Source organism: Kitasatospora sp. NPDC093679, from assembly GCF_040683455.1.
Taxonomy (GTDB): domain Bacteria; phylum Actinomycetota; class Actinomycetes; order Streptomycetales; family Streptomycetaceae; genus Kitasatospora; species Kitasatospora arboriphila.
In genome coordinates this window covers 54012-157528 of sequence record NZ_JBFBDW010000012.1, presented here as the reverse complement: position 1 = coordinate 157528, position 103517 = coordinate 54012, and the positions used below count along the sequence as shown (strand labels likewise).

Sequence of the window (103517 nt, the reverse complement as noted above, 5' to 3'; positions counted from 1 at the left end):
CGGGCCTCACCGTGGTCGGCACCCCTGACCGGGCCCCGGGGGGTGATAGCCCCCCCCCGGGGCCGGTCCACAACGGCGTGCGACGACAGAGGAGTGCACCACATGGCCGTCCGTACCAGAGTCGAGCTCCCGTCGGATGCTCCCGCCACCCGGCGGGTGCACATGGCGGCGTTTCCGGGCCCCGACGAGGCCGACCTCGTCGACGCGCTGCGCCGCGACCCGGCCTGGCTGCCCGACCTCTCGGTGGTCGCCGTCGAGGACGAACTCGTCCTGGCCCACGCCCTGCTGACACGCCTTCAGGTCGGCGACGGATGGGCCGTCGCACTCGCCCCGGTCGCCGTCGCCCCCGAGTGGCAGCGCAAGGGCATCGGCGCACAGGTCGTGCGCGCCGCGCTGACCGCCGCCGAGGAGGCCGGCGAGCGCCTGGTCGTCGTCCTCGGCGACCCCGGCTACTACTCCCGCTTCGGATTCATCCCGGCCTCCCGCCACGAGGTCACCGGGCCCTACGACGTCCAGGACGACTGCTTCCTCGTCCTGCCGCTGCCCGGCTACGACGGCTCGCCGCGGGGCCTGTGCCGCTACCCCGCCCCGTTCGACGCCGTCTGATCCACCGCGCCCGTGGGCGGCCGCACCCGGCCGCCCACCGCCACCGTCTCCCGGCAGCTGCGCACGAAGGCCTCCGCGGCCGGCGTCGGCGGCCGGCCCGCCGGCCAGTAGAGACCGGCCCGGCTCGGCCCGAGCCCGCGCACCGGCCGGAACACCACGTCGGGTCGGCCCGCCAGGGCGCCGAGCGAGGCCGGGGCGAAACCGATGCCCTGCCCGCAGGCCACCGCCGCCAGCCACTCGTCCGGGCTGTGCACCACCGCGCCGACCCGCACCGGCCGTCCGCCGCGGGCGTCCGCGCCCACCCAGTGGTCCCGCCAGAAGCCCGCCACCGCCGGCACCGAGACGACGGCCTCGTCCAGCAGGTCCGCCATCGCTAGCTCGCCGCGGCCGGCCAGCCGGTGCCCGGCCGGCAGCACCACCCAGCGCTCGTCCAGGCCGAGCGGCGCACAGCCGTACCGGCCGTCCGCGGTCGCCCCGCCCTCCCCGCCCTCCTCGGGCGGGGCGTGCCACAGTGCCAGGTCGATCTCGCCGGCGTCCAGGGCCACCCCGGAGTCGAAGCCGTTGAACTGCCGCAGCCGCACCTGCCAGCCGGGCATCCGCCGGGCGAAGGCCTCCACCGTGGCCAGCCCCACCAGGTGGATGGTGCCGCTCTCGAATCCCACCCGGAGCACCGCCGGGCGGCCGGCCGCCGCCCGGGCGGCGGCCAGCGCGTCCGCCCAGCCGGCCAGCAGCGCGGGCACCCGCGCGGCCAGTTCGTGCGCCGCCGGCGTCGGTGCCATCCCGGCGCGCGACCGCTCGAACAGCCGGACCTCCAGCTGCCCCTCCAGCAGCCGGATCCGCTTGGTCAGGGTCGGCTGGGCCACGCCGAGCCGGGACGCCGCGGCGGTGAGCTGTCCCTCGTCGAACACCGCCGCGAACGCCCGCAGCAACCGGGTGTCGATGTCCATGCCCACAGGGTATGGATCACGGAATTGGACCGGGAGGGCGGGGCTGGTGCAGAGTCGGCCGCTCACGGGGGGAGCGGTACCGGCAGTGCAGGGGGCTGCCGGTGCCGTCCGCCGTGCCGCTCCCGGCACGGAGCGGTGATCCGCCGTAGCGTGGGTGCCCACCGCGCGGACGGAGGGCACACCTGTGGGGAAGACCGATCGGCTCGCGAAGAAGCCGTACGAGCGCGAGCTGCTGCGTCTCCAGCACGAACTGGTCCGCCTGCAGGAATGGGTCCGCAGCGAGGGCGTGCGGCTGGTCGTCGTCTTCGAGGGCCGGGACGCCGCCGGCAAGGGCGGTGCGATCAGGCGCGTCACCGAGTACCTCAATCCGCGCATCGCCCGGATCGCCGCGCTGCCCGCCCCGACCGAGCGCCAACGGGGTCAGTGGTACTTCCAGCGCTACGTCGAGCAGCTGCCGGCCGCCGGCGAGATGGTCCTGTTCGACCGCAGCTGGTACAACCGGGCCGGCGTCGAGCGCGTCATGGGCTTCTGCACCGAGGAGGAGTACTGGCTCTTCCTGCACCAGACCCCGCTCTTCGAGCAGATGCTGATCGAGGCCGGCATCCTGCTGCGCAAGTACTGGTTCTCGGTCAGCGACACCGAGCAGGAGAAGCGCTTCCGGTCCCGGCTCTCGGACCCGATGCGCCGCTGGAAGCTCTCCCCGATGGACATCCAGTCCATCACCCGCTGGGAGGAGTACTCCCGGGCCAAGGACGTGATGTTCGCCCACACCGACATCCCGGAGTCGCCCTGGTACGTGGTGGAGGGGGACGACAAGCGGCGGTCCAGGATCAACATGATCGCCCACCTGCTCTCCACCGTCCCGTACCTGGCGATCGAGCCGCCCGCGGTCGAGCTGCCGCCCCGCCCCGCCCCGACGGGCTACCAGCGGCCGCCGCGCGACCTGCAGACCTACGTCCCGGACCACGCGGCGAAGCTGGCGGACTGACCGGGCCGGCTCAGCTCGCCGAGCCGGCCGCCGCACCCGTCGCCAGGTCCGGACCCCACCGGTCCAGTGCGGCCTGCAGGTCGAGCGGGCCCGGCCGGGCGTCCGACTCGGCGGCCGGCCAGTCCTCGCGCGGGACCCGCCACATCACCTCGAACTCGTTGCCGTCCGGGTCCTTGGCGTAGAAGGACTTGGACACCAGGTGGTCGGTCGAGCCGACCAGCGCCTTCCGCTCGGCGAGTCTCGCCCCGATCTCCGCCAGCTCGCCGAGCGTGCCGACCTCCCAGGCCAGGTGGTAGAGGCCGACCCGGCCCTGCTCCGGACCGGGCGCGTCCGCGCCGATCGCGAACAGCCCGAGGTCGTGGTCGTTCAGCGTGTCCGGCGCCGACAGGAACGCCGCCCGGCCGGGGATCAGGTGGCCGACCGAGAACCCGAAGACCTGGGTGTAGAAGGCGACCGAACGGTCGACCTCGCGGATCCACAGCACGGCGTGGTTCAGACGGCGGACGGGCATGGCGCACTCCTTCGGCGACGGGGGGAGCCCCCAGCGTACGCCCTCAGGTTCAAATTCGAACTACCCGGCCGGGCCGTCGGTCCGCTCGCATACCCTTGCGCCCGTGGACGAACCGGACCTCTTCACCGCAGCCGCCGAGGAACGCCAGGCCAAGGAACCCGGCCGGGCCCCGCTCGCCGTACGGATGCGCCCGCGCACCCTCGACGAGGTCGCCGGCCAGAGCCGGCTGCTCAAGGACGGCTCCCCGCTGCGCCGCCTGGTCGCCGGCTCCCGCGGCCCCGCCGCCACCAGCTCGGTCATCCTCTGGGGCCCGCCCGGCACCGGCAAGACCACCCTCGCCCACGTGATCAGCCAGGCCGTCGAGGGCCGCTTCGTCGAACTCTCCGCCATCACCGCCGGCGTCAAGGAGGTCCGCGCGGTCATCGACGGCGCCCGCCGCGCCGTCGGCATGACCGGCCGCGAGACCGTCCTCTTCCTCGACGAGATCCACCGCTTCTCCAAGGCCCAGCAGGACTCCCTGCTGCCCGCCGTCGAGAACCGCTGGGTCACCCTGATCGCCGCCACCACCGAGAACCCCTACTTCTCGGTGATCTCCCCGCTGCTCTCCCGCTCGCTGCTGCTCACCCTGGAGGCGCTCACCGATGACGACGTGCGCACCCTGCTGCGCCGCGCGGTCGCCGACGAACGCGGGCTGCAGGGCGCCGTCGAACTCTCCGCGGAGGCCGAGGACCACCTCGTCCGGCTCGCCGGCGGCGACGCCCGCCGGGCGCTCACCACCCTGGAGGCCGCCGCCGGCGCCGCGCTGGAGCAGGGCGCGGCGGAGATCACCCTGGCCGCCACCGAGACCGCCGTCGACCAGGCCGCCGTTCGCTACGACAAGGACGGCGACCAGCACTACGACGTGGCCAGCGCCCTCATCAAGTCGATCCGCGGCAGCGACGTGGACGCCACCCTGCACTACCTGGCCCGGATGATCGAGGCGGGGGAGGACCCGCGGTTCATCGCCCGACGGCTGATGATCTCCGCCAGCGAGGACGTCGGCCTGGCCGACCCGACCGCGCTCGCCACCGCCGTCGCCGCGGCCCAGGCGGTCGCCATGATCGGCTTCCCGGAGGCCAGGATCATCCTCGCCGAGGCCGCCATCGCCCTGGCGCTGGCCCCCAAGTCCAACGCCGCCTACCTGGCCATCGACGCCGCCCTCGCCGACGTCCGACAGGGCCTGGCCGGGCCCGTCCCGCCGCACCTGCGGGACGCCCACTACGGCGGCGCCGGCACGCTCGGCCACGGCAAGGGCTACCAGTACCCGCACGACCTCCCCGAGGGCATCGCCCCCCAGCAGTACGCGCCGGACGCGGTGCACGGCCGGGAGTACTACCGGCCCACCCGGCGCGGCGGCGAGGCCCGCTACGCCGAGACCGTCGAATGGACCAGGTCCCGGCTCAAGGGCGAGTGACCCGGGCGAGCGGCCCGGCCCGGGTCGGGCGGTCCGGGCGGGGCGGTCCCGGGTGGTGATCGGTGACGCCGACCGGACGGTATACTCGGGCGGAGTGCCATGTCCCGGGCACGGCGGCGGGTGAGAACCGGCCGACCGTCCGCACCAGCGGGGCACCGGCCACGAGGCCCCTCCTCCGGGAGGACCTCCAGGAGCGTCGCGCACCGGTTCCGGTGTCGCGGGCAGCCCACCACCCCCGCGGTCGGTGGGCCACTCGTGTGCAAGCACGCACGTGCCCGGCTCGGAGAGCGGCTGACCACCCCGGTGGTTTTTCTCCGGGTCGCGAGAAGCGGCCTCCGTCAACACCTGGTGAAGCCGTATTCGCACACCGAAAGAGGTATTGGTTCCATGGCGAACCAGAAGCGCCCCAAGGTCAAGATCGCTCGTGCCCTGGGCGTCCCGCTGACCCCGAAGTCCGTCAAGTACTTCGAGGCCCGCCCGTACCCGCCCGGCCAGCACGGCCGCGGCCGCAAGCAGAACTCTGACTACAAGGTCCGTCTGACCGAGAAGCAGCGTCTGCGCGCGCAGTACGACCTGAGCGAGAAGCAGATGGCGCGCGCCTTCGAGTCGGCCAAGAAGGTCGAGGGCAAGACCGGTGAGGCGCTCGTCGCCCTGCTGGAGACCCGCCTCGACGCCCTGGTCCTGCGTTCGGGCATCGCCCGCACCATCTACCAGGCCCGCCAGATGGTCGTGCACGGCCACATCGAGGTCAACGGCAGCAAGGTCAACAAGCCGTCGTTCCAGATGAAGCCGGGCTACGTCGTCACGGTCAAGGACAAGTCCAAGGAGAAGGTCCCCTTCCAGGTGGCTCGCGAGGGCGGCAACGCCGGCGAGGGCCAGACCCCGAAGTACCTCGAGGTCAACCTGAAGGCCCTGGCCTTCCGCCTGGACCGCGCGCCGCAGCGCCGCGAGGTCCCGGTCGTCTGCGACGAGCAGCTGGTCGTCGAGTACTACTCGCGCTGACCCGCGAGCGGTACCACTGCAGCACCGAGCCCCCGCAGCCGTACGGCTGCGGGGGCTCACCCCTGTCCGGACCAGGGCACTGCAGAAAAGGGCCCCGCATCCCTGGCTCGCCCCGGGACTAGTGGGCCGGCACGGGGGAGGGTTCGGCCGGGCGCGGGTCCGGGGGGCGGCCGTCCGTGTCGAACGGCGGTTCCGGCAGCCCGCCGTTGCCCAGCGCCCGCCGCACCGCCGCATCCAGGTCCAGCGCCGCACCCCGCGCGAACGCCTCCTCGAAATCCTCCTCGGTCAGCCCCGACCTGGCCCGCTCCTCGCCCTCCCGGTGCGGTCCGTTGAAGCTCCGGGACCCGAAGAACGGCGTCCCCACGCCCTGCCACATCCGGTGCGCCGCGCCCTGCAGCACCCGCGCCTCGACCAGGTCCGCCTCCGGCCCCTCGGTCTCCAGCACCGCCAGCAGCTCCACCCCCAGCACGATCCCCAGCAGGTCCCGGAAGCGGTGGTTGAGCCGCACGCACTCGCGCGCGTACGCCCGGGCCCGCCGCAGCTCGCCGGTCGTCCAGCTGGCGTGCGCGTAGGCGTACAGCCCGTAGGCGTAGGCCCACTGCTCGCCGTGCTCCTCGCAGATCTCCCGGACCCGCTCGATCCATGCCGTGCCCGTCTCGGCGTCGCCCTGGAACAGCCGCGCCAGCCCCAGCTCGAACATCGCCATCAGGACGTTGCTGTTCAGCTCGCCCAGCGCGTTGTAGTGCCAGAGCGCCTCCTCGAACAGCTCGGCCGCCCGCACCGGGTCGTCCCCGATCAGCGCCGCGCAGCCCTGCCGGTGCACCGCGTACGCCAGCGCCCGGTCGTCCCCGGTCTCCAGCGCCTGCCGCCGGCACTCCTCCAGCGCCGGCGCGGCCCGCACCAGGTCGCCCTGCAGCGTCGCCATGTACCCCGTCACCCAGAGCGCCTTCGCCCGTGCCCCGGTCGGCTCCGGTGCCAGCGCCAGCGCCCGGTCCAGCCAGTGCCGGCCCTCGCCCAGGTGGCCCGAGCCGACCCAGTAGAACCAGAGCGTCCCGGCCAGCACCAGCGCCTGCTGCTCCTCGCCCGGTTCGGCCAGGCAGAACTCCAGCGCGGCCCGCAGGTTGGGGTGCGCCAGCCGGGTCCGCTCGGCCGTCTCGGCCTGCCGCGGACCGAACCACTCCACCTCGCCCCAGGTCGCGACCCCCAGGTACCAGTCCCGGTGCCGGCGCAGCAGCCGTTGCTCCCCGCCGGTCGCGGCCAGCCACTGCGCACCGTACTCGCGCAGCGTGTCGAGCATCCGGAAGCGCACCGCGTCGCCGCCGTCCAGCCGCAGCAGGACGGACTTGTCCACCAGGTCGCCGAGCAGGTCCGGCATGGCGTCCGGGTCGATGCCGTCGCCCGCGCAGACGTACTCGGCCGCCTCCAGGTCGAAGCCGCCGGCGAACACCGAGAGCCGTGCCCAGAGCAAACGTTCCTGCGCGGTGCACAGTTCGTGGCTCCAGCCGATCGTGGTGCGCAGCGTCTGGTGCCGCGGCGGAGCGGTGCGGGCGCCGCCGGTCAGCAGCCGGAACCGGTCGTCCAGCCGGATCGCGATCTGCTCCACGGAGAGCGAGCGCAGCCGACCCGCCGCCAGCTCCACGGCCAGCGGGATGCCGTCCAGCCGGCGGCAGAGCAGCGCCACCTCGTCGGCGTTCTCCGCGGTCAGCGCGAACCCGGGCACCACCGCCGCCGCCCGTTCCGCGAACAGCCGCACCGCGTCCGGCCGTCGGCCGTCCCGCGCCTCCACCGGCAGCGGCGCCAGCGGCAGCAGGTGCTCGCCGTCCACCCGCAGCGACTGCCGGCTGGTGGCCAGCACCCGCAGGCCGGGCGCGCCGCGCAGCAGCACGTCCGCCAGCTCGGCGCAGGCCTCGACCAGGTGCTCGCAGCCGTCCAGCACCAGCAGCATCCGGCGGTCGGCGAGCTGCTCGACCAGCACGTCGAGCGGCGGGCGCGCGGTGGAGTCGGTGAGCTCCAGCGCCTCCATCACCGCGTGGCCGAGCAGCAGCGGGTCCTGCACCTGCCCGATCTCGGCGAGCCGGACCCCGTCCCGCAGGTCCTGACCGGCCGGGGCCGCCGCCCGCAGGGCCAGCCGGGTCTTGCCGACCCCGCCCGGGCCGGTCACCGTGACCAGCCGTGACGTGTCCAGCAGGCGGGCCAGGGCCGCGAGTTCGGAACGGCGGCCGACGAAGCCGGTGAGGTCGGCGGGCAGTCGGCCGCGTGCCGTCCGCCGCCGCCCGTCCGCCGCGGGTTCGCTCGACACCGGAGCCCCCATGTCGTCGGTGGGATGGATGCGAGGGCCGGCCGGCCGGCCGCCCGTTCCGATCAACGAGGTGACCGCCGGGTGGGTCACGCCCGCCACCGCGGTCGCCGCCGTGCCCGCGACGCGGCCCCGCCGCCCTTATCCGGTCGGGAAACCGCCCGTGGTCACGATAGGGTTCCCTTCGGAGGAAGCTGCAAGGCGAGGGAGCGCACAAGGTGTCCGTGGGAGAACTGGCCGGCCTGTTGGTGGCCGTGTTCTGGGCGGTCCTCGTGACGTTGCTCGCCGTGGTCCTCGTCCGGCTCTCCAAGGTGCTCAAGGAGGCCACGGTGCTGGTCTCCGCCGTCACCGAGCAGGCCGTGCCGCTGCTGGTCGACGCGGGCACCGCCGTCCGCAGCGCCAACGAGCAGCTGGAGCGGGTCGACGAGATCACCGCCAACGTGCAGGACGCCGCCGCCAACGCCAACGCCCTCTCCTCGACCGTCGCCGCCACCATCGGCGGCCCGCTGGTCAAGGTCGCCGCCTTCAGCTACGGCGTCCGCAAGGCCGTCGCCCGCCAGCAGGGCGCGGCGTCCCTCCCCGAGCAGGCCGCCGACCGCGACGCGCTCGCCCGGCTGGTCCGGGCCGAGGTCCGCGCGGCCACCGCGCCGCGCAGCGGCGGGCTGATCGCCCGCGTCCGGCGAGCGGTGAGGGGCTGACACGGTGGTTCGACGCATCTTCTGGATGGCGGTCGGCGCCGGCGCCGCCGTCTGGGCCATGGGCAAGGCCAACGAGGCCGTGCACCGGCTCACCCCGGACAGCATCTCCGGCACCGCCGCCCGCGGCGCCCTCCGCCTCGGCGACGCCGCCAAGCGCTTCGCCCAGGACGTCCAGGCCGGGATGGCCGAGCGCGAGCTGGAGCTCCGCGCCGACCTCGGCCTCGACGGCACCGCCGTGGTCGAGCCGCCGCGCCGCCGCGCCCTGCGCCCCGAGCCCGGGCACCGAGCTATCTCGGCGGCCCCGGGCTCCCCGGCGGCCGCCCTTCCCCCGAAGCGCAGCACCACCCCCCGCAGCATTGCCGAACCCCGCCAGCGCCGAGCGCTGCCGGGCAGCAACCCAACCGGAAGGACCACTGATGGAGTCGGCTGAGATCCGCCGCCGCTGGCTGCGCTTCTTCGAGGAGCGCGGCCACACCGTCGTACCGTCGGCGTCGCTCGTCGCCGACGACCCCACCCTGCTGCTGGTCAACGCCGGCATGGTGCCCTTCAAGCCGTACTTCCTCGGCGAGGTCAAGCCGCAGTTCTCCCGCGCCACCTCCGTCCAGAAGTGCGTGCGCACGCTGGACATCGAGGAGGTCGGCAAGACCACCCGGCACGGCTCGTTCTTCCAGATGTGCGGCAACTTCTCCTTCGGCGACTACTTCAAGGAAGGGGCCATCAAGTTCGCGTGGGAGCTGCTCACCACTCCCGTCGCGGACGGCGGCTACGGCCTGGAGAAGGAGAAGCTCTGGATCACCGTCTACAAGGACGACGACGAGGCCGAGCAGATCTGGCGGGACGTCATCGGCGTCCCGTCCGAGCGCATCCAGCGCCTCGGCATGAAGGACAACTTCTGGTCGATGGGCGTCCCCGGCCCGTGCGGCCCGTGCTCGGAGATCAACTACGACCGCGGCCCCGCGTACGGCGAGGAGGGCGGCCCGGCCGTCAACGGCGAGCGCTACCTGGAGATCTGGAACCTGGTCTTCATGCAGTACGAGCGCGGCCACGGTGACGGCAAGGACGGCTTCGAGATCCTCGGCGACCTGCCGAGCAAGAACATCGATACCGGCCTCGGCCTGGAGCGCCTCGCCGCCATCCTGCAGGACGTCGACAACCTCTTCGAGATCGACACCAGCCGGATGATCCTCGACCGCGCCGCCGAGCTCACCGGCCACGCCTACGGCCGCGACCACAAGTCGGACGTCTCGCTGCGCGTGGTCACCGACCACTTCCGCACCGCCATCATGCTGATCGGCGACGGCGTCACCCCCGGCAACGAGGGCCGCGGCTACGTGCTGCGCCGCATCCTGCGCCGCGCGATCCGCAACATGCGCCTGCTGGGTGCCACCGAGCCGGTGGCCAAGGAGCTCACGGACATCACCATCAAGGCGATGGCCCCGCAGTACCCGGAGCTGGAGGCCGACCGCAAGCGCATCGAGACGGTCGTCACCTCCGAGGAGACGGCCTTCCTGCAGACGCTGAAGGCCGGCACCAGCCTGCTGGACGCCGCGGTCACCGAGACCAAGCAGTCCGGCGGCGCGGTGCTCTCCGGCGACCAGGCGTTCAAGCTGCACGACACCTACGGCTTCCCGATCGACCTCACCCTGGAGATGGCCGAGGAGCAGGGCCTCCAGGTGGACGAGGCCGGCTTCCGCCGCCTGATGCAGGAGCAGCGGGACCGCGCGAAGGCCGACGCCAAGGCCAAGAAGATGGGCCACGCCGACGTCGCCGCGTACCGCGAGGTCGCCGACAAGTCCGGCGCCTCCGTCTTCACCGGCTACACCGCCACCGAGGGCGAGGCCACCGTGGTCGGCCTGCTGGTGAACGGCGTTCCGGCGCCGGCCGCCACCGAGGGCGACGAGGTCGAGATCATCCTCGACCGCACCCCGTTCTACGCCGAGGGCGGCGGCCAGCTCGCCGACCACGGCCGGATCCGCCTGGACTCCGGTGCGGTCGTCGAGATCCGCGACGTCCAGCAGCCGGTGCCCGGTGTGACGGTGCACTCCGGCGGCGTGCTGTTCGGCGAGGTCGTGCTCGGCGCCTCCGCGTACGCCACGATCGACGTGGACCGCCGCCGCGCGGTCTCCCGCGCCCACTCGGCCACCCACCTCACCCACCAGGCGCTGCGCGACGCGCTCGGCCCGACGGCCGCCCAGGCCGGCTCCGAGAACGCGCCGGGCCGCTTCCGCTTCGACTTCGGTTCGCCGGCGGCCGTCCCCGGCTCGGTGCTGACCGACGTCGAGCAGAAGATCAACGAGGTGCTCGTCCGCGAACTCGACGTCACCGCCGAGGTCATGACGATGGACGAGGCCCGCAAGGCCGGCGCCATCGCGATGTTCGGCGAGAAGTACGGCGACTCGGTGCGCGTGGTGACCATCGGCGACTTCTCCAAGGAGCTGTGCGGTGGCACGCACGTCGGCAACACCGCCCAGCTGGGTCTGGTGAAGCTGCTCGGCGAGTCCTCGATCGGCTCCGGCGTGCGCCGGGTCGAGGCGCTGGTCGGCGTCGACGCGTACAAGTTCCTGGCGCGTGAGCACACCGTGGTCTCGCAGCTCACCGAGCTGGTCAAGGGCCGCCCGGAGGAGCTGCCGGAGAAGATCTCGGGCATGCTCGCCAAGCTGAAGGACGCCGAGAAGGAGATCGAGCGCTTCCGTGCGGAGAAGGTCCTCGCGGCCGCCGCCGGTCTCGCCGACTCCGCCGAGGACGTCCGCGGCGTGGCCCTGGTCTCCGCCCGGGTCGCCGACGGCGTGGGCGCGGACGAGCTGCGCAAGCTGGTGCTGGACGTCCGGGCCCGCCTGGGCTCGCGTCCGGCCGTGGTCGCCGCGTTCACCGTGGCGAACGACCGCCCGCTGACCGTGATCGCCACCAACGAGGACGCCCGCGCCCGCGGTGTGAAGGCCGGCGAGCTGGTCCGCACCGCGGCCAAGACGCTCGGCGGCGGCGGTGGCGGCAAGGACGACGTCGCCCAGGGCGGCGGCTCCAACCCGGCCGCGGTGGACGAGGCGATCGCCGCCGTCCGCGCCCTGGTCGCGGAGCGCGCCTCCTGATGACCGAGGAGCAGCCCGAGAAGGTCTTCCGGCGGGGCCGGCGGATCGCCGTCGACGTGGGTGACGCCCGGATCGGGGTCGCGTCCTGCGACCCCGACGGGCTGATCGCCACGCCGGTGGAGACCGTGCCCGCCGGGGGCCGCTCCCAGGCGCGGCTCAAGGAGATCGTCGAGGAGTACGACGCGATCGAGGTCGTGGTCGGCCTGCCCCGCTCGCTGAGCGGCAAGGAGGGGCCGGCCGCGGCCAAGGTCCGGGCGTACGCCGGGCGGCTGGCGGCGCTGCTGGCGCCGGTCGGTGTCCGGCTGGTGGACGAGCGGATGACCACCGTCACCGCCGCCCAGGGCCTGCGGGCCTCCGGCCGGTCCTCGAAGAAGGGCCGCTCGGTGATCGACCAGGCGGCGGCCGTGGTGATCCTGCAGGCGGCGCTGGAGGCCGAACGGGTGAGCGGCCGGGCGCCCGGCGAGAGCGTCGAGCCGACCGGCTGAGCAGTTCGTACTAACGTCCCACAAGGGGTCCGTGCGGAGGTGTCCGCACGGGCCCCTTCGTCGTTGTCGCCGTTGTTGGGAGCAGCCCGGTACCGCCGGCTGCCGACGGAGGGGCCGTCGTGACCGACCCGTTCACCGCACCCGGTCTGGGACCGGGCGTCACCCCCGGGCACCTGGGCGCCCCCGCCGAGGAGCCCGACGGGCGCCCGCCCGGGCAGCCGTACGCGGTCGAGCCGCCGGACCCGCGGAAGGTGCGCTCGGGGGCGGCCTGCTGTCTGAGCGTGCTGGCGCTGTTCGGGGTGGCCTGCGTGCTCGCGGTCGCGGTCTACCTGGTGTGGCCGAAGGCCGAGCCGCCGGCCGCGGACTTCGCGGGCGGCGGCAGCGGGACGGTGGAGGTCTCCGTGGCGCAGGGCGCCAGCCTCACCACGATCGGTCGGTCCCTGGTGAAGAGCGGGGTGGTGGCCAGCACCAAGGCGTTCACCGACGCGGCCGCCCGGCACCCGGCCGGCAACACGATCCAGCCCGGTACTTACACCCTGAAGCTGAAGATGTCGGTCGCCTCGGCGCTCGGGGTGCTGCTCGACCCGGCGAACGCCAACGCCCTCACCATCCCGGAGGGGCGCCGCGCCGAGCAGGTGTACTCCGCGATCGACGAGCGGCTGCACCTCGCCCCCGGCACCACCAAGGGCATCGCCCAGCAGCACGCGGGCGAACTAGGCCTGCCGGAGGCGGCCAAGGACAACCCCGAGGGCTACCTCTTCCCGTCGACGTACGCCGTGACCGGTGACACCACCGCGCTCGGACTGCTGCAGCAGATGGTCTCGGAGAACGGCAAGGCGCTGGAGTCCGGCGGCGTGGAGGACGCCGCCACCGCATTCGCACAGACCCCGTACGGGATCCTCACCGTGGCCAGCCTGGTCGAAGGCGAGGCCGACAACGCCGAGGACATGGCCAAGGTAGCCCGGGTGATCTACAACCGGCTGGCCAAGAACATGCCGTTGCAACTGGACTCGTCGATCAACTACGCCCTCGGCCGATCCACCCTGACCACCACGGACACCGACACCAAGCTGGACTCCCCCTTCAACACCTACCTGCACACGGGCCTGCCGCCGACCCCGATCTCCAACCCCGGCCGGGAGGCCCTGCGCGCCGCGGCGGACCCGGCCGAGGGCGACTGGCTGTACTTCGTCACCGTGCGTCCCGGCGACACCAGGTTCACCGACAGTTTCGAACAGCAGCAGAAGAACGTCGCCGAGTTCAACGCATATCAGGCGCAACGGAGTTCCCCACCCCCGGACGACGGTCACTGACGGTGCGCGTGCGGCGAATCGCCAATGCTGCGGTACGGTAACGTCTCCCTCCGGATGATGCCGTAGCACGCCGGTTCGACTCGGCGGTACGCATAAGGGGTTCGATGACTGACCTGGGCGGGGGCTACCGCCCCCAGGGAGAGCAGCCGTGGCACCCGGGCGATCCCGGCTACGGCATCCCGCAGCAGCCGCAGTCCGCCGACCAGACCGGCTCGTGGCAGGTGCAACCCGACGCGTTCGGGCAGCAGCAGTACGGGCAGCAGGGCTACCCGCAGCAGCAACAGCAGGGCTGGCAGCAGCAGCCCTCGTACGGGCAGCAGGGCTACCCGCAGCAGTCGCCGCAGCAGGGCCAGATGCCGCAGCAGCAGTACCAGCAGCAGGTCCCGCAGCAGCAGGGCGGCTACGGACAGCAGCAGTACCAGCAGCAGGCCGCCCAGCAGACCGGCTCCTGGCAGATTCCGCCGGGGCTCCAGCAGCAGGGGCAGATGCCGCAGCAGCAGGGCTACCCCCAGCAGGGCCCCCCGCAGCAGCAGATGCGCGGCGGGATGCAGCAGGGTCAGATGCCGCCCGGCCAGATGCCGCCCGGCCGGATGCCGCCCGGCCAGGGGCAGGGCCAGATGCCGCCGCAGGCGCGGGGCCCGCAGGGCTTCCCGCAGCAGGCCGGCCAGCAGCCGGGCCGCCCGCCGCAGCAGGGCTCGCCGGTGCCGCCGCCGCGCGGGGGCGGGGGGCGTCCGGCCGGTCCCGGTCCCGACGGCATCGACTGGGAGGCCGAGGCCGCGGCGCTCGACGGCCCCGCCGAGGCCGAGGCCGAGGAGTGGGAGGACGACCTCGACGAGTACGCCGAGGAGGACGACGCCGAGGGCGGCTCGTTCTTCGGCGCCGACGAGGACACCTCCCGCGACGCCGAGCGCAAGCGCAAGGAGAAGGGCAAGAAGGCCGGCCGCCGCAACCGCGGCGCCTGCCTGGTGGTGGCGCTGGTGCTGCTCGGCGGCATGGGCGGCGCCGGCTGGTGGGGCTACGGCTTCTACCAGGACCACTTCGGGCCGGCACCGGACTACACGGGTGCGGGCACCGGTTCGGTCACCGTCGAGGTCAAGCCCGGCGCCGGCGGCTCGGTCATCGCCGCGTCCCTGTTCAAGGTCGACGTGGTGAAGAGCGCGGACGCCTTCGTCGAGGCCTGCCAGAAGAACGCGAAGTGCGGCACCATCCAGCCGGGCTTCTACACCATGAGGCACCAGATGTCGGGTGCCGAAGCCGTGAAGTTCATGGTGGAGTCGGCGGGCGGCAACGTCCTCGACCTGCCGCAGGGCATGAAGGCCGTCGACGTCTACGCGATGGTCGACAAGAAGCTGAAGGTCCCGGCGGGCACCACCGCCAAGATCGCCAAGGACGAGGTCAACAACCTCGGCCTGCCCGCCTACGCGCAGGGCAACGTCGAGGGCTTCCTGTTCCCGACCCGCTACCCGCTCAGCGAGGGCATGAAGCCGGCCGACCTGCTCAAGCAGATGGTCGCCAACGCCAACCAGCAGTTCACGGACCTCGACCTGGAGGGCTCGGCGAAGAAGCTGGGGCTGAAGAGCGGCTACGAGGCCCTCATCGAGGCCAGCATCCTGCAGGCCGAGGGCAACAACAGCGAGGACTTCGGCAAGATGGCCCGGGCGATCAGCAACCGCCTGACCACCAACGTCACCCAGCACAAGCTCGGCCTGGACACCACGCTCCAGTACCAGCTGGGCCGCAAGGAGCTGACCAACAAGGAGATCCACGACGGCTCGCTGAAGTACAACACGTACGTCAATCCCGGCCTGCCGCCCGGGCCGATCTCCAACCCCGGCTCGGACGCGATCAGGGCCGTGCTCAACCCGCCACCGGGCGACTGGGTCTTCTGGCTGGCGATCTCCCCGCAGGAGACCAAGTTCGCAGCCACCGGCGCGGAGCACGCGAAGAACACCGAGGACTGGTGCATCTCCCGGGGCAAGACGTTCAACAAGGCGACGGTCACCTGCAACTGAGCCGTGGGCGCGGCCGGTCGGTGCGACCGGCCGCGCCGCGGTGTCAGTACTGCTGGCAGCCGCCGCCGGAGTGCCCGAGGAAGAGCATCGCGTTGCGGGTCTGCGGGCCGTAGACGCCGTCCGGGTAGACGCCCGCGGTGCTCTGCACCCGGCGCAGCGCGGACTTGGTGGCCGGGCCGAAGACGCCGTCGGCGGCGATGTTCTCGCCGTAGCAGTAGTGCATGGCGCTCTGCAGCACGTCGACGGCCTCGCCCTGGTTGCCCACCCCCAGGACGCAGTCCACCGAGCCGCCGGCGGTGCCGGGGACGAAGACCCCCATGTCGGCCACGGCGCGGGTGCAGGACGGCAGCGAGGCGGCGCCGGCCGGGGCGGTGCCCAGCCAGAGTCCGGACAGGGCCAGCGCGGTGGCGGCGGCGGTGCGTACGATGCGGGACATCCGGTGCTCCTACGGTAGGTCGAACGACTGTCCGGGCATCGTGCGCCTACGATCCGCCGGGCTTCCGCCGTTCCGGCGGAGGTGGCCGGAACACCGGGGAAACCTGTCCTGATCCACCGCCCCGAGGGGACTCACGTGACGACACAGCTGCGGGCCGCCGTACTCGGCTCGCCGATCGCCCATTCGCTGTCGCCGGTGCTGCACCGTGCCGGGTACACGGCGCTCGGGATGGCGGAGCGCCGGTACGACCGGTTCGAGGTGGACGAGGCGGGGCTGCCGGAGTTCATCGAAAGGATCGATCCCGCCGAGTGGGCCGGCCTGTCGCTCACCATGCCGCTCAAGCGGGCGGTCATCCCGCTGCTGGACGAGGTCTCGCCGGCCGCGCTGGCCGTCGACGCGGTGAACACCGTGGTCTTCGGGCCGGACGGCCGGCGCAGCGGCGACAACACCGACGTGCCGGGCCTGGTCAACGCGCTGCGCGAGCGCGGCGTCGAGCGGGTCGACTCGGCCGCCGTGCTGGGTGCCGGCGCCACCGCCTCCTCGGCGCTGGCCGCGCTGGCCGAGGTGTGCACCGGCGAGGTCGCCGTGCACGTCCGCAGCGCCGAGCGGGCGGAGCAGATGCGGCAGCTCGGCGACCGCCTCGGCCTGCGCGTTCGCACCGCCGCCTGGGAGGACGGCGCCGGGGCGCTGGCGCACCCGCTGACCATCTCCACCACCCCGGCCGGCGCCACCGACCCCTTCGCCGAGGCACTGCCGGCCGAGCCCGGGGTGCTCTTCGACGTGCTGTACCACCCGTGGCCGACCCGGCTCGCGGCGGCCTGCGCGGAGCGCGGCGGCACCGTGCTCGGCGGGCTGGACCTGCTGGTGCACCAGGCGGTGCTGCAGTTCGAGGCGTTCACCGGGGTGAAGCCGGGCCCGCTCGCGGCGATGCGCGCGGCCGGCGAGGCGGCGCTCGCGGCGGGCTGAGGACGTTACCCGGGCCCGGGCGCGGCAAACCTGCGGGTGTCCATCCGGGTGTCCGCCACGCGGACCACGCGCCTGCCCCGCCCCGCGGCATGAAAGGATCGGAGCAGTGTGCGGGCCCGGTGGCCTCCTGCCCGAGGCCGGGCCCGCCGGACGAAAGCCCCGGTCGGCCCGTGCCGCGCGGGCCGGGCCGCTGACGAAGGAGCTCCGTTGGGTAGGTTGCGCTGGCTGACGGCGGGGGAGTCGCACGGCCCCGCACTGGTCGCGACGCTGGAGGGCCTGCCGGCCGGTGTGCCGGTCACCACCGCGATGGTGGCCGACGCCCTGGCCCGCCGCCGGCTCGGCTACGGCCGCGGGGCCCGGATGAAGTTCGAGCAGGACGAGGTGACCTTCCTCGGCGGCGTCCGGCACGGCCTGACGATGGGCAGCCCGGTCGCCGTCATGGTGGGCAACACCGAGTGGCCGAAGTGGGAGCAGGTCATGTCGGCCGACCCGGTCGACCCGGAGATCCTGGCCGGCCTCGCCCGCAACGAGCCGCTGACCCGCCCGCGCCCCGGCCACGCCGACCTCGCCGGCATGCAGAAGTACTCCATCGAGGAGGCCCGCCCGATCCTGGAGCGCGCCTCCGCCCGCGAGACCGCGGCCCGGGTCGCGATCGGCACCGTCGCCCGCTCGTACCTCAAGGAGACCTGCGGCATCGAGCTGGTCTCGCACGTCGTCGAGCTCGGCGCCGCCCGGGCCCCGCTCGGCGTCTACCCGCTGCCCGCCGACGAGTCACGCCTCGACGAGGACCCGGTGCGCTGCCTGGACGCCGACGCCTCCGAGCGGATGGTCGCCGAGATCGACCAGGCCCACAAGGACGGCGACACCCTCGGCGGCGTCGTCGAGGTGCTCGCCTACGGCGTGCCCGTCGGCCTCGGCTCGCACGTGCACTGGGACCGCCGCCTGGACGCCCGCCTGGCCGCCGCGCTGATGGGCATCCAGGCCATCAAGGGCGTCGAGGTCGGCGACGGCTTCGAGCTGGCCCGGGTGCCCGGCTCCAAGGCGCACGACGAGATCGTCCCGACCGCCGCCGGCGTGCGCCGCACCTCCGGCCGCTCCGGCGGCACCGAGGGCGGCCTGACCACCGGCGAGCTGCTGCGGGTGCGCGCCGCGATGAAGCCGATCGCCACCGTGCCGCGCGCCCTGCAGACCCTGGACGTGCGCACCGGCGAGGTCGCCAAGGCCCACCACCAGCGCTCCGACGTCTGCGCGGTGCCCGCCGCCGGCATCGTCGCCGAGGCGATGGTCGCGCTGGTGCTGGCCGACGCGGTGGCCGAGAAGTTCGGCGGCGACAACGTCGCCGAGACCCGCCGCAACGTGCAGTCCTACCTCGACCACCTGATCGTCCGATGAGCGGGGACGCACCGGTCGTCGTGCTGGTCGGCCCGCCCGGGGCCGGCAAGTCCACGGTCGGCCGGCTGCTCGCCGAACGGCTCGGCGTCGGCTTCCGGGACACCGACGCCGACATCGAGGAGACGGCCGGCAAGCCGATCCCGGAGATCTTCATCGACGAGGGCGAGCCGCACTTCCGCGACCTGGAGGTGCGGGCCGTCCGCACCGCCGCCGAGACCCACCCCGGGGTGCTCGCGCTCGGCGGCGGCGCGGTGATGGCCGACGCCACCCGCGCCCTGCTGGCCGGCCTGCCGGTGGTGTACTTGGAGGTCGCGCTCGGCGACGCGGTCAAGCGGGTCGGCCTGGACGCGCCGCGCCCGCTGCTCGCGGTCAACCCGCGGGCCCGCTGGCGCGAGCTGATGGACGCCCGCCGCCCCCTCTACCTGGAGGTGGCCAAGGCCGTCGTCGACACCGAGGGGCTCACCCCGGAGCAGGTCGCGGACGCCGTAATGGAAGCACTGGAGCTGAAGCAGGCATGACCGACACCGTCACCATCCACGTCGGCGGCAGCGCCGGCCACGACCCGTACGACGTGCTGGTCGGCCACCAGCTGCTCGGCGAGCTCGCCCCGCTGATCGGCGGCAAGGCCAAGCGGGTCGCGGTGATCCACCCGGAGGCGCTCGCCGCCACCGGCGAGGCGGTCCGCGAGGACCTCGCCGCCGAGGGCTACGAGGCGATCGCCCTCCAGGTGCCCAACGCGGAGGACGCCAAGAGCGCGGAGGTCGCCGCGTACTGCTGGTCGGTGCTCGGCCAGACCGGCTTCACCCGCAGCGACGTGATCGTCGGCCTCGGCGGCGGCGCCACCACCGACCTGGCCGGCTTCGTCGCCGCCAGCTGGCTGCGCGGCGTGCGCTGGATCTCCATGCCGACCACCCTGCTCGGCATGGTCGACGCCGCCGTCGGCGGCAAGACCGGCATCAACATCGCCGAGGGCAAGAACATGGTCGGCGCCTTCCACCCGCCGGCCGGCGTGCTCGCCGACCTCGCCACCCTGGAGACGCTCTCCAAGCACGACTACGTCTCCGGCCTGGCCGAGGTGATCAAGGCCGGCTTCATCGCCGACCCGGTCATCCTCGACCTCGTCGAGGCCGACCCGGAGGCCGCCACCAGCCCGTCCGGGCCGCACACCCCGGAGCTGATCCGGCGGGCCATCCAGGTCAAGGCCGACGTGGTCTCCGGCGACCTCAAGGAGGCCGGCCGCCGCGAGATCCTCAACTACGGCCACACCCTCGGCCACGCCATCGAGCGCAACGAGCGCTACAAGTGGCGGCACGGCGCGGCCATCTCCATCGGCATGGTCTTCGCCGCCGAACTCGGCCGCCTCGCCGGCCGGCTCGACGACGAGACCGCGGACCGCCACCGCCGGGTGCTCGGCTCGGTCGGCCTGCCGCTCACCTACCGGGCGGACGCCTGGCCGCGGCTGCTCGACGCGATGAAGATCGACAAGAAGTCCCGCGGCGACCTGCTGCGCTTCGTCGTCCTGGACGGCCTGGCCAAGACCTCCATCCTGGAGGGGCCCGACCCGTCCCTGCTGGTCGCCGCCTACGCGGAGGTGTCCGGATGACCACCAGGGTCCTCGTCCTCAACGGCCCCAACCTCGGCCGGCTCGGCAGCCGCGAGCCCGACGTGTACGGCGCGACCTCCTACACCGGGCTGGTCGACCGCTGCACCGCACTCGGCGCCGAACTCGGCCTCGACGTCGAGGTCCGCGAGACCAACTCCGAGCTGCAGATGGTCGAGTGGCTGCACCAGGCCGCCGACGCCAAGACCCCGGTCGTGATCAACCCGGGCGCCTTCACGCACTACTCGTACGCGATGCGCGACGCCGCCGCCCAGCGCACCGCGCCGCTCATCGAGGTGCACATCTCCAACCCGTACGCGCGGGAGACCTTCCGGCACAACTCGGTGATCGCCTCGATCGCCTCCGGCACCATCGCCGGCTTCGGCCTCGGCTCCTACGAACTGGCGCTGCGCGCCATCGCGGAGGAGCTCACCACCCGCTGACGTGCGATCACGCGGCCCGGTGGCGGACTGTGCCCGCCACCGGGCCGACGTGTAGTGTCCCGGTCGGGAGGTGACGATGTCGCAGTACACCGGGGGAGGACCGATGCCTCCGCGACCCGTCGCGCCGCCGTACCCGGCCCGGCCGGGCGCCGCACCGGGGGTGGGCCGGCCGCCGTACCCGCAGCAGCCCGCCGCACAGCCGCAGCCCGGCGCAGCCGTGCCTCCCGCGGCGCCGCCCACGGCCGCCATGAGCGTGCCGCCCGGCGCCACCGGCCACTTCGTCCTGCCGACCGGTGCGCCCGTCCAACTGCCCGCGCACCCGCCGCAGCAGCAGCTGCCCACGGGCCCGATAGCCGTGCTGCTGATCGGCCCGGCCGGCGCCGGCAAGACCACCGTCGCCCGGCACTGGGCCGAACGGCAGCCGATGCCGACCGCGCACATCAGCCTGGACGACGTCCGCGAGTGGGTGCAGTCCGGCTTCGCCAACCCGCAGTCCGGCTGGAACAACGCCTCCGAGGCCCAGTACCGGCTGGCCCGCCGGACCTGCGGCTTCGCCTGCCGCAACTACCTCGCCAACGGCATCTCCTGCATCATCGACGACGCCGTCTTCCCGGACCGCCCGGCGATCGGCCTCGGCGGCTGGAAGCGCCACATCGGCCCCGGCATGATCCCCGTCGTCCTGCTGCCCGGCCTCGACTCGGTGCTCGCCCGCAACGCCCGCCGCAGCGGCAACCGCCGGCTCAGCGACGAGGAGGTCGCCCGCATCCACGGCCGGATGGCCGGCTGGCGCACCTCGGGCCTGCCGATCATCGACAACTCCCAGCTCGACGTCGCCTCCACCGCCGCCGCCCTCGACCGCGCCATCATGTCCCGCCTCACCGGCCGACCGTGACCGGCGGCGGTGCCCGGACGGTGCCCGACGCCGACGGCGTGGTCCGCTCCCGGCTGCGACCGGGTGGTCAGGGGCGCGGGGAACAGCGCACGGCGGACGTGGGCCACCGTGGGTGCCCTCGTGGGACGGCCTCTGCCCCGGGCGGGCGGTCGGTCGGGGATGTCACTGGTACCTGGGATGATGGAGGGACCGCGACGGACCAGACGAGGAGCTGACGCCCGTGCCCGAGGGCCACATCATCCACCGCCTCGCCCACGAGAACCACCGGGTGTTCGCCGACCGGCCGGTACGGGTCAGCAGCCCGCAGGGGCGGTTCGCCGAGGGCGCCGCGCGACTGGACGGCCGCCCGCTGGACGAGGCCGAGGCCCACGGCAAGCACCTCTTCCTCGGCTTCGGCGAGGACTGGCTGCACGTCCACCTCGGGCTGTACGGCGGCTTCACCTTCGGCAGCGGCGGCGCTCCGGCGCCGGTCGGCGAGGTGCGGCTGCGGATGGCGAACGACGAGGGCTGGGCCGACCTGCGCGGCCCCAACACCTGCGAACTCCTCGACCCCGCGGCGAAGGAGGCCGTCCACGCCCGGCTCGGGCCGGACCCGCTGCGCCCCGACGCCGATCCGGACGCCGCCTGGCGGCGGATGGCCCGCAGCTCCACCACCGTCGCCGCGCTGCTGATGGACCAGAAGGTGCTGGCCGGCGTCGGCAACGTGTACCGCGCCGAGGTGCTCTTCCGCCTCGGCATCAGCCCGCACCGCGAGGGCCGCAGGATCACCCGCGAGGAGTGGGACGCGATCTGGGCCGACCTGGTCGCCCTGATGCACGCGGGCGTCGGCGCGGGCCGGATCGACACCGTCCGCCCGGAGCACACGCCGGAGGCGATGGGCCGGCCGCCGCGGGTCGACGACCACGGCGGCGAGGTGTACGTCTACCGCCGCACCGACATGCCCTGCCTGGTCTGCGGGACACCGGTGCGCACCGAGTCGCTGGCGGCCCGCAACCTCTTCTGGTGCCCCGGCTGCCAGCGGCGCTGAGCGCGGCCCTGCCCGGCCGTCGGCCGGGCAGGGCGACGGTCCGTCAGCCGCGCGGCAGCACCATGGACTGCACCTGGGGCAGCTTGCGCCAGTCGCTGGAGACGATGCTGGCGTGGGCGGCCGCGAGCTGGGTCACCCGGGCCCGGGCCTGGTCGGCCGTGGGGTCGGTGGAGCTGATGGCGGGCGCCACGTTGTGGGCGTCGGTCATGACCAGCAGGTAGTGGCGGGCGTCGTACCAGCCGGTGTCGACGCCGCCGACGTACGCCGAGGCGTCACCGTCGAAGACCACGAACCAGGGCCGGATGCTGGCCTCGCCGTAGGCGTTGCGCGGGTCGCCGGAGACGGCGCCGTGCACCACCGGGAAGACCTGGGCCTGACCGGCCCTGCCGGCCGCCGCGAGGTCGCGCAGGTAGCGGCTGTACTCGACGTCGGTGTGCAGGGTGTCGAAGGGGTTCCCCTCCTCGACGGTGCCGGGGATGACGTCCACCAGGACCCGGCCGGCGAGGGCGTCGCGGGTGGGCCAGTTGCCGGCCTTCGCGGCCTCGTCGAGGTTCGGGTAGCTGCCGCCGCCGGGCTTGGCGAGCAGGTCGGCGGGGCGGAAGACGGCGCTGCCGAGGTGGGCGGCTATCAGGGCGTCCAGTTGGGCCGGGCCCATGCCGCGGTTGGCGGCGAACCCGCCCTTGAGCTCCAGCTTGACGACGAGCGGGCCGCTGGACGGGTGGGCGGCGAGCCAGATCCGCAGGTCGTCGAGGCAGTACTCGAGGTTCTTGTTGGTGCCGCCGCTGTACAGCGTCGCCGGGCCGGTGGCGGCGGTGCAGTTGTTGGCGTTGCCGAGCGGGTTGGAGTGGCTGACCTTCCACTCCTTGGTGACGGTGTCCGTCCACGCGTCGAGCTCGATCATGCCGGTGCCGGTGTCCAGGCTCTGCGCGAGGAAGGGGAAGGCGGCCGGGTCGTAGGTGTTGTGGATCCCGACGGCGGTGGCCGAACCGAACGGCAGGCCGCCGCCGGTGGCGGCGCCGGACTGGTGCGCGGGGAGCAGGGTGGCGGCCGCGGCCAGCAGCCCCACGGCGAACGTACGGCGAAGCTTCACGGGTGTCTCCTCGTCAGGAGCCTGGGGACGGCGGGCCGGACGGACCGCCTCCGGAAGCATGGGGCACCGGAACGGCTTCGAGGTGACATGACAAGAAAACTTGGCTGAAGCTGACCCCCCGTCCCGCTGACAAACCGTCAGGAAGCCCTCATTCCGTGCAGGGGTCCGTGCCGTGCAGGGGTCCGTGCCGTGCAGCGGTTCGTGCCGTGCGGCGGTCGTGCCGTGCGGCGGTCGTTCCGAGCGGGCGCTCAGTCGGCGCGCCCCAGCACCCCGTGCTCCAGCACCTCGGCCACCGCGGTGTCGGTCAGCCGGTAGCGCACCACCCGGCCGTCCCGCTCGCCCTCGACCACGCCCGCGGCGCGCAGCAGCCGCAGCGCCTGGGAGACCGCCGGATCGCGCATCCCGGTGGCCAGCGCCAGGTCGGTGACGGCCAGCGGCCCGGTGGTGTGCAGGGCGAGCAGCAGCGCCAGCCGCCCCGGGTCGGCGAGCAGGCCGAACAGCTCCGCCCAGGCCCGGACCCGCCCGGTGTCGCCGATCCCGGCGATCGCCTCGCAGACCCGGTGCCCGTCGATGGTGCGGTGGCCTGCGCGATCGGCGGGGAGGAGGTGCATGGCGGCATTCTCGCAGGCCGACCGGCCGTGATCTACGACACCTGCGCGGTTGTGCAGGCTTGCAGCTGTCGGTCCGTCACCCCTACGGTGGAGCAGCCGTGGTGTTCGGGAAGACCGGTGCAGGACCTCGGGGTCCGAGTCCGGAGCGGCCCTCGCCACTGTGAACGGGGAGTCAATCCGTACCCCTCGCGGGTCACTGGGCGCAGGCGCGCCCGGGAAGGCCGGGTACGGGCACCGTCAGAACCTCCCCGTGAGCCAGGAGACCGGCCACGGCACCTCACGACGTCATTCCACGAGGTGTTGGAGCGTGAACCGCAGATGACCCTGCCCGCAACCGGTACGGCCGCGCCGCCGACCGCCCCCGGCCTGCCCGCCTTCCGCTGGCGCCGGGAGGACACCCTCCGCACGGCCGGCCTGCTGGCGGTCATCCTGGCGATGCACGTGGCCGCCTTCGGCACGCTCTTCCTGCTGGTGGTGCCGGAGCGCTACGAGGTCGGCACCCAGGTCTTCGGCGCCGGACTCGGCATCACCGCCTACACCCTGGGCATGCGGCACGCCTTCGACGCCGACCACATCGCGGTGATCGACAACACCACCCGCAAGCTGATGGCCGACGGCCGGAGACCGGTCTCGGTGGGCTTCTGGTTCGCCCTCGGCCACTCGTCGATGGTGGTGCTGATGGCCGCCCTGGTCGCGGGCGGCGCCCAGCTGGCCGGGGTGCTGATGGACGACGGCTCGACCACCCACCAGGTGCTCGGCACCATCGGCACCACCGCCTCCGGCGCCTTCCTCTACCTGATCGCCGCGCTCAACCTGGCGGCCCTGCTCGGCATCCTGCGGGTCTTCCGGGCGATGCGGGCCGGCACCTTCGACGAGGCGGAGCTCGAACGGCAGCTCGACTCGCGCGGCCTGATGAACCGTGTCCTGCGCCGCGCCACCCGCTCGATCTCCCGCCCCGGCCAGATGTTCCCGGTCGGCATGGTGCTGGGCCTCGGCTTCGACACCGCCACCGAGGTGACGCTGATGGTGATGGCCGGCTCGGGCGCCGCGGCGGGCCTGCCCTGGTACGCGATCGTCTGCCTGCCGCTGCTGTTCGCCGCCGGGATGAGCCTGTTCGACACCCTCGACGGCACGTTCATGAACTTCGCCTACCAGTGGGCGTTCTCCAACCCCGTCCGCAAGGTGTTCTACAACCTCGCCATCACCGGCCTGTCGATCGCGGTGGCCTTCGTCATCGGCACGATCGAGCTCGTCGCGGTGCTGCACGACAAGCTCGGCCTGACCGACCCGGTGAGCGGCTGGATCGCCGGACTCAGCCTGGACAACGTCGGCTTCGTCATCGTCGGCCTGTTCGTGGTGGTGTGGGCGGCGGCGATCGGCTACTGGCGGATCGCCCGGGTCGAGCAGCGCTGGACGCCCGGTGGGGCGGGCTGAGATGGCCCGCGGGCGACCGCGCCGATCGGCGGACGGGGTGTCAGCCCGCCGCCAGCAGCAGCGTGCCCGCCACCGCGAGGCCCGCGCCGAGCAGTTGGACGCGCCGCAGCCGCTCCTTGAGCAGCCCCCGGGCCATCAGGGCGGTGACCACGGGGTAGAGCGAGGCCAGCACCGCGGCGACGGCCACCGACCCGCGGTGCGAGGCGGCGGCGAAGGCGGCGTTCGCGGCGACGTCGGCCACCCCGACCGCGGTCAGTGCGGGCAGGCTCCGCCGCAGCGCCCCCGGTGCACCGGGCTCCCGCCCACGGCGCCCGGCCAGCAGGACGCCGCCGCCGACCGCCACGTTGCAGAGCCGCTGCACGCACAGCACGAGCAGCAGCCCGCCGCCGTCGGAGGCCCGGGCGACCAGGGCCATCACCGTGCCCATGCCGAGGGCCGCCGTCAGCGTCAGCACCAGCACCCGCAGGCCGACCGTGCCGCCGCCGCGACGCGGACCGCCGGCCAGGGCGACGCCGAGCACGGCGACCGCGATGCCGGCGGCCTGCGCCGGGCCGGGGCGCTCCCCGAGCAGCAGCCCGAGCCCGACCGGCACCGCGACGCCGACGGTCGCCAGCGGCGAGACCACCCCCATGGGCCCGAGCGCGAGGGCGCGGTAGAAGGCGAGGAGGGCGAACGGCCCGATCACCCCCGCCGCCACCGCGTACCAGAGGCCGGCGGAGGCCGCGCCCGCGCCGCCGACGGCGAGGAGGGCCAGGACGAGCAGGACGGCCGCGGCGGCCTGCGAGGCGACCACCACGGTCAGCGCGGACAGCCGGCGGGTGAGCGAGCCGCCGCCGTAGTCGGCCATGCCCCACAGCAGGCTGGCGGCGAGGGCGAGGAGCTGGGACAGCACAGTGGACTCCGGAGTACGGTCGGGTGGACGCTCGGTGTCCCAGCAGCTTAGGTCAACAGAGTGAACCGGACGAATCAATTCATTGGACTGGTATGCCCGACCCCGATCTGATCACCCAGGCCCTGGCGCGCAACCTCAAGCGGCTGCGCGCCGACCGCGGCCACACCCTCGACGCACTCGCGGCCCGCTCCGGGGTGAGCCGCGGCATGATCGTGCAGATCGAGCAGGGGAGGACCAATCCGAGCGTGGGCACCGTCGTCCGGCTCGCCGACGCGCTCGGCGCCTCGATCGCCCGGCTGCTCGACTACGACGAGACCTCCACCGTGCGGATCGTCCCCGACGACGAGGCCGTCCAGCTCTGGTCGGGCGCCAAGGGCGGCACCGGGGTGCTGCTCAACGGCATCGAGGCGCCCGGCCCGCTGGAGCTCTGGCAGTGGCTGATCCTGCCGGGGGAGGGGCACGGCTCGGACCCGCACCCCACGGGCACCGTGGAGATCGCCCGGGTCGAGGAGGGCGAACTCACCCTCACCCTGGACGGCCGCGACCACCTGGTGCCGGCCGGCTCCACCGCCTCCTACGAGGCGGCCGCCGCGCACGGCTACCGCAACGACGGCGAGGTGCCCGTCCGGCTCACCCTCGTGGTCTCGGTGCCGCCGCCCCCGCGCTGAGCCCGCGGGTGCACGCCGAAGCGCCCCCTCCCCGGCCGGGGAGGGGGCGCGGTCGTGCGCGGGGCGGTCAGTCGCGGCCGTACCGCCTCCGGTACTGCTCGATCCGGCCGGCCTGGTCCAGGACGCGGGCGCGCCCGGTCCAGACGGGGTGGCTCGCCGACGAGGTGTCCACGTCGACCACCGGGCGCACGGTGCCGTCCTCCCAGACCACCGTGGACGCGGACGTCAGCGTCGAGCGGGTGAGGAAGGACCGGCCGGCGGCCTTGTCGCGGAAGACGACCGGACGGTAGGCGGGGTGGATGCCGTTCTTCATGGGGGCTGCTCCTTCGGGGGTCGGTGGACGTGCCGGGCGGGGCCTGTGACCGGGCTCAGCGCTCTTCGCGGAAGGCCACGTGCTCGCGGGCGACCGGGTCGTACTTGCGCAGTACCAGGCGGTCCGGGTCGTTGCGGCGGCTCTTGCGCGTCACGTAGGTGAAACCGGTGCCGGCGGTCGACCTCAGCCGGACGACCGGGCGCAGTTCGCTGCGGGCCATCTGCTCCTCCTCGGTGGCTCCGAACCTCCGCCCCGGGCCTCTTGTCCGAAACGGAAGTCGTTTTCGTATCCGCTCCAACGCGAGCCCGGGGCGTTCCATTCCCGCCCATTCCCGCCCGGTCCCGCCCCGTCCCCGACTCGTTCGCCCCCTTCCCGTCCGCCCGTCCGTCCGCCGGTCCGTTCCCCCGTTCGGCCCCGCGCCGCCGGCCGGTCCGCGACCCGCCGTGCCCGCCCCCGCGCCCGCCGCACCACCCCCTCCGGGCCCGTCCCGGGCCGGGCGGCCCGGCCCGCCGGCTCGACGGGCGCGGGCCGTCCGCAGTTCGTAGGCTCGTGGCATGTCCGATGCGTACGCGGCGCGGCGGGAGCGCCTCAGGGAGCACTGCAGTGCGTCGGGGGTCGACGCGGCCCTGGTGACCCGCGCCTCCAACGTCCGCTACCTCACCGGCTGCCCGCCGTGCGGCGCGAGCCTGCTGCTCACCCGCGAGCGGGCGCTGCTGGCGCTGCCCGACGACCTGCCGCCCGAGGAGGGCGGCGAGCACCTGCTCGGGCCGGACATCGGCCAGCTGCTGGTGCCCGCCGACACCGACACCGCGCTGGCCGCCGCCGAGGCCGCAGGCCGGCTGAAGGTCCTCGACCTCGCCGTCGAGGAGCACGACCTCACCGTCCGCCGCCACCGCGCGCTCGCCGGCGTCGCCGAGGGCGTCCGGCTCGCCGACCTCGGCACCGCGGTCGAGGGGATGCGCGTCGTCAAGGACGAGCACGAGATCGCCGACCTGCGGATCGCCGCCGAGATCGCCGACCAGGCGCTCAGCGAACTGCTGGAGTCGATCCTCGTCGGCCGCACCGAGCGGCACCTGGCGATGGAGCTGGAACGCCGGATGATCGACCACGGCGCCGACCGCGCCGCCTTCCCGGTCTCCGTCGGCACCGGCAGCCACTCCGGCCTGGAGGCCCACCAGCCCACCGACCGGCGGGTCGAGGAGGGCGACTTCCTCACCGTCGTGCTCGGCGCCTGCTACCGCGGGTACGGCGTCTCCACCGCGCGGACCTTCGTCATCGGCGCCGCGCCGGCGCCCTGGCAGGTCGAACTGCACCGGCTGGTCTTCCGCGCCCAGCGGGCCGGACGCGAGGCGCTCGGCCCGGGCGTCTCGGAGTCCGTACCCGATCTGGCCGCCCGCGAGGTGCTGCAGGCCGCGGGCCACACCGACAGCCCGGCGCACCCGGTCGGACACGGCATCGGCCTGGAGATCCGGGAGGCGCCGCGCCTGGGACCCGCCGACATGGGTAAACTGGACAATCGCGTGCCGGTCACCGTCGGCCCGGGGGTGCACCTCCCGGGGCGGGGCGGGGTCCGGATCGAGGACACGCTCGTCGTGCGCCCCCTCGAGGAGGGCGGGCCCGAGCTGCTCACCATCACCACCAAGGAGCTCCTCGCCCTGTAGCCCGCGCAGCGGGAGGCAGGAGGCGCAGCCCTTGGTTCCTTGACAGCTATATCAGGAGTTAGTGCGCTCGTGGCTTCTACGAACGATCTCAAGAACGGCATGGTCCTCAAGCTGGAGGGCGGCAAGCTCTGGTCCGTCGTCGAGTTCCAGCACGTGAAGCCCGGCAAGGGCCCGGCCTTCGTGCGCACCAAGCTCAAGGAGGTCCTGACCGGCAAGGTCGTCGAGAAGACCTTCAACGCGGGCATCAAGGTCGAGACCGCCAACGTCGACAAGCGCACGATGCAGTACTCGTACCGCGACGGCGAGCAGTTCATCTTCATGGACATGGACACCTACGACCAGGTGCCGGTCGACGCCGCGACCGTGGGCGACGCCGCCAAGTACCTGCTCGAGGGCTTCGAGGCCCTGGTCGCCCAGAACGAGGGCGTCCCGCTGTACGTCGAGCTCCCGGCCGCCGTCGAGCTCACCATCGCCGAGACCGAGCCGGGCGTCCAGGGCGACCGCTCCACCGGCGGCACCAAGCCGGCCACCCTGGAGACCGGCGCCGAGATCCAGGTCCCGCTCTTCGTCACCACCGGTGAGAAGGTCAAGGTCGACACCCGCGACGGCAGCTACCTCGGCCGGGTCAAGTAATCGTGTCCAACGCGCGTACCAAGGCCCGCACCCGGGCCTTCCAGATCCTCTTCGAGGCCGACCACCGGGGGGTCGCGCCCGAGCGCGTGCTCGCCGAGTGGGTGGGCCGGGCACGTGAGGCCAAGCCGGGTGAGACCACCCCGCAGGTCGGCGAGTACACCATGCAGCTGATCGAGGGCTACACCGGCCACGCCCGGCGGATCGACGAGCTGATCTCGACCTACGCGGTCGGCTGGACGCTCGACCGGATGCCGATCGCGGACCGCAACGTGCTGCGGATCGGCGCCTACGAGCTGATCTGGGAGGACGGCGTCCCGGACGCGGTCGTCCTGGACGAGGCCGTCGAGATCGCCAAGGAGTACTCCACCGACGAGTCCCCGGCGTTCGTCAACGGCCTGCTCGCCCGCTTCATGGATCTCAAGCCGCAGATCCGCCGCGACTGACCCGTCGCGCCCGGGCCCCGCGCCCCGCACGGACGGCCCGAGAGGCCGCCGGACCGAACCGGTCCGGCGGCCTTCGCGCGTTCCCGGGCCGCCGTCCGCTCCCGGGCCTTCGCCCGCCCCGTGCGGAGGCGTAGGCTACTGGCGAGTAATGGCCGAGGCGAAGGGCGTACCACCGATGACCACCGCGACACGCAGCGAGTTCGACCAGGGCATCGCACTCACCCCGCACGCCGCGGAGCCCGGCCGGTACGACGCCGAACTCGGCGCGGGCTGGCAGATCGGCGGCGGCGTCAACGGCGGCCTGCTGCTCGCCGTCGCCGGGCACGCCCTCTCCCTCGCCAACGGCGACCACCGCGACCCGTTCTCCATCACCGGCCACTACCTCTCCGCCTCCCGCCCCGGCCCGGCCACCGTCCGCACCGAGACCGTCCGCCGCGGCCGGAGCCTCACCACCGGCACCGCCTCGCTCCTCCAGGACGGCGAGGAGCGGCTCCGGGTGCTCGCCACCTTCGGCGACCTCGACACCCTCGACGCCGAGGTCGCCACCAGCGCCCTGCCGCCCGTGATGCCGCTGCCGGACGAATGCATCGGCGTCGAGCACGCGCCGCCGCAGCTCATCGAACAGGCCGCGCTGCTGGAGCGGTTCGACCTCCGGCTCGACCCGGCCACCGTCGGCTGGGCCCTCGGGCAGCCCTCCGGGAACGGCCGCATCCAGGGCTGGTTCCGGCTCGCCGACGGGCGGCAGCCCGACCCGCTGCTCCTGCTGCTCGTCGCCGACTCCCTGCCGCCCGTCACCTTCGACCTCGGCCGGCCCGGCTGGGCGCCGACCGTCGAACTCACCGTCCACCTCCGGGCGAAGCCGGCGCCAGGCTGGCTCCGCGTCGCGCACGCCACCCGGAACCTGGCCGGCGGCTACTTCGAGGAGGACTGCGAGATCTGGGACGAGACCGGCCGCCTGGTCGCCCAGTCCCGCCAACTCGCCCGCGCCCCCAGGTCCTGAGGCACGGGCAACCCCCAGGGGCGCATGGGGGCATCTCCCGGCCGAAGGCTGGGGGAGAACTGCGCAGTCCGAGAGCGGGCATCCGTACGGTTCGGGCCGACCTCGAATGCCCGGACCTGTCGATCTGACCGCCCTCACATTGCGCAGTTCCCCGCGCCCCTGGGGCATCGCCCGTGCCCCTTGGGGGCGGTTGCCGCCGCCTCGTCGCTTTCGGTTACAGGGCTGTGACAACCGGTGCGTGTGCGGCCCGCGGGGATGGGGAGGAACAGGGGCGACCGACCGCACCGCCCCGCAGGAGTCGACGATGTCCCGCAACCCCCGCGCCCCCCGGCCCTCCCGCTGCACCGCCAACGCCGCCGCCGCAGGCCGTCCGCACGGCGAGGAGGCCTTCGTCACGGGCATCCTCACCAGCGCGGAGGACTTCGAGCGGGCCCGCGCCTGGCGCCTCACGGACGCCGCGGACTTCGACAGCTACCTGCTGGACACCGCCGTGCTGCTGGCCGAGGCCCGCCGGACGTACGGCACCGTGCAGGCCCGGATGTTCCACGTCGACGACTTCGCCGACTTCTGCCTGCTGCACCGGCTGGACCCGGCCGAGCCGGCATCCCGGGACCGGTACCTGGTCAATCCGCCGCTGCAGACGCAGTTGCTGCCGTACCAGGGCGAGGAGCTCGTCGGCGACTTCGTGCCGCGGTTGGTCCGCGCGCGGGACAGCGGTCTGACGCTGCGCCACGTCGAGCTGCTGCTGGACCGCGTGCCCGGCGGGGACGGCGGGGGCGCCGAGGACGCGGCGGTGCTGGTGCGGCAGGCGCATCAGCGGGGCGCCGAGCTGTTCCGTCGGATGCTGGTCGGGGCCGGGTTCGGCGCGTACCGCTTCCTGTGCGCGGTGGAGGCGCCGGGCGGCCGGCTGGAGGCGGAGGCCCGGATCCTGCACTGGGAGGACGGGGTGGTGCGGATCAACGACGAGGACCTGGACCTGGTCTGCGCGGTGCTGTGCGCGGGCCTCTACCGGGAGCTGCCGGGGGCGGCGCTGCTGCACGGCTCGCAGGGGTCGGCCGGTGCCTGCGGCGAGTACCGGCAGGTCGCGTGGGCCTGGCAGAGCGAGGGCGGCGGCTACGCGCCGGCGGCGGTCGAGCTGGACGAGGTGAGGGCCGAGCCGGGCTTCAGCCTGGGCACGGTGTGCTGACGGCGGCGGCGGCGGGGTGCCGGTGCGCGGGCCGGGGGCGGAACCACGGCGGGGCGTGCGGCAACTGCCGCACGCCCCGCCGTGACGTTTCTGCAAAGGGGGGAGAAGGGGTCAGCCCGCGTCTTCCTCGCGGACGGCGCGGCGCGCGTCCGGGTTCAGCACGCCCCAGCTGATCAGCTGCTCGGTGAGGATCGACGGCGACTGGTCGTAGATCACGGCCAGGGTGCGCAGGTCGTCCTGGCGGATCGAGAGCACCTTGCCGTTGTAGTCGCCGCGCTGGCTCTGGATGGTGGCCGCGTAGCGCTGCAGCGGGCCGGCCTTCTCCGACGGGACCTGGGTCAGTCTCTCCAGGTCGAGGACCAGGCGCGGCGGCGGCTCGGCCGCACCGCCGGGGGTGCCGCCGGGCAGCAGCTCCTGCACCGGCACGCCGTAGAACTCCGCCAGCTCGGCGAGGCGCTGCACGGTGACGGCGCGGTCGCCGCGCTCGTAGGAGCCGACGACGACGGCCTTCCAGCGACCCTGGGACTTCTCCTCGACGCCGTGCAGGGAGAGCCCCTGCTGAGTGCGGATGGCCCGGAGCTTCGCCCCGAGTTGCTTCGCGTAGTCGCTGGACATTGATCTCCCCGGACAATATTGCTTCGCGTGCAGTGAAGAGCCACGAGAGCGCGGGTGGTGACCGCGGACCGTTCGTCCGAACCGGTGGGTACGGCGCCGGTCCCGTAACTCACTGTGAGGTTACGTAGAGTGAGGTAGTCGCGTCAAGCCGAATGGGGCAGTCGTGCGAATAGCGCGGCGGCAGGCCGCCGATCGGCCCCCGGGATGCGGGCTGACCTGCGGGGACGGCAAACGGAACGGCGCCCTCCCGGAGGGTGGGGGCCGCACTGATAGCATGGGCGCGGCCCCGGTGCGCCGGGCGCCAATCCCAGACATCCTTTAAGACCCGTCCCGTGAGGCGGGGAAGGAGGTCCGCTTCGGCATGACCACAGACGGAACCACTGCGCCGCGTCCGCCCCACCAGGTGCTGGACGCCACCGACATCGCCCGGGTCGTCACCCGGATCGCCCACGAGATCGTGGAGCGTGCCAAGGGTGCCGAGGACGTCGTCCTGCTCGGCATCCACACCCGCGGTGTCCACCTCGCCCGCCGGCTGCACGCCCGGCTGACGCAGATCACCGGCCGCGACATCCCGCTCGGCACCCTGGACATCACGATGTACCGGGACGACCTGCGGCTGAAGCCAGCCCGTGCCCTGGAGCACACCGAGATCCCGGCCTCCGGCATCGACGGCAAGCTGGTCGTCCTCGTCGACGACGTGCTCTTCTCCGGCCGCACCATCCGCGCCGCGCTCGACGCCCTCAGCGACATCGGCCGCCCGCGCGCCGTCCAGCTCGCCGTCCTGGTCGACCGCGGCCACCGCGAGCTGCCCATCCGCGCCGACTACGTGGGCAAGAACCTGCCCACCTCGCTGCGCGAGGCCGTCCAGGTGCAGCTCGCCGACAGCGACGGCCGGGACGCCGTCCTCGTCGGCGACCGCGACTACACGGCCCGTTCCACCCAGGCGCTCGCCGCCGAACCGCACCTTCCGGAGTGACCCGCGTGAAGCGCCACCTCGTCTCCACCGCCGACCTCGCCCGCGACGACGCCCTGCTCATCCTGGACACCGCCGAGGAGCTCGCCCAGCTCTCCGGGCGCGCCGTCAAGAAGCTGCCGACCCTGCGCGGCCGCACCGTCGTCAACCTCTTCTTCGAGGACTCGACCCGCACCAAGACCTCCTTCGAGGTCGCCGAGAAGCGGCTCTCCGCGGACGTCATCAACTTCTCCGCCAAGGGCTCCTCGGTCTCCAAGGGCGAGAGCCTCAAGGACACCGCGCTCACCCTCCAGGCCATGGGCGCCGACGCGGTCGTCATCCGGCACCACGCCTCCGGCGCGCCGGCCCGGCTCGCCCAGTCCGAGTGGCTGCACGGCAGCGTCATCAACGCCGGCGACGGCACCCACGAGCACCCCACCCAGGCCCTGCTCGACGCCTTCACCATGCGCCGCCACCTCAACCCCGGCCCCGGCCGGGACCTCGCCGGCCGCCGGGTCACCATCGTCGGCGACGTCCTGCACAGCCGGGTCGCCCGCTCCAACGTGCACCTGCTGACCACGCTCGGCGCCGAGGTCACCTTCGTCGCCCCGCCCACCCTGGTGCCGATCGGCATCGAGAACTGGCCCTGCCAGGTCAGCTACGACCTGGACGCGGTGCTGCCGAAGACCGACGCGCTGATGATGCTCCGCGTCCAGCGCGAGCGGATGAACGCCGCCTTCTTCCCCACCGAGCGCGAGTACTCCCGCCGCTACGGCATGGACGGCATCCGGATGGCGCAGCTCCCCGAGCACGCCATCGTGATGCACCCCGGCCCGATGGTCCGCGGCATGGAGATCACCGCCGAGGTCGCCGACTCGCCGCGCTGCACCGTGGTCGAGCAGGTCGCCAACGGCGTCTCCATCCGGATGGCCGTCCTCTACCTGCTGCTCGGCGGAGCCACCCTCGCCGACAGCCCCCGCACCGACTCCTCGGAGACCGCCCAGTGACCAGCTACCTGATCCGCAACGCCCAGATCCTCGGCGGTGCCCCCAAGGACATCCACATCGCCGACGGCGTCGTCCGGGAGATCGGCGAGGGCCTGACCGTCGAGGCGGACGTCGACATCGACGCCCACGGCCTGATCGCCCTGCCCGGCCTGGTCGACCTGCACACCCACCTGCGCGAGCCCGGCCGCGAGGACGCCGAGACCGTCCTCACCGGCACCCAGGCCGCCGCCAAGGGCGGCTACACCGCCGTCCACGCGATGGCCAACACCTTCCCCGTCGCCGACACCGCCGGCGTCGTCGAGCAGGTCTGGCGGCTCGGCCAGGAGTCCGGCTACTGCGACGTGCAGCCGGTCGGCGCCGTCACCGTCGGCCTGGAGGGCAAGAAGCTCGCCGAGCTCGGCGCCATGCACGACTCCGCGGCCGGGGTCCGGGTCTTCTCCGACGACGGCAAGTGCGTCGACGACGCGGTCATCATGCGCCGCGCCCTGGAGTACGTGAAGGCCTTCGACGGCGTCGTCGCCCAGCACGCCCAGGAGCCCCGCCTCACCGAGGGCGCCCAGATGAACGAGGGCCAGGTCTCCGGCGAGCTCGGGCTCGGCGGCTGGCCGGCCGTCGCCGAGGAGTCGATCATCGCCCGCGACGTGCTGCTCGCCGCGCACGTCGGCTCCCGCCTGCACGTCTGCCACGTCTCCACGGCCGGCTCGGTCGAGATCATCCGCTGGGCCAAGGCCAAGGGCTGGAACGTCACCGCCGAGGTCACCCCGCACCACCTGCTGCTCACCGACGAGCTGGTGCGCACCTACGACCCGGTCTACAAGGTCAACCCGCCGCTGCGCACCGCCGCCGACGTCGAGGCGCTGCGCGCCGCGCTCGCCGACGGCACCATCGACGCGGTCGCCACCGACCACGCCCCGCACCCCGCGGAGGACAAGGACTGCGAGTGGGCGGTCGCCGCGATGGGCATGGTCGGCCTGGAGACGGCGCTCTCGGTCGTCCAGCAGACGATGGTGGACACCGGCCTGCTGAACTGGGAGGCCGTCGCGGACCGCATGTCGTACCGCCCGGCGCGGATCGGCCGTCTCACCGGCCAGGGCCGCCCGATCTCGGTGGGTGAGCCGGCGAACCTGGTGCTCTTCGATCCCGCGTACCGTGGTGCCGTGGATCCCGAGAGCTTCGCCACCCGCAGCCGAAACACCCCCTACCGCGGCCTCGACCTGCCCGGACGCGTGCACGCGACCTTCCTGCGCGGCCGCGCGACCGTGCTGGCCGGCGAGCTGGCCGACCGGGACGGGCTGGCGTGACCGGCCTCGCCGCCGAGCAGGCCAGGGTCACCAACTGGCCCGGTTACATCGGCTGGACGGTCGGCCTGCTGATCCTGATCGCCCTGGTCTACTGGCTGATGCGGCAGGGCTGGAACTGGCGCCGGACGCTGCAGTCCGAGCTGCCGCCGCTGCCCGCGGCGCCCGCCGACCCCGGGGCGCCGCTGCTGCGGGCGAAGGGCCGCTACCACGGCTCCACCACGGCCGGGAACTGGCTGGACCGGGTCGTCGCGCACGGCCTCGGCACCCGCAGCCTGGCCGAGCTGACCCTGACCGAGCAAGGGCTCCTGGTCCGCCGCCCCGGCGACGAGGACCTGTGGATCCCCGCCGCGGCGCTGACCGGCGCCCGGCGCGACTCGGGCATCGCGGGGAAGGTCGTCCCCGCCGGGCTGCTGGTCGTCACCTGGAACCACCGGGGCACCGCCCTGGACTCGGGCTTCCGGGCCGACCACCCCGACGAGCACACCGCCTGGGTCGAGGCGGTCGAGGCTCTGACCGAACGAACGAAGACGAAGAAGACGGAAGAGGCCGCCCCATGACCGCACCTGCCCCCACCACGCCTCGCACCAGGCGGGAGCGAGTGCCCGCCGTGCTCATCCTGGAGGACGGCCGGACGTTCCGCGGCCAGGCGTACGGCGCCGTCGGCGAGACCTTCGGCGAGGCGGTCTTCAACACCGGCATGTCCGGCTACCAGGAGACCCTGACCGACCCGTCGTACCACCGCCAGGTGGTCGTGATGACCGCCCCGCAGATCGGCAACACCGGCTGGAACGACGAGGACGACGAGTCCAAGCAGATCTGGGTCGCCGGGTACGTCGTCCGCGACCCCGCCCGGGTCGCCTCCAACTGGCGCTCCCGCCGCTCGCTGGACGAGGAGCTGGCGAACCAGGGCGTCGTCGGCATCAGCGGCATCGACACCCGGGCGCTCACCCGCCACCTGCGCGAGCGCGGCGCGATGCGCGTCGGCATCTTCTCCGGCGAGGCCCTGGCCGACGAGCAGACCCTGCTCGCCCGGGTGCTGCAGGCGCCCGAGATGAAGGGCGCCGACCTGTGCGCCGAGGTCGCCACCACCGAGCCCTACGTCGTCCCGGCGATCGGCGGGAAGAGGTTCACCGTCGCCGCCCTGGACCTCGGCATCAAGGCGATGACCCCGCAGCGGATGGCCGAGCGCGGCATCGAGGTGCACGTGCTGCCGGCCAACGCCACGATCGAGGACGTCTACGCGGTCGCCCCCGACGGCGTGTTCTTCTCCAACGGCCCGGGCGACCCGGCCACCGCCGACCACCAGGTCGAGGTGGCGCGCGGCGTGCTGGAGCGGGGCACCCCGTTCTTCGGCATCTGTTTCGGCAACCAGATCCTCGGCCGCGCCCTGGGCTTCGGCACCTACAAGCTCAAGTACGGCCACCGCGGCATCAACCAGCCGGTGCAGGACCGCACCACCGGCAAGGTCGAGGTCACCGCGCACAACCACGGCTTCGCCGTGAACGCGCCGCTGGACCGGGTCAGCGACACCCCGTTCGGCCGCGTCGAGGTCTCCCACGTCTGCCTCAACGACGACGTGGTCGAGGGCCTCCAGTGCCTGGACACCCCCGCCTTCTCGGTGCAGTACCACCCGGAGGCGGCGGCCGGCCCGCACGACGCCGCGTACCTCTTCGACCGCTTCGTCAACCTGATGGCCGGCGCCCCGGCCCGTACCACCGCTGGGAGCTGACCCGTGCCGAAGCGCACCGACATCAAGTCCGTCCTGGTGATCGGCTCCGGCCCGATCGTCATCGGCCAGGCGGCGGAGTTCGACTACTCCGGCACCCAGGCCTGCCGCGTCCTCAAGTCCGAGGGCCTGCGCGTCGTCCTGGTCAACTCCAACCCGGCCACGATCATGACCGACCCGGAGATCGCCGACGCCACCTACGTCGAGCCGATCACCCCGGAGTTCGTCGAGAAGATCATCGCCAAGGAACGCCCCGACGCGCTGCTGCCGACCCTCGGCGGCCAGACCGCGCTCAACACCGCCATCTCCCTGCACCAGGCGGGCACCCTCGACAAGTACGGCGTCGAGCTGATCGGCGCCGACGTCGAGGCGATCAACAAGGGCGAGGACCGCGACCTCTTCAAGGGCGTCGTCGAGGCCGTCAACGCCAAGATCGGCCACGGCGAGTCCGCCCGCTCGGTGATCTGCCACTCGATGGACGACGTCCTCAAGGGCGTCGAGACCCTCGGCGGCTACCCCGTCGTCGTCCGCCCCTCGTTCACCATGGGCGGCGCCGGCTCCGGCTTCGCCCACGACGAGGAGGACCTGCGCCGCATCGCCGGCCAGGGCCTGGCCCTCTCGCCGACCACCGAGGTGCTCCTGGAGGAGTCCATCCTCGGCTGGAAGGAGTACGAGCTGGAGCTGATGCGCGACAAGCACGACAACGTCGTGGTCGTCTGCTCCATCGAGAACTTCGACCCGATGGGCGTCCACACCGGCGACTCCATCACCGTCGCCCCGGCGATGACCCTCACCGACCGCGAGTACCAGATCCTCCGCGACATCGGCATCGCCGTCATCCGCGAGGTCGGCGTCGACACCGGCGGCTGCAACATCCAGTTCGCCGTCAACCCCGAGGACGGCCGGGTCATCGTCATCGAGATGAACCCGCGCGTCTCCCGCTCCTCGGCGCTCGCCTCCAAGGCCACCGGCTTCCCGATCGCCAAGATCGCCGCCAAGCTGGCCGTCGGCTACACCCTCGACGAGATCCCCAACGACATCACCGAGCAGACCCCGGCCTCCTTCGAGCCGACGCTCGACTACGTCGTCGTCAAGGTCCCGCGCTTCGCCTTCGAGAAGTTCCCGTCCGCCGACGCCACCCTCACCACCACCATGAAGTCGGTCGGCGAGGCCATGGCGATGGGCCGCAACTTCCCCGAGGCGCTCAACAAGGCGCTGCGCTCGCTGGAGAAGAAGGGCAGCCAGTTCTCCTGGGCCGGCCCCCTCGGCGACAAGGCCGAGCTGCTCGCCAAGGCGGTCGTCCCCACCGACGGCCGGATCAACACCGTCATGGAGGCGATCCGGGCCGGCGCCACCCCGGAGGAGGTGTTCGAGTCCACGAAGATCGACCCGTGGTTCGTCGACCAGCTCTTCCTGCTCGACGAGATCGCCGGCGAGCTCGCCGAGGCCGAGAAGCTCACCCCCGAGCTGCTCCGCCACGCCAAGCGGCACGGCTTCTCCGACCAGCAGATCGGCGAGATCCGCGGCCTGCGCCCGGACGTCGTCCGCGAGGTCCGGCACGCCCTCGGCATCCGTCCGGTCTTCAAGACCGTCGACACCTGCGCCGCCGAGTTCGCCGCCAGGACCCCGTACTTCTACTCGTCCTACGACGAGGAGACCGAGGTCGCCCCGCGCACCAAGCCCGCGGTGATCATCCTCGGCTCCGGCCCGAACCGCATCGGCCAGGGCATCGAGTTCGACTACTCCTGCGTGCACGCCTCCTTCGCGCTCGCCGAGGCCGGGTACGAGACCGTGATGGTCAACTGCAACCCGGAGACCGTCTCCACCGACTACGACACCTCCGACCGGCTCTACTTCGAGCCGCTCACCCTGGAGGACGTCCTGGAGATCGTCCACGCCGAGCAGCAGGCCGGCCCGCTCGCCGGCGTGATCGTGCAGCTCGGCGGCCAGACCCCGCTCGGCCTCGCCCAGGCGCTCAAGGACAACGGCGTGCCGATCGTCGGCACCCAGCCCGAGGCGATCGACCTCGCCGAGGAGCGCGGCGCCTTCGGCCGCGTGCTGCGCGACGCCGGACTGCCCGCCCCCAAGCACGGCACCGCGTTCTCCTTCGACGAGGCCAAGGCCATCGCCGACGAGATCGGCTACCCCGTGCTGGCCCGCCCGAGCTACGTGCTCGGCGGCCGCGGCATGGAGATCGTCTACGACGAGGCCTCGCTCGCCTCCTACCTGGAGCGCCACGCCGGCCTGATCTCCGAGCACCCGGTGCTCATCGACCGCTTCCTCGACGACGCGGTGGAGATCGACGTCGACGCCCTCTACGACGGCACCGAGCTCTACCTCGGCGGCGTCATGGAGCACATCGAGGAGGCCGGCATCCACTCCGGCGACTCCGCCTGCGCGCTGCCCCCGATCACCCTCGGCGGCTACGACATCAAGCGCCTGCGCACCTCCACCGAGGCGATCGCCCGCGGCGTCGGCGTCCGCGGCCTGATCAACATCCAGTTCGCGCTGGCCGGCGACATCCTCTACGTGCTGGAGGCCAACCCGCGCGCCTCCCGCACCGTGCCGTTCACCTCCAAGGCGACCGCCGTGCCGCTGGCCAAGGCCGCCGCCCGGATCTCGCTCGGCGCCACCATCGCCGAGCTCCGCCAGGAGGGCCTGCTGCCGGCCGAGGGCGACGGCGGCACGCTGCCCGCCGACTGCCCGATCTCCGTCAAGGAGGCCGTGCTGCCCTGGTCGCGCTTCCGCGACGTGGCCGGCCGCGGCGTCGACACCGTGCTCGGCCCCGAGATGCGCTCCACCGGCGAGGTCATGGGCATCGACCGGGTCTTCGGCACCGCCTACGCCAAGTCCCAGGCCGGCGCGTACGGCGCCCTGCCCACCAAGGGCAAGGTGTTCGTCTCGGTCGCCAACCGCGACAAGCGCAACCTGGTCTTCCCGGCCCGCGCGCTCGTCGAGCTCGGTTTCGAACTGCTCGCCACCACCGGCACCGCCGAGGTGCTGCAGCGCGGCGGCATCCCCGCCACCGTGGTGCGCAAGCACAGCGAGGGCGAGGGCCCGAGCGGCGAGAAGACCATCGTCCAGCTGATCCACGAGGGCGCGGTCGACCTGATCATCAACACCCCGTACGGCACCGGCGGCCGCCTCGACGGCTACGAGATCCGCACCGCCGCCGTCTCGCGCGGCGTCCCCTGCCTGACCACCGTCCAGGCGATGGGTGCGGCCGTCCAGGGCATCGACGCGCTGCACCGCGGCGACGTCGGCGTCATGTCGCTCCAGGAGCACGCGGCCCTGATCAACGCCGGCCGCAAGTAGTCCGACCACCGTGGGGGGCACCGGAGACCTTGGTGCCCCCCACAGCCTTGCTCACGCTCAGGAAGGGCGCTGTGTACAAGCTCCTGTTCGACCTGGTCTTCAAGAAGATGGACCCGGAGAAGGCCCACCACCTCGCCTTCTTCTGGATCCGGCTGGCCGCCTCCGTCCCGGGCCTTCGGCAGCTCGTGAAGGCCGTCCTCGCCCCGCGCGACCCCGCGCTGCGCACCACCGCGCTCGGCCTGGACCTGCCCGGTCCGTTCGGCCTCGGCGCCGGCTTCGACAAGGACGGCATCGGCATCGACGGCCTGTCGATGCTCGGCTTCGACTTCGTCGAGATCGGCACCGTCACCGGTGAGCCGCAGCCCGGCAACCCCGCCCCGCGGCTGTTCCGGCTGATCGAGGACCGCGCCCTGATCAACCGGATGGGATTCAACAACCAGGGCTCCGCCCGGGTCGCCGCCCGCCTCACCGGCCGGATCCGCGCCACCGGCACCCCGATCGTCGGCATCAACATCGGCAAGACCAAGGTCGTCGAGGAGGCCGACGCCACCGAGGACTACCTGAAGTCCACCCGGCGTCTCGCCCCGCACGCCGACTACCTGGTCGTCAACGTCTCCTCGCCGAACACCCCCGGCCTGCGGAACCTGCAGGCCGTCCAGATCCTCGGCCCGCTGCTGTGGGACGTCCGCAAGGCCGCCGACGAGGTCACCCCGCACCACGTCCCGCTGCTGGTGAAGATCGCCCCCGACCTCGCCGACGAGGACATCGACGAGATCGCCGACATGGCCCTCACCCTCGGCCTGGACGGCATCATCGCCACCAACACCACCATCGGCCGCGAGGGGCTCGCCACCGACGCCGCCCGGGTCGAGGAGATCGGCATGGGCGGGCTCTCCGGCGCGCCGCTCAAGGCCCGCTCGCTGGAGGTGCTGCAGCGGCTGCGCGCCCGCACCGAGGGCCGCCTGGCGATCATCTCGGTCGGCGGCATCGAGACGGCCGAGGACGCCTGGCAGCGGATCGTGCACGGCGCCGACCTGGTGCAGGGCTACAGCGCCTTCGTCTACGAGGGGCCGTTCTGGATGCGCCGGGTCCACAAGGGCCTCTCCGCGCGCCTGAGGGCCTCCGGGCACCGGACGATCGCCGACGCCGTCGGCACCGCCAAGGCGTAGCGCCCGCGCCCCGGGCGCACCGCCAGGGGCGCGGGGAACGGGACGGGGCGGGAGGATCGTGGCGTGACCTGCGGGCCTCCCGGCGAGTTGCAGGTGTGGACGCGGGACTCCTGGCGCGGACGTGCGCCGCGCGCAGGGGCGTCCCCGGATCGATCGAGAGGTGTCGGACATGGCCCATCCGGTGCGGTGGCGGGCGGAGGTGTACGGGTGCACGGCGGAGGGCGCGTACCACCGCCTGGTGCTGGAGGTGCCCGAGGCCGCGTCCCGCGCCCGGCCGGGCCACTTCGCCTCGCTGGCCGGCGACCACGCGGTGGTCCGCGAGGCCGTCCCGATCGCCCGGGCCGACGCCTCCGCCGGCACCCTGGAGCTGCTGGTCGCCGACGGCCCCCGCAGCGGGCCGCTCGACCTGATCGCCCCGCTCGGCACGCCCTTCCCCGTCCCCGACGCACCCGTGAGGGCGCTGCTGGTCGGCCACGGCCAGCACGCCGCCCCGCTGCCGGCCCTCGGCGAGCAGCTCACCGCCCGCGGCGGCCAGCTCGGCTACCTGCTGGGCGCGCCGACCGCCGCCGGCCTGCACGGCGTCGACCGGGCCCGGGCGCTCACCCAGGACGTGCTGGTGGTGACCGAGGACGGCTCGGCCGGCCTCACCGGCCTGGTCAGCGACCCGGTCGCGCAGGCCGCCCGGGCGATCGAGGCCTCGGTGGTCTACGCGGCCGGCCCACCCGACGTCCTCGCACTGACCGCCGCGGCCGTCGCCGACCTCGGCATCCGCTGCTGGGCGCTGCTCGCCACCGACCTGCCCTGCGGCACCGGGCTGTGCGCGGCGTGCGTCGTCCCGGTGGTCGGCGCCGACGGCGTCAGCCGGTTCGCCCGGGTCTGCACGGAGGGCCCGGTGTTCGACGCCACGCGGGTCCGCTGGGCGGACATCGGGGCGGTGCCGGCCGATCTGGAGGGGGCCTGATGGACCCGCAGGACGTCGACCTCACCGCGCCCTTCGGCCCGCTGACCCTGCCGAACCCGCTCACCACCGCGGCCGGCTGCGCCGGTCCCGTCCGCGAGCTCGCCAAGTTCGTCCCGCTGGACGCGCTGGGCTCGGTCACCACCCGGACGATCATGCCGCGGCCGCGGGCCGGCCACCCCACGCCGCGGGCCGCCGCCACCCCGGCCGGGCTGCTCACCGCGCTCGGCCTGCCCGGACCCGGCATCGACGCCTTCGTCGAGAAGGAGCTGCCCTGGCTGGCGGAGCGCGGCGCCCGGGTGGTGGTGTCGATCGCGGGGGAGCGGATCGAGGAGTTCGCCGCCCTGGCGGCCCGGCTCGGCGGACTGCCCGGCGTGGTCGGCCTGGAACTGAACATCGGCGGCCCCAGCCACGCCGACCTCGGCCTGGTCTTCGCCGCGAACCCGGCGATCTCCTACGACCTCGTCCGGGCGGTGCGCCGGGCGGCCCCCGCCGACCTGCCGGTCTACGCGAAGCTGGCGCCCGACGTGCTGTCGATCACCGACATCGCGGCGGCCTGCGTCCGGGCCGGCGCGGACGGCCTGTCCATGATCAACACCGTGCCCGGGATGGACATCGACCCGGACACCCTGCGCCCCTCGCTCGCCGCCGGGCCCGGCGGGCTCTCCGGACCGGCCGTGCGGCCGGTGGCGCTGCGCTGCGTGCACCTGGTGCACGCGGCGATGCTGGCCGGACGCCTGCCCACCGTGCCGATCCTCGGCATGGGCGGGATCACCGACGGCCGGGACGCGCTGGCCTTCGCCGCGGCCGGCGCCGGCGGCGTCGCGGTCGGCTCCGCCCTGCTGCACGACCCCACGGCCCCGCTGCGCATCCTCGACGAACTGCGCACCGAGCTCGCCTCCCGCGGCCTCGCCGCCTTCACCGACGCCGTCGGCCTGGCCCACCGGCGCGACTGACACCCCACCCCGACCCGGCACCACCCCTGCACACCCCGTACGACCCGCACGCCCTGTACGCCCTGTACGACCCGCACGAGACCCGTACGACGACCCCGACGACCGGAGGACACCCATGACCACCCTCGCCCCGTTCGGCGCCCGCCTGCGCCACGCCCTCGACACCCGCGGCCAGCTCTGCGTCGGCATCGACCCGCACGCCTCGCTGCTCGCCGCCTGGGGCCTCGGCGACGACGTCGCGGGTCTGGAGTCCTTCTCCCGCACCGTGGTGGAGGCGCTGGCCGACCGGGTCGCCGTGCTCAAGCCGCAGGCCGCCTTCTTCGAGCGCTTCGGCTCGAAGGGCATCGCCGTCCTGGAGCGCTGCACGGCCGACGCCCGGGCCGCCGGTGCACTGGTCGTGATGGACGCCAAGCGCGGCGACATCGGCTCGACCATGGCCGCCTACGCGGAGACCTTCCTCGCGCCGGGCAGCCCGCTGTTCTCGGACGCGCTCACCGTCAGCCCGTACCTGGGCTTCGGTTCGCTGCAGCCGGCGGTGGACCTGGCCCGCGCCAACGGCTGCGGCCTGTTCGCGCTGGCGCTGACCTCCAACCCGGAGGGGGCCGAGGTGCAGCGCGCCGTCGCCGCGGACGGCGAGAGCGTGGCGCAGGGCGTGCTGCGCCGGCTCGCGGCGGAGAACGCCGGCGCCGAGCCGCTCGGCTCCTTCGGCGCGGTGGTCGGCGCGACCCTCTCCGAGGCGGGCGCGGACCTCGCGATCAACGGCCCGCTGCTCGCCCCCGGCGTGGGTGCGCAGGGCGCCACCGCGGCCGATCTGCCGAGGGTCTTCGGCGACTCCGTGCGCAACGTCGTGCCGAGCGTCAGCCGCGACGTGCTGAAGCACGGACCGTCGGTCGCGGCACTCCGAGAGGCGGCGGAACGATTCGCCCAGGATGTGAGCGGCGTCACAAAGGGCTGATCAACCGTCGCTGAGAGCGGTTGATTTGCCCGGAAAAGTCCTGTGTCTGCCCCGGCTGACCAGGACTTTTCGTGTTCTTTTCCTGACGTGGCGGCCTAAGTTGGGTAGTGTCCGGCGGTAGGTCACCGGAAGGCGACGGAATTCCGCCGCCGCGCAGGTCAGAGCCTGCTCTCCGGAGGCCGGGCACCACCAGTCATAGCTCATCCCTTCCATCCATACCTGAGGTGAACGGCGTGGCTCTTCCGCCCCTTACCCCCGAACAGCGCGCCGCTGCGCTCGCCAAGGCCGCCGAAGCTCGGCGGAAGCGCGCCGACGTGAAGAACAAGCTCAAGCACTCCGGTGCGTCGCTGCACGACGTGATCAAGGCCGGCAAGGCGGACGACGAGGTCATCGGCAAGATGAAGGTCTCCGCCCTGCTCGAGAGCCTGCCCGGCGTCGGCAAGGTGCGCGCCAAGCAGATCATGGAGCGCCTCGGCATCTCCGAGAGCCGTCGTGTGCGCGGTCTCGGTACCAACCAGATCGCCTCCCTGGAGCGGGAGTTCGGCGGCGCGGCCACCTGAGCCGAGCCCCCTGGTCCCCGGACGGTCCGCGATCCGGGATAATCGGTGCATGAGTGAGCGTCCGCGGCTGACCGTGCTCTCCGGCCCCTCCGGGGTCGGCAAGAGCACGGTCGTCGCTCATATGAGGAAGATGCACCCCGAGGTCTGGCTCTCGGTGTCGGCGACGACCCGCCACCCGAGGCCGGGCGAGAAGGACGGGGTCCAGTACCACTTCGTCGACAACGACCAGTTCGACAAGCTGATCGCCAACGGCGAGCTGCTGGAGTGGGCCGTGTTCGCCGGCAACCGCTACGGCACCCCCCGGCAGGCGGTCCAGGACCGGCTCGACCGCGGCGAGCCCGTCCTGCTGGAGATCGACCTGCAGGGCGCCCGGCAGGTGCGCGAGTCGATGCCCGAGGCCCAGCTGGTGTTCCTGGCCCCGCCGAGCTGGGACGAGCTGGTCCGCCGCCTCACCGGCCGCGGCACCGAGCCCCAGCACGTGATCGACCAGCGGCTCGACGCGGCCAAGGTCGAGCTGGCGGCCGAGACCGAGTTCGACACGACCCTTGTCAACACCTCCGTCGAGCAGGTAGCGGCCGAACTGCTAGCCTTGCTCGGTGTAGTCTGACCCGATCGGCTCGTCGAGCCGCTCGTCAGACTGTGTGAGACCGACAAATCCACTTTCGGAAGGTTTTCGCGTGTCCTCTTCGATGACCGCGCCCGAGGGCATCATCAACCCGCCGATCGACGAGCTCCTCGAGGCGACGGACTCCAAGTACAGCCTCGTGATCTACGCCGCCAAGCGCGCCCGCCAGATCAACGCGTACTACTCCCAGCTGGGCGAGGGCCTGCTGGAGTACGTCGGCCCGCTGGTCGACACCCACGTGCACGAGAAGCCGCTGTCGATCGCGCTGCGCGAGATCAACGCCGGCATGCTCACCGCCGAGGCGATCGAGGCCGCCTGAGCCTCCCCCTGCGCAAGGGCCCGCCGGACGTGTTCCGGCGGGCCCTTCGCTGTGCTCCGGGTCATGGTGCACCGGCCGTCTGATGCGCCGTAGGGTGAGGGCGAGCCCCACCCGGGCGAGGCCGGACAAGGAGATCCACCCCCATGAACGCACCGCGCGTCGTCCTCGGCGTCAGCGGCGGCATCGCCGCCTACAAGGCCTGCGAGCTGCTGCGACGGTTCACCGAGTCCGGCCACCAGGTCACCGTGGTGCCGACCGAGGCCGCCCTGCACTTCGTCGGCGAGGCCACCTGGGCCGCGCTCTCCGGCCGCCCGGCCGCCACCGAGACCTGGGAGAGCGTGCACGAGGTGCCGCACGTGCGGATCGGCCAGAACGCCGACCTCGTCGTCGTCGCCCCCGCCACCGCCGACCTGCTCGCCAAGGCCGCCCACGGCCTGGCCGACGACCTGCTCACCAACACGCTGCTCACCGCCCGCTGCCCGGTGGTGCTCGCCCCCGCGATGCACACCGAGATGTGGGAGCACCCGGCCACCCAGGAGAACGTCGCCACGCTGCGCCGCCGCGGCACCGTGGTGCTGGAGCCCGCCGTCGGCCGGCTCACCGGCAAGGACACCGGCAAGGGCCGGCTGCCCGAGCCCTCCGAGATCTTCGAGGCCTGCCGCCGGGTGCTCGCCCGCGGCGCCGCCGAACAGGACCTGGCCGGCCGGCACGTGGTGGTCTCCGCCGGCGGCACCCGCGAGCCGCTCGACCCGGTGCGCTTCCTCGGCAACCGCTCCTCCGGCAAGCAGGGCTACGCGCTGGCCGCGACCGCCGCCGCCCGCGGCGCCCGGGTCACCCTGCTCTCCGCCAACGTCGAGCTGCCCGACCCCGCGGGCGTGGACGTCGTCCGGGTGTCCACCGCGCTGCAGCTGCGCGAGGCCGCGCACAAGGCCGTCCTGGACGCCGACGCCGTGGTGATGGCCGCCGCGGTCGCCGACTTCCGCCCGGCCGAGTACGCCACCGGCAAGATCAAGAAGGTGGAGGGCGTCGACCCTGCCCCGGTCGTGCTCGTGCGCAACCCCGACATCCTCGCCGAGCTCTCCGCCGAGCGGGCCCGCCCCGGACAGCTGGTGGTCGGCTTCGCCGCCGAGACCGACGACGTGCTCGCCAACGGCCGGGCCAAGCTCGCCCGCAAGGGCTGCGACCTCCTCGTGGTCAACGAGGTCGGCGACGGCAAGGCGTTCGGCCAGGACACCAACGCGGCCACCGTCCTCGCCGCCGACGGCGGCGAGACCCAGGTGCCGCACGGCCCCAAGGAGGTCCTCGCGGACGCCGTCTGGGACGCCGTGGCCGCCCGTCTCGGCTGACCAGGCGGGGCGACGGTCACACGACTGCCGCACAAGGGGAGTGCCCGCCGAGGGTGCTCCCCCGTTACACTCCAGGAATCAAGTCTTTCCGGATGCCCCGAAGACCGGGGCATTCAGTCAGCAGCCGCTGCAACCCCAGGGAGCGCTGTGTCTCGCCGCCTGTTCACCTCGGAGTCCGTCACCGAGGGACACCCCGACAAGATCGCTGACCAGATCAGCGACACCATCCTGGACGCCCTCCTCAAGGAGGACCCGACCTCGCGCGTCGCCGTGGAGACCCTGATCACCACCGGCCTGGTGCACATCGCCGGCGAGGTCACCACCAAGGCCTACGTGCCGATCGCGCAGCTCGTCCGGGACAAGATCCTCGAGATCGGCTACGACAGCTCGAAGAAGGGCTTCGACGGCGCCTCCTGCGGCGTCTCGGTCTCGATCGGCTCGCAGTCCCCGGACATCGCCCAGGGTGTCGACACCGCGCACGAGCACCGCGTCGAGGGCGAGGACGACGAGCTCGACAAGCAGGGCGCCGGCGACCAGGGCCTGATGTTCGGCTACGCGTGCGACGACACGCCGGAGCTGATGCCGCTGCCGATCACCCTCGCGCACCGGCTCTCCCGCCGCCTGTCCGAGGTCCGCAAGAACGGGACCATCCCGTACCTGCGCCCCGACGGCAAGACCCAGGTCACCATCGAGTACGACGGCGACAGGGCCGTCCGCCTCGACACCGTCGTGGTCTCCTCGCAGCACGCGAGCGACATCGACCTGGAGTCGCTGCTCACCCCGGACATCCGCGAGTTCGTCGTGGAGCCGGAGCTGAAGGCGCTCGCCGACGAGGGCATCAAGCTCGTCACCGAGGGCTACCGCCTGCTGGTCAACCCGACCGGCCGCTTCGAGATCGGCGGCCCGATGGGCGACGCCGGCCTCACCGGTCGCAAGATCATCATCGACACCTACGGCGGCTACGCCCGCCACGGCGGCGGCGCCTTCTCGGGCAAGGACCCGTCCAAGGTCGACCGCTCCGCCGCGTACGCGATGCGCTGGGTGGCGAAGAACATCGTCGCCGCGGGCCTCGCCCGCCGCGCCGAGGTGCAGGTCGCGTACGCGATCGGCAAGGCCGAGCCGGTCGGCCTGTTCGTCGAGACCTTCGGCACCGAGACCGTCCCCGTCCTGGACATCCAGAAGGCCGTCACCGAGGTCTTCGACCTCCGCCCGGCCGCGATCATCCGCGACCTGGACCTGCTGCGCCCGATCTACGCCCAGACCGCCGCCTACGGCCACTTCGGCCGTGAGCTGCCGGACTTCACCTGGGAGCGCACCGACCGCGTCGAGGAGCTGAAGAAGGCCGTCAGCGCCTGACCCACCTGCCCCGGCAGTCCGCAGGCGGCGGCCACCCCCGTGGGGGTGGCCGCCGCCTGCGTCGGTCTGTCGGCGCGATCTGATAGCCATGAGGGCGATGAGCAGCACAGACGGCGCCGGCGAACAGCTGGCCTTCATCCGGGAGACGGTCCGCCGGTCCAGGCCGCGGGCGGCCCGCGGCACCGAGCTGGCCGCGGAGCTCCCGGTCGCCCGGGTCCTGGTCGACAAGGGCGTGCTCAGCCTCGACCAGTACTTCGACTACGCGGTGCCGGCGGCGATGGCCGAGGACGCCCGGCCCGGTGTCCGGGTCCGCGTCCGCTTCGGCGCCCGCGTCGGCGCCTCCGGCCGGCGCGAGGGCGGCGCCCTGCACGACGGCTACGTCGTCGAGCGGCTCGCCTCCTCCGACTACGCCGGCCCGCTCGCCCCGCTCGCCCGGGTGGTCTCGCCCGAACGCGTCCTCACCCCCGCCCTGCTGCGGCTCTGCCGCGCGGTCGCCGACCGGTACGCCGGCACCCTCGCCGACGTGCTGCAACTGGCCGTACCGCCGCGACACGCCCGGGCCGAGTCCGAGCCCTCGCCCGCACCGCTGCCCCCGCCGCCCGCCCCCGAGCCCGGCAGCTGGGCCCGCTACCCGCAGGGCCCGGCCTTCCTCGGCTCGCTCGCCGCCGGCCACGCGCCCCGCGCGGTGTGGACGGCGCTGCCCGGGCCCGACTGGCCGCAGGAGATCGCCCGCGCGGTCGCCGCCGCGCTCGCCGGCGGCCGGGGCGCCCTCGCCGTCCTGCCGGACGGCCGCGCCGTCGCCCGGGTCGACGCCGCACTCACCGCCCTGCTCGGCCCCGGCCGGCACACCGTGCTCGCCGCCGACGCCGGACCCGAGGAGCGCTACCGGCACTGGCTCGCCGTCAGCCGGGGCTCCGTCCGGGCCGTGATCGGCACCCGGGCCGCCGTCTTCGCCCCCGTCCGCGACCTCGGGCTGCTCGCCGTGTGGTCCGACGGCGACTCCAGCCACAGCGACCCCAACGCGCCCCACCCGCACGTCCGCGAGGTCGCCCTGCTGCGGGCCGCCGACGAAGGCGCCGGCGTGCTGCTCGGCGGCCTCTCCACCACCGTCGAGGCCGCCCAGCTGGTCGCCACCGGCTGGGCCCGGCCGCTGACCGCCGACCGGGAGACCGTCCGGGCGCTCGCCCCGCGGATCCGCACCGTCACCGACCACGACCAGGCCCGGGACGCCGCCGCCCAGGCCGCCCGGCTGCCCTCGGTCGCCTGGGAGACCGCCCGCGACGCACTGACCCGCGGGCCTGTCCTCATCCAGGTGCCCCGGCGCGGCTACCTCCCCCGGCTCGCCTGCGGCCGCTGCCGCACCCCGGCCCGCTGCCGGCGCTGCGCCGGCCCGCTGGAGGCCGGCGGCGCCGACACCCCGCCGCAGTGCGCCTGGTGCGGCACGCCCGAGACGGACTGGCACTGCGTCGAGTGCGGCTCCTTCCGGATGCGCGCCCAGGTCGTCGGCGCCCGGCGCACCGCGGAGGAACTCGGCAAGGCCTTTCCCCGGGTGCCCGTCCGCACCTCCGGACGGGACGCGGTGCTCGCCACGGTGCCCGGCACGCCCTCCCTGGTGATCGCCACACCCGGCGCCGAGCCCCTCGCCGAGGGCGGCTACGCCGCCGCCCTGCTGCTCGACGGCTGGGCCCTGCTCAACCGGCCCGACCTGCGGGCCGGCGAGGAGGCGCTGCGGCGCTGGCTGACCGCCGCGGCCCTCGTCCGGCCGGCCGGCGCGGGCGGCACCGTGGTGGTCGTCGCCGAGCCGACCGCCCGGCCCGTGCAGGCCCTCGTCCGGTGGGACCCGGCCGGGCACGCCGCGACCGAGCTCGACGAACGGGCCGAACTGCACTTCCCGCCGGTCTCCCGGATGGCCTCGGTGACCGGCGCGCCGCAGGCCGTCGCCGACCTGCTCGGACTGCTGCGGCTGCCCGAGGGCGCCGACGTCCTGGGGCCCGTGCCGGTGCCCGCCGGCCGCGGCGAGGAGCTGGAGCGCGCCCTGATCCGGGTCGCGCCCGGCCGCGGGGCGGCGCTGGCCACGGCGCTCAAGGCCGCGCAGATCGCGCGGATGGCGCTGCGGACGGGGGAGCAGGTACGGATCCGGGTCGACCCGCCGGACATCGGCTGAGGCGGGGCGGTTCCGGGCCCGGTCGGGGTGCCGGGCGGCGCGGCTGCGGCCGGTCGGCGGGGCCGCTTCGTGTCGGTGGGTGGTGGGTGGTGGGCGGGGTGTGCTGGACGTACTGGACGTGCCCCGGTGAGGCGGGGCGGGCCCGGCGCCCCGGACGCCGTGAATGGTGATCACGCCGTGACCTGCGGCGGGGCGGTGATCACTAGGGTGGGCCCGTGCCGATCAGCGACAGTGCGCCGGGCCCGGAGGGGCCGTCCGACGACCCGTTCGACGTGGTGCTGGACGAGGACTTCGTCCGCGCCGCGCCGGTGAAGGAAGGGCCGGTGCCGGGCCTGCTGCGGCCCGGCGCACCGCCGCCCCCGCCGAAGCGGGTGTGGCCGCGGAACGCCGCGCTGGCCGCGGCCGCCGCGGTGCTGACCGTGATCGCCTTCCAGCTGGTGGGCCCGAAGGACGACGGGAAGCAGTCGGCCGCCCCGGCCACCACCGTCACCGCCGGCGCGACGGCCGCCACCGTGTCCGCCGCGCCGTCCGGGTCGGCCGCCGCCCGGCTCCCCGGCCGCCCGCCGGCGCCGCTGGCCGAGCTCTTCCCCGCCACGGTGAAGGCCGCGTCCGGCGCGGTGTACACCAGGGTCGCGTCCAAGGACCTCGGGACCTGCCCCGAGCCGACCTCGGTGGGCCCGGACCTCGCGGCCATGATCGCCGAGAGCAAGGGCTGCCTCGGCCACCAGATCGCGCTGTACAAGGACGCCCGGAACAACCAGTTCAACCTGGCGGTCTTCACCATGAAGGACCAGCTCGACACCGTGAAGCTGGTCACCCGGCTGGGACTGAACTACGACTCGTACCAGGTCGGCGCGCAGGCGCCGCCGCCCGGATCCGGCCTGCCGACGCTCGCGGCGGACAGCGGTCTGGTGCAGGCCTTCTCCGGGGTCGGGCGGGCCGTGGTCGCAGGTCTCGGACAGTGGTCCGACGGCCGGGTCGCCGACTACGGCGACCTGATGAAGCTGGTGGAGCCGCTGCTCGCCGACGTCACGGACCGGGCCAGGGCCTACGAGATCCGCGGCTGACGGGCCCGCCCCGCGGCCTGCGCACGCCCGCACGGGGCGACGGGCCGCGGTTGCGGCGGGTCCGCGGTGCCCGGGCGGGCCTCAGCGGGCGGCGCGGGCGTTCGGCTGGGCGGTCAGGCTGCCCTGCCGGGCCTGCGGCACCGTCCGGGGGAGGGGGCCGGGCACGGGCACGGGCACGGGCGCCTCGGCCCGTTCGTGGAGCGGCTCGGGTGCACGCTCGTCGTGCGGCGCCGGGACGGAGGCCGCCGCGAGCAGCTCGGTGGCCGGCCGGCGCATGCCGTACCGGCGGTGCACCGCCTGCTTGGTGACGCCCAGCGCGGAGCCCACCGAGTCCCAGGAGAAGCCGAGCGCCCGGTCGAACTCGACCGCCGCCGCCACCAGCGTCTCCACGCTCTCGCGCAGCTCCTGCGCCAGCCGGACGGTCGGGGCGGGCGCCCGCCCGTACACCACGAAGCCCGCCGAGGTGCTGGGCCGCCGGGGCCGGTAGACGTTGCCCAACTGGGCGGTCAGGGTGCGCAGCGCGTCCACCTGGCGCCTCACCCGCTCGATGTCCCGCACCAGCAGGTGCAGGCTCGCCCGCGCCCGCGCATCGTGGTTGATCTGCTCGGCCATGGCCTCTGCGCCACCTCTCCGTACGGTCGGCGTGGACCGCGACGCCGTGCGTCCCGGTCAATTCCACTTGACCAACGCCCGACCCCTGGCCCGGGTAACGCGCCCGTCCGAGAAGGTCGGTGGGGCACGACCGGGACGGCCGCCGGACGGCCCCGGCGCACGCCCACCCGCGCCGACCCCGCCGAACCCCGGCCCGGCGTACGGCGCCCATTGCATAGACTCTGCAGGTACGCCTCCCTGCCGCCGACGTCCCGAGGAGCCCCCGCAGCCATGGCGATCCAGCCGATCAGGATCTTCGGCGACCCGGTGCTCCGGACGAAGGCCAAGCCGGTGACCACCTTCGACAAGGAACTGCGGCGCCTGGTCAAGGACCTCACCGACACCATGCTCGACGCCCCCGGCGCCGGCCTCGCCGCGCCCCAACTGGGCATCTCCCTGCGGGTGTTCACCTACAACGTGGACGGCGTGGTGGGCCACCTGATCAACCCCGACCTGTCGCTCACCGACGAGGAGCAGGACGGTCCCGAGGGCTGCCTGTCGCTGCCGGGCCTGCGCTTCGACACCAAGCGCGCCCACGGCGTCGTCGCCAAGGGTTTCAACATGTACGGCGACCCGGTGACGATCGAGGGCACCGAGCTGCTCTCCCGCTGCATCCAGCACGAGACCGACCACCTCGACGGCATCGTCTTCATCGACCGCCTCGACCGCGAGACCCGCAAGGCCGCGCTCAAGGCGATCCGCGAGGCCGACTGGGGCGACGGCCCGGCGCCGACCGTCCGGATATCGCCGCACTCCACCTTCGGCTCCGCCCGCTGACCACCTCCTCCACCCGCCGGGCCGCGCGCCCGCCGGGCCGGAGCACGCCCCCTCCGAGAAAGGCACCCATGCGCCTCGTCTTCGCCGGCACCCCCGAGGTCGCCGTCCCCGCCCTGGACGCCCTGCTGGCCTCCGACCGGCACGAGGTGGTCGCCGTGGTGACCCGCCCCGACGCGGTCTCCGGCCGCGGCCGCCGCACGGTCGCCAGCCCGGTCGCCCGGCGAGCCGAGGAGGCCGGCATCGAGGTGCTGCGGCCGGCGAAGCCCAGCGACCCGGACTTCCTCGCCCGGCTCACCGAACTCGCCCCGGACTGCTGCCCGGTCGTCGCCTACGGCGCCCTGCTGCGCCCCGCCGCCCTGGAGATCCCCCGCCACGGCTGGGTCAACCTGCACTTCTCGCTGCTGCCCGCCTGGCGCGGCGCCGCCCCCGTGCAGCACGCGGTGATGGCCGGCGACGAGGTCACCGGCGCCTCGACCTTCCAGATCGAGGAGGGCCTCGACTCCGGCCCGGTCTACGGCGTCGTCACCGAGGAGATCCGGCCCGCGGACACCAGCGGCGACCTGCTGACCCGGCTCTCGCACTCGGGCGCCCGGCTGCTCGCCGCCACCATGGACGGCATCGAGGACGGCGCCCTGCACGCCGTGCCCCAGCCCGCCGAGGGCGTCACCGTCGCCCCCAAGATCAACGTCGAGGACGCCCGGATCGACTGGAGCCACCCGGCGCTGCGCGTCGACCGGCTCGTCCGCGGCTGCGCCCCCGCCCCCGGCGCCTGGACGGTCTTCCGCGGCGAGCGCCTCAAGCTGGCCGGCCCGGTCACCCTGCTCCCCGGCTCCGCCGAACTCGCCCCCGGTGAGATGGCCGTGGCCAAGCACAGCGTCCGGGTCGGCACCGGCAGCCACGACATCGAGCTCGGCGAGGTCCAGCCGCAGGGCAAGAAGCAGATGCGCGCGGCAGACTGGGCCCGGGGGGTCCGCATCGAGTCCGGCGAGCGACTCGGCGACTGACCCCGTTCCGGACCGCCCCACCTCTTCGCCCGCCAGACCTTCCGTCCGCAGCACATTCGAGGCACCACGTGACCACGCCCAGCGCCAAGCGCGCCCCCCGCCCGCACCGCCGCCCCAAGAAGGACCCGGCCCGGATCGTCGCCTTCCGCGCCCTGCGCGCCGTCGACGAGCGCGACGCCTACGCCAACCTCGTCCTGCCGCCGCTGCTGCGCGAGGCCGAGCAGAAGGGCATGGAGCGCCGCGACGCCGCCCTCGCCACCGAACTGGTCTACGGCACCCTGCGCCAGCAGGGCACCTACGACGCGATCATCGCCGCCTGCATCGACCGGCCGCTGCGCGAGGTCGACCCGCCGGTGCTCGACGTGCTCGCGCTCGGCGCCCACCAGCTGCTCGCCACCCGGATCCCCAGCCACGCCGCGGTCTCCGCCACCGTCGAACTCGCCCGGGTGGTGCTCGGCGACGGCCGGGCCAAGTTCGTCAACGCGGTGCTCCGCCGGATCAGCGCGCAGGACCTCGACGCCTGGATCGAGCAGGTCGCCCCGCCGTACGACGAGGACGCCGAGGACCACCTCGCGGTCGTCCACTCGCACCCGCGCTGGGTGGTCTCCTCGCTCTGGGACGCCCTCGGCCGCTGGCAGCCGGACGCCTCCGGCCGCGCCGCCGTCGAGGACCTGCTGCGCGCCGACAACGACCGGCCCGAGGTCACCCTCGTCGCCCGCCCCGGCCGCGCCACCGTCGACGAACTCCGTGAGGCCCTGCCGGAGGGCGTGGACGGTCGCTGGTCCCCGTACGCGCTGCGGCTCGCCGAGGGCGGCGACCCGGCCGGGGTGACCGCCGTCCGCGAGGGCCGGGCCGGCGTCCAGGACGAGGGCAGCCAGCTGGTCGCCCTCGCGCTCGCCGCGGCGCCGCTCGACGGTCCGGACAGGGTCTGGCTGGACGGCTGCGCCGGACCCGGCGGCAAGGCCGCGCTGCTCGGCGCGATCGCCGCCGAGCGCGGTGCCGCCCTGGTCGCCTCCGAGAAGCAGCCGCACCGCGCCCGACTGGTGGCCCGCGCGCTCGCCGGCAACCCCGGCCCGTACACCGTGATCGCCGCCGACGGCACCCGGCCCGCCTGGGCGCCCGGCAGCTTCGACCGCGTCCTGGTCGACGTGCCCTGCTCCGGCCTCGGCGCGCTGCGCCGCCGCCCGGAGGCCCGCTGGCGCCGCCGCCCCGAGGACATCGCCGGCTTCGGCCCGCTCCAGCGGGACCTGCTGCGCGGTGCGATCCGGGCCGCCCGGGTCGGCGGCGTGGTCGGCTACGCCACCTGCTCGCCGCACCTCGCCGAGACCCGTGCCGTGGTCGACGACGTGCTGCGCGGAGAGAGCGGCGTGGAGTGGATCGACGCCCGGCCGCTGCTGCCCGGCCTGCCCGGGCTCGGCGAGGGCCCCGACGTCCAGCTCTGGCCGCACCTGCACGGCACCGACGCGATGTACCTCGCGCTGCTGCGGCGCACCGCCTGAGACCTCGTGCCCGGCGGCCGCGGGCGGGGCCGTCCGGGCGGGCGGAATTGATCCACCGCCTGAACGAAAACCTGGACAGCGGCCGCCGGTGTGGCCGAGGGTGGGAATCATGGAGTTCACCCACCTCGGCCGCACCGGCCTCACCGTCTCCCGGCTCTGCCTCGGCACCATGAACTTCGGTCCGCACACCGAGGAGGCCGACGCCCACCGGATCATGGACACCGCCCACGAGCTGGGCATCAACTTCTTCGACACCGCCAACGTCTACGGCTGGGGCGAGAACAAGGGCCGCACCGAGGAGATCATCGGCAACTGGTTCGCCCAGGGCGGCGGGCGCCGCGAGCGGACGGTGATCGCGACCAAGCTCTACGGAGACATGGGGGAGTGGCCCAACGAGGGCCGGCTCTCCGCGCTCAACATCCGCCGCGCCGTGGACGCCAGCCTCAAGCGGCTGCGGACCGACCACATCGACCTGTACCAGATGCACCACGTCGACCGGGCCACTCCGTGGGAGGAGATCTGGCAGGCGATGGAGGTGCTGACCGCCCAGGGCAAGATCATCTACGTGGGGTCGAGCAACTTCGCCGGCTGGCACATCGCCCGCGCCCAGGAGACCGCCCGGGCCCGCAACTTCCTCGGCCTGAGCAGCGAGCAGTCGCTCTACAACCTGCTGGAGCGCAGCGTCGAGCTGGAGGTCCTGCCCGCCGCCCGGCACTACGGCCTCGGCCTCATCCCGTGGTCGCCGCTGCACGGCGGCCTGCTCGGCGGAGTGCTCCGCAAGGAGCGCGAGGGGGTCCGCCGGGCCTCCGGCCGGTCCGCCGAGACCCTGGAGAAGCACCGCGGGCAGATCGCGGCGTACGAGGACCTCGCCGCCGAACTCGGCCACGAGCCCGGTGACGTGGCGCTGGCCTGGCTGCTCTCCCGCGAGGGCGTCACCGCGCCGATCGTCGGCCCGCGCACCCTGGACCAGCTGCACGCCGCCAACCGCGCGCTGGACGTGACCCTGGACGCCAAGGCGCTGGAGCGCCTCGACGAGATCTTCCCGGGCCACCGCACCGCACCGGAGGACTACGCCTGGTAGAACGGATGTCCTGCCCGGGCGGCCGAGCCCGGGCAGGACACGGGGGAGGGGGCGTCATGGAGGCGCAGCGGCGCGCGGTGCCGAGGTCGGTGTGGGTGGTGACCGGGGTGTTCGCCGCGTTCTGGGCGGTCGTCCTGGGCGGGTGCACGCTGCTCGTCCAGCGGGACGAGGCGCGCGCGGAGGACCGGTACACCTCGACCGACTGGTTCGACGAGGTGTTCCCCCGGCTCGGGCCGGCCGTCTCCGGCACCTGGCGGTCCACCGACGGGCCGCGCGATCTGCTGCCCTCGCCGGACCCGGGGCTGGCCGGCTTCTTTCGGCTGCCGCCCGGCCGGATCGCCGAACTGACGGCGGGTCGGGAGTGCGCGCCGCTGGCGGCACCGGACCTCACCGGCGACTGGCAGAAGGAGCTCGCCGGGAAGGGGCCCGAGGGCGCGTCCTGGATCGGCTGCCCCTCGCTCGACGCCGAACTGGCCCCGCAGGCCCCGGCCCACGCGTCCTTCTGGCTCGACCGGGCGTCCGACACCGTCTACGTCCTCGGCATCGACCTCTAGGCCGTCTCCTTCGGGTCTTGCCGGGCCCCCGGGGTGCCGGGGCGATTCGTGCTGCGCGAGTTATTGACGGTCAATCTAATACGGTCTACGGTCCTGGCAGACCCCACCCGAGCGACCGAGGAGCGGACCCCATGGCGACCACCGCGCGCAAGGCCACCGCAGCCGTCCTGGAGGAGCGCGACGTGCAGCGCCGGCGCACCGCCGAGCGCCTCCTCGCCTCCTCCGCCAAGCTGTCCTTCGACCCGCTGAAGGACGTCGACTGGGACAGCCGGCCCGTGCCCGGCGCCTACTACATCGCACCGCAGCGGATCTCCCTCTACGGCACCGACCTGTGGGAGCGCCTCAGCGAGGAGCAGCGGATCGAGCTCAGCAAGCACGAGGTGGCCGCCGTCGCCAGCGTCGGCATCTGGTTCGAGGAGATCCTCATGCAGATGCTGCTGCGGCACGCCTTCGACCGGGACCCGACCACCGCGCACGTCCAGTACGCGCTGACCGAGATCGCCGACGAGTGCCGGCACTCGGTGATGTTCGCCCGCATGATCGCGTGGATGGGCGCGCCCGCCTACGGCCCGGGCCGGCTCGCCCACGAGCTCGGGCGGGTGTTCAAGGCGATCTCCACGCACAGCCAGACCTTCGGCGGAACGATGTACGTCGAGGAGATCCTGGACGCCTTCCAGCGCGAGATGATGGCCGACGAGTCGCTCCAGCCGCTCTCCCGCCAGGTCGCCCGGATCCACGTCATCGAGGAGTCCCGGCACATCACCTACGCCCGCGAGGAGCTCGTCCGCCAGGACCTCGGGCCCGTCCGCCGCCGGGTCGAGCAGCTGCTGATGGGCATCGTGATCCACGTCGCCACCACCCACCTGATCAACCCGAGGGTGTACGCCGCCGTCGGCATCGACCCCAAGGAGGGCCGCCGGGCCGCGAAGCGGAACCCGAACTGGCGGGCCGCCAAGACCGAGATGGCCGCCAAGGTGGTCGGCGTGCTCGACCGCGCCGGGCTGGTCGGCCGCACCAACCGCTGGCTGCTGCGGGGCGCCGGCATCGTCTGAGCCGCGCCGGTGGGGCGCAGGCGCACGGCCCGGACCTGCCGGGCGGCGTGCGCGTCCGGGCCCCACCGGCGAGGCGAGCCGTCCCGCCGTGCGTCAGAATGATCATTGTGCAGCCGATCAGCCACCCGGTTCCCTACTACGCGCAGTGGGAATCCCCCGAGCTCGTCCCCGACATCCTGGCCGGCACCGTCCTCGCCGAGGACGACCCGCGCTGGGAGGAGTCGGGCGCGCCGGACCCGGACGAGTACGCGTACTGGTCGTGGCGCGCCTGCGGCATGGCCTGCCTGCGGATGGCGCTCGACCACTGGTGGGGCGTCGCCCCGCCGATCGTGCGGCTCGCCGAGGAGAGCCGCGAGGCCGGCGCCTACGTCCGGCACCCCGACGGACGGCTCGACGGGCTCGTCCACGCCCCCTTCGCGGCCTACGTCCGCGGGCGCTGGGGCCTGTTCGCGGACGCCCGCGCCCTGCTGCCGGCCGCGGAACTCCGCGGCCACCTCGACGCCGGCCGACTGCCGATGATCTCCGTCCACCCGTCGATCCGCACCCTGGAACCGGCCCCGTCCCGGACCGGCGGCCACCTGGTGCTCGCCGTCGGTGCGGACGACGACGCCCTGCTGATCCACAACCCCTCCGGCTTCCCCGGCGAGTCGCAGCAGCACGCCCGGGTGCCCTGGCCCGACCTGGAACGCTTCTACGCCGGCCGCGGCGTCGTCCTCGGGCCGCCCACCCCGCGCCGGGCCGAGTAGGCCGGAATCCTTCGCCGGGCCGGGTGGGCCGGAACCCGCCCGGCCGAGCAGGTCCGGCGCCCCGGTCGACGGCCGTGTCGCGAAACCGCGAGCGGCCGACCCCACCGCCTTGGTCCAATACGGGACATGACTGCACAGCACCAGAAGGCCCAGCTGTTCCGTTCGCTCCACGACTCCGCCGCGCCGCTGGCCCTGGCCAACGCCTGGGACGCCGCCAGCGCCCGCCTGGTCGAGGCGGCCGGCGCCAAGGCCGTCGCCACCACCAGCGCCGGCGTCGCCTGGGGGCTCGGCGCCGCGGACGGCAACCACCTCGACCGCGACCGGGCGATCGCCCTGATCGGCCGGGTCGTGGACGCCGTGTCCGTCCCGGTGACCGCCGACATCGAGAGCGGCTTCGGCGCCACCCCGGCCGACGTCGCCGCCACCGTCACCGAGGTCCTCGCGGCCGGCGCCGTCGGCATCAACATCGAGGACGCCCGCACGGACGGCGGCCCCGGCCTGCGGCCGGCCGAGGAACAGGCCGAACGGATCGCCGCGGCCCGCCGGGCCGCCGACGACGCCGGCATCCCCCTCTACATCAACGCCCGCGTGGACACCTACCTCCGCGCCGTCGGGACCGGGGAGACCCGGCTCAAGGAGACGACCGAGCGCGCCGCCGCCTACCTGGAGGCCGGCGCCACGGGCATCTTCGTCCCCGGCGTCACCGACCCCGCGGTCGTCGCCGCCCTGACCGCGGGCATCGACGCCCCCGTCAACATCCTCGCCGGCCCCGGCGCCCCGTCCGTGGCGGAGCTGTCCGGCCTCGGCGTCGCCCGGGTGAGCCTCGGCTCCTCGGTCGCCGAGGCCGCGTACGCGGTCGTCCGCAAGGTCGCCGCCGAACTGGCCGCCACCGGCACCTACACCGGTCTCGCCGACGCCCTGGACTACGGCGAACTCAACGCCCTGATGAAGGGCTGAGACCGCCCGGCCGCCGCCCGCGTCCCGTCCGCCCGCGTTCCGTCCGGTCGTGTCCCGTCCGGTCGCGTCCCGGTCGCGGCCCGGAGCGCGTACTCCCTTCCGGGCGGTGCGCCCGCGGGTGCGGGCGGGCGGCCCGTCCGACGGACGGCGCACGAACGCACCGGCCGCCGAAGTCTGAGATCATCCGGATGCCCGAGGCCGGCCGGAACCGATCCGTACGGCCGCGACCGCGCCCGGGAGGCCGCCGTGACCAGTGCCGAACCGCTGCCCGACGCGCCGCTGCTGCGCGCCGACGCCGTGGACGTGGTGCGCGACGGCCGCTACCTGCTGCGGGACGTCTCCCTCACCGTCGAGGCAGGCCAGCACTGGGCGCTGCTCGGCGCCAACGGCGCCGGCAAGTCCACCCTGCTCGCCCTGCTCGGTGCGGTCTCCCACCCCACCCACGGCGAGGTCCACGTCCTCGGCCGACGGCTCGGCCGGGTCGACATCCGGGCCCTGCGCACCCACCTGGGCCACGTCAACCCGCGCCACCCGCTGCGCTCCCCGCTGCCCGTCCGCACCGTCGTGCTGACCGGACTCACCAACAGCATCGAACCCGAACCCCGGTGGCGCCCCACCGCCGAACAGTCCGCGCACGCCGAACACCTGCTGGACACCATGGGCATGGCGCACCGCGCCGACGACCCCTGGACGACCCTCTCCCAGGGCGAGCGCGGCCGCGCCCTGATCGCCCGGGCCCTGATGCCGCAGCCCCGGCTGCTGCTGCTCGACGAGCCCGCCACCGGACTCGACCTCACCGCCCGCGAACTCCTCCTCGGCAGCCTCGACCTGCTGCGCGGGCGCCACCCCGGCCTCGCCACCGTGCTGGTCACCCACCACCTGGAGGAGCTGCCCGAGACCACCACCCACGCCCTGCTGCTGCGCGAGGGCCGCTGCGTGGCGGCCGGGCCTGTCGAGGAGGTCGTCACCACCGAGCTGATCAGCGCCTGCTTCGGACACCCCATCAGCATCGCCCGGCACGACGGCCGGTGGAGCGCCCGCGCCGCCCGGACGGCGCCCGCCGAGCTCTGACCCGGGGTACCCCGGGCTCCACCGGTGCCGCAGCCCCGGCTCAGCCCGCCGCCGGCAGACCGATCGGGTTGGCCTGCGGCAGCTCGGCCCGGCACACCGTGGCGATCGGGCGCAGCGCGGCCGCCAGCTCGTCCAGCTCGGCGCGGTGGAAGCCGTCCCAGACCCGGGCGGCCGCCAGGTCGGTGACCGCCTCCAGCGCGCGGTGCCGGGCACGGCCCTCCGCGCTGATGGTGCCGTCGCCGTGCAGCCAGCCCCGTTCGGCCAGACGCGCCGCCGCGGCGTCCCACTGCCCGTCCGTCCAGCCGCGGTGCGGCTGCAGCACCTCGCGGCGGGTGTCCAGCGCGCAGCGCAGCACCAGCGCCTCGCAGCCGTCCAGCCCCTCGGAGACCAGGGCGGCGACATGGCCGTCGCCGCGGTGCTCGCGCAGCACCGTCGTCGCCTGCCAGAGCCGGCCGAGCCGGTCCTCGGGGCGCGGCAGCGCCGCGTTGGCGGCGGCCAGCACCCGGCCGCCGCAGTCCAGTCCGTCGACCGCGCGCTCCAGCAGGTCCGCCGAGCGGTCGACCAGGTCCGGCTTCACCGCCTCCAGGACCCGCCCCAGGGTGGCCCGCGCCCCCGCGAGCCGCGCCTGCAGCGCCGCCTCCGGCGACGCCCGCCGCCAGATGTCCGGCAGGGCCCGCTCGACCATCGACGGCGCGAAGTTGAAGAAGGCTGCGGCCACCGGGGCCGCGTCCACCGGGCCGAGCGGGGCCGCCCGGCCGCCGAAGTAGCCGCGCCAGTAACCGCGCAGGCCGACCGCCTCGTAGGCGGCCCGGCCCTCCGGCGCGAAGTAGGTGAGGGCGTGCACCGGCTCGAAGAGCCACCACAGGGCACGGGCGGGATGGACGTGTTCGGCCACGGACTGACAGCCTCTCCGGAGCCGTGCGGCTCCTGGTGCGGGCCGGGGCGCACACGGTGCTGCCGTCGCCCCCCTGAGCGGACCTGCGGTGATCGGGTCTGTGATGCGGGTCACCCCGGAGCCCCGGCGTTCACCTCCGGCCACCGCTTCACGCGATGATGGGAGGAGGCGGCCGCAGACGAAACGCCCGCACCGAGCTGTGAAGGTACCCGGACATGGCGCAGATCAACCCCAGCATCCTCTCCGCCGACTTCGCCCGCCTGGCGGACGAGGCCGAGGCCGTCCGCGGTGCGGACTGGCTGCACGTGGACGTGATGGACAACCACTTCGTCCCCAACCTGACGCTGGGCGTGCCGATCGTCGAGTCCCTCGCCAAGGCCACCGACACCCCGCTCGACTGCCACCTGATGATCGAGCAGCCCGACCGCTGGGCCCCGCAGTACGTCGAGGCCGGCGCCGGCTCGGTCACCTTCCACGTCGAGGCCGCCGACGCGCCCGTCCGGCTCGCCCGCGAGATCCGCGCCAAGGGCGCCCGCGCCTCGATGGCCCTGCGCCCCGCCACCCCCATCGAGCCGTACGAGGACCTGCTGCCCGAGCTCGACATGATCCTCATCATGACCGTGGAGCCGGGCTTCGGCGGCCAGGCCTTCCTGGACATCATGCTGCCCAAGATCCGTCGCACCCGGGAGCTGATCTCCAAGCACGGCCTCGACCTGTGGCTGCAGGTCGACGGCGGCGTCGCCCCCTCCACCATCGAGCGCTGCGCCGAGGCCGGGGCCGACGTCTTCGTCGCCGGCTCCGCCGTCTACAACGCCGCGGACCCGGCCGAGGCCGTCCGCGCCCTGCGCGCCCAGGCCGACGCGGCGACCGCCGGCGCCCACTGGGCCTGCCGCCACTGAGGCGGGCGCGGCCGTCCGGGCCGCGCACGGGCCGGAGGGCGGCCGGGGCTTGCCGGAAGGGCGGTCGGGGAGGCCGGAACTGACGGCCCGTAGAGTGGGGGCCCAAGATCGATCGGGGGAGGGGCCTTGGGAGCGAGCGGCGAGGAACGGACGGCCGGAACGACCGCGGAGGTCGGGAGGATCCCGGAGCAGTCCCGTGGGGTGCGGCGCGCCGTGCCCGGGGACGGGGCACCGGCCGGCGGACCGGAGGGCCCGCCGGCCGCGGAGCAGCCGGAGACCGGCACCGGCCGGCGCGGATTCCTGCGGGCGCTGCTGGTCGCCGGCGTCGGCACCGCGGCGGTCGGCGGCGCCGTGATCGAGGACGTGCTGCCCGGCGGTGCCCGGCTGCGCCGCGCCATCGGCATGACCGGCCCGGACGGCACCGTCCCGGCCGTCGAGCCCGGCCCCGTCCGCACCGACCAGCTCGCCTCCAAGGCCCGCGGCCGCCGCATCGAGCTGACCGTCGTCTCCCCGCCCGGCAGCGCGCCCCGCGGCGACCTGCCGGTCTGCCTCGCCCTGCACGGCCGCGGTGGCTCCGCGGCGGCCCTCGTCGACCTCGGACTGCCGCAGTTCCTGGCCGCCGCCACCGCCAAGGGCGTGCCGCCCTTCCACCTGGTCGCCGTGGACGGCGGCGAGGCCACCTACTGGCACCGCCGCACCCCCGGGGACGACCCGATGGCCATGCTGCTGGACGAAGTCCCCGGCTGGCTCGCCGCCCGCGGCCTGGCCGCCCCCACCGGCGTGCTCGGCATCTCCATGGGCGGCTCCGGCGCCCTCCAGTACGCCCGCGCCCGCAACGGCGGACTCGCCGCCGCGGCTCTGCTCAGCCCCGCCCTGTTCACCTCCTGGGGGGACGCCCGGCCCGTCGACGCGTACCAGGACCAGGCCGACTGGGAGGCGCACGAGCCGCTGCGCCACCTCGACCGGCCGCTCACCCGCAGGCTCGCCGTCTGGTGCGGCACCGAGGACCCGTTCTGCCCGGCCGCCCGCAAGCTCGCCGACCGGGCCGCCGAGACGCACTTCCCGCGCGGCGCCCACACCGACGGCTTCTGGCGCCGGGTCCTCCCCGACGCCACCGCCTTCCTCGGCCAGGCCCTCGCCCGCAGGGCCTGAGGCGGGCCCTCCCGGTCCACCCGTGCCGCCCGCGGCTCGCCCGTCCCGCGCCTGCCGGGCCGCGGCCGGGTGCGGGGGGATACTCGCGGCATGAGCAACCTCGACGTCCGCCCCGCCGCCTCCCGCTGCGGCGGCGAGGCCTCCGACGGTCCGGTGAAGCAGCTGGTGGCCGGCCGTCAGGTGCCGCTCGGCGAGTCGACCGTGGTGCGCCGGCTGCTGCCCACCCTGGGGCGGCGGATGGTCGGTGCCTGGTGCTTCGTCGACCACTACGGCCCGGACGACATCGCCGACGAGCCCGGCATGCAGGTGCCCCCGCACCCGCACATGGGACTCCAGACGGTGAGTTGGCTGCACGAGGGCGAGGTGCTGCACCGCGACAGCCTCGGTAGCCTGCAGACCGTCCGGCCGTACGAACTCGGCCTGATGACCTCGGGCCGGGCGATCTCGCACTCCGAGGAATCGCCGCGCGAGCACGCCCGGCTGCTGCACGGCGCCCAGCTCTGGGTCGCCCTGCCCGACGCCCACCGCCACACCGAACCCGCCTTCGAACACCACGCCGATCTGCCGGAGGTCACCGCGGGCGGGCTGCGCGCGCGGCTCCTCCTCGGCACGCTGGACGGGGCCACCTCGCCGGGCACCACCTACAGCGCCCTGGTCGGCGCCGACCTCGCCCTCCGCGAGGGCGCGGCCCACCGGCTGCCGCTGGAGCCGGGCTTCGAGTACGCGGTGCTGTCGATGACGGGCAGCGTCGACGTGGACGGCGTCCCGGTCGAACCGGGCTCGATCCTCTACCTCGGCTGCGGGCGCCGCGAACTGCCGCTGCTCGCCCGCGCCGACGCGGCGCTGCTGCTGCTCGGCGGCGAACCCTTCGAGGAGCAGCTCGTCATGTGGTGGAACTTCGTCGGGCGATCCGGTGAGGAGATCGTACAGGCGAGGAGGGACTGGGAGAAGGGGGCTCGGTTCGGCGAGGTGCACGGCTACGACGGTGATCGCCTGCGGGCCCCGGAGCTGCCGCCGCTTCCCCTGAAGCCGCGAGGACGTGAGCGATGACCTGCGAAAATGCCGTCCGGCATGCAACGGGATGACAGCATCGGCCGACCCTTCGAGGCGGATCGCCTGTCGGGAGCCGTGGGGTGCTTCGTCCTGTTCTCGATCGCCGAGGAAGGACTCGCGGCAGGTTCCTCGGCAGGGTGATCGACGGGCGGGTGGTCCGGATGCCGGCGCAGATGCGGGTGATGCGGCAGGCTCATCTGCGCTTCCTCGCGGCGGCGGTGGGCACCTGGTGCGCGCGTCCCGGGCGGACACGCAGGAGCGCGTGGAACAGGCCCTCAAGGAGGCGGGTCTGTGGAACGAGGTCCGCAGCCGGCTGGACTCCCCGGCCCGGGCACCGTCCAACGGCCAGCGCCAGCGGCCGTGTCCGGCCCGCACGGTCCGGCGCAGGTGCAGCGGCTGCGCGACCGCACGGTGCGTCTGGAGCGTCCGGAAACCCCGGCGCTCTCCTCGGCAGCCGTCCGAGCCCGGGGAGCAGAGGACAGAATCAAAAGGGCCGGGCCCGGTCCGTCGTGTCGAAACCACGACGGGCCGGGCCCGGTCTCCGTTGCGGGCCGACGCCCCGTCAGAGTGCGGCCCCGCCACGTCCGTCACACCGCCGGCGCCGAACTTCTGCGCCTGGGCCCGCATGTCGTCCATCAGGTCCGGGCCGTCGATGCCGTTCGGGAAGCCGGGGAAGTTCTGACCTCGGTCGTGGTGGTGAGCGAGCCGCCGACGAAGACGGAGCCGCCGAACAGCAGCGGCTTCAGCTGGGCGCGCGCGGTGTAGAGAGCGGAGGTGTACCCGGCGGGGCCGGAGCCGATGATGACGACCTCGCGCACGTCGGCGTTCTCGCCCATGGGCGTCAGCTCTCCTGCTGCTTGGCGTCGATCTCGGCGATCAGGCCCTCGATGAGGCGCTTGATCTCGTCACGGATGGGGCGGACCGCCTCGACGCCCTGACCCGCCGGGTCGTCGAGCTTCCAGTCCAGGTACTTCTTGCCGGGGAAGTACGGGCAGGCGTCGCCGCAGCCCATGGTGATGACGTAGTCGGAGGCCTGGACGGCGTCGGTGGTCAGGACCTTGGGCTGCTGGTCGGAGATGTCGATGCCGAGCTCGGCCATCGCGGCGACCGCCGACGGGTTGACCCGGTCGCCGGGCATGGAACCGGCCGAGCGGACCTCGACGCGGTCGCCCGCGAGGTGGCGCAGGAAGCCGGCGGCCATCTGGGAGCGGCCCGCGTTGTGGATGCAGACGAACAGCACGGACGCGGAAGCGGTGGTGGGCATGGTTCTTCCTTCATCGAGACCCGCGGCCGGGGCGCGGCGCATCCCAGGCCCGGCAGGGCCGTGTGCTTGGGATTTCCCCCGACGACCGCTAACGTATCAGCCTATGGTGATGTCAGTCGACAGTGACGTGTTGAAGGCCCTGGCCGACCCGCTGAGGATGCAGATCCTCGCGCTGCTGGCCCAGGAGGCCCTGTGCACGACGCACCTCGTCGAGGAGACCGGCGCCCGGCAGACGAACCTGTCGAACCACCTCAAGATCCTCCGGGACGCGGGACTGGTCGACACCGAGCCGTGCGGCCGCTTCACCTACTACTCGCTGCGCCCCGACGCCCTCGAGGCCGTCGCGGCGGAGTTCGCCGGGCTGGCCGCCACCGCCCGCGGGGCAGCGGGCCGCAAACGCTCCTGCTGAAACCCCCACAGCCCCCACCGGCGGCCTGTCCCGCCCTGTACGAGGAGTGTCCTTGAGCGTCATGGACGAGACGAGATCCGAGACTGAGCCCGTGAACCATGCGAACGCGGAGGGCACCGAGGAGCCGCTGGCGGTCGAGCCGCCCGCGGTGCCGTTGCCGAACCGGGTGGTGGCCGAGGTGGTCGGCACCGCCGCCCTGGTCGCGGTCGTGGTCGGCTCCGGCATCCAGGCCACCGCACTCACCCAGGACGTCGGCCTGCAGCTGCTCGCCAACTCGCTGGCCACCGTCTTCGGTCTCGGCGTGCTGATCCTGTTGCTCGGCCCGGTCTCCGGCGCGCACTTCAACCCGGTCGTCACCCTCGCCGAGTGGTGGACCGGACGCCGCGACCCCAAGGGCCTCGGAGCGCGGGAGGTCGCCGCCTACATCCCGGCGCAGATCGCCGGCGCGATCGCCGGCGCGATCCTCGCCGACGCGATGTTCGGCCAGGCCCTGGTGAAGTGGTCCACCCACGACCGCTCCGCCGGGCACCTGCTGCTCGGCGAGGTCGTCGCCACGGCCGGCCTGGTCCTGCTGATCTTCGGCCTGGGCAAGAGCGACCTGCTGCGGTTCGCCCCCGTAGCGGTCGCCTCCTACATCGGCGCCGCCTACTGGTTCACCTCCTCCACCTCGTTCGCCAACCCGGCCGTCACCATCGGCCGGGCGTTCACCGACACCTTCGCCGGCATCGCACCGTCCTCGGTGCCCGGGTTCATCGGCATGCAGCTCATCGGCGGCGTCGTGGGGCTCGCGCTGGTGGTGCTGATCTTCACGCACCGCGCGGGCCGCAAGGCCGACGCCTCGTGAGCGCCGTCCGGCGCGTCCAGGTCCTGGTCGTCGGAGCGGGCCAGGCCGGCCTTGCCGCGGGCTATTACCTGCGGCGCGCCGGACCGGACTTCGCGATCCTCGACGCCGCCCCGTCGCCCGGCGGCGCGTGGCAGCACTACTGGGACAGCCTCCACCTGTTCTCCCCGGCCGCCTACTCCTCGCTGCCCGGCCGCCCGATGACGGGCCAGACCGGAAAGGACTGGCCCGATGCCGACCACGTCGTGCAGTACCTGGCCGAGTACGAGAAGCGGTACGAGCTGCCCGTCCACCGCCCCGTGCACGTCCGCGCCGTGGAGAACGCCGAGGACGGCGGCCTGATCGTCCGCACCGACGACGGCACCTGGCACGCCCGGGCCCTCATCAGCGCCACCGGCACCTGGTGGCGGCCCTTCGTCCCGGCCGTCCCCGGCCGCGAATCCTTCACCGGCCGCCAGCTCCACACCCGCGACTACCATCGGGTCGAGGACTTCACCGGCCGGCGGGTCGTCGTCGTGGGCGGCGGCAACTCCGGTGCCCAGATCGCCGCGGATCTCACCGGCCGTGCCGCCGCCGTCCGTTGGGTCACCCGGCGGCCCGCCCGCTTCCTGCCCGACCACATCGACGGCCGCGCCCTGTTCGAGATCGCCACCCGCCGCGTCCAGCACGGCGGCGAACGGATCTCCGACCTCGGCGACATCGTCGCCACCCCGCCCGTCCGCGAGGCACGGGACGCCGGCCTCCTCACCGACCACCGCATGTTCCACGCCCTCACCGCGGACGGCCCCCAGTGGGCCGACGGCACCGTCTGGCCCGCCGACGCCGTCATCTGGTGCACCGGCTTCCGCCCCGCCCTGCACCACCTCGCCCCGCTCGGCCTGCGGACCGGTGAACGCGGCCGGATCGCCACCGTCGGCACCCGCGCCGAGACGGACCCGCGCATCCACCTGCTCGGCTACGGCGACTGGACCGGCCCGGCCTCCGCCACCCTCATCGGCGTCGGCCGGACGGCCCGCACCGCAGTCCAGGAGATCAGAGACCGGCTGAGCTGAGCCCTCACGCGCGTGCCACCGTGCGGAGGCGATCCGGAATCCCCAAGGGATCAGATCGGGGCTCCGGCGAACCATTCGACGCGCGGTGGGCGGACGGCCGCACACGACGGCTGTCCCCTGGCATCGGTTACGCCCAGGCGGGCGACCAGCCACCCCGAACGTGCGGCAGCGGTGAGGACGGCCGGGCCGACGGCATCGAGCATGAGCTTGGCGCGGCGGAACACGGTGAACGTGTTGGTGCCGTCGACGGTGCCCCACGAGAGGTGGATGAACCGCTGCCCGGGCCGGCCCTGGACGTACGGGCCTTTCAGGTCGGTGCCCGAAGTGGTGCAGTCCAATGTCCAGGTCGCCGCGGAGGCATCGCCGGGAGCGTTCTAGGCTGTCAACAGCCCCGGGGAGGCCGGAACAGCGCGAGGAGCTGCGATGCATGAGGGCCGGGAGCTTGCCGAGGCCCAGCAGGAACACTGGCAGCAGACCTACGGAGCCCATCCCGGCATGTACGGCGACCGGCCTTCGGACCCTGCGGTTCACGCCGCCGAGGTGTTCCGGGCCGCAGATGCGGGCGATGTGCTGGAACTGGGTGCCGGTCATGGCCGTGACGCGCTGTTCTTCGCCCGCTCGGGGTTCACCGTGCTGGCCACCGACTTCAGCCCGGTGGGCCTGGACCAGCTCCGCGCGCGGGCCACCGCCGAGGGCCTGGCCGAGAAGGTCACCACCGCAGTGCATGACGTGCGCGAGCCGCTGCCGCTCGCCGACGCCTCGGTGGGCTCCGTCTTCGCGCACATGCTGCTGTGCATGGCGCTGTCCACCAAGGAGATCCGTGCCTTGGTCGCGGAGGTCCGCCGAGTCCTGCGGCCGGGCGGCGTCTTCGTCTACACCGTCCGCCACACCGGCGACGCCCACTACGGTGCGGGCACCGGACACGGCGACGACATCTGGGAGCACGGCGGCTTCGCCGTCCACTTCTTCCCCCGCCACCTGGTCGACGAGCTCGCCGAAGGGTGGACCCTCACCGAGGTCCACCCCTTCGAGGAAGGCGACCTGCCGCGCCGCCTGTGGCGCATCACCCAGACGCTGCCCCGGTGATCGGCCCTGCACCCCCGCGTGGGTGGTGGTCGGCGGCACCACCTGCTCTGCCCCCCGATGCGCACCGCCTCCGCCACCAATCCGGCCGTCTGCGACGAGGCGGACGTCTGCCGCATCAATCACCGGCCACTGATGCCCCGATCTCGACGCCGGACGACTGGAAGTCTGCGAGACGGGCATCCTGGCAATCCCAGGGGCGTCCAAGCGCATGCGGGTCGACGGAGAGGACCGGTTACCATGGCCGGAAGCGGGCCGCTGGATCGGCAGGTGGTCCACGGCGAGCTGGATCGGGCACGTGCCGAGTTCCACCGATTGCTGGCAGCGGCCGGTACGGACGACCTCGCCCGCCCCACTCGCGGGACGCGATGGACGAACGAGCAGCTGCTGTGGCACATGCTGTTCGGCTACCTCGTGGTGCGGGCGCTGCTCGTGCTCGTTCGCCTCTTCGGGCGCCTGCCGCGCGGTGTCAGCCGGGCGTTCGCACGTGTACTGGATGCGGCGACCGTTCCGTTCGACCTCGTCAACCGTCTGGGGCCGTGCGGGGCGGTGAAGGTCATCGGTCCCCGGCGGATGGGCGCGCAGTTCGACCGCGTCATCGCCGCCCTGCACCGAGGGCTGGACCGCGAGTCGGACGCCGATCTCGCTCGCGGCATGCACTACCCCGTCCGCTGGGACCCGTTCTTCAAGGACTACATGACCCTCGCGGACATCTACCGCTACCCCACCCGGCACTTCGACTTCCACCGCCGCCAGCTCACCCTCGACGACCGAGGCTGACGTCCCGACCCACGGCGGTCGGACCTGGCGAGGTCAGCCGACCGATGGACTACGACGCTCGATCAGGAGGACGTCCCGCCAGACTCCGTGGTGGCGGCCGATGCGTTCGCGGGTGCCGATCACCCGGAAGCCGGTCCGGGCGTGGAGGGCGAGGCTGGCGGTGTTCTCCGGGAACACGCCGGACTGGATCGTCCAGATCCCGGCCTCCTCCGTGGAGGTGATCAGCGCCCGCAGCAGCCGGCCGGCGACGCCCAGGCCTCGGGCGTCGGGGTGGACGTACACCGAGTGCTCGACCACGCCCGCGTAGGCGCAGCGGTCGGAGACCCGGCTCGCCGCGATCCAGCCCAGGACGCGGTCGGTGCGGTCGAGGGCCACGAAGCGGTGCTCGGCCAGTTTGGCCGCGTCGAACGTTTGCCAGGTGGGTGCAGCGGTCTCGAAGGTGGCGTTGCCCTCGTCGATGCCGGCCTGGTAGATCGCCAGGACCTGGGCCGCGTGGTCGGCGGTCATCGGCACGACCCGGGTGTCAGCAGCCATGGTCGCCTTCCTGGGGGCGGTCGGAGGCGTGTTCGGCGAGGATGGCCGCGACGGCGGCCGGGAAGACCGTCAGGCAGGTGCGGTTGACCGCGTACCGGGTCGACGTGCCCTGCTTCTCCGGGAGGACGAAGCGCACCTCCGCGAGGACCTTCAGATGGTGGGAGACCGTCGACTGGCCCACCGGGGAGCGTTCGACGATCTCGCCGACGCTCATCGGCCGGCCTTCGGCCGCGAGCAGGTGCAGCAGCTGGATGCGGGTGGGGTCGGCAAGCGCCTTGAACCACGTTGCGTACAGTTCGGCGGCCTCGGCGTCGACGGCGGTGCTGGTGCGGTTCGGCTGATTCATCGATAATCGACGATAGTCGATCGAGTGCTCTACGGGAACGCCCGCCGCCGGCTCAGCCCGTGGCGGCGGCGAGCATGCCGGCCATGGCGGCGAGCACGCTCGGGGCGACGCGGTAGTAGACCCAGGTGCCGCGGCGCTCGGAGGTGAGCAGGCCGGCCTCGCGGAGCTTCTTGAGGTGATGGGAGACGGTGGGCTGGGAGACGCCGACGTCCTGGATGTCGCACACGCAGGCCTCGCCGCCCTCGTGGGACGCGACGCGCGAGAACAGCCGCAGCCGGACCGGGTCGGACAGGGCCTTGAACATCGCCGCCATCCTGACCGAGTCCTCCTCCGACAGCGGAGCGGAGGTCAGTGGCGGGCAGCAAGGCGCTGCGACCTCCGGTTCGAGCAGTGGAAGGTTGACCATCTCAAGATTCGACATGCATCTATGTTGACACTTGCCGAATCACATCGGAAGGGCGGTCTACTGCCGGCCCGGCCGGGCGGCGAGGTGCCGGGCGACGTGCGCGGCATTGCGGCCCACGCCGCGCAGGGAGGCCGAGGAGAGGCTGCGCTGCCACTCCAGTCCGACGAAAGCGAGACGTGGGTGGGTGTGGGAGAGGCCGCCGCGGTGCAGTGGCGCACCCTCGCCGCCCAGAGCGCCCGGGCCGCCCAGGTACGGGACGTCGGGTCGGTGGCCGGTGGCGAGGATGACGGCGTCGGCGTGCTCACGCCGCCCGTCCGGCCGCAGCAGCGTTCCGCCGTCCGCAGCCGTGAACAGCGGCCGCCGCTCCGGAGCGCGGGCCTCCGGCGCGGCGCGGTGGAGGCCCGTGTCGAAGACGGGCGCGGTCGGCGGGCGCCGCAGCAGGCGGCCGATCGGGGCCGAGTCCAGGCCGGAGGCGGTGAGCCACGCGTGGAGGTCGCGGCCGAACGGTCGCTGGCGGGCGAAGCGCACCGGGGAGCGGGTGGCGAGCACGGTGGAGGAGCACCGGACGCCACGACCACCGCCCGCGCAGTCGGCTCGCCGCCGCCCGCCGGGCGGACGGTGAATCCGTCCGGGGCGGCCTCGACGCGGGTGACCCGCCGGCCGAGCCGGATTTCGGCGTCCAATCGGGTGGCGAAGCGAGACGGGTGCTCGACGATCTCGCCGCGGTGCGGGTGGCGGTCCCCTTCGCCACCGAACGGCAGGCCGGGCAGGGCGGAGAAACGGGCCGGGGAGAACGGGGTCAGGCTGCCGTGGTACCGCGGCCACGAGCCGGCCGCCCGGTCGGAAGCCTCCAGGATCGCCGGTCGCAGGCTCTTCCGGCGCAAGGCCTGTGCGGCGGCCGGGTCGGACTGCCCGCCCCCGGTCACCGCGACGTCCACCGTCTCCGCGCCTCCTCCTGATTCGACAAGCGCCTATGTTGACGTTCGTCAAATCAGGTGTCATGCTGGCGGCGCGACAGGATATCGACGAACTTCGAAACAAGGGACCCCCGGAGGCAGCCATGACCGAGCACACCACCGACGACCGCGCCACCAGCTGCTGCAGCAGCGGCCAGGCAGAGACGCACCGCATCCAGCAGCCCGCGGCCGCCACCCCCTGCTGCGGCACCGCCCGGGACGCCGCAGACGCCGGCACCTGCGCCCCGGACGCCAAGCGCGAGGCCACCGCCGCCGGCGCCGGTTGCTGCTGACCCGGCCCTCCCGCAGCCATTCACCCCTCCCACCGACGCGGAGACCCGAGATGACCGAGAACACCCCCGAGGACCTGCCCGTCGCCGTCATCGGCGCCGGACCGATCGGCCTGGCCGCCGCAGCCCACCTGATCGAGCGCGGCATCGAACCCGTGGTGCTGGAAGCCGGGCCCACCGCCGGATCCGCCGTGCGCGAGTGGGCCCACATCCGCCTGTTCTCGCCCTGGGCCGAGCTCGTCGACCCCGTTGCCGAGAAGCTCCTCGCCCCCACCGACTGGACCCGGCCCGACGGCAAGGCCTACCCCTCCGGCGGCGACTGGGCCGAGCAGTACCTGCAGCCCCTCGCCGACGTCCTCGGCGACCGCGTCCGCTACAACGCCCGGGTGACCGGCGTCGCCCGCGCCGGACGCGACCGGATCGTCGACTCCGGCCGCACCGAGCAGCCCTTCACCGTCCACGTCGAGTACGCCGACGGCCGTGAGGAGCGCGTCCTCGCCCGCGCCGTCGTCGACGCTTCCGGCACCTGGTCCACCCCCAACCCGCTCGGCGCCAACGGCCTGCCCGCCCTCGGCGAGCACGCCGCCGACGACCGGATCTCCTATCGCGTCCCCGACCTCGCCGACCCGGCCGTCCGCGAGCGGTTCGCGGGCAAGCGCACCGCCGTGGTCGGCACCGGCGCCTCCGCGTTCACCGCCCTCGCATACCTCGCCGACCTGGCGAAGGACGAGCCCGGCACCCACGCGGTGTGGGTGTTGCGGCGGGGCATCAACGGCAGCACGTACGGCGGCGGCGAGGCCGACCAGCTGCCCGCCCGCGGCGCCCTCGGCCTGCGTGCCAAGAAGGCCGTCGACGACGGCCACGCCTCCGCGCTCACCGGCTTCCGCACCGCCGCCGTCGAGGCCGACGGTGACCGCCTGGTCCTCGTCGCCGAGGACGGCCGCCGCAGCGACCAGGTCGACCAGGTCGTCGTGTTGACCGGCCTGCGCCCGGACCTGTCCTTCCTCTCCGAGGTCCGTCTCGGCCTCGACGAGCGCCTCCAGGCCCCCACCGCCCTCGCGCCGCTGATCGACCCCAACCAGCACTCCTGCGGCACCGTCTACCCGCACGGCGCGAACGAGCTCACCCATCCCGAGGGCGACGTCTACCTGGTCGGCATGAAGTCCTACGGGCGCGCGCCGACGTTCCTCGCCATGACCGGTTACGAGCAGGTCCGCTCCGTCGCCGCCCAGCTCGCCGGCGACCACGAGGCCGCCGCCCGCGTCGAGCTCACGCTCCCCGAGACCGGAGTCTGCGGCGGCGCCGGCCTCTTCGACGAGCCCGGCGCTGCACGGAGCGACGGCGGTGGCTGCTGCTCCGTCCCGGCCGCACCGCAGCTCATCACCCTCGGCGCCGCACCCGAGCCGGCCGGCGCCGCCGAGACCAACGGCTGCTGCCGAGCGAGTACGTGACCACCACTCGGCTCAACGGGGCCACGACTGGAACGGGGGACCGGTCGCGGCCCCGCGCCGCCCTGCCCGCCCTGTGCGTCACCCGGATCACCGGCCGGGGCATCCTCTCCTACGCCTTCCCCGTCCTCGTCCCGCGGATCACCGCCGACACCGGCTGGACCACGCCGCAGGCCACCACCGCATTCACCGCGGCCCTTCTCGTGTCGGCCCTGGCCGGCATCCCCGTCGGCCGCATCATCGACCGCCACGGCCCCCGCGCAGTGATGACCACTGGCTCCGCCCTCGGTGCCATGGCGCTCGTCGGCGTCGCGCTCGCTCCCAACATGCCCGCGTTCTTCGCCGCCTGGCTGCTCGCAGGCACCGTCATGGCTGCGACCTGACCTGCGGAGGTGACGGGCCGTGGGTCTTCCGGACGTGAAGGCATCCGCCCGGCGGCGGCGCCGCTTAGGCGTCTCGCACAGCCGGCCGGCCGGGCCGTGCGGAGCCCCGGGGCGGGGGCGTCAGGGGCGGACGGCGCCCACGTACGGCATGTAGTCGATCGGGGTGATCTCGATGTTCTTGCCGGTGCGCGGTGCGTGGATCATCTTGCCGCCGCCGATGTAGATGCCCACGTGGTGCAGGTCGGAGTAGAAGAAGACGAGGTCGCCCGGTTGGAGGTCGGCCTTCGCCACGTGCCGGCCGGCGTTCCACTGGTCCTGGGAGACGCGGGGCAGGGAGACGCCCGCGGTGCGCCAGGCGGCGCCGGTCAGCCCGGAGCAGTCGAAGCTGTTCGGGCCGGTGCCGCCCCACAGGTAGGGCTTGCCGAGCTGGGCGTAGGCGAACTGGACGGCGGCGGCCGCGCGGCCGGTGGCCGGGCCGTTGTAGGTCTCGCGTGCGGTGGTGCGCGAGGAGCGGCCGTCCTGTGCGTTGACCTCGGCCTGATCGGCGGCGGAGAGGCCGTTCAGCAGCCGGGTCGCCTCGGCGAGCCTGGTCTGCACGAGCTTCTTCTCGGCGGCGAGGGCCCGGTCGGTGGTGTCGAGTTGGCCGAGGACGGCCGTGGCCTCGGCGCGCCGCTGGTCGAGTCGGCGCTGCTGGTCGAGCAGCAGTCGCAGCAGGTCGCTCTGGGAGCTGGCGGCGATGTCCTGTGCGGAGGCGCGCTTGAGGTAGGTGTCGGGGTCGGAGGAGAACATCAGCGCGACGGCGGGGTCGACGTTGCCGGTGCGGTACTGGTCGGCGGCGACCGCGGAGAGGCGCTCGCGCAGGCCGCTCATCCTGTCCTGGGCCGAGGCGACCTGGTTCTGCAGTTCGGTGGCGTCCTTCTGCAGCCGCTGCTGGGTCTCCTTGAACTTGTTGTACTTCTCGATGGAGACCTCGGCCTGCTCGTTGAGGTCCTCGACCTGGGCCTTGACGGTGGCGAGGTCGGGCTTGGGCGCGGCGTTCGCGTTGGCGCCGGCGGCGAGTATCGCGGAGCCGGCGGCGGCCGTGGTCACGATGGCCATCCGGGCCCGGCTCGGCGGCGCGGGCTTGCGGTGGTTGCCCATGCGTGGTCACTCCCTGACTGTCGTTCCGCCTGTTCGCGGCGCGGTCGTGGAGGGGTGCGGCCGACAGCGACCCCCTCCATGTTCTAAGTAACTTAGTAGATGAAGGTGGGGTGCTGGCAAGTCCCGCGACCCGGCCTCCCGGGGCCGGGGTCAAGGGCCGCAGGCGAGCAGAACGGGAGTTGCGGGGAGGACCACGGCGGCGACCCACCAGGCGGTGCGCACCGCGCGCGGCAGCGGTGCCGGTTCCAGCAGCCGTCGCACGCGGGCGACGACGGCGTGGTCGCCGGCGCCCAGGGCCGACGGCCGGGTGCGTGCGGTGGCGAACAGGAACAGCGCCTCGGCGAGCACCCTGGGCGTGGTGGTGCGCAGCGCGCGGTCGTCGGCGGCCATCTCGACCAGTGCCGGGACTTCCTCCCCGGCGAGGCGGGCGGCGGGCAGCCAGCGCAGTCGTCGCCCGAGCGCACCGGCGGCCGAGGTGATCAGGTGGTGGCGGCCGCTGAGGTGGGCGCCCTCGTGGGCGAGGACGGCGCCCCGGTGGGCGGGGGACATGCGCAGGGCGCCCTCGGTGAGGACGATCCGGCCGCCGTCCCCGGCCACGCACCAGGCGGCGGGCTCGTCCGCGTCCATCACCAGCCAGCCGTCCTCGTGCCGGCGGGCGACCAGGTCGAGCTGCTCGCGGTGCCGGCGCCGGGCGCGGGCGCCGCGGATCCAGGCGGTGAGGACGACGGCGGACAGGGCGGCCAGGATCGCCATGCCCATCCAGAAGGCCTGGGCGTGGCCGGTGGACCCGCTGCCGCCGCGGAGGTCGGCGGGGAGCAGCCAGCCGAAGGGGCCGCGTCCGTGGTGGTCGGCGGTGATCAGCCGGTGCGCCAGCATGACGACGTTCGCGGCGCAGGCGAGGATCAGCGCGGCCCAGGTGGTGATCGCGGCCCGGGGTGCGCGGGGCGCCCAGGCGCTGCGGGCGAGCTGCCGCGGCGCGAGCCAGCCGGTGACGGCCAGGAACGCGGCCAGGAGTACCAGGACGGTCATGGCCGGCCGTTCTCGGTCCGGTCGAGGATGTCGCGCAGGGTGCGGGCCTGGGTGCTGTCCATGCCGTCGACGAACAACTGCAGGGCGGCGTGCTGGTCGCCGGTGTCCCCGAGGGCGTCGCGCATGAGCTCGGCGGTGTGGGCCGCCCGGGAGCGGGTCGGCGCGTAGATCCAGGCCCGGCCCTCCTTGTGCCGGCTGAGCCAGCCCTTCTGGTGGAGGATGTCCGCGACCGTGGTCACCGTGGTGTAGGCGACCGGCCGGGTCCGGTTGAGGTCGTCGACGATCTCGCGGACGCTCGCGGGCCGGTCCCACGCCCACAGCCGCTCCATGATCTCGGCCTCCAGATGCCCGAACCCTCGCACATCGACCTCCCTTCCGTGCACACCTTAAGCCCGCGGCCGGGTGCGCCCGGGGCGGTGCCGCAGTCAGGGGGTGCCGGACTCCTCGGAGCCGCGAGCGGGAAAGCCGCCCGCCCCGCCCCTTCCCGGTGGAGGAACCCGGCCGCCGATCAGGGGGTGGTGGACGGGCGGCGGGTGACGGTGCGGGGCGGCCTCCCGGGTGCGGGGTGGGAGCTCACTTACGCTGGCCTGGTCCTCCGCCGGGCCGGCCCGGTGCCCTTGTGCTGACGGGAGTGCAACGGTGGTCTCAGTTCCGTCGGGCCAGGGTGCGGCACCGTCCAGGCGGGCGCGGTTCCGTGCCTGGATGCTCGAGGGCATGGCGGACACCGCCAAGCAGCACCCCGGCCCGCACGCCGAACTGCCCGAGGAGCACGGCCAGCGCTGGTGGCGCGTCATGTGCCTGACCGGACTGGACTACTTCTCGACCCTCGGCTACCAGCCCGGCATCGCCGCCCTGGCCGCCGGCGTGGTCTCCCCGCTGGCCACCATCGTGCTGGTCGTGGTGACCCTGTGCGGGGCGCTGCCGGTGTACCGCCGGGTGGCGAAGGAGAGCCCGCACGGCGAGGGCTCGATCGCCATGCTGGAGCGGCTGCTGAGCTTCTGGCAGGGCAAGCTGTTCGTGCTGGCACTGCTGGGCTTCGCCGCCACCGACTTCCTGATCACCATCACGCTGTCCGCCGCCGACGCCACCGCCCACCTGGTGGAGAACCCGCACCTGACCAGCAGTCTGCAGGGCCGCGAGGTGCTGATCACCCTGCTGCTGATCGCGCTGCTCGGCGCCGTCTTCCTCAAGGGCTTCAGCGAGGCGATCGGCGTCGCGGTCGTCCTGGTCGCCGTCTACCTGGCGCTGAACGTGGTGGTGGTCGCGACCGGCCTGGTGAAGGTGCTGTCCGACCCCGACCTGATCACCGACTGGACGCACGCCCTCACCGCCGAGCACGGCAACGTGGTCGCGATGATCGGCGTCTCGCTGATCGTCTTCCCCAAGCTCGCCCTGGGCCTGTCCGGCTTCGAGACCGGCGTCGCCGTGATGCCGCACATCAAGGGCGACCCCGGCGACACCGAGGAGAAGCCGGTCGGCCGGATCAAGGGCGCCCGCAAGCTGCTCACCACCGCCGCCCTGATCATGAGCGTCTTCCTGATCACGAGTAGCTTCATCACCACCCTGCTGATCCCCGCCCCCGCGTTCGAACCGGGCGGAGCGGCCAACGGCCGCGCCCTGGCCTACCTCGCCCACGAGTACCTGGGCAGCGCGTTCGGCACCGTCTACGACGTCTCCACCATCGCCATCCTCTGGTTCGCCGGGGCCTCGGCGATGGCCGGCCTGCTCAACCTGATGCCGCGCTACCTGCCGCGCTACGGGATGGCGCCGCACTGGGCGCGGGCCGTCCGCCCGACCGTGCTGGTGCTGACCGCGGTGGCCTTCCTGGTCACCTGGATCTTCGACGCGAGCGTCGACAAGCAGGGCGGCGCGTACGCGACCGGCGTCCTGGTGCTGATCAGCTCGGCGGCCGTGGCCGTCACCATCGCGGCCCGCAAGGCCGGCGAGCGCCGCTGGGCGATCGGCTTCGCGGTGATCGCGGCGGTGTTCCTCTACACCACGGGTGCGAACATCGCCGAGCGCCCGGACGGCGTGAAGATCGGCGCCTGCTTCATCGCGGCGATCGTGCTGATCTCGCTCGCCTCCCGGCTCGCCCGCGCCTTCGAACTGCGCGTCACCGACGTCGTGTTCGACACGCTGGCGGAGCGGTTCGTCCGCGACGGCACGCACCGGGAGATCCGGCTGATCGCCAACGAGCCGCACCGCCGCGACCTCGCCGAGTACCGGGACAAGCTGCACCAGATCCGCGCGGACAACGCGATCCCCGCCGAGGACGACCTGGTCTTCGTCGAGGTCACCGTCCGGGACCCGTCCGACTTCGAGGCCGAACTGCGGGTGCGCGGCGAGGTGCTGCACGACCGCTTCCGGGTGCTCACCCTGGAGCACTCCAGCGTGCCCAACGCGCTCGCCGCGCTGCTGCTGCACGTCCGGGACACCACCGGGCAGCAGCCGCACATCTACTTCGAGTGGACGGAGGGCAATCCGTTCGCCCAGTTCCTGCGGTTCTTCCTGTTCGGCCAGGGCGAGGTCGCCCCCGTCACCCGCGAGGTGCTCCGCGAGGCCGAGTCCGATCCGGCGCGCCGCCCGCACGTCCACGTCGGCTGACCACCGGTCACGGACCGCCGGCCCGGGCCCAGGCCGCGGGAACCCGGGCCGGCACCGGGCCGAGGACCCGGTGGTCCGGCCGTACCGCGAGGACCGGGCAGCGCGCCCGGTCCCGGACGGCCCGCTCCAGCGCCGCCGGACTCTCCGTCGACCCGTCCAGATCCACCACCACCCGTACCGCTCCGGCCGTGACCGACGCGCCTCCTTCGACAGCCCCGTACCTCCAGGGACGCCCGCCCCGGCCGGCCGGACCTCCGGTTGACGCGATCCTGATGCCGCGGGCCCGTTCCCTGACGGGTCCTTGACGCCCGACCCTTGTCGCCCGGCCGAAGCGGCGGCCGGGCCGTGGACCGGAGGGACGTTCCGAGGCCACGACCGCCGGACGGCCCGTCCGCGGGCGCGAGGTCTGCAAGAATCGGTTCTCCGGTGGCGAAGGGTGAGGAGACCCGGTGGGCGAGGACGCGATGAGGCCGCGGATCCCGCAGTTGAGGCTCGACGAACTGCTGGAGGAACTGCAGGCCCGGATCGACGCCGCCCGCGGCACCCGGGACCGCGTGCACAGCCTGTTGGAGGCCGTGCTCTCGGTCGGCCGCGAGCTCGACCTCACCCATGTGCTGCGGCGGATCGTCGAGGCGGCCGCCGTCCTCGTCGACGCCAAGTACGCGGCCCTCGGCGTGATCGGCCCGGACGGCGAGACGCTCTCGCAGTTCCTCACCGTCGGGCTCGGCGAGGACGAGATCGCCGAGATCGGCCCGTACCCGACCGGCAAGGGCATCCTCGGCGAGCTGATCCGCCGGCCCGAGGCGCTCCGGCTGGAGGACCTCGCCGCGCACCCCGCCTCGCACGGCTGCCCCGCGCACCACCCCGTGATGCGGACCTTCCTCGGCGTGCCCGTCCGGGTCCGCGACGAGGTCTTCGGCAACCTCTACCTCACCGACAAGCGCAACGGCGAGGGCTTCGACGCCGACGACGAGTCCGTCATCTCCACCCTCGCGGTGGCCGCCGGGGTCGCCATCGACAACGCGCGGCTCTACGAGGAGGCGCAGCGGCAGCAACGCTGGCTGGCGGTGAGCGCCGAGATCACCCGCAGCCTGCTCTCCGGCACCTCACGCGCGCACGTCGTCGAACTGATAGCCCAGCGCGCGATGGCCATCACCGGCGCCGAGCTCGCCGACATGTCCGCCCCGACCGGCGACGGGCAGGCGCTGCGCGTCGAACTCGCCCTCGGCGGCGACACCGCGGCCCGGCTCGGCCGGCTGCTGCCGCTGGAGGGCTCGCTGCCCGGGCGGGCGGTCACCGGCGGCCATCCGGTGACCACGACCGCTCTGGCGGACGACCACCGGCCGACGGCCGGGGCCGGCGTCGGACCCGCCGGCGGCCCGGCCGTCGGGCCGACCGGGTACGGCGGCCTCGGCCCGGCCGTCGCCGTCCCGATCGGCCGGCAGGAGGGCGACATCCCGGGCGTGCTGCTGCTCGCCCGGCGGACGGGCGAACCCGCCTTCACGGACCGCGAGATCGGCCCGCTCTCCGGTTTCGCCGACCAGGCCGCACTCGCCCTGGAACTCGCCGAACGCCGCCGCGACGCCGAGCAGTTGGCGATGCTGGAGGACCGCGACCGGATCGCCCGCGACCTCCACGACCTGGCCATCCAGCGGCTGTTCGCGACCGGCATGACCCTGCAGAGCGCCGCCCGGGTGATCGAGCACACCGGCGCCTCCGACCGGGTGCTGCGCGCGGTCGCCGACCTCGACGAGACCATCAAGATCATCCGGTCGACCATCTTCGGCCTCCGTGCCCGCGAGGACTCCCGGCAGGGACTGCGCTCACGGGTGGTCGCCGCGGTGGGGGAGGCGCAGGCCGCCCTCGGCTTCGCCCCGCGGCTCAGCATGGAGGGGCTGCTCGACACCGACGTGCCGCTGCGGCTCGCGGACGAAGTGGTGGCCGTGCTCGGCGAGGCGCTCAGCAACGCGGCCCGGCACGCCAAGGCGGGCCGGGTCGAGGTGGTGCTGCAGGCCGCGGGCGGACAGGTCGTGCTCACCGTGCAGGACGACGGGGTGGGCATCCCCGAGCAGGGGCGGCGCAGCGGACTGCGGAACCTCGCCGAGCGGGCCCACGGCGTCGGAGGGCTCTTCGAACTCTCGGCCCCGCAGGACGGCGGCACCCGCCTGGTCTGGTCGGCGCCGCTCGTCCCTGCCTGACCGGGCCCCGGCGCCCGCCTACGTGGTGCGCTCGAACTCGCAGCGCAGCGCCCGGTCGGCGCCCAGCAGTCGGATCACCCGGGACGGCTGCCGAGGGATCCCCTGCAGCACCACCGAGGCGTCCGCGGCGCAGCGGCCGTTCAGCCGCAGGAAGAGGTCCACGCCGGAGCTGTCGCAGAAGGTCACCGCCGCCAGGTCGAGCACCAGCTCGCCGCCGCCGCGCTCCAGCAGCGGCAGCAGCCGCGGTTCCAGGCGGCCGGCCGAGTGCAGGTCGAGCTCGCCACGCAGGGCGACCACCGTGCGGCGGCCGGGGGACTGGCGGCGGACCGAGGCGATGGCGGCCTCGGTGTGCGGTGCGGGAGCGGGCAAGGAGGCCTCCTGGGCGGTGCGGTGCGTACGGTGCTCTGCCGCCGGCCCGGCTCCTCGCAAACCCGGCCGGCAGCAGAGCGGCTGACACTCCATCAGATCCGTGCCCGGCGGGGGAGGGCCGAAGGTCCCGGATGCTGCGACGGCAACGTCCGTGCGCGCGGGCGACTTCCCGCGGCGTGGCGGCAACCTCCTGCGGCACGGCGGCAACCGAGAGGCAGACCCACCTCCTCACCCTCGGAGAGCGACATGTCCGCTTCCCCGCACCGCCGTCCCGCCGGCCGCCAAAGGCTCGCCCTCGCCGCGGCCGGCGCGGCGGCCGTCCTCGCCCTGGGGGCCGTGCCGCTCGCCCTGAACGCCGGGGCGTCCACCGGCGGCGCGCCCGTCGCCGCGGCGGCCGCCGACCTCGGCCACGCCGTCCTGCCCGCCCGGGACGGCTGGGCGGCGGAGGGCGCCGGGACGACGGGCGGCCGCTCGGCGGACGCCGCGCACACCTTCACCGTCACCACCCGCGCCGAGTTGGCGAAGGCGCTGGCCGCCGGGCCCGCGGGCGCACCCCGGATCATCCGGGTCAAGGGCGTGATCGACGCCAACACCGACGACACCGGCCGGGCGCTCGGCTGCGCCGACTACGCGGCCGGCACCGGCCATTCGGACGCCGCGTACGCCAAGGCCTACGACCCCGCGGTCTGGGGCCGGACGAAGCTGCCCTCCGGCCGACAGGAGGACGCCCGCCGGGCCGCGCAGGCCAGGCAGGCCGCCCGGGTCGTCCTCGACGTCCCCTCGCACACCACGATCGTCGGCGTGCCGGGCACCGGCGCCGGGATCACCGGCGGCAACCTGACGGTGAAGAACGCCCAGGACGTGATCGTCCGCAACCTCGCCCTCACCGACGTCCGCGACTGCTTCCCGCAGTGGGACCCGACGGACGGCCCGACCGGCAACTGGAACTCGGCCTACGACGCCGTCTCGCTGCGCGGTGCCACGCACGTCTGGATCGACCACGACACCTTCTCCGACGCGCCGCACCTCGACGCGGCCAACCCGACCCGGTTCGGCCGCGAGTACCAGGTCCACGACGGCGCGCTGGACATCACCAACGGCTCCGACCTGGTGACCGCCTCCTACAACCGCTTCGCCGACCACGACAAGACGATGCTGATCGGCAGCAGCGACAAGGACACCGGACTGCGGGTCACCCTGCACCACAACGTCTTCCAGGGCGTCGTGCAGCGCGCCCCGCTCGCCCGGGTCGGGCAGATCCACCTCTACGACAACTACTACGACACCGCGCCGCTCGACGGCTACGCGCACAGCTACAGCGTCAACTCCCGGGCCGGCGCGCAGATCGTGGCGGAGAACAACCACTGGCGGCTGTCGGCCGACCGGAAGGTCTCCCAGCTGCTCAGCGGCGACGGCACCGGGGCGTTCGCGGGCAGCGGCAACCTGGTCGACGGCGCGGCGGCCGACCCGGCCGCCGCGTACAACGCCGCCAACACCAAGAAGATCAGGCCGACCGTCTCCTGGCGGCCGGCCCTCTCCGCCGGGCTGGAGCCCGCCGCCGCGCTGCCGGACCGGCTGCCGAAGCAGGCCGGCGCCGGCGTGCTCACCGAGAACGGCACCGCCGCCCCGGCCACCGGCCGGATCCTGACGGTCGCCGCGGACGGCTCCGCCGCGCACCGGACGGTGCAGTCCGCGGTCGACGCCGCCGGACCCGGGGACACCGTGCTGATCGCCCGCGGCACCTACCGCGAGACGGTGAACGTCCCGGCCGCCAAGAAGGGCCTGACGCTCCAGGGCGCCACCGGCAACGCCGAGGACGTCGTCCTCGCGTACGACAACGCGGCCGGCACCCCGAAGCCCGGCGGCGGCACCCACGGCACCGAGGGCAGTGCCACCCTCACCGTCTCCGCCGACGGCACCACCGTCACCGGCCTCACCGTGCAGAACACCTTCGAGCGGTCCGCCCACCCGGGCACCACCGCCACCCAGGCGGTCGCCCTGGCCGCCCGCGGCGACCGCCAGCAGTACCTGAACTCCCGCTTCATCGGCCACCAGGACACCGTCCTCAACTGGGCGCCCGCCGCCACCGGCCAGTACCGGCAGTACTTCCGCCACTGCTTCGTCGCCGGCGACGTGGACTTCCTCTTCGGCAACGCGACCGCCGTCTACGACCACGTGAACATCACCCTGCGGGACCGCGGCGCCGCCCCCGGCGGCAGCAACGGCTACCTCGCCGCGCCGAACACCGACGCCGCGAAGCCGTACGGGATCCTCGTCACCGACAGCACGATCAGCAGCACCGCCGCGCCCGGCACCTTCCACCTCGGCCGGCCCTGGCGCACCGGGCCGAGCGCGGTCGGGCAGTTCGTCGTCCGCAACACCGTGCTGCCCGCGGCGGTCGAGAAGGCGCCGTGGACGGACATGCACGGGTACTCCTGGCGGTCCGCCCGCTTCGCCGAGTACGCCAATACCGGGCCCGGGGCCGGCGCCGGCGCGGACCGCCCGCAGCTGACCGCCGCTCGGGCCGCCTCGTACACGGCGCGCGCCTACCTGGCCGGCACCGACGGCTGGAACCCGGTCGGCTGACCCGCAGGAGAAAACCCGCCGCCCGCGGCAACCTCCCCGCGGGCGGCGGCAACAGGGAGTCGGACAGCAGGACGGCGGACCGTCGGCCCCGCTGCCGGGACGGCCCGTCGACGCCGGGACACGTCCCCTCCCCGTACCGGTAGTCGCCAAGGAGTCATGAGACGTGAGCAAGCGAGCGATACGCCCCAAGCGCGGCAGGATCGCGGCCCTCGGCGGCACGGCCGCCCTGCTGGCCGCCGGCATCGCGGGCGGCCTGTGGGCGGGCGCGGACGCCGCCGCCCCCGCCCCGACCGCCGGGTCCTCCTACACCCTGGTGAGCGCCGCCGGCGGACTCTGCCTGCAGGCGCCCGCCCCGGCCGCCGGCACCCAACTGGCCCAGCAGGACTGCGGCGCGGGTGGCGAGACCTGGCGGCTGACCGCCGACGGCAGCGGCTACCGGCTGGTCGAGGCCGCCGGCGGCCGCTGCGCGGGCGTGCGGGACGCCAGGACGGGCGCCGGCGCCGCCGTCCGGACGGAGGACTGCGACCCGGCGGCGGCCTCCCAGCGCTGGACCCTGACGGCCGTCGAGGGCGGCCACCGGGTGGTCAACGCCGCCAGCGGCAAGTGCCTGGCGGTGAAGGACGGTTCGGCCGCGGCCGGCACCCCGGTGCAGCAGAACTCCTGCGACTCGGCGCCCGCCAAGCGCTGGACCTTCAAGCCCGCCGCCGCCACCCCGGCCCCCACCGCGAGCACCCCGACCACCACGGCCACGGCCTCCCCGAAGCCCACCGCCACCGCGAAGCCCACCGCGACGGCCACGCCCGCCCCGACCGCCACCGCGACGGGCGGCACCGGCACGGTGATCCCGGCCTGGCCGACCCCGCAGGGCGCCGACGTGCCGCTGACCGCCACCCGGAAGGTCGCCGCGCTCTTCGACGGCGGCGGCCGCCGCTACGTCGGCAAGGGCGCGCTGGGCAGCGGCAGCCAGTCCGAGAACCAGCCCGCCATGTTCGAACTCGCCGACGGCGCCGTGCTGCAGAACGTGATCCTCGGCGACCCGGCCGCCGACGGCGTGCACTGCAGCGGCAGCTGCACCCTGCGCAACGTCTGGTGGGAGAACGTCGGCGAGGACGCCGCCACCTTCAAGGGCACCTCCGCCTCCCAGGTGATGACCGTGGACGGCGGCGGCGCGCGCGGCGCGGCCGACAAGGTCTTCCAGCACAACGGCCCCGGCACCTTCGTCGTCAAGAACTTCCGGGTGGAGGACTTCGGCAAGCTCTACCGCTCCTGCGGCAACTGCAAGACGCAGTACCCCCGCCACGTGGTGATCGACAACGTGATCGCCACCGCGCCCGGCAAGAAGATGGTCGGCATCAACGCCAACCTGGGCGACACCGCCACGATCACCCGGCTCACCGTGGTCGGCGACAGCAGCCGGAAGATCACCGTCTGCCAGCGCTACACCGGCGTCACCTCGGGCGAGCCCAAGGAGGCGGGCAGCGGCCCGGACGGCACCAACTGCCGCTACACGCCCGGCGAGGTGACCTACAAGCCCTGACCCCGGGCCCGTCCCGGCAGCCGCACGGACGCGTTCGGCGTTCCTGTGGCGGCCGGGGCGGCCGCGCCGCTACGGTGTCCGCCATGGGGTTGGGATCTTGGTGGCGCGGCTCCGGCGCGGCCACCCGCAGGCAGTCGGGCGACACCGCCCCGCTCTCCGAGCCGGCCGTCCTCGCCGCGGTGGCCGAACGGTTGACGGAACTCGGCGGCGACACCTGGACGGTGGACGGCTCGCTGGTCACCGGCCCCGGCGGCACCGCCGTCGCGGTCGGCGCCCGGCACGGCGAGGGCCCGGCCCACCTCGACCTGACCGTCCTGCTGGACGCCGGACGGCCGCAGGAGCGCAGGGTGCAGGACTGCCTGGCCGGTGTCGAGGCCGACAGCGGGCCCGCGGTGCGCCGCGCGGTCGAGGTCTGGGCCTCCACCACCGGCCTGGCCCTGCTCGAACTCCTCGCCCACAACGGCCGGTTCGCCGGCCACCTGCACCCGGACGACGCGGACGCGCTGCCCGGCTGGCACGCCGTGCACGGCGGCATCGCCGGCTGGGGCACCGGCGACCGGCACGGCGCCGTCCAGGACTGGATGCTCGCCCGGCCGCTGCTGCCGCAGCTCGCCCCGGCGTTCCCGGACGGCTTCGACCGGGCCCGCCCGACCGGTCTGTCGCTGCTGTTCGGCAGCGGGGCCGGCCGGGAGAGCGCCGAGGTGCGGGTGAACGGCGAACCGCACGAGGGGGCCTCGAAGGCGCTGCTGGCCCTGGACTGGCCGCGGGTCGCCGAGGGCACCGCCTTCGCCCGGACCTTCGTCCTGCTGACCCGGCCCCAGGACGGCTGACCGGCGGGCGGCGTCCCCCGGAGCGGCTCAGACCAACGGGTAGACGTGCGCGCCGGCCGGCCCCGGGTAACCGGGCAGCCAGCGGGCCAGCACCAGCCCGGACGGGTGGAACATCGGCTCGGGCAGCGCGTCCACCGGGACCCGCTCCCAGCCGGCGCAGCTGTGCGGCTCGGTGACGACCGCGGGGGCGTCGCTCGGCGGTGCGAGGACGGCCGCGGTCAGCCGTGGCCGGCCGAGCTCGTGGTCGAGCAGCACGGCCAGCACCCGCATCGCGGCCGCGGGCAGCACGATGCCGGTCTCCTCCGCGAGTTCACGGGCGGCGGCCTCCTCGAAGGACTCGCCGGTGCCGTCGACCTTGCCGCCGGGCAGGCTCCAGGTCGGCGGCTCGCCCGCGGTGGTGCGCCGTCCGATCAGCACCCGGCCGTCGGTGGTGGGCACGATGACCCCCGCACCGATGATCGGCCCGCCACCGGCCTGCCCGCCACCGGCCGCCGGGCCGTCGGCCGTCACCAGGCGGCCTTGGAGTAGTCCTTGAGGAAGCAGCCGTACAGGTCCTCGCCGAGCTCGCCGCGGACGATCGGGTCGTAGACCCGGGCCGCGCCGTCGACCAGGTCGAGCGGGGCGTGGAAGCCCTCGTCGTGCAGCCGCATCTTGTCGGGGTGCGGCCGCTCGTCGGTGATCCAGCCGGTGTCGACGCTGGTCATCAGGATGCCGTCGGTCCGGTACATCTCCTCGGCGCTGGTGCGGGTGAGCATGTTCAGCGCGGCCTTGGCCATGTTGGTGTGCGGGTGGCCGGCGCCCTTGTAGCCGCGGCTGAACACGCCCTCCATGGCGGAGACGTTGACGATGTACTTGCGCCGCGCGGGGGAGGCGGCCATCACCGGCCGGAGCCGGCTGATCAGGATGAACGGCGCGGTGGAGTTGCAGAGCTGCACCTCCAGCAGCTCCATCGGGCCGACCTCGTCGACGGTCTGCACCCAGCTGTTGGTGGAGGCGAGGTCCGGCACCAGGCCGCCGGCGTCGATCGCGGTGCCGGCCTCGATCCGGGCCGGCGAGGCGGAGCCGCTGACCAGGGCGAGGGCGGTGACGTCCTCGGCGCTGATCCGCTCGCCCTCGCCGGAGGCCTGGCCGGGCAGTGCCGGCAGGTCCACGTTGCCGCTGCCGAAGCGCCCGATCACGGTCGACGGGGGCAGTACGCCGGCCGGCAGCGGGGCCGACTCGGCGGCCACCAGCTCGCGGTACGACTCCGGCGGGCGGCGGACGGTCTGCGCCGCGTTGTTGATCAGGATGTCCAGCGGCCCGTCCGAGGCGACCTCGTCGGCCAGCGCCATCACCTGGGCCGGGTCGCGCAGGTCGATGCCGACGATCTTCAGCCGGTCGATCCACCGGTCGCTGTCCGGCATCGCCTTGAAGCGGCGGATCGCGTCGTTGGGGAAGCGGGTGGTGATGGTGGTGTGCGCGCCGTCCCGCAGCAGGCAGAGCGCGATGTACATGCCGATCTTGGCGCGGCCGCCGGTGAGCAGGGCGCGCCGCCCGGTGAGGTCGGCGCGGGCGCCGCGGCGGGCGTGGTTGAGCGCCGCGCAGTTGCGGCACAGCTGGTGGTAGAAGGCGTCGACCTCGACGTACCGCTGCTTGCAGGTGTAGCAGGAGCGGGGGCGCTCGAGTATCCCGGCGATCTCGGTGGTGGTCTCGGTGGTCAGGCCGAAGGCGCCGGCCGTCTCGTCGTCGATCCGGCCGGGTGCGCCGGTCGCCGTCCGCGAGGTGACCAGCCGGTCGTTGGCGGTCTTGCGGGCGCGGGTCTCCTGGCGGCGGCGCTGCTTGAGCGTGCGGAAGATGCCGCCGACCGCCCGGCGGACGGTGATCGCGTCCGGGTGGTCCACGTGCAGGTCGTCGAGTTCGGCGAGCACGTCCAGGCACAGGGCCAGGCGCTCGGGGTCGATGCCCGGGCCGAAGTCGATGTCCTGCTCGTCGTGCTGCTGGATCTGGGTCTGGGTGTCCGGGCCCGCCGTCATGCCTGCTGCTGCTTCCCTCGGTGTGCCGCCTGTACCGGCGAATGCTACGGGAGCCTGCCGAGCCGGAGCGAAAAGTAATACCTCCACCTGCCTTGTAGGGGTTACCTGCTCTCGCTAGCGTAAGAGATGAACAGCTCATCCGGCCATTACGACGGGAGTGGGGCATGACGACCTGGCACGACTGGCAGCGCAGCTGGGACCGCCAGCAGGAGTGGTACCTGCCCGACCGGGAGGAGCGGTTCCGGGTGATGCTCGACCTGGTCGAGGCGGTGGCCGGCCCGGCGCCGCGCGTCCTCGACCTGGCCTGCGGCACCGGATCGATCAGCGAACGGCTGCTCGCCCGGCTGCCCGGGGCGGTCTCGGTCGGCGTGGACGTCGACCCCGCGCTGCTCGCGATCGCCCGCGGCCACTTCGCCGACGAGCCGCGCCTCACCCTCGTCACCGCCGACCTGAACGACCCCGGCTGGGCGGAGCCGCTGCCGGACGGCGGCGCGTTCGACGCGGTGCTCACCTCGACCGCCCTGCACTGGCTCGGCAGCGACGCCCTGGTGCGCCTGTACGGCGACCTCGCGGGGCTGGTCAGGCCCGGCGGCCTGTTCGTCAACGCCGACCACATGCCGCAGCCGGACACCCCGCTGCTGAACGCCGCCGACCGGGCCCGGCAGCACGCCCGCCAGGAGCGCGAGCGCGCCGAGGGCGTCCTCGACTGGGCCGCCTGGTGGCGGGCGGCCGCCGACGACCCGGCACTCGCCGAGGCCGTCGCGGCCCGCTTCGCGATCCACGGCGACCACGCCGACGGCGAGAGCCACCCCGCCGAGTGGCACACCGCCCGGCTGGTCGGGGCCGGCTTCCGCGAGGCCGGGGTGGCCTGGCGCTCGGTCAGTGACGCCCTGGTCGCGGCGGTGCGCTGACCGGCAGCGCGTCGAGCTCGATCCCGAAGTGCTCGCGGTACGCGGCGAGCGCCTGCTCCCCGGTCAGCTGCTCCTCGCTGCGTGAGCCGTCCGCGCCGGTGCGGATCAGCCGGGTGCCGGCGAGGGTGATCCTGCCCTCGCCGGTCAGCCGTGAGCAGGTGGTGGACCGGGTGAAGTGCGACTCGGGCGAGGTCGCCTGCCACCAGCAGGTCGGGCCGAAGTCGGCCAGCGCGTAAGGCCGCAGGTCCAGCCGGTACTGCGGCTCGCCGTCCATCAGCACGTCCAGCTCCGCGCCGTGCGGCCGCAGCGTGAACCGGCCGGCGGGGTCGGACTGCTCGCCGCGCTCGTCCAGCCGCAGCGGGTGGTGGCTGAACCGGCCGAAGCCGACGTCCACCAGCCACGGCTCGTCCAGCAGGACCCGCAGCGCCATGTGGTCGAAGGGCGGCCCGGGCCGGCCGTCCCGGCCGAACACCCGCCCGGCGAGCAGCTCCACCCGGTGGCCGAGCGCCGTGAGCAGGCCGGCGAAGGCGCCGTTGAGCTCGTAGCAGAAGCCGCCGCGGCGGCGCTCCACCAGCTTGTCCCAGAGCGCCCGTTCGGTCAGCACGACCGGCTCGCCGCGGGCCACGCTCAGCGTCTCGAACGGCACGGCGTGCAGGTGCGCGAGCTGCAGGGCGCGCAGCGCCGCCGCGTCCGCGTGCTCCGGCCGCGGCAGGCCGATCCGGTCCAGGTAGGCGGCCACCTGTCGTGCGTCCACCGGTCCTCCCCTTCCTCCGTACTCGGACGGCCCGTCAACCGGGCCGATCGTCGTGGTCCTGACGTCCCGTCGGAAAACAACCGCGAAAAAATGTTTGGGATTCCTGTTATCCCCTCCCGTCCCACGGATCTCCCAGGTGTCGGCAAGCACCACACCCCACCGAGGGCCGACGAGGAGATACACATGTCACACAGGAAAGCGTCGTCGCACCGTCGCCGCAATCGCCGTGGACTGATGTTCACCGCAACCGCCATCACCGCGGGACTCATCGCGGGAGCCGTCACCATCGGCTCCGCGCTGGAGGGCGACAAGCCGCTCAGCACCTCCGCGGACGCGGTGATCGCGCAGGAGGTGGAGCCCTCGCCGGCCGCCGGTCCGCTCCACAACGAGGCGCCCGCCCCGGTGACCTCCATACCCAAGGACGACCCGACCCGCGGCCTGGTCTACGGCGGCCTCGTGCCGGCCGCCAGCGGCGACAAGTGCGTCGGCGTCTACAAGGTCGACGAGCAGGGCCTGTGCACCCACGGCCCGGACGCCCCGCCGCGCGGCGTCGACGTCCACAAGAGCACCGCCCCGGTCGTCGCGACCACCGAGAAGCCCGCCGACCTCACCCCGACCGCGGCCGCCGCACCGTCCGCCGCGGACCTGCTGAGCGACGCGCCGCCCGTGCTCGACCTGCAGACCGGCAAGGCGCTCGGCGGCTCCGCCACGCCCGCCGGCACCCCCTCGGCCGGAGCGGGGGCCGCGGCCGAAGGCTCCAAGGTGGTCTGCGAGGGCGACGGCTCGACCGGCAACCGCGTCCAGGTGATGTACGTCCACGCCCCGGGCAACGACCGCTTCGCGCAGTACCTCGCCTCGTTCAAGAAGTGGGCGTCGGACACCGACACCATCTACAACGCGAGCGCCCAGGAGACCGGCGGCGTCCGGCACATCCGCTTCGTCACCGAGGCCGACTGCACCGTCTCGGTGCTGAACGTCGAGCTGTCCGCGGCCTCCCTGCAGGAGTTCGGCGCCAGCAACAAGGCGCTCGCCGCCCAGGGCTTCAACCGCAAGGACCGCAAGTACATGGTCTTCGCGGACGCCAACGTGTACTGCGGCATCGGCACCTTCAACGGTGACGAGCGTCCCGGCCAGGACAACCTGTCCAACTTCGGCCCGTCCTACGGCCGCACCGACAACGGCTGCTGGGGCGGCTCCACCGCCGCCCACGAGCTCGGTCACAACCTCGGTGCCGTCAACAACAGCGCCCCGCACACCAGCAAGGGCGCGCACTGCGTCGACGAGTGGGACATCATGTGCTACTCCGACTCGCCGTACTACCCGAAGATGCAGACCCTCTGCCCGAACCGGGCCGAGGACGACCGCCTCGACTGCAACCACGACGACTACTTCAACACCGACCCGCAGCCGGGCAGCTACCTGACCACGCACTGGAACATCGCCAACAACCAGTTCCTGTTCGCGAACGGCGGCACCAACCCGAACCCGAACCCGACGCCGACCCCGACCAAGTCGCCGACGCCGAGCCCGACCACGCCCGACCCGACCAAGTCGCCGACGCCGAGCCCGAGCCCGACCGACTCGACGCCCACCCCGAGCCCCAGCCCGACCTCGACCACCGGTCCCAAGGTGACGGTCGGCCAGATCACCACCAACTCGGCGGTGCTCAGCTGGACGGCGGTCGGCGGCGCCTCCGGTTACGACCTCCAGGTCAACGGCCGCTCCATCGCGACCGTCACCTCCAGCGTCGTCCGCCTGGTCAACCTCAAGCCCGACACCGAGTACAAGGTCGCCGTCGCGGTCAAGGACAAGTCCGGCAAGACCGCCAAGCCCGGCCGCACCACCGCCTTCCGCACCACCAAGGCGGCCGGCCCCGCGCCGACCAAGCCCGGCACCCGCTACCTGATGATCAACAGCCTGACCGGCCAGGCCGCCGACATGTGGGGCGGCTCCACCCGCGACGGCGCCGTGCTCATCGGCTACCAGCGGCACGGCTACTCCAACCAGCAGTGGCTGTTCGAGGACGCCGGCGACGGCTACCTGAAGATCCGCTCCGCCCGCTCCGACAAGTGCCTGCAGATCGGCGGCCAGGCCGTCGCCGGCCAGTACGTGATGCAGCAGCCCTGCTCGTCCGCCGACAGCCAGCAGTGGAAGATCGCCTCCGCCGGCAGCGGCTACGCGCTGACCGCCAAGGGCTCCTCGCTCGTCCTCGGTACCAGCAAGCGCTGGTACTACGGCGGCTGGCTGCTGGAACTGCAGCAGCCCAGCGGCCAGTCCTACCAGAACTGGACCATCCAGGCCGCCTCCTGACGAGGCGCCCCCGAGCCCGGTGGGGCGGGAGTCGGCCCTCCCGCCCCACCGGGCCGTCCCGTCCCACCGGGCGCCCGCGCCCGCCGGCCAGACCAGGAGCCACCCCATGCGCCTGCGCACCCTCGCCACCGCCGCCGCCCTCACCGGCCTGACCGTGCTCGGCACGGCCCAGCCCGCCGGTGCCCACGGCGACACCATCGCCTTCACCGTCTCCAGCCTGGTCGACGGGCACCTCACCGCCGTCGCCACCTGGGAGAACGACCACGACCCGGTCGACGAGAAGATCGCCGGAACCCTGAGCGCCACCGCCCAGGACGGCCGCGCGGTAGGCCCCTGGCAGCTGGTCGCGGTCGCCGGCAAGCCCGGCACCTACACCACCGCCCGCCAACTGCCGCCCGGCCACTGGAAGGTGGTCGTCGAATCGGGCTTCCCCGCGCTCGGCCGGGGCGAGGCCGAGGTCGACGTCACCGCCGTCCCCGGCACCGCGCCCAGCAGCGGACCGGTGGCCCCGGTGGGCACCGCCCCCGCGCCGAGCGCCTCCGCCGAGCCGATCCGCAGCACCTCGGCCGCCGCCGAGGCCGACAGCGCCTGGACCTGGATGGCGGTGGTCGTCGCCGTGCTGGCCGCCGCGGCGGCCGCCGGCGCCGTGCTGCTGCGCCGCCGCCGCGCCGGGCACTGAGCGGCGCACGGCGGGTTCCGGCGGGGGCCGCAGCCATCCGCTTCCGCAGGTCACCGGCGTGCGAAAGCGGGGCAGAGGCGACAAGTCGCCTCATCGACCTGTCGACTCCTGGCCACGGACGACGGGTTGTGCCGTCCCCGCCGGTGCAGGCCACCATGAAGACATGGACATCGACACGGTCGTCCGCACCCGCCGGGCCCTGCACGCCGTCGCCGAGACGGTGCTCGCCGGGCCGCAGTACCGGGCGAGCGGCACCATCCGGCTGCGGGCCTACCCGGGCGGCTTCGCCACCACGGCCGAACCCTTCCTGCAGGTCATCGGCGACGAGCTGATGGCCCCGGGACACCGCCTCACCCTGCGGCGCACCAGCTGCGCCGCGCTCGCGACGGCCCTCGGCCTCGAACCCGGCCCGCCCGAGGGCCTGTACCACGACGGCTCCGGCGCCGCCTCCGACGACCCGGTCGACGCCGACCCGCAGGCCGCCCAGTGGATCGCCCACTGCTTCGGCGCCGCCGACACCGCCCTGCGCCGCCTCGCCCCGGACGCGGAACCGGTGCTCTGGCCCGAGCACTTCGACCTCGGCATCACCCTCGACGCGGTCAACTACGGCGTCTCCGCCGGCGACTCCTACCAGCCCGAGCCGTACGCCTACGTCGGCCCGCACACCCCGCGCACCGGCGGGTTCTGGAACGCCCCGTTCGGCGCCGCCCGCACCGTCCGCGAACTCGGCGGGGCCGACGCCCTCACCCGCTACTTCGACGAGGGCCGCCGGCTCGCCGCCGGCTGAGCCGCGGCGCCGTCCCCACCCGCCCGGGCCCGCTTGCGGTACCCGTCCAGCACGTCCTGCCGCAGCAGCGCCCCGAAGCCCGCCGCCTCCAGCCGCAGGCCCAACTGCGCCTCGGTGGCGTTCAGCGCGGCCGCCGCCGAGCCCGGGTGCCAGTCGTGCGCGGCGAGCGTGTCCAGCAGGAACCCCCGGCGCACCTGCGCCTCCGACAGCCGGAAGGTCTTCAGGTAGGCGATCCGGCCGTCCCCGTCGGTGATCGTCTCGCCGATGTGGTTCTCCGCGCCCGGCCGGAACTGCGGCAGGAACCGGCCGAGGGTGAACCGGCCCGCCCGGTACACCGGCCGGGACCGGACGGGGGCCGTCAGCAGGCCCGCCGCCATCGTGCCGTCGTGGAACTCCGCCCAGGCCCGCTCCTGCCCGTCCGCGGCCGCCCGCAGGTCGGCCAGCGAGCGGATGCCCGGGCCCGGGATGCTCGCCCGGAACTCCGGCACCGGTGCCGACAGCAGTGCGTAGTGGTGGATCAGCTCGCCGAACAGGTCGTGCACCAGCGTCGCGTGCAGCGCCCGGTAGTCCTCCGGATGCGGCACCGCGAACGCCGCCGCCAGGGCGTCCGCGACGTACACCAGCACCCCGCACTGCCCGTGGTGGATCTCGAACACCCGCAGCGCGTCGGCCAGCCCGCGCACCTCGGCACCCCGGTACGCCTCCTCGGCGCGCGGCGACAGCCCCGCGCGCACCGCCCGCTGCGACCACTCCGCCCAGAGCACCGTGGGCCCGCCGAAGTGCAGCGCGAGGTAGCCCTCCAGCGCCAGGTGCAGCGGCAGGAAACGCAGCCGGTTCGAGCCCTCCCGGCGGGCCAGCCGGTGGTGCGGGCGCACCGGTACGCGCTCCGGCACCCGCTCGCCGAGCGAGGTGCCGTAGGCGGCGGCGGAGCCGTCGTCCGTCCAGTCCGCGACGAAGCCGTGCGGCACGTACGACAGGTAGGCGGTGCGGCGGTCGAGCGCGACCGGGGCGTACGCGTCCCCGAACACCCGCCGGTGCAGCCGCAGGTCGGTGATCGGGGCCGCGCGCAGCAGCGGCACCAGGCGCACCCCGCCCCACACCTGGGCCGGCCCGGTGGCCAGGCCCGTCAGGTCGAGCCCGCTCACTCGTCCGCCTCCCCGTCGTGTTCCCCGTCGCTGTCCGTCCTGCCGGTGCCCGACCCGCCGGTGCCCGGTCCGCCGCCGGTGTGCTCCCCGGCGGCCAGGAAAGCCGCCGTCCGCTCGGCCAGGTGCGCGGTCAGCTCGGGCAGTCCGGTGCGGCCCTCGGCGAACCGGGCGATCCCGACCAGCGGCACCAGGTCCTCGGCGTCCCGGATGCCGGCGGTCGGCACGCCGGGGGCGAGTCGGCGCACATCGAAGCCGTCCGCGTCCCAGACCGGGTTGAGGTGCACGATCCTCGTCGCCCCGGCGGGATCCAGCCGGGTGCGCCACACCCGCAGCACCTCGGCGGCCAGGCCCGGCGGCGCGTTGTCCCAGCCGTCCGAGACGATCACCAGCTGCTCAGGGGCGGTCTCCAGGGCGTCCAGGACGCGCCGGCCCAGCGGCGTCGCCCCGGACGGCCGGGCCAGCAGCGCATCACGGCGCCCCGAGGTCCACAGCGGGACGTACTCCGCGGCCAGCACCGCCAGCAGGTGGTGGCAGGCCAGCGCCACCGCCAGCGGACGCCGCCGCTTCTGCCCCGAGCCGTACGAGGAGAAGCTGTCGTCCAGCACCGCGGCCACCCGGCCCCAGGTGCCCTGCCGGGTACCCGCCGTGCGCCGCGCCGCGGCCTCCAGCGCCGCCGTCAGCTCGGCCCGCCGGGCGCGCCGCTGCTCGACCGGCAGCCCGAGGACGTACCCGGCCAGCCGGGTCAGCGGCATCCGTGCGAGGTCCACCGCGACGGCGTCCGCCCCCGCGGCGCGGGCCGACTCCTGCAGCCGCAGCCGCTCCAGCCGGGTCATCCGGGGCGCGATCCGCTCCAGGAAGGCCGCCCGCGGGATCCCGTGCTTCGCCGCGAAACCCTCGGCCACCGTGTACGGCAGCTCGTACACCGCCGACTTCTGGTAGTGCGCCCGCCGCCAGGCGTCCAGCAGCGGCGAGTCGAAGGACCGGCCCTGCCGCGACTTCTCCCCGCCGAACGCGAAGTCGCCCAACTCCGGCCCGGGCGGCGCCAGGTGCGCGTGCCGCAGGGCCGTGCGGAAGCCGCCGCGGTACTTCACCGCGTCCAGGGCGGCGTCGGGCCGGGCCGCGATCCAGTCCCGGACGACCGCGCGGGTGCGCCGGTTGTTCACCCCGGCCCGGCGCAGCCCGGCGAAGAGCCGGTACACCCGCTGCGGCGGCATCAGCGCCAGGCGGCGCGCGATCAGCCGGCCCTCGGTGCGGCGCTGCACGTCGGTGGCCTCCCGAGAGGTCTCCAGCAGCCGGCGTACGATCATCGCCGCGTTGTGGTCGTTGACGTCCAGGGCGAGCACCGCCGCGTACAGGTCGCGGTAGTTGCCGAGGATGTACGCGTGCAGGAAGTCCAGCGACAGCCGTTGCTCGGCCGCGTCGGTGTGGAACTCGCGCTGGCCGGTGGCCGTGACCGCCGCGTTCACGAACAGCAGCACGTCCTCGGCGGCGACCAGATCGCCCGGCGTCTCCATGGTTCAGCCCCCGTCGGTGTGGCGGGCCGGCCGGGGAATGGGGGCACGAGCTGCGAATTATCGCGGTAAAGGCGCCTTCCGGAAGTCGCACCGGAGTCCCGCGGCCGGCCGCCGGACGACCGTAGCAGACCGGCCGGCGCGGGCGCTGCTGACTATTCGTCAGCAAGTTCCGCCGATTGTATTGACGGTGTACCGACATGGACCTACAAGGGTAAGGAGCTCCGGCGCCCCTCACCCGTCCGGAGCGGCGAACGTGCGTCTTCTCGAACCCCCTCACCGAGGAAGAGGCCCACCCATGCGCTCATCCAGCCGCCCCGCCCTGCTCGCCGCCGCCCTGCTCGCGACCGCCGCCGCCGGTCTCCCCGCCCTCTCCGCCCCGGCCGCCGCCGCGCCGCGGCCGGCCGCCGCTGCCGTCCTCACCACCGGGGACGCCACCGGCGACGCCGTCGCTGTGGGCGACGTGCTCGCGGCACCGCTCGCCGCGACCACCCGGGCCACCTTCTACTCCACCGCCACCAGCGCCACCGGAGTCACCTGCGGCACCTCGCAGTTCACCGCCACCGTGCTCACCAACCCCGCCGCACCCGGCACCGCCACCGAGTCCCTCACCGGCATGGCCTTCGGCTCGTGCACCAGCAACGTCACCGGCGTCACCGCGGTGAAGAGCCTGACCGTCGGCAACCTGCCCTACACCGTCGCGGTCGACGACACCGCCGGGTACCCCGTCACCCTCACCGCAGGCCCGGCCGGGCCGATCCAGGCCACCGCCGTGCTCGCCACCTGGTTCGGCACCATCACCTGCAGCTACCAGCTCAGCGGCGCCTTCACCGGCGCCGCCGACAACACCGCCCACGGCCTGGCCTTCCACAACGAGCACTTCGCCAAGAGCGGCGGATCGGGCCTGTGCCCCGCGGACGGATACTTCTCCGCCACCTACGGCCCCGTCACCGACACCGGCCGGCCCGGCAGCCCCGTCGTCCACGTCAACTGACCGCGCACACGCGGCACGCGGAGGCGGAGGGCCACCTGCTGTGCCCCTCCGCCCTGCGGTCGGCGCTTCACGCGGTCACGGGATCAGGCGTCCGAGCCGTTGCGGCCTCCCGCGCGGCCCGTCCAGGTCGGCTCGACCACCGCCCAGTCCGTCTGCCACTCCTCCTCCGCCCGGCGCTGCAACCGGCTGCGCCGCACGCTGTACCCGACAGCGCAGGTGAGAGCCGCGGCCGCCCAGCCGCCCAGCACGACGAAGCCGGTGGTCGCCACGATGTCCGAGGTCGACCGCGGCCCCTCGGCGGCCCGGCCCGCATCGTCCACCCACACCCCGACCTGCGAACCCGGCCCGGCCGAACTCGGCACCGCCGCCTCCTCCGTCACCGTGTGCCCGGCCGGGTACGTCCACGTCGCCAGCGCCCGGTAGCCACCCGCCGGCGCCCCGGAGGCGCTCAGGTCCGCCTGCTGAGGCTCGCTGCGGACCACCGCCGGCACCCGGTGCAGCCGGGCCGCCGCCCGCGCCGCGTCCGCCTGCGCCGACCAGTACATGAACAGCGCCGCCGCCCCCGCGCCGGCCGCCGCCACCACCACGGCCAGCCACGCGGCCAGCAGGGCCCGGCTCCGCGACCGGTCCACCGGCCGCCACAGCGGCCCGGCGTCCGCGCCGACCGCCAGCCGCAGATGCACCACCAGGCGCCGCCACCGGGAATTCCCGCGACGGCCGGGGAAGTGGGTGCGCATAGTACGCCTCCTACCGCCGGCTTCGGACTCAAGCGTCTCTCCAACCGGCCCCACCGGCACCCCGCCACGCGCACCACCCGGCCACCTCCCCCCACCCGGCCCACCCCCACCTGCGGCGATCCCCGAGCGGTGCCGACGGTCACGCACGGTCGCCGCGGTGGGCCGGACGTTCACGAACCGTGCTGCCCGGGCCGCGTCGTCGCCCATGCACGACCGCGCCCGGGCGCGGCTGCCCGGGCTGCCGTGGCGGTGCATGCTGGAGGCGGAAGCCGCACCGCGTCCACCGCCCGGCCGCACCGCCGGGAGGCCGCGCCGACGGGAGGCCACAGCCGATGGCTGCCGAGACCGGGACGACCACCGGAACCACCACCGCCTGGGTCGTCGACCACCCCGCACCCGCCGCCGACCGCCCGCTGCGCCGGGTCGAACGGCCGCTGGAACCGCTCGGACCGCGCAGCCTGCTGCTGGAGGTCCGGGCCTGCGGGGTCTGCCGGACGGACCTGCACCTCGCCGAGGGCGACCTCGCACCGCACCTGCCCGGCTGCCCGCCCGGCCACGAGATCGTCGGACGGGTGCTGCGGGCCGGGCCGCGGGCAACCGACTTCGCCGAGGGCGACCGGGTCGGCGCCGCCTGGCTGGCCGGCACCTGCGGCAGCTGCCGGTACTGCCTCGCCGGCCGCGAGAACCTCTGCCCGGACTCCCGCTACACCGGCTGGGACGTCCCCGGCGGCTACGCCGGCCACGCCGTGGTCGACGCCGACTACGTCTACCGGCTGCCGGAGGGCCCGCCCGACGAGGACCTCGCCCCGCTGCTCTGCGCCGGCATCATCGGCTACCGCGCGCTCCAGCGCGCCGACCTCCCGCCCGGCGGCCGCCTCGGCCTGTACGGCTTCGGGGCGTCCGCACACCTGACCGCACAGCTCGCCCTCGCCCGGGGCGCCCGCGTCCACGTGCTGACCCGTTCCGCCGAGGCCCGCAGGCTCGCCCAGGACCTCGGCGCCAGCTCGGCCCGCGGCGCCGACGACAGCCCGCCCGAACCCCTCGACTCGGCGATCCTCTTCGCCCCGGTCGGCGACCTCGTCCCCGTCGCCCTCGCCGCCCTCGACCGCGGCGGCACCCTCGCGGTGGCCGGGATCCACCTCTCCGACATCCCGCGCCTCGACTACCGCCAGTACCTCTTCCAGGAGCGCACGCTGCGCAGCGTCACCGCCAACACCCGGGCCGACGGCCGCGCCTACCTCGCCGAGACCGCCGCCCACCCGCCCGCCGTGCACGTCCGCCGCTACCCGATGAGCCGCGCCCCCGAAGCCCTCGCCGACCTCGCCGCCGACCGCGTCACCGGCGTCGCCGTCCTCGTCCCCGACTGACCGCCGGCCCTCCCGGAAGCGGCTCGGGGCCGTCGCCGCCGCCCGGACGGGCTGAGCCCCGGCGGTTCCCGGGCGCGACGGTTCGTGAACGGGTCCTAGGGCCCTACCGTTGGGGGCAGGGGTGGGTGAGGATCGGGGCACGGCAGCAGGGAGGCTGGTCATGGGGCACCGCACGGTGGAGTCGGTGATGACCCGGGACGTCGTCCGGGTGGCACCGGAGACCGGATTCCGGGAGATCGTGGCGCTCCTGGCGGAGTTCGACATCACGGCGGTGCCGGTGGTGGACGCCGAGGACCGGCCGATCGGCATCGTCTCGGAGGCGGACCTGCTGCGCACGCTGGCCGCCCAGGAGGACGACCCGGCGACCGCGTCCGCGGCGGACAGGGCCCCGGCGGGCACCGCGGACGGCGGCCCCGACGGCGGCAGGGCCGCGGTGACCGCGGCGGAGCTGATGACCGGCTCGGTGCTGTGCACCACGCCCGGCGCGAGCGTGGTGGCGGCCGCCCGGCTGATGACCGCGCACGGGGTGAAGCGGCTGCCGGTGGTCGACGCCGACGGCCGGCTGGCCGGCCTGGTCAGCCGGGGCGACCTGCTGCGGGTGTTCCTCCGCGAGGACCGGCTGATCCACCGGGAGATCGTCGAGGAGGTGCTGGGCAAGGTCGACGGAGTGAGCCCGGCCCTGGTCGGCGTGGAGGTGGTGCAGGGCCGGGTGGTGCTCAGCGGCACCATCGAGACCCCGGGACTCGCGCCGCTCGTGGTGCGGCTGTGCCGCTCCGTCGACGGGGTCGTCTCGGTCACCGACCGCACGGGCACCGGGACGGAGGGCGGACCGGACCCGGTGCACGCCTACGCGACCGGTCACGTCTTCTGACCACACCCGGACCGCATCCCGACCGCGCCCCGGCCCCACCCCCGGCCGCGCGCACCGCACCGGCGCCTCAACCGCGGAGCACCGCCACCAGCGCGCAGGCGAACACCGCCGTCACCCAGGTCCACAGCACCGACAGCGCCACGTGCGCGGCGGTGCGCAGCCGGTCCCCGCGCCAGAGCGCCGGGGAGAACACCGCGAACTCGAAGAGCCAGCGGATGCCCCAGAAGAGGGTCTGCGCGGTGAGCAGCGCGGTGCCGAGCCGACCGCCCGCGAGCAGGTCGGGGGCGAGCAGCAGCGGCAGCAGGCCGAGCAGGACGCAGGTCAGGGCGATGAAGAACAGGTGCACGTAGGAGACCTGACGGGTCAGCAGCGTGGTGCCGGCCAGGTCGGAGGGCCAGCCGATGAACCGCGGCAGGACGGCGTGCAGCGCGCCCATGGCGATCAGGGCGGCACCCACCAGCCGCAGTTGGCCCTCCAGGGTGAGCAGGTGGGTCACGGTGTGCCGTCCTTCCGGTCCGGGGCGTCGGTCTGCGTGAAGGCGAAGGCGGTCACCAGGCCGGCGATCCGCCGTTCGGCGACCGGGTGCAGGCCCGCGTCCGCGGCGGCGCCGAGCCAGGTCCGCCGCGAGAAGAAGTGCCGGGCGCCGGGGCCGTAGACGGCGGTGTTGGCGGCGTCCCGCAGGTGCTCGACCAGGACGAGGCGGCCGCCGGGGCGCAGCACCCGGGCGAACTCGGCGAACAGCGCCCGCCGGTCCTCGGCGCGGCGCAGCTCGTGGGCGGCGAAGACGACGAGGACGGTGTCCGCCGAGTCCGTCGCGGCGGGCAGCCGGTCGGGCCGTCCGGCGAGGGTGCCCGGCACGGGCGGCACCCGGCGGCGGGCCCGCCGGATCGAGCCCTCGGTCATCGTCGCCCGGTCGTAGAGGTCCACCACCCGCTGGGGATGGTCCGGCCGGCGGGCGGCCAGGGGCCGGCTGGTCTCGTCGAGGCCGGCGGAGACCACCAGGTGCTCGCCCGGGCCGGCCGGCAGCAGCTCGTCCAGCCAGTCGAAGGTCTGCAGCTCCGAGCGGTCGTAGACCCACCAGGTGGCGGCGGTGCTGGTCGCCAGCAGTCCGGCGGCGGCCGCCGCACCGAGCCGGGCGATCCGCGCGGCCGGCCCGGACAGGCGGTGGGAGACCGCGAGACCGGCCCCCGCGGCGAGGCAACCCGCCACGTACATCGGCCAGTTGTAGTAGACCACCTCCCGCAGCCCGGAGAACCCGTGCTGTTCCTGCTGCTCGCGTGCCGTGATCCGGTTCACCGCTCGGCCCCGTTCTCGGCGCGGCGCCGGCCGGCCTCCCAGCCGTACTCGAGGTCGGCGACGTGGAAGGCGTTGGCGAGGACGGGGGTCGTCCCGGCGAAGGGGCCGTACCGGAAGAAGGTCGGCGGGGTCGGCAGTTCGACGGCGACCGGGCTCGGCTCCCAGCGGGTCCGGGTGGCCTTGACCACGATC

102 protein-coding genes, 3 pseudogenes and 1 riboswitch (1 of these 106 only partly in view) are annotated in these 103517 nt (G+C 74.1%); of the genes and pseudogenes, 73 read left to right on the top strand and 32 right to left on the bottom strand.

The genetic code is table 11. The features are described from left to right. Positions 1–102 precede the first annotated feature (102 nt). On the top strand, positions 103–606 hold the full coding sequence (locus AB0O09_RS13545) for an N-acetyltransferase (protein ID WP_363541759.1): 504 nt from the start codon (positions 103–105) through the stop codon (positions 604–606). Here the strand turns inward: AB0O09_RS13545 and AB0O09_RS13540 are convergent. Next, a complete protein-coding gene (locus AB0O09_RS13540) occupies positions 579–1553 on the bottom strand; it encodes a LysR family transcriptional regulator (protein WP_363541758.1) in 975 nt (324 codons plus the stop codon). The genes AB0O09_RS13545 and AB0O09_RS13540 overlap by 28 nt on opposite strands. A gap of 184 nt (positions 1554–1737) precedes the next feature. Between AB0O09_RS13540 and ppk2 the strand changes: the two genes are divergently transcribed. Further along, complete coding sequence (gene ppk2, locus AB0O09_RS13535; RefSeq protein WP_363541757.1) at positions 1738–2541, top strand: polyphosphate kinase 2; 804 nt, start codon at positions 1738–1740, stop codon at positions 2539–2541. A 10-nt stretch (positions 2542–2551) separates the two neighbouring features. Here the strand turns inward: ppk2 and AB0O09_RS13530 are convergent, their stop codons facing one another. Next, on the bottom strand, positions 2552–3052 hold the full coding sequence (locus AB0O09_RS13530) for a VOC family protein (protein ID WP_363541756.1): 501 nt from the start codon (positions 3050–3052) through the stop codon (positions 2552–2554). Between the two features lie 103 nt (positions 3053–3155). Between AB0O09_RS13530 and AB0O09_RS13525 the strand changes: the two genes are divergently transcribed. Both AB0O09_RS13525 and rpsD read left to right on the top strand, forming a co-directional pair. Further along, positions 3156–4505 (top strand): replication-associated recombination protein A, encoded by a 1350-nt coding sequence (locus tag AB0O09_RS13525; protein ID WP_363541755.1) that lies wholly within the window; start codon positions 3156–3158, stop codon positions 4503–4505. Positions 4506–4892: 387 nt separating this feature from the next. Beyond that, on the top strand, positions 4893–5507 hold the full coding sequence (rpsD, locus tag AB0O09_RS13520) for a 30S ribosomal protein S4 (RefSeq protein ID WP_263102434.1): 615 nt from the start codon (positions 4893–4895) through the stop codon (positions 5505–5507). A 118-nt stretch (positions 5508–5625) separates the two neighbouring features. On the opposite strand, the gene AB0O09_RS13515 is transcribed toward rpsD, so the two are convergent. After that, the gene (locus AB0O09_RS13515; RefSeq protein ID WP_363541753.1) at positions 5626–7806 is read right to left on the bottom strand and encodes a regulator; all 2181 of its coding nucleotides are present in this window, start codon (positions 7804–7806) and stop codon (positions 5626–5628) included. 215 nt (positions 7807–8021) lie between these two features. On the opposite strand from AB0O09_RS13515, the gene AB0O09_RS13510 reads away from it, so the two are divergent. The 6 genes from AB0O09_RS13510 (at position 8022) to mltG (AB0O09_RS13485) (ending at position 15397) form a co-directional block, all read left to right on the top strand. Continuing rightward, positions 8022–8501: a DUF948 domain-containing protein gene (locus AB0O09_RS13510; RefSeq protein WP_363541752.1), complete on the top strand. Its 480-nt coding sequence runs from the start codon at positions 8022–8024 to the stop codon at positions 8499–8501. 4 nt (positions 8502–8505) lie between these two features. Further along, on the top strand, positions 8506–8931 hold the full coding sequence (locus AB0O09_RS13505; protein ID WP_363541751.1) for a DUF6167 family protein: 426 nt from the start codon (positions 8506–8508) through the stop codon (positions 8929–8931). Then, the gene (gene alaS, locus AB0O09_RS13500) at positions 8918–11587 is read left to right on the top strand and encodes an alanine--tRNA ligase (protein ID WP_363541750.1); all 2670 of its coding nucleotides are present in this window, start codon (positions 8918–8920) and stop codon (positions 11585–11587) included. Before AB0O09_RS13505 ends, alaS begins: the two co-directional genes overlap by 14 nt. After that, the gene (ruvX, locus tag AB0O09_RS13495; protein ID WP_263102429.1) at positions 11587–12072 is read left to right on the top strand and encodes a Holliday junction resolvase RuvX; all 486 of its coding nucleotides are present in this window, start codon (positions 11587–11589) and stop codon (positions 12070–12072) included. Before alaS ends, ruvX begins: the two co-directional genes overlap by 1 nt. Before the next feature lie 119 nt (positions 12073–12191). Next, positions 12192–13385 (top strand): endolytic transglycosylase MltG, encoded by a 1194-nt coding sequence (gene mltG / locus AB0O09_RS13490; protein ID WP_363541749.1) that lies wholly within the window; start codon positions 12192–12194, stop codon positions 13383–13385. Between the two features lie 104 nt (positions 13386–13489). After that, the gene (gene mltG / locus AB0O09_RS13485) at positions 13490–15397 is read left to right on the top strand and encodes an endolytic transglycosylase MltG (protein ID WP_363541748.1); all 1908 of its coding nucleotides are present in this window, start codon (positions 13490–13492) and stop codon (positions 15395–15397) included. Between the two features lie 43 nt (positions 15398–15440). Here the strand turns inward: mltG (AB0O09_RS13485) and AB0O09_RS13480 are convergent, their stop codons facing one another. After that, a complete protein-coding gene (locus tag AB0O09_RS13480; protein WP_363541747.1) occupies positions 15441–15833 on the bottom strand; it encodes a peptidoglycan-binding domain-containing protein in 393 nt (130 codons plus the stop codon). A 135-nt stretch (positions 15834–15968) separates the two neighbouring features. Between AB0O09_RS13480 and AB0O09_RS13475 the strand changes: the two genes are divergently transcribed. The 7 genes from AB0O09_RS13475 to AB0O09_RS13445 all read left to right on the top strand — a co-directional run bounded on the left by AB0O09_RS13475 (position 15969) and on the right by AB0O09_RS13445 (position 22153). Beyond that, the gene (locus AB0O09_RS13475; protein WP_363541746.1) at positions 15969–16799 is read left to right on the top strand and encodes a shikimate dehydrogenase; all 831 of its coding nucleotides are present in this window, start codon (positions 15969–15971) and stop codon (positions 16797–16799) included. A gap of 207 nt (positions 16800–17006) precedes the next feature. Then, a complete protein-coding gene (aroC, locus tag AB0O09_RS13470; RefSeq protein WP_363541745.1) occupies positions 17007–18191 on the top strand; it encodes a chorismate synthase in 1185 nt (394 codons plus the stop codon). After that, positions 18188–18709 carry a shikimate kinase gene (locus AB0O09_RS13465; protein WP_344624202.1) on the top strand — a complete coding sequence of 174 codons (522 nt, stop codon included), beginning with the start codon at positions 18188–18190 and terminating at the stop codon, positions 18707–18709. The genes aroC and AB0O09_RS13465 overlap by 4 nt, the downstream gene beginning before the upstream one ends. Beyond that, positions 18706–19794, top strand: coding sequence for a 3-dehydroquinate synthase (gene aroB, locus AB0O09_RS13460; RefSeq protein WP_363541744.1), 1089 nt, complete (start codon positions 18706–18708; stop codon positions 19792–19794). The genes AB0O09_RS13465 and aroB overlap by 4 nt, the downstream gene beginning before the upstream one ends. Continuing rightward, positions 19791–20234, top strand: coding sequence for a type II 3-dehydroquinate dehydratase (aroQ, locus tag AB0O09_RS13455; protein WP_363541743.1), 444 nt, complete (start codon positions 19791–19793; stop codon positions 20232–20234). The genes aroB and aroQ overlap by 4 nt, the downstream gene beginning before the upstream one ends. Positions 20235–20310: 76 nt before the next feature. After that, a complete protein-coding gene (locus tag AB0O09_RS13450; RefSeq protein ID WP_363541742.1) occupies positions 20311–21126 on the top strand; it encodes an AAA family ATPase in 816 nt (271 codons plus the stop codon). 220 nt (positions 21127–21346) lie between these two features. After that, positions 21347–22153: a DNA-formamidopyrimidine glycosylase family protein gene (locus AB0O09_RS13445; RefSeq protein WP_363541740.1), complete on the top strand. Its 807-nt coding sequence runs from the start codon at positions 21347–21349 to the stop codon at positions 22151–22153. A 43-nt stretch (positions 22154–22196) separates the two neighbouring features. Here the strand turns inward: AB0O09_RS13445 and AB0O09_RS13440 are convergent, their stop codons facing one another. Next, positions 22197–23243: a phosphatidylinositol-specific phospholipase C domain-containing protein gene (locus AB0O09_RS13440; RefSeq protein WP_363541739.1), complete on the bottom strand. Its 1047-nt coding sequence runs from the start codon at positions 23241–23243 to the stop codon at positions 22197–22199. A 248-nt stretch (positions 23244–23491) separates the two neighbouring features. After that, positions 23492–23854, bottom strand: a complete 363-nt coding sequence (locus tag AB0O09_RS13435; RefSeq protein WP_363541738.1) for a metalloregulator ArsR/SmtB family transcription factor — start codon at positions 23852–23854, stop codon at positions 23492–23494. An 82-nt stretch (positions 23855–23936) separates the two neighbouring features. Continuing rightward, positions 23937–24141: riboswitch (cobalamin riboswitch) on the top strand. 31 nt (positions 24142–24172) lie between these two features. On the opposite strand from AB0O09_RS13435, the gene AB0O09_RS13430 reads away from it, so the two are divergent. Further along, complete coding sequence (locus AB0O09_RS13430; RefSeq protein WP_363541737.1) at positions 24173–25288, top strand: HoxN/HupN/NixA family nickel/cobalt transporter; 1116 nt, start codon at positions 24173–24175, stop codon at positions 25286–25288. 40 nt (positions 25289–25328) lie between these two features. Here AB0O09_RS13430 and AB0O09_RS13425 read toward each other — a convergent pair whose 3' ends face one another. After that, positions 25329–26177 (bottom strand): DMT family transporter, encoded by an 849-nt coding sequence (locus AB0O09_RS13425; protein ID WP_363541784.1) that lies wholly within the window; start codon positions 26175–26177, stop codon positions 25329–25331. A gap of 95 nt (positions 26178–26272) precedes the next feature. Here AB0O09_RS13425 and AB0O09_RS13420 point away from each other — a divergent pair, with 95 nt between their 5' ends. Continuing rightward, positions 26273–26848 carry an XRE family transcriptional regulator gene (locus AB0O09_RS13420; RefSeq protein ID WP_363541736.1) on the top strand — a complete coding sequence of 192 codons (576 nt, stop codon included), beginning with the start codon at positions 26273–26275 and terminating at the stop codon, positions 26846–26848. A 67-nt stretch (positions 26849–26915) separates the two neighbouring features. Here AB0O09_RS13420 and AB0O09_RS13415 read toward each other — a convergent pair whose 3' ends face one another. Further along, positions 26916–27161, bottom strand: a complete 246-nt coding sequence (locus AB0O09_RS13415) for a type B 50S ribosomal protein L31 (protein ID WP_363541734.1) — start codon at positions 27159–27161, stop codon at positions 26916–26918. A gap of 55 nt (positions 27162–27216) precedes the next feature. Further along, on the bottom strand, positions 27217–27381 hold the full coding sequence (gene rpmG / locus AB0O09_RS13410) for a 50S ribosomal protein L33 (protein WP_344624212.1): 165 nt from the start codon (positions 27379–27381) through the stop codon (positions 27217–27219). 334 nt (positions 27382–27715) lie between these two features. Here rpmG and AB0O09_RS13405 point away from each other — a divergent pair, with 334 nt between their 5' ends. The 5 genes from AB0O09_RS13405 (at position 27716) to AB0O09_RS13385 (ending at position 32084) form a co-directional block, all read left to right on the top strand. Beyond that, positions 27716–28822 carry an aminopeptidase P family protein gene (locus AB0O09_RS13405; RefSeq protein ID WP_344624213.1) on the top strand — a complete coding sequence of 369 codons (1107 nt, stop codon included), beginning with the start codon at positions 27716–27718 and terminating at the stop codon, positions 28820–28822. Between the two features lie 69 nt (positions 28823–28891). Continuing rightward, on the top strand, positions 28892–29455 hold the full coding sequence (gene efp, locus AB0O09_RS13400) for an elongation factor P (protein WP_363541733.1): 564 nt from the start codon (positions 28892–28894) through the stop codon (positions 29453–29455). A gap of 2 nt (positions 29456–29457) precedes the next feature. Further along, positions 29458–29898 (top strand): transcription antitermination factor NusB, encoded by a 441-nt coding sequence (gene nusB / locus AB0O09_RS13395; RefSeq protein WP_363541732.1) that lies wholly within the window; start codon positions 29458–29460, stop codon positions 29896–29898. Between the two features lie 175 nt (positions 29899–30073). Beyond that, positions 30074–30898, top strand: a complete 825-nt coding sequence (locus AB0O09_RS13390) for a thioesterase family protein (RefSeq protein ID WP_344624216.1) — start codon at positions 30074–30076, stop codon at positions 30896–30898. A gap of 304 nt (positions 30899–31202) precedes the next feature. Next, positions 31203–32084: a hypothetical protein gene (locus AB0O09_RS13385; RefSeq protein WP_363541731.1), complete on the top strand. Its 882-nt coding sequence runs from the start codon at positions 31203–31205 to the stop codon at positions 32082–32084. 111 nt (positions 32085–32195) lie between these two features. Here AB0O09_RS13385 and AB0O09_RS13380 read toward each other — a convergent pair whose 3' ends face one another. Next, positions 32196–32699, bottom strand: coding sequence for a transcriptional regulator (locus tag AB0O09_RS13380; protein ID WP_014134541.1), 504 nt, complete (start codon positions 32697–32699; stop codon positions 32196–32198). Positions 32700–33060: 361 nt separating this feature from the next. On the opposite strand from AB0O09_RS13380, the gene pyrR reads away from it, so the two are divergent. The 17 genes from pyrR (at position 33061) to AB0O09_RS13295 (ending at position 52475) form a co-directional block, all read left to right on the top strand. Then, entirely contained in the window at positions 33061–33675 is a 615-nt protein-coding gene (gene pyrR / locus AB0O09_RS13375) for a bifunctional pyr operon transcriptional regulator/uracil phosphoribosyltransferase PyrR (protein WP_344624218.1), read from the top strand. A 5-nt stretch (positions 33676–33680) separates the two neighbouring features. After that, positions 33681–34658, top strand: coding sequence for an aspartate carbamoyltransferase catalytic subunit (locus AB0O09_RS13370; protein WP_030268434.1), 978 nt, complete (start codon positions 33681–33683; stop codon positions 34656–34658). Further along, positions 34655–35959 carry a dihydroorotase gene (locus AB0O09_RS13365; protein ID WP_363541729.1) on the top strand — a complete coding sequence of 435 codons (1305 nt, stop codon included), beginning with the start codon at positions 34655–34657 and terminating at the stop codon, positions 35957–35959. Before AB0O09_RS13370 ends, AB0O09_RS13365 begins: the two co-directional genes overlap by 4 nt. Then, positions 35956–36516, top strand: coding sequence for a hypothetical protein (locus AB0O09_RS13360; RefSeq protein ID WP_344624221.1), 561 nt, complete (start codon positions 35956–35958; stop codon positions 36514–36516). The genes AB0O09_RS13365 and AB0O09_RS13360 overlap by 4 nt, the downstream gene beginning before the upstream one ends. Continuing rightward, positions 36513–37688 (top strand): glutamine-hydrolyzing carbamoyl-phosphate synthase small subunit, encoded by a 1176-nt coding sequence (carA, locus tag AB0O09_RS13355; RefSeq protein ID WP_363541728.1) that lies wholly within the window; start codon positions 36513–36515, stop codon positions 37686–37688. The genes AB0O09_RS13360 and carA overlap by 4 nt, the downstream gene beginning before the upstream one ends. A 3-nt stretch (positions 37689–37691) precedes the next feature. Continuing rightward, on the top strand, positions 37692–41000 hold the full coding sequence (gene carB / locus AB0O09_RS13350; protein WP_363541727.1) for a carbamoyl-phosphate synthase large subunit: 3309 nt from the start codon (positions 37692–37694) through the stop codon (positions 40998–41000). Positions 41001–41071: 71 nt separating this feature from the next. Further along, entirely contained in the window at positions 41072–42169 is a 1098-nt protein-coding gene (locus AB0O09_RS13345; protein WP_363541726.1) for a quinone-dependent dihydroorotate dehydrogenase, read from the top strand. A gap of 169 nt (positions 42170–42338) precedes the next feature. Continuing rightward, on the top strand, positions 42339–43130 hold the full coding sequence (locus AB0O09_RS13340) for a dihydroorotate dehydrogenase electron transfer subunit (RefSeq protein WP_363541725.1): 792 nt from the start codon (positions 42339–42341) through the stop codon (positions 43128–43130). After that, complete coding sequence (locus AB0O09_RS13335) at positions 43130–44083, top strand: dihydroorotate dehydrogenase (RefSeq protein ID WP_363541724.1); 954 nt, start codon at positions 43130–43132, stop codon at positions 44081–44083. The genes AB0O09_RS13340 and AB0O09_RS13335 overlap by 1 nt, the downstream gene beginning before the upstream one ends. 115 nt (positions 44084–44198) lie before the next feature. Further along, positions 44199–45038, top strand: coding sequence for an orotidine-5'-phosphate decarboxylase (gene pyrF / locus AB0O09_RS13330; RefSeq protein ID WP_363541723.1), 840 nt, complete (start codon positions 44199–44201; stop codon positions 45036–45038). A gap of 233 nt (positions 45039–45271) precedes the next feature. Further along, positions 45272–45598: an integration host factor, actinobacterial type gene (gene mihF, locus AB0O09_RS13325; protein ID WP_030268416.1), complete on the top strand. Its 327-nt coding sequence runs from the start codon at positions 45272–45274 to the stop codon at positions 45596–45598. Positions 45599–45647: 49 nt separating this feature from the next. Next, the gene (gene gmk, locus AB0O09_RS13320) at positions 45648–46205 is read left to right on the top strand and encodes a guanylate kinase (protein ID WP_344624228.1); all 558 of its coding nucleotides are present in this window, start codon (positions 45648–45650) and stop codon (positions 46203–46205) included. A gap of 70 nt (positions 46206–46275) precedes the next feature. After that, a complete protein-coding gene (gene rpoZ, locus AB0O09_RS13315; protein WP_030240625.1) occupies positions 46276–46542 on the top strand; it encodes a DNA-directed RNA polymerase subunit omega in 267 nt (88 codons plus the stop codon). A 143-nt stretch (positions 46543–46685) separates the two neighbouring features. Continuing rightward, a complete protein-coding gene (gene coaBC / locus AB0O09_RS13310) occupies positions 46686–47888 on the top strand; it encodes a bifunctional phosphopantothenoylcysteine decarboxylase/phosphopantothenate--cysteine ligase CoaBC (protein WP_359984985.1) in 1203 nt (400 codons plus the stop codon). A 147-nt stretch (positions 47889–48035) separates the two neighbouring features. Next, the gene (gene metK, locus AB0O09_RS13305) at positions 48036–49244 is read left to right on the top strand and encodes a methionine adenosyltransferase (protein WP_363541722.1); all 1209 of its coding nucleotides are present in this window, start codon (positions 48036–48038) and stop codon (positions 49242–49244) included. Positions 49245–49341: 97 nt separating this feature from the next. Then, entirely contained in the window at positions 49342–51408 is a 2067-nt protein-coding gene (locus AB0O09_RS13300; protein WP_363541721.1) for a primosomal protein N', read from the top strand. 215 nt (positions 51409–51623) lie between these two features. Then, positions 51624–52475, top strand: coding sequence for a hypothetical protein (locus AB0O09_RS13295; RefSeq protein WP_363541720.1), 852 nt, complete (start codon positions 51624–51626; stop codon positions 52473–52475). Between the two features lie 81 nt (positions 52476–52556). Here AB0O09_RS13295 and AB0O09_RS13290 read toward each other — a convergent pair whose 3' ends face one another. Then, positions 52557–53087, bottom strand: coding sequence for a hypothetical protein (locus tag AB0O09_RS13290; protein WP_363541719.1), 531 nt, complete (start codon positions 53085–53087; stop codon positions 52557–52559). Between the two features lie 270 nt (positions 53088–53357). Here AB0O09_RS13290 and def point away from each other — a divergent pair, with 270 nt between their 5' ends. The 9 genes from def to AB0O09_RS13245 all read left to right on the top strand — a co-directional run bounded on the left by def (position 53358) and on the right by AB0O09_RS13245 (position 61867). Then, positions 53358–53903 (top strand): peptide deformylase, encoded by a 546-nt coding sequence (gene def / locus AB0O09_RS13285; RefSeq protein ID WP_359982317.1) that lies wholly within the window; start codon positions 53358–53360, stop codon positions 53901–53903. 68 nt (positions 53904–53971) lie between these two features. Then, the gene (gene fmt, locus AB0O09_RS13280) at positions 53972–54907 is read left to right on the top strand and encodes a methionyl-tRNA formyltransferase (RefSeq protein ID WP_363541718.1); all 936 of its coding nucleotides are present in this window, start codon (positions 53972–53974) and stop codon (positions 54905–54907) included. Between the two features lie 68 nt (positions 54908–54975). Then, positions 54976–56406 (top strand): transcription antitermination factor NusB, encoded by a 1431-nt coding sequence (locus AB0O09_RS13275; RefSeq protein WP_359982320.1) that lies wholly within the window; start codon positions 54976–54978, stop codon positions 56404–56406. Between the two features lie 109 nt (positions 56407–56515). Further along, positions 56516–57487 (top strand): aldo/keto reductase, encoded by a 972-nt coding sequence (locus AB0O09_RS13270; RefSeq protein ID WP_363541717.1) that lies wholly within the window; start codon positions 56516–56518, stop codon positions 57485–57487. A gap of 56 nt (positions 57488–57543) precedes the next feature. Then, positions 57544–58041: a hypothetical protein gene (locus AB0O09_RS13265; protein ID WP_363541716.1), complete on the top strand. Its 498-nt coding sequence runs from the start codon at positions 57544–57546 to the stop codon at positions 58039–58041. A 131-nt stretch (positions 58042–58172) separates the two neighbouring features. Continuing rightward, positions 58173–59093: a diiron oxygenase gene (locus AB0O09_RS13260; RefSeq protein WP_344624239.1), complete on the top strand. Its 921-nt coding sequence runs from the start codon at positions 58173–58175 to the stop codon at positions 59091–59093. 98 nt (positions 59094–59191) lie between these two features. Beyond that, a complete protein-coding gene (locus AB0O09_RS13255; protein ID WP_363541715.1) occupies positions 59192–59839 on the top strand; it encodes a C39 family peptidase in 648 nt (215 codons plus the stop codon). 126 nt (positions 59840–59965) lie between these two features. After that, complete coding sequence (locus tag AB0O09_RS13250; RefSeq protein WP_363541714.1) at positions 59966–60796, top strand: isocitrate lyase/phosphoenolpyruvate mutase family protein; 831 nt, start codon at positions 59966–59968, stop codon at positions 60794–60796. Positions 60797–61042: 246 nt separating this feature from the next. Further along, positions 61043–61867, top strand: a complete 825-nt coding sequence (locus tag AB0O09_RS13245; protein WP_363541713.1) for an ATP-binding cassette domain-containing protein — start codon at positions 61043–61045, stop codon at positions 61865–61867. Between the two features lie 40 nt (positions 61868–61907). Here AB0O09_RS13245 and AB0O09_RS13240 read toward each other — a convergent pair whose 3' ends face one another. Then, positions 61908–62762 (bottom strand): hypothetical protein, encoded by an 855-nt coding sequence (locus tag AB0O09_RS13240; protein WP_363541712.1) that lies wholly within the window; start codon positions 62760–62762, stop codon positions 61908–61910. A gap of 215 nt (positions 62763–62977) precedes the next feature. Between AB0O09_RS13240 and rpe the strand changes: the two genes are divergently transcribed. The 3 genes from rpe (at position 62978) to AB0O09_RS13225 (ending at position 65863) form a co-directional block, all read left to right on the top strand. Next, positions 62978–63661 carry a ribulose-phosphate 3-epimerase gene (gene rpe / locus AB0O09_RS13235; protein WP_363541711.1) on the top strand — a complete coding sequence of 228 codons (684 nt, stop codon included), beginning with the start codon at positions 62978–62980 and terminating at the stop codon, positions 63659–63661. A gap of 126 nt (positions 63662–63787) precedes the next feature. Next, the gene (locus AB0O09_RS13230; RefSeq protein WP_363541710.1) at positions 63788–64813 is read left to right on the top strand and encodes an alpha/beta hydrolase-fold protein; all 1026 of its coding nucleotides are present in this window, start codon (positions 63788–63790) and stop codon (positions 64811–64813) included. Between the two features lie 90 nt (positions 64814–64903). After that, positions 64904–65863, top strand: coding sequence for a pirin family protein (locus tag AB0O09_RS13225; RefSeq protein ID WP_363541709.1), 960 nt, complete (start codon positions 64904–64906; stop codon positions 65861–65863). 600 nt (positions 65864–66463) lie between these two features. Here the strand turns inward: AB0O09_RS13225 and AB0O09_RS13220 are convergent. Continuing rightward, positions 66464–66702, bottom strand: a pseudogene (locus AB0O09_RS13220) (FAD-dependent oxidoreductase); the annotation flags it as partial. A gap of 5 nt (positions 66703–66707) precedes the next feature. Then, complete coding sequence (locus AB0O09_RS13215) at positions 66708–67130, bottom strand: arsenate reductase ArsC (protein ID WP_363541708.1); 423 nt, start codon at positions 67128–67130, stop codon at positions 66708–66710. Positions 67131–67233: 103 nt separating this feature from the next. Here AB0O09_RS13215 and AB0O09_RS13210 point away from each other — a divergent pair, with 103 nt between their 5' ends. The 3 genes from AB0O09_RS13210 (at position 67234) to AB0O09_RS13200 (ending at position 69432) form a co-directional block, all read left to right on the top strand. Beyond that, on the top strand, positions 67234–67539 hold the full coding sequence (locus tag AB0O09_RS13210) for a metalloregulator ArsR/SmtB family transcription factor (RefSeq protein ID WP_363541707.1): 306 nt from the start codon (positions 67234–67236) through the stop codon (positions 67537–67539). 127 nt (positions 67540–67666) lie between these two features. Further along, positions 67667–68383: an aquaporin gene (locus AB0O09_RS13205; protein ID WP_363541783.1), complete on the top strand. Its 717-nt coding sequence runs from the start codon at positions 67667–67669 to the stop codon at positions 68381–68383. Then, the gene (locus AB0O09_RS13200) at positions 68380–69432 is read left to right on the top strand and encodes an ArsO family NAD(P)H-dependent flavin-containing monooxygenase (protein WP_363541706.1); all 1053 of its coding nucleotides are present in this window, start codon (positions 68380–68382) and stop codon (positions 69430–69432) included. Before AB0O09_RS13205 ends, AB0O09_RS13200 begins: the two co-directional genes overlap by 4 nt. A 50-nt stretch (positions 69433–69482) precedes the next feature. Here AB0O09_RS13200 and AB0O09_RS13195 read toward each other — a convergent pair. Further along, a pseudogene (locus tag AB0O09_RS13195) lies at positions 69483–69788 on the bottom strand (DUF5990 family protein); the annotation flags it as partial. A gap of 67 nt (positions 69789–69855) precedes the next feature. Here AB0O09_RS13195 and AB0O09_RS13190 point away from each other — a divergent pair. Both AB0O09_RS13190 and AB0O09_RS13185 read left to right on the top strand, forming a co-directional pair. Next, a complete protein-coding gene (locus AB0O09_RS13190) occupies positions 69856–70518 on the top strand; it encodes a class I SAM-dependent methyltransferase (RefSeq protein ID WP_363541705.1) in 663 nt (220 codons plus the stop codon). A gap of 237 nt (positions 70519–70755) precedes the next feature. Continuing rightward, entirely contained in the window at positions 70756–71295 is a 540-nt protein-coding gene (locus AB0O09_RS13185; RefSeq protein ID WP_363541704.1) for a DinB family protein, read from the top strand. A 33-nt stretch (positions 71296–71328) separates the two neighbouring features. Here AB0O09_RS13185 and AB0O09_RS13180 read toward each other — a convergent pair whose 3' ends face one another. The 4 genes from AB0O09_RS13180 to AB0O09_RS13165 are packed head-to-tail and all read right to left on the bottom strand — an operon-like array spanning position 71329 to position 73130. Continuing rightward, the gene (locus AB0O09_RS13180; RefSeq protein ID WP_363541703.1) at positions 71329–71829 is read right to left on the bottom strand and encodes an N-acetyltransferase family protein; all 501 of its coding nucleotides are present in this window, start codon (positions 71827–71829) and stop codon (positions 71329–71331) included. Beyond that, positions 71819–72175 (bottom strand): metalloregulator ArsR/SmtB family transcription factor, encoded by a 357-nt coding sequence (locus tag AB0O09_RS13175; protein ID WP_363541702.1) that lies wholly within the window; start codon positions 72173–72175, stop codon positions 71819–71821. Before AB0O09_RS13175 ends, AB0O09_RS13180 begins: the two co-directional genes overlap by 11 nt. A gap of 52 nt (positions 72176–72227) precedes the next feature. After that, positions 72228–72596: a metalloregulator ArsR/SmtB family transcription factor gene (locus AB0O09_RS13170; protein WP_363541701.1), complete on the bottom strand. Its 369-nt coding sequence runs from the start codon at positions 72594–72596 to the stop codon at positions 72228–72230. A 42-nt stretch (positions 72597–72638) separates the two neighbouring features. Further along, a complete protein-coding gene (locus AB0O09_RS13165; RefSeq protein ID WP_363541700.1) occupies positions 72639–73130 on the bottom strand; it encodes a hypothetical protein in 492 nt (163 codons plus the stop codon). 511 nt (positions 73131–73641) lie between these two features. Between AB0O09_RS13165 and AB0O09_RS13160 the strand changes: the two genes are divergently transcribed. From AB0O09_RS13160 to AB0O09_RS13150, 3 genes and pseudogenes are all read left to right on the top strand, one after another. Then, positions 73642–73830 carry a hypothetical protein gene (locus AB0O09_RS13160; RefSeq protein WP_363541699.1) on the top strand — a complete coding sequence of 63 codons (189 nt, stop codon included), beginning with the start codon at positions 73642–73644 and terminating at the stop codon, positions 73828–73830. Between the two features lie 50 nt (positions 73831–73880). Continuing rightward, a complete protein-coding gene (locus tag AB0O09_RS13155; protein ID WP_363541698.1) occupies positions 73881–75278 on the top strand; it encodes an NAD(P)-binding domain-containing protein in 1398 nt (465 codons plus the stop codon). Next, positions 75275–75655: pseudogene (locus AB0O09_RS13150) on the top strand (MFS transporter); the annotation flags it as partial. The gene AB0O09_RS13155 and the pseudogene AB0O09_RS13150, both read left to right, overlap by 4 nt. Positions 75656–75778: 123 nt before the next feature. On the opposite strand, the gene AB0O09_RS13145 reads toward AB0O09_RS13150, so the two are convergent. The 3 genes from AB0O09_RS13145 to AB0O09_RS13135 all read right to left on the bottom strand — a co-directional run bounded on the left by AB0O09_RS13145 (position 75779) and on the right by AB0O09_RS13135 (position 78189). After that, a complete protein-coding gene (locus AB0O09_RS13145; protein ID WP_363541697.1) occupies positions 75779–76798 on the bottom strand; it encodes an NlpC/P60 family protein in 1020 nt (339 codons plus the stop codon). A 150-nt stretch (positions 76799–76948) separates the two neighbouring features. Further along, positions 76949–77827, bottom strand: coding sequence for a M56 family metallopeptidase (locus tag AB0O09_RS13140; RefSeq protein WP_363541696.1), 879 nt, complete (start codon positions 77825–77827; stop codon positions 76949–76951). Then, positions 77824–78189 carry a BlaI/MecI/CopY family transcriptional regulator gene (locus tag AB0O09_RS13135; protein WP_363541695.1) on the bottom strand — a complete coding sequence of 122 codons (366 nt, stop codon included), beginning with the start codon at positions 78187–78189 and terminating at the stop codon, positions 77824–77826. Before AB0O09_RS13135 ends, AB0O09_RS13140 begins: the two co-directional genes overlap by 4 nt. Positions 78190–78541: 352 nt before the next feature. Here AB0O09_RS13135 and AB0O09_RS13130 point away from each other — a divergent pair, with 352 nt between their 5' ends. Next, positions 78542–80431, top strand: coding sequence for an amino acid transporter (locus AB0O09_RS13130; protein ID WP_363541694.1), 1890 nt, complete (start codon positions 78542–78544; stop codon positions 80429–80431). A 464-nt stretch (positions 80432–80895) separates the two neighbouring features. After that, positions 80896–82629, top strand: a complete 1734-nt coding sequence (locus tag AB0O09_RS13125) for a GAF domain-containing protein (RefSeq protein ID WP_344624255.1) — start codon at positions 80896–80898, stop codon at positions 82627–82629. A gap of 18 nt (positions 82630–82647) precedes the next feature. On the opposite strand, the gene AB0O09_RS13120 is transcribed toward AB0O09_RS13125, so the two are convergent. After that, complete coding sequence (locus AB0O09_RS13120) at positions 82648–82998, bottom strand: STAS domain-containing protein (protein ID WP_363541692.1); 351 nt, start codon at positions 82996–82998, stop codon at positions 82648–82650. Between the two features lie 246 nt (positions 82999–83244). Between AB0O09_RS13120 and AB0O09_RS13115 the strand changes: the two genes are divergently transcribed. From AB0O09_RS13115 to AB0O09_RS13105, 3 genes are all read left to right on the top strand, one after another. Continuing rightward, a complete protein-coding gene (locus AB0O09_RS13115) occupies positions 83245–85584 on the top strand; it encodes a pectinesterase family protein (protein ID WP_363541691.1) in 2340 nt (779 codons plus the stop codon). A 163-nt stretch (positions 85585–85747) separates the two neighbouring features. Beyond that, positions 85748–87121, top strand: a complete 1374-nt coding sequence (locus AB0O09_RS13110) for a pectate lyase (RefSeq protein ID WP_363541690.1) — start codon at positions 85748–85750, stop codon at positions 87119–87121. A gap of 83 nt (positions 87122–87204) precedes the next feature. Continuing rightward, a complete protein-coding gene (locus tag AB0O09_RS13105; RefSeq protein WP_363541689.1) occupies positions 87205–87951 on the top strand; it encodes a DUF6348 family protein in 747 nt (248 codons plus the stop codon). A gap of 27 nt (positions 87952–87978) precedes the next feature. Here the strand turns inward: AB0O09_RS13105 and AB0O09_RS13100 are convergent, their stop codons facing one another. Both AB0O09_RS13100 and AB0O09_RS13095 read right to left on the bottom strand, forming a co-directional pair. Continuing rightward, positions 87979–88461, bottom strand: a complete 483-nt coding sequence (locus AB0O09_RS13100) for an NUDIX domain-containing protein (RefSeq protein WP_363541688.1) — start codon at positions 88459–88461, stop codon at positions 87979–87981. Next, on the bottom strand, positions 88458–89963 hold the full coding sequence (locus AB0O09_RS13095; protein ID WP_363541687.1) for an SDR family NAD(P)-dependent oxidoreductase: 1506 nt from the start codon (positions 89961–89963) through the stop codon (positions 88458–88460). The genes AB0O09_RS13100 and AB0O09_RS13095 overlap by 4 nt, the downstream gene beginning before the upstream one ends. A 164-nt stretch (positions 89964–90127) precedes the next feature. Between AB0O09_RS13095 and AB0O09_RS13090 the strand changes: the two genes are divergently transcribed. Next, positions 90128–90874 carry a methyltransferase domain-containing protein gene (locus tag AB0O09_RS13090; RefSeq protein ID WP_363541686.1) on the top strand — a complete coding sequence of 249 codons (747 nt, stop codon included), beginning with the start codon at positions 90128–90130 and terminating at the stop codon, positions 90872–90874. Here AB0O09_RS13090 and AB0O09_RS13085 read toward each other — a convergent pair. Next, complete coding sequence (locus AB0O09_RS13085) at positions 90843–91628, bottom strand: arylamine N-acetyltransferase (protein WP_363541685.1); 786 nt, start codon at positions 91626–91628, stop codon at positions 90843–90845. The two genes, AB0O09_RS13090 and AB0O09_RS13085, sit on opposite strands and share 32 nt — an antisense overlap. Before the next feature lie 234 nt (positions 91629–91862). On the opposite strand from AB0O09_RS13085, the gene AB0O09_RS13080 reads away from it, so the two are divergent. From AB0O09_RS13080 to AB0O09_RS13070, 3 genes are all read left to right on the top strand, one after another. Next, positions 91863–93938, top strand: coding sequence for an RICIN domain-containing protein (locus AB0O09_RS13080; RefSeq protein WP_363541684.1), 2076 nt, complete (start codon positions 91863–91865; stop codon positions 93936–93938). A 106-nt stretch (positions 93939–94044) separates the two neighbouring features. Further along, a complete protein-coding gene (locus AB0O09_RS13075; RefSeq protein WP_363541683.1) occupies positions 94045–94617 on the top strand; it encodes a hypothetical protein in 573 nt (190 codons plus the stop codon). Between the two features lie 163 nt (positions 94618–94780). Beyond that, a complete protein-coding gene (locus AB0O09_RS13070; protein WP_363541682.1) occupies positions 94781–95404 on the top strand; it encodes a hypothetical protein in 624 nt (207 codons plus the stop codon). Here AB0O09_RS13070 and AB0O09_RS13065 read toward each other — a convergent pair. Together AB0O09_RS13065 and AB0O09_RS13060 are read right to left on the bottom strand one after the other, a co-directional pair. Then, positions 95368–96549, bottom strand: coding sequence for a hypothetical protein (locus AB0O09_RS13065; RefSeq protein ID WP_363541681.1), 1182 nt, complete (start codon positions 96547–96549; stop codon positions 95368–95370). The genes AB0O09_RS13070 and AB0O09_RS13065 overlap by 37 nt on opposite strands. After that, positions 96546–98063, bottom strand: coding sequence for a hypothetical protein (locus AB0O09_RS13060; protein WP_363541680.1), 1518 nt, complete (start codon positions 98061–98063; stop codon positions 96546–96548). The genes AB0O09_RS13065 and AB0O09_RS13060 overlap by 4 nt, the downstream gene beginning before the upstream one ends. Positions 98064–98358: 295 nt before the next feature. Between AB0O09_RS13060 and AB0O09_RS13055 the strand changes: the two genes are divergently transcribed. After that, positions 98359–99054 (top strand): Tat pathway signal sequence domain protein, encoded by a 696-nt coding sequence (locus tag AB0O09_RS13055; protein WP_363541679.1) that lies wholly within the window; start codon positions 98359–98361, stop codon positions 99052–99054. Between the two features lie 83 nt (positions 99055–99137). Here AB0O09_RS13055 and AB0O09_RS13050 read toward each other — a convergent pair whose 3' ends face one another. After that, a complete protein-coding gene (locus tag AB0O09_RS13050) occupies positions 99138–99791 on the bottom strand; it encodes a hypothetical protein (RefSeq protein ID WP_363541677.1) in 654 nt (217 codons plus the stop codon). A gap of 332 nt (positions 99792–100123) precedes the next feature. Between AB0O09_RS13050 and AB0O09_RS13045 the strand changes: the two genes are divergently transcribed. Further along, entirely contained in the window at positions 100124–101158 is a 1035-nt protein-coding gene (locus AB0O09_RS13045) for a zinc-dependent alcohol dehydrogenase family protein (RefSeq protein ID WP_363541676.1), read from the top strand. A gap of 160 nt (positions 101159–101318) precedes the next feature. Continuing rightward, positions 101319–102029, top strand: coding sequence for a CBS domain-containing protein (locus AB0O09_RS13040; RefSeq protein WP_363541675.1), 711 nt, complete (start codon positions 101319–101321; stop codon positions 102027–102029). 67 nt (positions 102030–102096) lie between these two features. Here AB0O09_RS13040 and AB0O09_RS13035 read toward each other — a convergent pair whose 3' ends face one another. The 3 genes in view from AB0O09_RS13035 to AB0O09_RS13025 are tightly spaced (each overlapping or abutting the next) and all read right to left on the bottom strand, a layout consistent with a single transcriptional unit that may run on beyond the window. Further along, positions 102097–102525: a hypothetical protein gene (locus AB0O09_RS13035; protein ID WP_359985573.1), complete on the bottom strand. Its 429-nt coding sequence runs from the start codon at positions 102523–102525 to the stop codon at positions 102097–102099. Continuing rightward, positions 102522–103325 (bottom strand): methyltransferase domain-containing protein, encoded by an 804-nt coding sequence (locus AB0O09_RS13030; RefSeq protein WP_363541674.1) that lies wholly within the window; start codon positions 103323–103325, stop codon positions 102522–102524. Before AB0O09_RS13030 ends, AB0O09_RS13035 begins: the two co-directional genes overlap by 4 nt. Then, positions 103322–103517, bottom strand: the 3' portion of a protein-coding gene (locus AB0O09_RS13025) for a DUF2071 domain-containing protein (protein WP_363541673.1). The gene runs 587 nt beyond the window's last position; the window shows 196 of its 783 coding nt (coding positions 588–783); its start codon lies off the right edge, out of view — the gene reads right to left on this strand; it ends in the stop codon at positions 103322–103324. Before AB0O09_RS13025 ends, AB0O09_RS13030 begins: the two co-directional genes overlap by 4 nt.

Coding starts and splice junctions, on each gene's coding strand:
- carA (WP_363541728.1), top strand. CDS start 36,513: ATGACCGCACCTGCCCCCACCACGCCTCGCACCAGGCGGGAGCGAGTG.
- AB0O09_RS13385 (WP_363541731.1), top strand. CDS start 31,203: ATGTCCCGCAACCCCCGCGCCCCCCGGCCCTCCCGCTGCACCGCCAAC.
- AB0O09_RS13415 (WP_363541734.1), bottom strand. CDS start 27,161: ATGAAGAACGGCATCCACCCCGCCTACCGTCCGGTCGTCTTCCGCGAC.
- AB0O09_RS13270 (WP_363541717.1), top strand. CDS start 56,516: ATGGAGTTCACCCACCTCGGCCGCACCGGCCTCACCGTCTCCCGGCTC.
- AB0O09_RS13480 (WP_363541747.1), bottom strand. CDS start 15,833: ATGTCCCGCATCGTACGCACCGCCGCCGCCACCGCGCTGGCCCTGTCC.
- AB0O09_RS13540 (WP_363541758.1), bottom strand. CDS start 1,553: ATGGACATCGACACCCGGTTGCTGCGGGCGTTCGCGGCGGTGTTCGAC.
- alaS (WP_363541750.1), top strand. CDS start 8,918: ATGGAGTCGGCTGAGATCCGCCGCCGCTGGCTGCGCTTCTTCGAGGAG.
- AB0O09_RS13050 (WP_363541677.1), bottom strand. CDS start 99,791: ATGCGCACCCACTTCCCCGGCCGTCGCGGGAATTCCCGGTGGCGGCGC.
- AB0O09_RS13180 (WP_363541703.1), bottom strand. CDS start 71,829: ATGGCTGCTGACACCCGGGTCGTGCCGATGACCGCCGACCACGCGGCC.
- AB0O09_RS13045 (WP_363541676.1), top strand. CDS start 100,124: ATGGCTGCCGAGACCGGGACGACCACCGGAACCACCACCGCCTGGGTC.
- AB0O09_RS13435 (WP_363541738.1), bottom strand. CDS start 23,854: ATGCACCTCCTCCCCGCCGATCGCGCAGGCCACCGCACCATCGACGGG.
- AB0O09_RS13090 (WP_363541686.1), top strand. CDS start 90,128: ATGACGACCTGGCACGACTGGCAGCGCAGCTGGGACCGCCAGCAGGAG.
- pyrF (WP_363541723.1), top strand. CDS start 44,199: ATGACCACCCTCGCCCCGTTCGGCGCCCGCCTGCGCCACGCCCTCGAC.
- AB0O09_RS13145 (WP_363541697.1), bottom strand. CDS start 76,798: ATGGGCAACCACCGCAAGCCCGCGCCGCCGAGCCGGGCCCGGATGGCC.
- AB0O09_RS13210 (WP_363541707.1), top strand. CDS start 67,234: ATGGTGATGTCAGTCGACAGTGACGTGTTGAAGGCCCTGGCCGACCCG.
- AB0O09_RS13545 (WP_363541759.1), top strand. CDS start 103: ATGGCCGTCCGTACCAGAGTCGAGCTCCCGTCGGATGCTCCCGCCACC.
- AB0O09_RS13430 (WP_363541737.1), top strand. CDS start 24,173: ATGACCCTGCCCGCAACCGGTACGGCCGCGCCGCCGACCGCCCCCGGC.
- AB0O09_RS13055 (WP_363541679.1), top strand. CDS start 98,359: ATGCGCTCATCCAGCCGCCCCGCCCTGCTCGCCGCCGCCCTGCTCGCG.
- AB0O09_RS13125 (WP_344624255.1), top strand. CDS start 80,896: ATGAGGCCGCGGATCCCGCAGTTGAGGCTCGACGAACTGCTGGAGGAA.
- AB0O09_RS13390 (WP_344624216.1), top strand. CDS start 30,074: ATGACCACCGCGACACGCAGCGAGTTCGACCAGGGCATCGCACTCACC.
- AB0O09_RS13155 (WP_363541698.1), top strand. CDS start 73,881: ATGACCGAGAACACCCCCGAGGACCTGCCCGTCGCCGTCATCGGCGCC.
- AB0O09_RS13465 (WP_344624202.1), top strand. CDS start 18,188: ATGAGCGGGGACGCACCGGTCGTCGTGCTGGTCGGCCCGCCCGGGGCC.
- AB0O09_RS13290 (WP_363541719.1), bottom strand. CDS start 53,087: ATGGCCGAGCAGATCAACCACGATGCGCGGGCGCGGGCGAGCCTGCAC.
- AB0O09_RS13175 (WP_363541702.1), bottom strand. CDS start 72,175: ATGAATCAGCCGAACCGCACCAGCACCGCCGTCGACGCCGAGGCCGCC.
- AB0O09_RS13450 (WP_363541742.1), top strand. CDS start 20,311: ATGTCGCAGTACACCGGGGGAGGACCGATGCCTCCGCGACCCGTCGCG.
- AB0O09_RS13190 (WP_363541705.1), top strand. CDS start 69,856: ATGCATGAGGGCCGGGAGCTTGCCGAGGCCCAGCAGGAACACTGGCAG.
- AB0O09_RS13335 (WP_363541724.1), top strand. CDS start 43,130: ATGGACCCGCAGGACGTCGACCTCACCGCGCCCTTCGGCCCGCTGACC.
- AB0O09_RS13300 (WP_363541721.1), top strand. CDS start 49,342: ATGAGCAGCACAGACGGCGCCGGCGAACAGCTGGCCTTCATCCGGGAG.
- AB0O09_RS13215 (WP_363541708.1), bottom strand. CDS start 67,130: ATGCCCACCACCGCTTCCGCGTCCGTGCTGTTCGTCTGCATCCACAAC.
- gmk (WP_344624228.1), top strand. CDS start 45,648: ATGAGTGAGCGTCCGCGGCTGACCGTGCTCTCCGGCCCCTCCGGGGTC.
- rpmG (WP_344624212.1), bottom strand. CDS start 27,381: ATGGCCCGCAGCGAACTGCGCCCGGTCGTCCGGCTGAGGTCGACCGCC.
- AB0O09_RS13405 (WP_344624213.1), top strand. CDS start 27,716: ATGTCCGATGCGTACGCGGCGCGGCGGGAGCGCCTCAGGGAGCACTGC.
- AB0O09_RS13185 (WP_363541704.1), top strand. CDS start 70,756: ATGGCCGGAAGCGGGCCGCTGGATCGGCAGGTGGTCCACGGCGAGCTG.
- AB0O09_RS13140 (WP_363541696.1), bottom strand. CDS start 77,827: ATGACCGTCCTGGTACTCCTGGCCGCGTTCCTGGCCGTCACCGGCTGG.
- AB0O09_RS13225 (WP_363541709.1), top strand. CDS start 64,904: ATGAGCAACCTCGACGTCCGCCCCGCCGCCTCCCGCTGCGGCGGCGAG.
- AB0O09_RS13340 (WP_363541725.1), top strand. CDS start 42,339: ATGGCCCATCCGGTGCGGTGGCGGGCGGAGGTGTACGGGTGCACGGCG.
- mltG (WP_363541748.1), top strand. CDS start 13,490: ATGACTGACCTGGGCGGGGGCTACCGCCCCCAGGGAGAGCAGCCGTGG.
- pyrR (WP_344624218.1), top strand. CDS start 33,061: ATGACCACAGACGGAACCACTGCGCCGCGTCCGCCCCACCAGGTGCTG.
- ruvX (WP_263102429.1), top strand. CDS start 11,587: ATGACCGAGGAGCAGCCCGAGAAGGTCTTCCGGCGGGGCCGGCGGATC.
- def (WP_359982317.1), top strand. CDS start 53,358: ATGGCGATCCAGCCGATCAGGATCTTCGGCGACCCGGTGCTCCGGACG.
- AB0O09_RS13420 (WP_363541736.1), top strand. CDS start 26,273: ATGCCCGACCCCGATCTGATCACCCAGGCCCTGGCGCGCAACCTCAAG.
- rpe (WP_363541711.1), top strand. CDS start 62,978: ATGGCGCAGATCAACCCCAGCATCCTCTCCGCCGACTTCGCCCGCCTG.
- AB0O09_RS13530 (WP_363541756.1), bottom strand. CDS start 3,052: ATGCCCGTCCGCCGTCTGAACCACGCCGTGCTGTGGATCCGCGAGGTC.
- fmt (WP_363541718.1), top strand. CDS start 53,972: ATGCGCCTCGTCTTCGCCGGCACCCCCGAGGTCGCCGTCCCCGCCCTG.
- AB0O09_RS13060 (WP_363541680.1), bottom strand. CDS start 98,063: ATGGAGACGCCGGGCGATCTGGTCGCCGCCGAGGACGTGCTGCTGTTC.
- AB0O09_RS13380 (WP_014134541.1), bottom strand. CDS start 32,699: ATGTCCAGCGACTACGCGAAGCAACTCGGGGCGAAGCTCCGGGCCATC.
- aroB (WP_363541744.1), top strand. CDS start 18,706: ATGACCGACACCGTCACCATCCACGTCGGCGGCAGCGCCGGCCACGAC.
- rpsD (WP_263102434.1), top strand. CDS start 4,893: ATGGCGAACCAGAAGCGCCCCAAGGTCAAGATCGCTCGTGCCCTGGGC.
- AB0O09_RS13250 (WP_363541714.1), top strand. CDS start 59,966: ATGACTGCACAGCACCAGAAGGCCCAGCTGTTCCGTTCGCTCCACGAC.
- AB0O09_RS13255 (WP_363541715.1), top strand. CDS start 59,192: ATGATCATTGTGCAGCCGATCAGCCACCCGGTTCCCTACTACGCGCAG.
- AB0O09_RS13170 (WP_363541701.1), bottom strand. CDS start 72,596: ATGTCGAATCTTGAGATGGTCAACCTTCCACTGCTCGAACCGGAGGTC.
- AB0O09_RS13115 (WP_363541691.1), top strand. CDS start 83,245: ATGTCCGCTTCCCCGCACCGCCGTCCCGCCGGCCGCCAAAGGCTCGCC.
- coaBC (WP_359984985.1), top strand. CDS start 46,686: ATGAACGCACCGCGCGTCGTCCTCGGCGTCAGCGGCGGCATCGCCGCC.
- AB0O09_RS13080 (WP_363541684.1), top strand. CDS start 91,863: ATGTTCACCGCAACCGCCATCACCGCGGGACTCATCGCGGGAGCCGTC.
- AB0O09_RS13095 (WP_363541687.1), bottom strand. CDS start 89,963: ATGACGGCGGGCCCGGACACCCAGACCCAGATCCAGCAGCACGACGAG.
- AB0O09_RS13160 (WP_363541699.1), top strand. CDS start 73,642: ATGACCGAGCACACCACCGACGACCGCGCCACCAGCTGCTGCAGCAGC.
- aroQ (WP_363541743.1), top strand. CDS start 19,791: ATGACCACCAGGGTCCTCGTCCTCAACGGCCCCAACCTCGGCCGGCTC.
- AB0O09_RS13105 (WP_363541689.1), top strand. CDS start 87,205: ATGGGGTTGGGATCTTGGTGGCGCGGCTCCGGCGCGGCCACCCGCAGG.
- AB0O09_RS13075 (WP_363541683.1), top strand. CDS start 94,045: ATGCGCCTGCGCACCCTCGCCACCGCCGCCGCCCTCACCGGCCTGACC.
- AB0O09_RS13130 (WP_363541694.1), top strand. CDS start 78,542: ATGGCGGACACCGCCAAGCAGCACCCCGGCCCGCACGCCGAACTGCCC.
- AB0O09_RS13265 (WP_363541716.1), top strand. CDS start 57,544: ATGGAGGCGCAGCGGCGCGCGGTGCCGAGGTCGGTGTGGGTGGTGACC.
- AB0O09_RS13040 (WP_363541675.1), top strand. CDS start 101,319: ATGGGGCACCGCACGGTGGAGTCGGTGATGACCCGGGACGTCGTCCGG.
- AB0O09_RS13260 (WP_344624239.1), top strand. CDS start 58,173: ATGGCGACCACCGCGCGCAAGGCCACCGCAGCCGTCCTGGAGGAGCGC.
- AB0O09_RS13070 (WP_363541682.1), top strand. CDS start 94,781: ATGGACATCGACACGGTCGTCCGCACCCGCCGGGCCCTGCACGCCGTC.